Annotated in this window: 104 protein-coding genes (1 of these 104 running past the window's edge); 27 read left to right on the forward strand and 77 right to left on the reverse strand. The window is 69.3% G+C overall.

Annotated elements, in window-relative coordinates:
- Positions 1-130 precede the first annotated feature (130 nt).
- Positions 131-511, reverse strand: coding sequence for a helix-turn-helix domain-containing protein (locus FHY03_RS00005; RefSeq protein ID WP_183927989.1), 381 nt, complete (start codon positions 509-511; stop codon positions 131-133).
- A 101-nt stretch (positions 512-612) separates the two neighbouring features.
- On the opposite strand from FHY03_RS00005, the gene FHY03_RS00010 reads away from it, so the two are divergent.
- The gene (locus tag FHY03_RS00010) at positions 613-1674 is read left to right on the forward strand and encodes an SDR family oxidoreductase (RefSeq protein WP_183927991.1); all 1062 of its coding nucleotides are present in this window, start codon (positions 613-615) and stop codon (positions 1672-1674) included.
- A gap of 118 nt (positions 1675-1792) precedes the next feature.
- Positions 1793-3148 carry a dihydrolipoyl dehydrogenase gene (locus FHY03_RS00015; protein WP_183927993.1) on the forward strand — a complete coding sequence of 452 codons (1356 nt, stop codon included), beginning with the start codon at positions 1793-1795 and terminating at the stop codon, positions 3146-3148.
- A 145-nt stretch (positions 3149-3293) separates the two neighbouring features.
- On the opposite strand, the gene FHY03_RS00020 is transcribed toward FHY03_RS00015, so the two are convergent.
- From FHY03_RS00020 to FHY03_RS00040, 5 genes are all read right to left on the reverse strand, one after another.
- Positions 3294-4190: a thymidylate synthase gene (locus tag FHY03_RS00020; RefSeq protein WP_183927995.1), complete on the reverse strand. Its 897-nt coding sequence runs from the start codon at positions 4188-4190 to the stop codon at positions 3294-3296.
- Positions 4191-4371: 181 nt separating this feature from the next.
- Positions 4372-5115 (reverse strand): methyltransferase domain-containing protein, encoded by a 744-nt coding sequence (locus FHY03_RS00025; RefSeq protein WP_183927997.1) that lies wholly within the window; start codon positions 5113-5115, stop codon positions 4372-4374.
- Positions 5116-6243, reverse strand: a complete 1128-nt coding sequence (gene prfB / locus FHY03_RS00030) for a peptide chain release factor 2 (RefSeq protein WP_183921053.1) — start codon at positions 6241-6243, stop codon at positions 5116-5118.
- Positions 6244-6365: 122 nt separating this feature from the next.
- Positions 6366-8867 carry a penicillin-binding protein 1A gene (locus FHY03_RS00035; RefSeq protein WP_183928006.1) on the reverse strand — a complete coding sequence of 834 codons (2502 nt, stop codon included), beginning with the start codon at positions 8865-8867 and terminating at the stop codon, positions 6366-6368.
- A gap of 57 nt (positions 8868-8924) precedes the next feature.
- Entirely contained in the window at positions 8925-9884 is a 960-nt protein-coding gene (locus FHY03_RS00040; protein WP_183928008.1) for an N-acetylmuramoyl-L-alanine amidase, read from the reverse strand.
- 435 nt (positions 9885-10319) lie between these two features.
- Between FHY03_RS00040 and FHY03_RS00045 the strand changes: the two genes are divergently transcribed.
- From FHY03_RS00045 to FHY03_RS00065, 5 genes are all read left to right on the forward strand, one after another.
- The gene (locus tag FHY03_RS00045; protein ID WP_183929173.1) at positions 10320-13010 is read left to right on the forward strand and encodes a ribonuclease E/G; all 2691 of its coding nucleotides are present in this window, start codon (positions 10320-10322) and stop codon (positions 13008-13010) included.
- A gap of 402 nt (positions 13011-13412) precedes the next feature.
- Positions 13413-14747 (forward strand): M48 family metalloprotease, encoded by a 1335-nt coding sequence (locus FHY03_RS00050; RefSeq protein WP_311721306.1) that lies wholly within the window; start codon positions 13413-13415, stop codon positions 14745-14747.
- Positions 14744-15460: a DsbA family protein gene (locus FHY03_RS00055; protein WP_311721264.1), complete on the forward strand. Its 717-nt coding sequence runs from the start codon at positions 14744-14746 to the stop codon at positions 15458-15460. The genes FHY03_RS00050 and FHY03_RS00055 overlap by 4 nt, the downstream gene beginning before the upstream one ends.
- Positions 15461-15723: 263 nt before the next feature.
- Positions 15724-16653, forward strand: coding sequence for an ABC transporter ATP-binding protein (locus FHY03_RS00060; RefSeq protein WP_183928012.1), 930 nt, complete (start codon positions 15724-15726; stop codon positions 16651-16653).
- Complete coding sequence (locus FHY03_RS00065; protein WP_183921058.1) at positions 16650-17411, forward strand: ABC transporter permease; 762 nt, start codon at positions 16650-16652, stop codon at positions 17409-17411. The genes FHY03_RS00060 and FHY03_RS00065 overlap by 4 nt, the downstream gene beginning before the upstream one ends.
- 149 nt (positions 17412-17560) lie before the next feature.
- Here FHY03_RS00065 and FHY03_RS21250 read toward each other — a convergent pair whose 3' ends face one another.
- The 5 genes from FHY03_RS21250 to FHY03_RS00090 all read right to left on the reverse strand — a co-directional run bounded on the left by FHY03_RS21250 (position 17561) and on the right by FHY03_RS00090 (position 22799).
- The gene (locus FHY03_RS21250; protein ID WP_183921059.1) at positions 17561-18283 is read right to left on the reverse strand and encodes a CPBP family intramembrane glutamic endopeptidase; all 723 of its coding nucleotides are present in this window, start codon (positions 18281-18283) and stop codon (positions 17561-17563) included.
- 4 nt (positions 18284-18287) lie between these two features.
- Positions 18288-19253, reverse strand: a complete 966-nt coding sequence (glpX, locus tag FHY03_RS00075) for a class II fructose-bisphosphatase (protein ID WP_183921060.1) — start codon at positions 19251-19253, stop codon at positions 18288-18290.
- A 132-nt stretch (positions 19254-19385) separates the two neighbouring features.
- Entirely contained in the window at positions 19386-22121 is a 2736-nt protein-coding gene (gene secA, locus FHY03_RS00080) for a preprotein translocase subunit SecA (RefSeq protein ID WP_183921061.1), read from the reverse strand.
- A 91-nt stretch (positions 22122-22212) separates the two neighbouring features.
- Positions 22213-22467 carry a hypothetical protein gene (locus FHY03_RS00085; RefSeq protein WP_183921062.1) on the reverse strand — a complete coding sequence of 85 codons (255 nt, stop codon included), beginning with the start codon at positions 22465-22467 and terminating at the stop codon, positions 22213-22215.
- Positions 22468-22526: 59 nt separating this feature from the next.
- Positions 22527-22799, reverse strand: a complete 273-nt coding sequence (locus tag FHY03_RS00090) for a hypothetical protein (RefSeq protein WP_221189934.1) — start codon at positions 22797-22799, stop codon at positions 22527-22529.
- A gap of 233 nt (positions 22800-23032) precedes the next feature.
- Here FHY03_RS00090 and argJ point away from each other — a divergent pair, with 233 nt between their 5' ends.
- Positions 23033-24259, forward strand: a complete 1227-nt coding sequence (gene argJ, locus FHY03_RS00095; RefSeq protein ID WP_183928015.1) for a bifunctional glutamate N-acetyltransferase/amino-acid acetyltransferase ArgJ — start codon at positions 23033-23035, stop codon at positions 24257-24259.
- Positions 24260-24515: 256 nt separating this feature from the next.
- On the opposite strand, the gene galA is transcribed toward argJ, so the two are convergent.
- Positions 24516-27401, reverse strand: a complete 2886-nt coding sequence (gene galA, locus FHY03_RS00100; protein ID WP_183928017.1) for a beta-galactosidase GalA — start codon at positions 27399-27401, stop codon at positions 24516-24518.
- On the reverse strand, positions 27401-28138 hold the full coding sequence (locus FHY03_RS00105) for a GntR family transcriptional regulator (protein ID WP_183921065.1): 738 nt from the start codon (positions 28136-28138) through the stop codon (positions 27401-27403). Before FHY03_RS00105 ends, galA begins: the two co-directional genes overlap by 1 nt.
- 353 nt (positions 28139-28491) lie before the next feature.
- On the opposite strand from FHY03_RS00105, the gene FHY03_RS00110 reads away from it, so the two are divergent.
- The 7 genes from FHY03_RS00110 to FHY03_RS00140 all read left to right on the forward strand — a co-directional run bounded on the left by FHY03_RS00110 (position 28492) and on the right by FHY03_RS00140 (position 45273).
- Positions 28492-31287, forward strand: coding sequence for a TonB-dependent receptor (locus FHY03_RS00110; RefSeq protein ID WP_260158553.1), 2796 nt, complete (start codon positions 28492-28494; stop codon positions 31285-31287).
- A gap of 271 nt (positions 31288-31558) precedes the next feature.
- Entirely contained in the window at positions 31559-33889 is a 2331-nt protein-coding gene (locus FHY03_RS00115) for a beta-N-acetylhexosaminidase (protein WP_183928019.1), read from the forward strand.
- Positions 33889-36483, forward strand: a complete 2595-nt coding sequence (locus tag FHY03_RS00120) for a glycoside hydrolase family 2 protein (protein ID WP_183928021.1) — start codon at positions 33889-33891, stop codon at positions 36481-36483. Before FHY03_RS00115 ends, FHY03_RS00120 begins: the two co-directional genes overlap by 1 nt.
- Positions 36480-38999, forward strand: a complete 2520-nt coding sequence (locus FHY03_RS00125; protein WP_311721265.1) for a glycoside hydrolase family 3 C-terminal domain-containing protein — start codon at positions 36480-36482, stop codon at positions 38997-38999. Before FHY03_RS00120 ends, FHY03_RS00125 begins: the two co-directional genes overlap by 4 nt.
- 136 nt (positions 39000-39135) lie before the next feature.
- Positions 39136-40569: a glycoside hydrolase family 125 protein gene (locus tag FHY03_RS00130; RefSeq protein WP_183928023.1), complete on the forward strand. Its 1434-nt coding sequence runs from the start codon at positions 39136-39138 to the stop codon at positions 40567-40569.
- A 137-nt stretch (positions 40570-40706) separates the two neighbouring features.
- Positions 40707-43058, forward strand: a complete 2352-nt coding sequence (locus FHY03_RS00135; RefSeq protein WP_311721266.1) for a GH92 family glycosyl hydrolase — start codon at positions 40707-40709, stop codon at positions 43056-43058.
- A gap of 310 nt (positions 43059-43368) precedes the next feature.
- The gene (locus FHY03_RS00140; protein ID WP_183928027.1) at positions 43369-45273 is read left to right on the forward strand and encodes an alpha-L-fucosidase; all 1905 of its coding nucleotides are present in this window, start codon (positions 43369-43371) and stop codon (positions 45271-45273) included.
- Between the two features lie 240 nt (positions 45274-45513).
- Here FHY03_RS00140 and FHY03_RS00145 read toward each other — a convergent pair whose 3' ends face one another.
- The 3 genes from FHY03_RS00145 to FHY03_RS00155 form a co-directional block, all read right to left on the reverse strand.
- The gene (locus tag FHY03_RS00145; RefSeq protein ID WP_311721307.1) at positions 45514-46971 is read right to left on the reverse strand and encodes a glucoamylase family protein; all 1458 of its coding nucleotides are present in this window, start codon (positions 46969-46971) and stop codon (positions 45514-45516) included.
- 64 nt (positions 46972-47035) lie between these two features.
- Positions 47036-50194, reverse strand: coding sequence for a TonB-dependent receptor domain-containing protein (locus tag FHY03_RS00150; protein ID WP_260158556.1), 3159 nt, complete (start codon positions 50192-50194; stop codon positions 47036-47038).
- A complete protein-coding gene (locus tag FHY03_RS00155) occupies positions 50191-51210 on the reverse strand; it encodes a LacI family DNA-binding transcriptional regulator (protein WP_183928029.1) in 1020 nt (339 codons plus the stop codon). The genes FHY03_RS00150 and FHY03_RS00155 overlap by 4 nt, the downstream gene beginning before the upstream one ends.
- A gap of 118 nt (positions 51211-51328) precedes the next feature.
- Here FHY03_RS00155 and FHY03_RS00160 point away from each other — a divergent pair, with 118 nt between their 5' ends.
- The 3 genes from FHY03_RS00160 (at position 51329) to FHY03_RS00170 (ending at position 58048) form a co-directional block, all read left to right on the forward strand.
- On the forward strand, positions 51329-53623 hold the full coding sequence (locus FHY03_RS00160) for a glycoside hydrolase family 3 N-terminal domain-containing protein (RefSeq protein WP_183928031.1): 2295 nt from the start codon (positions 51329-51331) through the stop codon (positions 53621-53623).
- A gap of 147 nt (positions 53624-53770) precedes the next feature.
- Entirely contained in the window at positions 53771-57010 is a 3240-nt protein-coding gene (locus tag FHY03_RS00165; protein WP_183921074.1) for a TonB-dependent receptor domain-containing protein, read from the forward strand.
- Between the two features lie 75 nt (positions 57011-57085).
- Complete coding sequence (locus tag FHY03_RS00170; RefSeq protein ID WP_183928033.1) at positions 57086-58048, forward strand: 2OG-Fe(II) oxygenase; 963 nt, start codon at positions 57086-57088, stop codon at positions 58046-58048.
- 56 nt (positions 58049-58104) lie between these two features.
- Here the strand turns inward: FHY03_RS00170 and FHY03_RS00175 are convergent, their stop codons facing one another.
- Both FHY03_RS00175 and FHY03_RS00180 read right to left on the reverse strand, forming a co-directional pair.
- Positions 58105-61248: a S8 family serine peptidase gene (locus FHY03_RS00175; protein ID WP_183928035.1), complete on the reverse strand. Its 3144-nt coding sequence runs from the start codon at positions 61246-61248 to the stop codon at positions 58105-58107.
- 287 nt (positions 61249-61535) lie between these two features.
- Entirely contained in the window at positions 61536-61817 is a 282-nt protein-coding gene (locus tag FHY03_RS00180) for an I78 family peptidase inhibitor (protein WP_183928037.1), read from the reverse strand.
- 180 nt (positions 61818-61997) lie between these two features.
- Here FHY03_RS00180 and FHY03_RS00185 point away from each other — a divergent pair, with 180 nt between their 5' ends.
- Positions 61998-62141, forward strand: coding sequence for a hypothetical protein (locus tag FHY03_RS00185; RefSeq protein ID WP_183921076.1), 144 nt, complete (start codon positions 61998-62000; stop codon positions 62139-62141).
- A gap of 61 nt (positions 62142-62202) precedes the next feature.
- On the opposite strand, the gene FHY03_RS00190 is transcribed toward FHY03_RS00185, so the two are convergent.
- On the reverse strand, positions 62203-62415 hold the full coding sequence (locus FHY03_RS00190; RefSeq protein ID WP_183921077.1) for a DUF6356 family protein: 213 nt from the start codon (positions 62413-62415) through the stop codon (positions 62203-62205).
- A gap of 111 nt (positions 62416-62526) precedes the next feature.
- Between FHY03_RS00190 and FHY03_RS00195 the strand changes: the two genes are divergently transcribed.
- Positions 62527-62994 (forward strand): Lrp/AsnC family transcriptional regulator, encoded by a 468-nt coding sequence (locus FHY03_RS00195; protein ID WP_221189935.1) that lies wholly within the window; start codon positions 62527-62529, stop codon positions 62992-62994.
- Positions 62995-63007: 13 nt separating this feature from the next.
- On the opposite strand, the gene FHY03_RS00200 is transcribed toward FHY03_RS00195, so the two are convergent.
- The 5 genes from FHY03_RS00200 to FHY03_RS00220 all read right to left on the reverse strand — a co-directional run bounded on the left by FHY03_RS00200 (position 63008) and on the right by FHY03_RS00220 (position 66006).
- Positions 63008-63796 carry a pyrroline-5-carboxylate reductase gene (locus FHY03_RS00200; protein ID WP_183928039.1) on the reverse strand — a complete coding sequence of 263 codons (789 nt, stop codon included), beginning with the start codon at positions 63794-63796 and terminating at the stop codon, positions 63008-63010.
- 6 nt (positions 63797-63802) lie between these two features.
- Positions 63803-64309 (reverse strand): YbjN domain-containing protein, encoded by a 507-nt coding sequence (locus tag FHY03_RS00205; RefSeq protein ID WP_183921079.1) that lies wholly within the window; start codon positions 64307-64309, stop codon positions 63803-63805.
- 48 nt (positions 64310-64357) lie between these two features.
- Positions 64358-64618 (reverse strand): accessory factor UbiK family protein, encoded by a 261-nt coding sequence (locus FHY03_RS00210; RefSeq protein ID WP_183921080.1) that lies wholly within the window; start codon positions 64616-64618, stop codon positions 64358-64360.
- A gap of 23 nt (positions 64619-64641) precedes the next feature.
- Positions 64642-65163: a TspO/MBR family protein gene (locus tag FHY03_RS00215; RefSeq protein ID WP_183921081.1), complete on the reverse strand. Its 522-nt coding sequence runs from the start codon at positions 65161-65163 to the stop codon at positions 64642-64644.
- A gap of 108 nt (positions 65164-65271) precedes the next feature.
- Positions 65272-66006, reverse strand: a complete 735-nt coding sequence (locus tag FHY03_RS00220) for a TlyA family RNA methyltransferase (RefSeq protein ID WP_183921082.1) — start codon at positions 66004-66006, stop codon at positions 65272-65274.
- Between the two features lie 182 nt (positions 66007-66188).
- On the opposite strand from FHY03_RS00220, the gene FHY03_RS00225 reads away from it, so the two are divergent.
- Together FHY03_RS00225 and FHY03_RS00230 are read left to right on the forward strand one after the other, a co-directional pair.
- On the forward strand, positions 66189-66851 hold the full coding sequence (locus tag FHY03_RS00225; protein ID WP_183921083.1) for an alpha/beta hydrolase: 663 nt from the start codon (positions 66189-66191) through the stop codon (positions 66849-66851).
- 171 nt (positions 66852-67022) lie between these two features.
- Positions 67023-67334, forward strand: coding sequence for a UrcA family protein (locus tag FHY03_RS00230; protein ID WP_183921084.1), 312 nt, complete (start codon positions 67023-67025; stop codon positions 67332-67334).
- A 73-nt stretch (positions 67335-67407) separates the two neighbouring features.
- On the opposite strand, the gene FHY03_RS00235 is transcribed toward FHY03_RS00230, so the two are convergent.
- From FHY03_RS00235 to parE, 3 genes are all read right to left on the reverse strand, one after another.
- Entirely contained in the window at positions 67408-68985 is a 1578-nt protein-coding gene (locus FHY03_RS00235) for a winged helix-turn-helix domain-containing protein (RefSeq protein ID WP_183928041.1), read from the reverse strand.
- Between the two features lie 231 nt (positions 68986-69216).
- Complete coding sequence (locus tag FHY03_RS00240; protein ID WP_183928043.1) at positions 69217-69879, reverse strand: YoaK family protein; 663 nt, start codon at positions 69877-69879, stop codon at positions 69217-69219.
- The gene (gene parE, locus FHY03_RS00245) at positions 69876-71867 is read right to left on the reverse strand and encodes a DNA topoisomerase IV subunit B (protein WP_409314140.1); all 1992 of its coding nucleotides are present in this window, start codon (positions 71865-71867) and stop codon (positions 69876-69878) included. Before parE ends, FHY03_RS00240 begins: the two co-directional genes overlap by 4 nt.
- 129 nt (positions 71868-71996) lie before the next feature.
- Here parE and FHY03_RS00250 point away from each other — a divergent pair, with 129 nt between their 5' ends.
- Entirely contained in the window at positions 71997-72857 is an 861-nt protein-coding gene (locus FHY03_RS00250) for an outer membrane protein (protein WP_183921087.1), read from the forward strand.
- A gap of 160 nt (positions 72858-73017) precedes the next feature.
- Here the strand turns inward: FHY03_RS00250 and FHY03_RS00255 are convergent, their stop codons facing one another.
- Complete coding sequence (locus FHY03_RS00255; protein ID WP_183921088.1) at positions 73018-73746, reverse strand: GcrA family cell cycle regulator; 729 nt, start codon at positions 73744-73746, stop codon at positions 73018-73020.
- Between the two features lie 61 nt (positions 73747-73807).
- On the opposite strand from FHY03_RS00255, the gene FHY03_RS00260 reads away from it, so the two are divergent.
- On the forward strand, positions 73808-74659 hold the full coding sequence (locus tag FHY03_RS00260) for an ABC transporter permease (protein WP_183921089.1): 852 nt from the start codon (positions 73808-73810) through the stop codon (positions 74657-74659).
- A gap of 144 nt (positions 74660-74803) precedes the next feature.
- On the opposite strand, the gene FHY03_RS00265 is transcribed toward FHY03_RS00260, so the two are convergent.
- Positions 74804-75565: an alpha/beta fold hydrolase gene (locus FHY03_RS00265; RefSeq protein ID WP_183921090.1), complete on the reverse strand. Its 762-nt coding sequence runs from the start codon at positions 75563-75565 to the stop codon at positions 74804-74806.
- Positions 75546-75992, reverse strand: a complete 447-nt coding sequence (locus FHY03_RS00270) for a GFA family protein (RefSeq protein WP_183921091.1) — start codon at positions 75990-75992, stop codon at positions 75546-75548. The genes FHY03_RS00265 and FHY03_RS00270 overlap by 20 nt, the downstream gene beginning before the upstream one ends.
- A 119-nt stretch (positions 75993-76111) precedes the next feature.
- Here FHY03_RS00270 and FHY03_RS00275 point away from each other — a divergent pair, with 119 nt between their 5' ends.
- Positions 76112-76720: a YitT family protein gene (locus tag FHY03_RS00275; RefSeq protein WP_183928045.1), complete on the forward strand. Its 609-nt coding sequence runs from the start codon at positions 76112-76114 to the stop codon at positions 76718-76720.
- A gap of 248 nt (positions 76721-76968) precedes the next feature.
- Here the strand turns inward: FHY03_RS00275 and FHY03_RS00280 are convergent, their stop codons facing one another.
- From FHY03_RS00280 to FHY03_RS00305, 6 genes are all read right to left on the reverse strand, one after another.
- Positions 76969-78042, reverse strand: a complete 1074-nt coding sequence (locus FHY03_RS00280; protein ID WP_183921092.1) for an aspartate-semialdehyde dehydrogenase — start codon at positions 78040-78042, stop codon at positions 76969-76971.
- An 85-nt stretch (positions 78043-78127) separates the two neighbouring features.
- Positions 78128-80365 (reverse strand): S9 family peptidase, encoded by a 2238-nt coding sequence (locus FHY03_RS00285; RefSeq protein ID WP_183928047.1) that lies wholly within the window; start codon positions 80363-80365, stop codon positions 78128-78130.
- Positions 80366-80802: 437 nt separating this feature from the next.
- Positions 80803-81189: a 50S ribosomal protein L19 gene (gene rplS / locus FHY03_RS00290; protein WP_132910575.1), complete on the reverse strand. Its 387-nt coding sequence runs from the start codon at positions 81187-81189 to the stop codon at positions 80803-80805.
- 4 nt (positions 81190-81193) lie between these two features.
- Positions 81194-81922 (reverse strand): tRNA (guanosine(37)-N1)-methyltransferase TrmD, encoded by a 729-nt coding sequence (gene trmD / locus FHY03_RS00295; protein WP_183928049.1) that lies wholly within the window; start codon positions 81920-81922, stop codon positions 81194-81196.
- Positions 81919-82308, reverse strand: coding sequence for a type II toxin-antitoxin system VapC family toxin (locus tag FHY03_RS00300; protein ID WP_183921095.1), 390 nt, complete (start codon positions 82306-82308; stop codon positions 81919-81921). The genes trmD and FHY03_RS00300 overlap by 4 nt, the downstream gene beginning before the upstream one ends.
- A gap of 3 nt (positions 82309-82311) precedes the next feature.
- On the reverse strand, positions 82312-82581 hold the full coding sequence (locus FHY03_RS00305) for an antitoxin (protein WP_183921096.1): 270 nt from the start codon (positions 82579-82581) through the stop codon (positions 82312-82314).
- Positions 82582-82633: 52 nt separating this feature from the next.
- Here FHY03_RS00305 and FHY03_RS00310 point away from each other — a divergent pair, with 52 nt between their 5' ends.
- A complete protein-coding gene (locus tag FHY03_RS00310) occupies positions 82634-83542 on the forward strand; it encodes an NAD(P)/FAD-dependent oxidoreductase (RefSeq protein ID WP_183928051.1) in 909 nt (302 codons plus the stop codon).
- Between the two features lie 243 nt (positions 83543-83785).
- On the opposite strand, the gene rimM is transcribed toward FHY03_RS00310, so the two are convergent.
- From rimM to FHY03_RS00510, 40 genes are all read right to left on the reverse strand, one after another.
- Positions 83786-84250 (reverse strand): ribosome maturation factor RimM, encoded by a 465-nt coding sequence (gene rimM / locus FHY03_RS00315; RefSeq protein ID WP_183929276.1) that lies wholly within the window; start codon positions 84248-84250, stop codon positions 83786-83788.
- Positions 84251-84254: 4 nt separating this feature from the next.
- Positions 84255-84407 (reverse strand): hypothetical protein, encoded by a 153-nt coding sequence (locus FHY03_RS00320; protein ID WP_183921098.1) that lies wholly within the window; start codon positions 84405-84407, stop codon positions 84255-84257.
- Positions 84408-84477: 70 nt separating this feature from the next.
- Positions 84478-84870: a 30S ribosomal protein S16 gene (gene rpsP, locus FHY03_RS00325; RefSeq protein ID WP_183921099.1), complete on the reverse strand. Its 393-nt coding sequence runs from the start codon at positions 84868-84870 to the stop codon at positions 84478-84480.
- 97 nt (positions 84871-84967) lie between these two features.
- On the reverse strand, positions 84968-86494 hold the full coding sequence (gene ffh, locus FHY03_RS00330; RefSeq protein WP_183928053.1) for a signal recognition particle protein: 1527 nt from the start codon (positions 86492-86494) through the stop codon (positions 84968-84970).
- Between the two features lie 498 nt (positions 86495-86992).
- Complete coding sequence (locus FHY03_RS00335) at positions 86993-89650, reverse strand: valine--tRNA ligase (protein WP_183928055.1); 2658 nt, start codon at positions 89648-89650, stop codon at positions 86993-86995.
- A gap of 117 nt (positions 89651-89767) precedes the next feature.
- Positions 89768-90190, reverse strand: coding sequence for a 50S ribosomal protein L17 (gene rplQ / locus FHY03_RS00340; protein ID WP_183928058.1), 423 nt, complete (start codon positions 90188-90190; stop codon positions 89768-89770).
- Between the two features lie 256 nt (positions 90191-90446).
- Positions 90447-91511 carry a DNA-directed RNA polymerase subunit alpha gene (locus FHY03_RS00345; RefSeq protein ID WP_183921102.1) on the reverse strand — a complete coding sequence of 355 codons (1065 nt, stop codon included), beginning with the start codon at positions 91509-91511 and terminating at the stop codon, positions 90447-90449.
- A 92-nt stretch (positions 91512-91603) separates the two neighbouring features.
- Complete coding sequence (gene rpsK / locus FHY03_RS00350; protein WP_019516037.1) at positions 91604-91993, reverse strand: 30S ribosomal protein S11; 390 nt, start codon at positions 91991-91993, stop codon at positions 91604-91606.
- A gap of 103 nt (positions 91994-92096) precedes the next feature.
- The gene (gene rpsM, locus FHY03_RS00355; RefSeq protein WP_132909157.1) at positions 92097-92465 is read right to left on the reverse strand and encodes a 30S ribosomal protein S13; all 369 of its coding nucleotides are present in this window, start codon (positions 92463-92465) and stop codon (positions 92097-92099) included.
- Between the two features lie 192 nt (positions 92466-92657).
- Positions 92658-92903 (reverse strand): hypothetical protein, encoded by a 246-nt coding sequence (locus FHY03_RS00360; RefSeq protein WP_183928060.1) that lies wholly within the window; start codon positions 92901-92903, stop codon positions 92658-92660.
- 775 nt (positions 92904-93678) lie between these two features.
- Positions 93679-94326, reverse strand: coding sequence for an adenylate kinase (locus tag FHY03_RS00365; protein ID WP_183928062.1), 648 nt, complete (start codon positions 94324-94326; stop codon positions 93679-93681).
- A gap of 40 nt (positions 94327-94366) precedes the next feature.
- The gene (gene secY / locus FHY03_RS00370) at positions 94367-95713 is read right to left on the reverse strand and encodes a preprotein translocase subunit SecY (protein WP_183921106.1); all 1347 of its coding nucleotides are present in this window, start codon (positions 95711-95713) and stop codon (positions 94367-94369) included.
- A 257-nt stretch (positions 95714-95970) separates the two neighbouring features.
- A complete protein-coding gene (rplO, locus tag FHY03_RS00375; RefSeq protein WP_132909152.1) occupies positions 95971-96504 on the reverse strand; it encodes a 50S ribosomal protein L15 in 534 nt (177 codons plus the stop codon).
- 96 nt (positions 96505-96600) lie between these two features.
- Entirely contained in the window at positions 96601-96780 is a 180-nt protein-coding gene (gene rpmD, locus FHY03_RS00380; protein WP_183921107.1) for a 50S ribosomal protein L30, read from the reverse strand.
- A 5-nt stretch (positions 96781-96785) separates the two neighbouring features.
- Positions 96786-97535 (reverse strand): 30S ribosomal protein S5, encoded by a 750-nt coding sequence (gene rpsE / locus FHY03_RS00385; RefSeq protein WP_260158584.1) that lies wholly within the window; start codon positions 97533-97535, stop codon positions 96786-96788.
- Between the two features lie 3 nt (positions 97536-97538).
- Positions 97539-97889 carry a 50S ribosomal protein L18 gene (gene rplR, locus FHY03_RS00390; RefSeq protein ID WP_132909149.1) on the reverse strand — a complete coding sequence of 117 codons (351 nt, stop codon included), beginning with the start codon at positions 97887-97889 and terminating at the stop codon, positions 97539-97541.
- Positions 97886-98419: a 50S ribosomal protein L6 gene (gene rplF / locus FHY03_RS00395; RefSeq protein WP_183921108.1), complete on the reverse strand. Its 534-nt coding sequence runs from the start codon at positions 98417-98419 to the stop codon at positions 97886-97888. Before rplF ends, rplR begins: the two co-directional genes overlap by 4 nt.
- Entirely contained in the window at positions 98419-98829 is a 411-nt protein-coding gene (gene rpsH / locus FHY03_RS00400; protein WP_132909147.1) for a 30S ribosomal protein S8, read from the reverse strand. The genes rplF and rpsH overlap by 1 nt, the downstream gene beginning before the upstream one ends.
- A gap of 9 nt (positions 98830-98838) precedes the next feature.
- On the reverse strand, positions 98839-99144 hold the full coding sequence (rpsN, locus tag FHY03_RS00405) for a 30S ribosomal protein S14 (RefSeq protein ID WP_183921109.1): 306 nt from the start codon (positions 99142-99144) through the stop codon (positions 98839-98841).
- Between the two features lie 35 nt (positions 99145-99179).
- Positions 99180-99767: a 50S ribosomal protein L5 gene (gene rplE, locus FHY03_RS00410; protein ID WP_183921110.1), complete on the reverse strand. Its 588-nt coding sequence runs from the start codon at positions 99765-99767 to the stop codon at positions 99180-99182.
- Positions 99760-100077 (reverse strand): 50S ribosomal protein L24, encoded by a 318-nt coding sequence (gene rplX, locus FHY03_RS00415; RefSeq protein ID WP_183921111.1) that lies wholly within the window; start codon positions 100075-100077, stop codon positions 99760-99762. The genes rplE and rplX overlap by 8 nt, the downstream gene beginning before the upstream one ends.
- Positions 100077-100445 carry a 50S ribosomal protein L14 gene (gene rplN / locus FHY03_RS00420; protein WP_022687056.1) on the reverse strand — a complete coding sequence of 123 codons (369 nt, stop codon included), beginning with the start codon at positions 100443-100445 and terminating at the stop codon, positions 100077-100079. The genes rplX and rplN overlap by 1 nt, the downstream gene beginning before the upstream one ends.
- Positions 100446-100666: 221 nt before the next feature.
- A complete protein-coding gene (gene rpsQ / locus FHY03_RS00425; protein WP_132909143.1) occupies positions 100667-100939 on the reverse strand; it encodes a 30S ribosomal protein S17 in 273 nt (90 codons plus the stop codon).
- 13 nt (positions 100940-100952) lie between these two features.
- Positions 100953-101159 carry a 50S ribosomal protein L29 gene (gene rpmC / locus FHY03_RS00430; RefSeq protein ID WP_183921112.1) on the reverse strand — a complete coding sequence of 69 codons (207 nt, stop codon included), beginning with the start codon at positions 101157-101159 and terminating at the stop codon, positions 100953-100955.
- A 1-nt stretch (position 101160) separates the two neighbouring features.
- Positions 101161-101595, reverse strand: a complete 435-nt coding sequence (gene rplP / locus FHY03_RS00435) for a 50S ribosomal protein L16 (RefSeq protein ID WP_022687059.1) — start codon at positions 101593-101595, stop codon at positions 101161-101163.
- Between the two features lie 11 nt (positions 101596-101606).
- Positions 101607-102314, reverse strand: coding sequence for a 30S ribosomal protein S3 (gene rpsC, locus FHY03_RS00440; protein ID WP_183921113.1), 708 nt, complete (start codon positions 102312-102314; stop codon positions 101607-101609).
- Positions 102314-102691 carry a 50S ribosomal protein L22 gene (rplV, locus tag FHY03_RS00445; protein ID WP_132909140.1) on the reverse strand — a complete coding sequence of 126 codons (378 nt, stop codon included), beginning with the start codon at positions 102689-102691 and terminating at the stop codon, positions 102314-102316. Before rplV ends, rpsC begins: the two co-directional genes overlap by 1 nt.
- Entirely contained in the window at positions 102691-102966 is a 276-nt protein-coding gene (rpsS, locus tag FHY03_RS00450) for a 30S ribosomal protein S19 (RefSeq protein WP_132909139.1), read from the reverse strand. The genes rplV and rpsS overlap by 1 nt, the downstream gene beginning before the upstream one ends.
- Complete coding sequence (gene rplB / locus FHY03_RS00455; protein ID WP_183921114.1) at positions 102966-103799, reverse strand: 50S ribosomal protein L2; 834 nt, start codon at positions 103797-103799, stop codon at positions 102966-102968. Before rplB ends, rpsS begins: the two co-directional genes overlap by 1 nt.
- A gap of 1 nt (position 103800) precedes the next feature.
- Entirely contained in the window at positions 103801-104115 is a 315-nt protein-coding gene (locus FHY03_RS00460; RefSeq protein WP_132909137.1) for a 50S ribosomal protein L23, read from the reverse strand.
- A complete protein-coding gene (gene rplD / locus FHY03_RS00465; protein WP_132909136.1) occupies positions 104108-104722 on the reverse strand; it encodes a 50S ribosomal protein L4 in 615 nt (204 codons plus the stop codon). The genes FHY03_RS00460 and rplD overlap by 8 nt, the downstream gene beginning before the upstream one ends.
- 2 nt (positions 104723-104724) lie before the next feature.
- Entirely contained in the window at positions 104725-105477 is a 753-nt protein-coding gene (rplC, locus tag FHY03_RS00470) for a 50S ribosomal protein L3 (RefSeq protein WP_183928064.1), read from the reverse strand.
- A 365-nt stretch (positions 105478-105842) separates the two neighbouring features.
- Positions 105843-106151: a 30S ribosomal protein S10 gene (gene rpsJ, locus FHY03_RS00475; RefSeq protein ID WP_007406109.1), complete on the reverse strand. Its 309-nt coding sequence runs from the start codon at positions 106149-106151 to the stop codon at positions 105843-105845.
- Between the two features lie 263 nt (positions 106152-106414).
- Entirely contained in the window at positions 106415-107611 is a 1197-nt protein-coding gene (gene tuf, locus FHY03_RS00480) for an elongation factor Tu (RefSeq protein ID WP_132909134.1), read from the reverse strand.
- Positions 107612-107828: 217 nt separating this feature from the next.
- On the reverse strand, positions 107829-109922 hold the full coding sequence (gene fusA / locus FHY03_RS00485; protein WP_183921116.1) for an elongation factor G: 2094 nt from the start codon (positions 109920-109922) through the stop codon (positions 107829-107831).
- Between the two features lie 107 nt (positions 109923-110029).
- Entirely contained in the window at positions 110030-110500 is a 471-nt protein-coding gene (gene rpsG / locus FHY03_RS00490; protein WP_132909132.1) for a 30S ribosomal protein S7, read from the reverse strand.
- A 43-nt stretch (positions 110501-110543) separates the two neighbouring features.
- Positions 110544-110915, reverse strand: a complete 372-nt coding sequence (gene rpsL, locus FHY03_RS00495) for a 30S ribosomal protein S12 (RefSeq protein WP_029936467.1) — start codon at positions 110913-110915, stop codon at positions 110544-110546.
- A gap of 207 nt (positions 110916-111122) precedes the next feature.
- Positions 111123-111476 carry a DUF3140 domain-containing protein gene (locus FHY03_RS00500; protein ID WP_183921117.1) on the reverse strand — a complete coding sequence of 118 codons (354 nt, stop codon included), beginning with the start codon at positions 111474-111476 and terminating at the stop codon, positions 111123-111125.
- Between the two features lie 44 nt (positions 111477-111520).
- A complete protein-coding gene (locus tag FHY03_RS00505) occupies positions 111521-112804 on the reverse strand; it encodes an amidohydrolase family protein (RefSeq protein ID WP_183928066.1) in 1284 nt (427 codons plus the stop codon).
- An 80-nt stretch (positions 112805-112884) separates the two neighbouring features.
- Positions 112885-113772 carry a LysR family transcriptional regulator gene (locus FHY03_RS00510; RefSeq protein WP_183928068.1) on the reverse strand — a complete coding sequence of 296 codons (888 nt, stop codon included), beginning with the start codon at positions 113770-113772 and terminating at the stop codon, positions 112885-112887.
- Positions 113773-113908: 136 nt separating this feature from the next.
- Between FHY03_RS00510 and wrbA the strand changes: the two genes are divergently transcribed.
- On the forward strand, positions 113909-114511 hold the full coding sequence (wrbA, locus tag FHY03_RS00515; RefSeq protein ID WP_183928070.1) for an NAD(P)H:quinone oxidoreductase: 603 nt from the start codon (positions 113909-113911) through the stop codon (positions 114509-114511).
- Between the two features lie 72 nt (positions 114512-114583).
- Here the strand turns inward: wrbA and FHY03_RS00520 are convergent, their stop codons facing one another.
- Positions 114584-115343 carry the 3' portion of a LacI family DNA-binding transcriptional regulator gene (locus FHY03_RS00520; RefSeq protein WP_183928072.1) on the reverse strand. 269 nt of this gene lie beyond the right edge of the window, so only the last 760 of its 1029 coding nucleotides appear in the window; the start codon falls outside the window, past its right edge — the gene reads right to left on this strand; the stop codon is at positions 114584-114586.

Genomic DNA, 115343 nt, shown 5'->3' on the forward strand with positions numbered 1-115343 from the left:
TCGCCCTCGCCGCCGTCATGCGAAAGATCGTCACCATCGCCAACGCGCGCCTCCGCGACCTCCCACACCCCGCGTCACAACTGACTTGATGACGCTAGAATGAGGGACGGCGCCCTCCTACCGCCCCCCTTCACCGCCGCCGCGAACCCGGCCGCGGCACCAACGTGTCGAGCGCGTCGGCGTTGTCGCGCCCCCAGGCGTAGAGCAGCTCGACCGGCACGACGAAGCGCTCGCCCAGCGGCGTCAGCCGGTACTTCACCGCGGGCGGCACCACTGTCTCGACGTGGCGCGTGATCAGCCCGCTCGCCTCCATCTCGCGCAGCGTCTGGGTCAGCATCTTCTTCGAGATGCCGGGCAGGCTGCGCTGGAGCACGCCGGTGCGCGCCGCGCCGCCGTGGCGCGCGTGCAGCGTGTGCAGCACCATGCTGGTCCACTTGGTCGCGAACAGCTCGAGCACGCGGCGCGGCGCGCAATCCTCGCGCCATTCCTCGTCGGGGCTGCCGCTATCCATGGTCACCTCCTGGTGCCTAGGGCACGTTCGGGTGCCGTCTAGAAGCTGCCGGCCCGGCTGCCTAGCTCCTTGCCAACGTTCGACGAACGAAAGGATCTGACGTGGCGAAGACGGCATTGGTGGTGGGCGCGAGCGGTATCGTCGGCGGAGCGACCGCGGCGCTGCTGGTGGAGCAGGGCTGGACGGTGCACGGGCTCGCGCGCCGCGCGGTCGAGCTGCCGGGCGTAACCCCGGTCGCGGCCGACCTGCGCGACGCGGCGGCGACTCGCGAAGCGATCGGCGCGCTCGCGCCCGACGCGGTGTTCATCACCACCTGGCTGCGCCAGGACAGCGAGGCGGAGAACATCCGAGTCAACTCGGCGATGGTGCGCCACCTGCTCGACGCGCTTCCCGCACCGACCGCGCCGCGCCACGTCGCGCTGGTCACCGGGCTGAAGCATTATCTCGGGCCATTCGAGGCCTATGGCAAAGGCACGCTGCCGCAGACGCCGTTCCGCGAGGAACAGGGCCGCCTCGACGTCGAGAACTTCTACTATGCGCAGGAGGACGAGCTGTTCGCCGCGGCGGCGCGCGACGGCTTCAGCTGGAGCGTCCACCGCCCGCACACCGTGATCGGCAAGGCGGTCGGCAATGCGATGAACATGGGGACCACGCTGGCGGTCTACGCCACCCTGTGCCGCGAACTCGGCCGCGCCTTCACCTTCCCCGGCTCGGCGGCGCAATGGTCCGGGCTGACCGACATGACCGACGCCGGCCTGCTCGCGCGGCACCTGCTGTGGGCCGCGGAGACCGAGGTGGCGCACGACGAGGCGTTCAACGTCGTCAACGGCGACGTCTTTCGCTGGCAGTGGATGTGGGAGCGGATCGCGGGCTGGTTCGGCGTCGCGGCGGCGCCCTTCGACGGCACCGTTCGTCCGCTCGAGCAGCAGATGGCGGAGGACGCGCCGCTGTGGCGCGAGCTGGCGCTGCGCGAGGGGCTGGCCGAGCCCGAGCTCGCCCGCCTCGCCTCCCCCTGGCACACCGACGCCGATCTCGGCCGTCCGATCGAGGTGGTGACCGACATGGGCAAGAGCCGCCGGCTGGGCTTCACTGCCTATCAGCCGACCGACGACGCCTTCTTCGCCCTGTTCGAGGGGCTCCGCGCCGAGCGGCTGATCCCATGAGCCGTCCGGCGACGGCACGAAAATGCTAACCTATGTGCAACGTTAGCGAGCACCGACACGTTCGATCAGCCGCGTGAGGGTCTCGATCCACGCCGAACCGACGGGTGGAGGATGACCGATGGGCTCGCGTGACTGCGACGTGCTGATTCTGGGTGCCGGCACCGCCGGGCTGAAGGCCTATAAGGCTGCCGCCGCGCGCGGCGCCGACACGCTGATCGTCGAGCGCGGCCCCGGCGGCTCGACCTGCACGCGCGTCGGCTGCATGCCGTCCAAGCTGTTGATCGCCGCGGGCCGGGCCGCGCACCAGGCGCGCGGTGCGGCGGCGTTCGGAGTCGACACCGGCGCGGTCACGGTCGACGCAGCGCGCGTGTGGCAGCGGGTGCGCGCCGAGCGCGACCGTTTCGTGCAGGCCGTGCTCGACGACTATCATGCCATCCCCGCGGACCGAGTGATCCACGGGGTCGCGCGCTTCTGCGCGGCGGACGCGGTGATGGTCGGCGATACCCGCGTCACCGCGCGGAGCGGGATCGTGATCGCAACCGGCGGTCACCCGACCGTGCCTGAGCTGCTCGACCCGGTGCGCCCCCTCGTCCGCACGCACGAGACCATCTTCGATCTCGACGGGCTGCCGCGCACGCTCGCGGTGCTCGGCGCCGGTCCGCTTGGGCTCGAACTCGGCCAGGCCTTCGCTCGGCTCGGCGTGGCGGTCACGGTGATCGACGACGGGGAGAGCGTCGGCGGGGTCAAGGATCCGGAGGTCAACCGCGTCGCGGTCGCCGCGCTCGGGCGTGAGATGACGCTCGCGCTCGGCGTCGAGGCCGACGTCTCGGCCACCGACGACGGCCGCGCGCGACTGACATGGGAGGGCGGCGAGACCACGGTCGACCTTATCCTCGCCGCGACCGGCCGTCCGCCGAGCCTCGCCGAGCTGGCGCTGGAGACCACCGGGCTCGCGCTCGACGAGCACGGCACGCCCGAGTTCGACCCGCGCTCGCGTCGCTGCGGCGAGAGCGCGATCTTCGTCGCCGGCGACGCGGGGGCGTGGCGCCCGGTGCTTCACGAGGCCGCGCGTGGCGGCCGGATCGCCGGCGACGTCGCCGCCGGCGGTGAGCCACCGCGGGAACTGCCCGCCTTCGCGATCGCCTTCACCGAGCCTAATCTCGTGGCGGTCGGATGCGACTTCGGCTCGCTGCCCGAGGGTTCACGGATCGGCGCGGCCAAGGTCAGCGACAACGGCCGCGCCACCGTCGACGGCGAGGACCAGGGGCTTGTCCGGCTCTACGGCGACGCCCACGGCCGGCTGATCGGGGCGACCATCGCGGCACCGGGCGGCGAGCATCTCGGCCACCTCGTCGCGCTGGCGATCGATCGGGGTACCGACGTGGCGACCTTCGGCGACCAGGCCTGGTACCATCCCGCGGTCGAGGAGCTGCTCCAGGCGGCGGCGCGCGACCTGCTCGGCGTGAACGACTGAGCGGCGCCACGAGCGCTCGGCTTGACCACGCCTTTTGCGATCGCGCGCCAGCAAGGGGGACACCGCCGCCGCGTCCGCCTCGCCTCCTTTGATCATCGCTGTCTTGCTCCCCGCCGCCGGACATCCGCCGCGAGCATGCCTCGGATCACACCGCGACGTCGGCCTTGATCGCACCGTGCGGCTCATAATCCTCCACCGCGAAGTCGCCTATCGCATAGCCGTCAATCGTGTCAGGCCGTCGTGTGAGGCGCATCCGCGGCACCGCGCGCGGCGCGCGACGCAGCTGTTCCTCCGCCTGCTCGAGGTGGTTGAGGTAGAGATGCACGTCACCGCCGACCCAGACCAGCTCGCCCGGCGTGAGATCCGCCTGCTGCGCCAGCATCAGCTGCAGCGCGGCCGCGCCGACGAAATTGAACGGCGCACCGAGCAGCAGGTCGACCGAGCGCTGATACAGCAGGCAGTTGAGCCGGCCGCCCGAGGCGACGTGATATTGGTAGACCATGTGACAGGGGGGCAGCGCCATCGCGCCCAGCTCGGGCACGTTCCAGGCGTGGAACAGCATGCGGCGGCTCGTCGGGTTCTCGCGCAGGGAGCGGACGAGCTCGGCGATCTGATCGTACTCGCGACCGTCGGCCCCCAGCCAGCGCCGCCACTGCTTGCCATAGACCGGCCCGAGCTCGCCCCAGCGTGCGGCGAAATCGTCGTCGGCGACGATGCGGCGCTCGAACTCGTCCTGCGCGATCGGCTCGCCGGTGGCGCGGCGGTAGGCCTCGAGCGGCCAGTCGGTCCAGATGCGGACGTTGTCGCGCAGCAGCGGCTGGATGTTGGTGCCGCCGGTGAGAAACCACAGCATCTCCTTCACCGCGGTCTTCCAGTAGACCCGCTTGGTGGTGAGGATCGGTGCGGCGCCATCGGCGAGGTCGAACCGCAGCATCGCGCCGAAGAGCGAGCGCGTGCCGACTCCGGTCCGGTCGAGGCGCTCGTCGCCGCGCTCGAGCACCTGCGCCATCAGGTCGAGATAGGGCTGTTCGGGATGCGGCATGCCGGAGGTGGTAGCGGATGCGCGGGCGGACGTCATCCTGCGGCGGAGGCGCGCGGCTCGCGCTTGAAGTTTCCCGGCGCAGGCCGGGGCCCAGATCGGGAGGTCGCCGTGGAATGTACCTGCGTCATCCAACCGGACCCCGGCCTTCGCCGGGGAACAGGAAGGAGAAGACGACCGTCACCTACCCCGCCTTCGCCTCGTCGTTGATGCGACAGGCGCGGATCGCGGCCGGGTCGGGTCGCGGCCCCGCCGCGCGGAAGGTCGTGAAATAGCCCCCCGCGGAGCGCATCTCGCGGAAGTCGACCTGGGCATAGCCGACCGCGGCGAACTCGCACTTGAGCAGCGCCGGGGGCGTGCCGTGGTCGCGCGTCGGGCGGTTGGCGTCGACCACCACCACCAGCCCGCCGCGCCGCAGCGACGACCGCATCCGCCACAGGAATTCGTAGGGCTGCGCGATCTCGTGGTACATGTGCACCATCAGGATACGGTCGAAGCTGTTCTCGGGCAGCCGCGGGTCGGCCGGCATGCCGAGCCGCACGCTGACATTCTCGAGCCGCTCGCGCGTGACTCGCTCGGCCAGTGCGTCGCGCACCGCGGGCACGATGTCCTCCGCCAGCACGCGCCCCTCGGCGCCGACACGGCTCGCCAGGCGCGTGGTATAATAACCCTCGCCCGCGCCCAGGTCGGCGACGGTCATGCCCTTGCGGATCTCGGCGAGGTCCATGACGCGGCTGGCCTCGTTGAGCCGGTCGCGCGCCTCCTCGGTCGACCAGCGCGCCGACACGATCGTCGCCACCGGCCGGTCGGCCTCGGGGAACGGCCCCGGCTGCTTGGGCTCGTGCTTGATCAGCGGCTGCGTACCGTCGCACGCCGCCAGCAGCAGCGTCGCGGCGAGCAGCGCCGAGCGGGCGAGCGCGCGCGCCACTTAGTCGACGTCCTCCACCGCGACCTTCTCACCGGTGACGCGCTGCGACAGCGCCGCCGCCATGAAAGTATCGAGATCGCCGTCGAGCACGTCGCCCGGCGAGGTCGAGGTCGCGCCGGTGCGCAGGTCCTTCACGAGCTGATACGGCTGGAGCACGTAGGAGCGGATCTGGTGACCCCAGCCGATGTCAGTCTTGGTGGCGTTCTCGGCATTGCTGATCGCCTCGCGCTCGGCGAGCTCGCGCTCGTAGAGCCGCGCGCGCAGCTGGTTGTACGCCTCGGCCTTGTTCTTGTGCTGCGAACGCTGGTTCTGGCACTGCACCACGATCCCCGTCGGCAAGTGCGTGATGCGCACCGCGGAGTCGGTGGTGTTGATGTGCTGTCCACCCGCGCCGGACGCGCGATAGGTGTCGATGCGCAGATCACTCTCGTTGATCTCGACCTCGATATTGTCGTCGATCACCGGATAGACCCACACGCTCGAGAAGCTGGTGTGGCGACGCGCCGCGCTGTCGTACGGGCTGATCCGTACGAGCCGATGGACGCCCGATTCCACCTTGGCATAGCCATAGGCGTTCTCGCCCTTCACCAGCAGCGTCGCGGACTTGATCCCGGCCTGCTCGCCGGCGTGATAGTCGACCAGCTCCACCTTGTAGCCGTGGCGCTCGGCCCAGCGCGTGTACATGCGCTGGAGCATCTCGGCCCAGTCCTGGCTCTCGGTGCCGCCAGCGCCGGCGTTGATCTCAAGATAGGTGTCATTGGCGTCGGCCTCGCCCGAGAGCAGCGCCTTCACCTTGTCGGCCTGCGCGCGCTCGGCGAGCTGCGCGAGCGCGTCGGTGCCCTCGTCCGCCATCTCGGCGTCGCCCTCCGCCTCGGCCATGTCGATCAGCTCGACCGTGTCCGCCAGCTCGCGCTCGATCGCGCGGGTCGCGCCGATCGCCTCGTCGAGGCGGCGGCGCTCGCGCATGACCGCCTGCGCTTCCTTGGGGTTGTTCCAGAGCGACTGGTCCTCGACGCGCGCGTTGAGCTCGTCGAGCCGGCGCAGCGCGCGGTCCCAGTCGAGCGACTGGCGCAGCAGCGCCAGCGCCGCGTTGATGGTGTCGACATGAGCCTGCGCTTCGGCGCGCATAGGGTATCTCCAGCGGTCACGTCATCCAGCAGGCGCCGGAATCTCGCGCGGCACGGGGATCGCATCGTGGCCGGAGATCCCGGCCGACGCTGGGATGACGAAAGAATGTTCAGCCCGACGACTTAGTAGATGCCCCCCTGCCTCTGCAAGAAGTCGCTGTCGCTCGGCGGCGCGCCGGTCGTCCCGGCACTGGGCGCCGCACTCGGGGCGGCAGTCGGGCCGGCGCGGCGGGCGCGGCGCGCCTCGCTCTGCGGCTTGAACGCCTCCCAGATCACCGCGGGCTTGGGATCGTCGCCGGTCGGGAAGGTGCCGTAGACCGGCCGGCCCGACGCACGGTCGATCCGCACCATGCGCACGCCGGCGGGCGCGCGGAACGGCAGCACGGGCAGGCCCTCATAGGCCTTCTGCGCCCACTCCTTGAACACCGGCACCGCCACGGTGCCGCCCTGCGCGTAGCCGCCGAGGCTGCGCGGCGTGTCGAAGCCGAGGTACAGGCCGGCGATCATCTGCGGCGTGCCGCCGATGAACCACACATCGGTGGGGCCATTGTTGGTGCCGGTCTTGCCGAACATCGGGCGACCCAGATCGCGCAGCGCGGTGGCGGTGCCGCGCTGGATCACCCCCTCGGTGATGTGCACCATCTGATAGGCGCTCATCGCGTCGAGCACCTGATGGCCGCGGGTCGGCAGGCGCGGCATGGCGCGGCCGTTCCAGTCGGGCATGTTGCAGCCGTCGCAGGCGTGCCAGTTCTCGGGCCAGATCACCTGGCCGCGACGGTCCTGGACGAAGTCGATCAACGTCGGGTCGTGCCAGCGGCCCCAGTTGGCGAGCACGCCGTACGCGTTGACCATCTTCTCGACCGTGGTCTCGCCCGCGCCCAGCGCGTAGCTGAGGTAAGGCGCATAGTCGCCGATCTGCATCGCCTTGATCAGCTTGACGACCTTGCCCATGCCGGTCTGCGCGGCGGTGCGCACCGTCATCAGGTTGCGCGACTGCTCGATGCCCCAGCGCATCGTGTGCGGCCCCGCCCCGCGCGAATTGCCGAAGTTGCGGAAGCATTTGTTGCCCAGCGCGGCGCCCTGGTAGACGCAGAACGGCCCGTCGACGATGATCGAGGCCGGCGTCATGCCGTTCTCCAGCGCGGCGGAATAGACGATCGGTTTGATCGTCGAGCCTGGCTGGCGCATCGCCTGGGTGGCGCGGTTGAACGACTGGACGCTCGAGTCGAAGCCGCCCTGCATCGCCAGGATCCGCCCCGTCATCGGCTCCTGCACGACGAAGCCGCCCGAGATCTTCGGCACCGAGCGCAGCGCGAAGCGCCGTCCCACGGGCGCCACCGCGATGATGTCGCCCGGCTCGATCGCGGTGAACGCCGCGCCGCCGACGTTGCGCACCGGCATCTGCGCGGCGTCGCGCGGCAGCTCGCCGGTGGTGCCGTCGGCGAAGCCGATCCGCCATGCGTCACCGTCGCGCGCGATCGCGATCGCGGCGCGCCAATCGCTGTAATCGAGCGAGATGTTGGTGTTGAGCAGCGCGCCATACCATTTGTCGCCGTCCACATCGACGTGGCGCAGCGGCCCCGACCAGCCGCGCCCGCTGTCGAAGCGCAGCAGGCCGTTGCGCAGCGCCTCGGCGGCGAAGCCCTGGATCCGCTTGTCGAGCGAGGTGCGCACCCACAGGCCGCCGGCGTAGACGCTGTGCGGGCCGTCCTGCGATGTCTCGCCGAACTTGTCGATCAGCTCGCGCCGCACCTCCTCGACGAAATAGCCGCCGACGCGCTCGAACTTGGGCGTGCGCCGCGTGATCGCACCGATCGGCTCGGCCGCGGCGACCCGCGCCTGCTCCTGCGTGACGAAGCCGTTGCGCACCATCTCACGCAGTACGTAATTGCGCCGCGTCATCGCGCGATCGGTGTCGCGGAAGGGGTCGTAATTGGAAGGGCCCTTCGGCAGGATCGCGAGATACGCCATCTGCCCCAGCGTCAGCTCGCTCAGCTCCTTGTCGAAATAGGCGTGCGCCGCGGCCTCGACGCCATAGGCGTTGCGGCCGAGGAAGATCTGGTTGAGGTACAGCTCGATGATCTGCTGCTTGGTCAGCGTCTCCTCGATCTTATACGCCAGCAGCGCCTCGCGGATCTTGCGCGTGGGCGAGTAAGCGTTGCCGATCAGCAAGTTCTTGGCGACCTGCTGGGTGATCGTCGAGCCGCCCTTGGCGCGCTGCCCGCTGCCGAACTTGCGCGCATAGTCGAACACCGCGCCGGCCAGCCCCGGGAAGTCGACGCCGTGATGCTCGAAGAAGGTGCGGTCCTCGGCGGCGAGGAACGCCTTCACCAGCAGCGGCGGATATTCGTTGTAGGCCAGCTCGACCCGGCGCTCGCGCGCGTAGGAATAGACCGGCGCGCCGTCGGCGCTGCGCACGTTGGTCGGCAGCGGCGGCTCATAGGCCTTGAGCTTCTCGACCGAGGGCAGGTCGCGCGCGAACACCAGCCAGAAGACGCCGAAGGCGACGACCAGCAGCGCGAGGAGATACGTCGCCCAGCGCACCAGCCGGCGCTGCCACAGCCCACGCCAACGGCCGCCGCGCGGGGCCGCCTCTTCGCGTACATCGAGGGGATCGGAAGCCATCGCGCACGGCGTTTAGCAGGTTCCCGGCGCGGGGGAAGCCGCGCGCGTCAGTCGGGGTCAGCGCACTGCCAGGCGACGCGCGAAATACACTTCGACCGCGCGGCGCACCGTTTCCGCGATCTTCTCGCGCCCCGCCTTGCTGTCCAGGAAGGCGGCATCGGCCGGAGTCGAGATATAGCCCGTCTCGAACAGAACCGAGGGCATGTCGGGCGCCTTGAGCACCATCAGCGAGGCGGTGCGATGGAAGTTGGTCTTCACCGGCATCAGCGGCTTGGCCTCGCGCCCGAGCAGCCGCGCGAAGCCCGCGGAAGCGTTCATCGTCTCGCGCTGGGTAAGGTCGATCAGGATCGAGGTGACATCGGCGTCGCGCCCGAGCCGGACGCCCGCGATCACGTCCGACTTGTTCTCGCGCGCCGCCAGCAGCGCCGCCTCCCGGTCGGATGCGACGTCGGAGAGCGTGTAAGCGGTCGCGCCGGTCGGCAGTCCGGCGCCGACGCTGTCGCAGTGGACGGAGATGAACAGGTCGGCGCGCAGCCGCCGGGCGATCCCGAACCGCTCGCGCAGCGGGATGTAGCGATCGTCGTCACGGGTCAGCGCGACGCGTGCGCGCCCGCCCTCCACCAGCGCGTCGCGGATCGCCTTGGCGATCTTGAGCGTGACGTCCTTCTCGCGCAGCGCCGCCTGCGGGTTGATCGCCCCCGGATCGTTGCCGCCGTGGCCGGCGTCGATCACCACCAGCGGGCGGCCCTCGGCACCCGCCACCTTGGGCAGGCGTACGCCGCGCGCGGGCGGCGGGACCGGCACCGTGACCTTGTAGCCGGCGCCGTGCGCGTCGCGCTCGGCGCGCGACTTCCACGGCAGGAAGTCGAGCGACGGCGCATCCGTGTCGGCGTCGCGCGGCATCGCGGCGGCGACCGGCGCGAACGCCACCGCGGCGGCGAGCGCCAGCGCCGCGCCGACGCGCGCGCCGTTCCGCCCGGTGCACCGACCGGGCCTGCGGTACGTTCGCGGTATCATCCCCGCTCCCTATCGCCCCGAACCTCACTCCGTGGTTAACGGACTGGGCGGCGTGAGGAAATAGCAACGTGAATTGTGCCGGTTGATGCGGCGGTTCGGCGATGCTACCGAGATCATGACCGGAATGTTGCGCGATCCACGCGCGACGCAGCTCCGGCGCCACTGCCCGCCCGGCGCGACGCCGGCCCCGGGTCATCAGGTTGACGCTCGCAATGCCGCACCCCGCCCGACCGCTGCCCCGCCCGGCCTCTGCCGGCGGTCGCGCGGTCGCGGGTCGCCCCGCCAGCACCTCGCGCGGGGCGGCGCGGCACGCGACAGCAGCACCCATCACCATCCGCGCGGCCGGCCCTCACGGGCGGCCGGCAGCGCCCTATCGTCGCGCCGCCGCCCTGCACGGGCGAGACGGCGCGTGGAGACCGTTCAATGACCATGCGTATGCTGATCGACGCACGCCACCGGGAGGAAACCCGGGTCGCCGTCGTCAAGGGTAACCGGATCGAAGAGTTCGATTTCGAGAGCGAAGAGCGCAAGCAGCTCAAGGGTAACATCTATCTCGCCAAGGTGACGCGCGTCGAGCCGTCGCTCCAGGCGGCGTTCGTCGACTATGGCGGCAACCGCCACGGCTTCCTCGCCTTCAGCGAGATTCACCCCGATTACTACCAGATCCCCAAGGAGGATCGCGACGCGCTGCTGCGCGAGGAAGCCGAGCACGCCGCCGAGGAGGCCGCGCTGCGCGCCGAGCAGGACGCGTTCGACGACGCCGATTTCGACGGCGACGAGGACGAGCTCGACGCCGACGAGCACGACCTTGACGAGGCGGACGAGGACGAGGCGGCGGAGGAGACCGGCGAGGTCGAGGACGGCGCCGAGCCGCGCCAGCCGCGCCGCCGCCGCGGCCGCGCCGGCGCGAACGACGACCAGGTCGAGGCGCTGCGCCAGCGCCGCATGTCGCTGCGCCGCCGCTACAAGATCCAGGACGTGATCCGCCGCCGCCAGGTGCTGCTGGTGCAGGTCGTCAAGGAGGAGCGCGGCAACAAGGGCGCCGCGCTGACCAGCTATCTCAGCCTCGCCGGCCGCTATTGCGTGCTGATGCCCAACACGTCGCACGGCGGCGGGATCAGCCGCAAGATCTCCAACGCGGGCGATCGCAAGCGGCTCAAGTCGATCATGGCCGAACTGGCGCTGCCGTCGTCGATGGGCTGCATCGTCCGCACCGCGGGTCTCCAGCGTACGAAGACCGAGATCAAGCGCGACTTCGATTATCTCGCCCGGCTGTGGGACGAGATCCGCGAGAAGACGCTGTCGAGCAGCGCGCCGGCGCTGATCTACGGCGACAGCGACCTGATGAAGCGCGCGATCCGCGACATCTACAACAAGGACATCGACGAGGTCATCGTCGAGGGCGGTGACGGCTATCGCCAGGCCAAGGAGTTCATGCGGCTCCTGATGCCGAGCCACGCCAAGAAGGTGAAGCATTACAGCGACCCGGTGCCGCTGTTCCAGCGCGCGGGCGTGGAGGAGCAGCTCGCCGCCATGTACCACCCGGTGGTGCAGCTGAAGTCGGGCGGCTATCTCGTCATCAACCCGACCGAGGCGCTGGTCTCGATCGACATCAACTCGGGAAGGTCGACGCGCGAGCACAATATCGAGCAGACCGCGACCGCGACCAACCTTGAGGCGGCGCATGAGATCGCGCGCCAGCTGCGCCTGCGTGACATGGCGGGCCTGGTCGTCATCGACTTCATCGACATGGACAATGGCTCCAATGTCCGGAAGGTCGAGAAGGCGATGAAGGAGGCGCTCAAGAACGATCGCGCCCGCATCCAGGTCGGTCGCATCTCCAGCTTCGGCCTGATGGAGATGAGCCGCCAGCGGCTGCGCACCGGCGTGCTCGAGGCGTCTACCCGCCCCTGCCCGCACTGCGAGGGCACCGGCTTCGTTCGCACCGCCTCGTCGTCGGGCATCTCGGCACTGCGCCTGATCGAGGACGAAGCGGCGCGCGGGCGCGGTTCGCTGCTGACATTGCGGTGCAGCCAGGAAGCCGCCTTCTACGTGCTCAACCGCAAGCGCGCCGACATCGCCGAGATCGAGGATCGCTACGGCGTCCAGGTCGAGATCATCCCCGACGAGGAGCAGGAAGGCGCACGCATGTCGGTCGAGGCCAACGGCCCGCCGCCCGCGCACGCGCCCAAGTTCGACCGCCCGATCGTCGAGATCGAGGACGACCTGATCGAGGACGAGGTCGAGGAGGAGTTCGAAAACGAGGAGGTCGAGGAGACCGCCGCCGAGCCGCGCGCGCGCGCCGACCAGGGCGACGATGAGGGCGGGCGCGGCAACCGCCGTCGCCGGCGCCGCCGTGGCCGCCGCGGTCGCACCCGTCCCGAGGGCGAGAGCGAGAGTGATGTCGAGGCCGGCGAGGCCGAGGGCGAGGACGAGGAGGAGCTCGTCGACGCCGCGGACCCGGTCGAGGACGAGGAGGCCGTCGAGGCCGATGCCGAGGCGCCGGCTGAGACGGGCGAGCGCGAGGGCGGTCGCCGCCGTCGCCGCGGCCGTCGCAACCGCCGCCGCGACGGTGACCGGGTCGAGGAGGCCGCCGCGCCGGCCGAGGCACCGGTCGAGCCGGTCGAAGAAGCCGAAGCCGAGGCTGAGCCCGAGACGGCCGCTGCACCCGAGCCCGAGCCCGCGCCGGTCCCCAAGACCCGCCGTCGCCCCCGCGCGCGCGCCGCGACCGCGGCGGTGACCGAGCCCGAGGTCGAGGCCGAGGAGCCCGAGGCGGAGACGCCGGCGCCCGCGCCCGCCACGGAGGAGGCACCCGCCAAACCCAAGCGCACGCGCCGCAAGAAGGCGGTCGAGCCGATCGCCGAGGCGGCCGACGCCGGCCCGGTCAACGACGGCCTGCCCGCCCCCGAGAGGGACGAGCCCGAGGCGGTCGAGCCCGAGGCGCCGGCCAAGCCGAAGCGCACGCGCCGCAAGAAGGCCGATGCTGCGCCGGTCGCCGAGGCGCCGACCGCGGCCGAACCGGAGGCGGAGGCGACGGCGGAGCCCGACGCCGAGGCGGAAGCCGCGCCCGCCGACGGCGAGGCGACGCCGCGCCGCGGCTGGTGGCAGCGTACCTTCGGCGCCTGACATCGTGCGCCGGGCTTCAGCCGCGGTTCAGTGGAACCGCGGCAAGACGCCCGGCGCATGCCCCCATCGATGCCATTCGCCGCGCCGACGCTCCCGGACGATCATGAGGAAAGCGGCGCCGTGATCTCTCCCGGCGACGACCGCCGTGCTCCTGCGATCGCGGGAGTCCAGGGTCACGGACGCAGACGCGGTTTGCCTCGAACGCTCGCCCGCACGGCGCGACTGTTTGAGTCGCGCGCTTGGTCTGCCCCGTCACCCCGGACGTGTTCAGGGGCGCACCCATCCGCACCTTCACTGACTGGAGAAAAGGCGGCGCGGTGGATCTCGGAACAAGGCCGGGAGGACGGCAGGTGGGCGTGGGCGCGTAGCTCCAGCGGCTCCGTCCGACGCTGGCGCCGCCGCATCGCCGCCGCGGCGACCGCAATCCTCCTGCTGGCCCAGCCAGCGCACGCCCAGTCGATCCTGCGTGACGCCGAGACCGAGGCGCTGCTGCGCGACATGTCGGCGCCGCTCGTCACCGCCGCCGGGCTGCGCCCGCGCGACGTGCAGATCGCGCTGATCAACGACGATTCGATCAACGCCTTCGTCGTCGGCGGCCAGACCGTCTACGTCCACTCGGGACTGATCCAGGCGGCCGACACGGCCAACCAGGTACAGGGCGTGATCGCGCACGAGCTCGGCCACATTGCCGACGGCCATGTCGTCAACGCCGGCGAGGGCCAACGCCCCGCGATGGGCATCTACCTGCTCTCGATGGTGCTCGGGCTGGCCGCGATGGCGGCGGGCGGCGGCGAGGCGGGTGCGGGCATCCTCTCCGCCGGGCAGCAGGCGGCGATGGGCAAGTATCTCGCCTTCAGTCGCGTGCAGGAGGCCACCGCCGATGCCTCGGCGGTGCGCTACCTCAACACCGCCGGGATCACCGGGCGCGGCATGCTGGAGTTTTTCAAGAAGCTCCAGCAGCAGGAATTCCGCTACGGCACCAAGAACATCGATCCGTTCATGCAATCGCACCCCTTGTCGGGCACGCGCATCCAGACGATGACCGCGGACCTGCAGAATTCGGCGGCGTGGAGGAAACCACTCGATCCGGCGATGGAGGAGCGATTCAAGCGCATCCGTGCCAAGCTCGACGGCTATCTGCTGCCGCCCGCACAGGCGCTCCAGAAATATCCTGACAGCGACCAGACGGTCTACGCGCATTACGCGCGCGCCTATGCCTATCACCGCGCCGGCTACCCCGACAAAGCCGACGCCGAGGCCGAGGCGCTCGTCGCCAAGGAGCCCAACGACCCGTATTTCCAGGAGATCATGGGGCAGATCCTGCTCGAGGCGGGCAAGCCCAAACAGGCGATCGAGCCGCTGCGCCGCGCCACCGAGGGTTCGCGATCCGATCCGCTGATCGCCACCACCTACGGCCACGCGCTGATCGCGACCGAGGACCCGAAGAACTACGACGAAGCCAAGCGCATCCTCAAGACGGCGGTTGGGCGCGACGACGAGAACCCCTTCGCCTGGTTCCAGCTCGGCACCGTCTACGAGCTCACCGGCGACGAGCCGCGCGCCGCGCTCGCCAGCGCCGAGCGCGCCAGCATGATGGGCGACGACCGCACCGCCGCCGACCGCGCCCGCTATGCCATGGCCGGGCTGCCCAAGAACACGCCCGACTGGATCCGCGCGCAGGACATCGCCATGACCTCGCAGAACGGCCTCGACAAGAACAGGAAGAAGCGGCGGTGAACAGACTGTGGCTGCTCGGCATGGTGATGCTGGGCGCACTCTTCGGCGCGGGTGGTATGTGGCTAGCCGGGCGCGTTGCCCCTGCCCCGCTCGCCGACGGCGACCGTGTCCGCATCGAGCGCGTGGTGCGCGACTATGTCCTCGCCAACCCCGAGATCATCCCTCAGGCGATCGAGCGCTTGCAGGCGAAGGACGCCTCGCGCGCGATCGCCGCGTCGCGCGGTGCGATCGAGGAGCCCTACGGCGGCGCCTGGATCGGCAATCCCAAGGGCGACGTCACACTGGTCGAGTATTACGATTATAATTGCGGCTTCTGCCGCGCCAGCCTGGCGACGATCGAACAGCTCGTCGCCGAGGACAAAAACCTGCGGGTGGTGTTCAAGGAACTGCCCGTGCTCGCCGACAGCAGCCGGCTGGCGGCCCGCGCGGCGCTGGCAGCGGCGGCACAGGGGCGGTTCAAGCCGTTCCACGATGCACTCTACGCCGCCGGGCCGGTGAGCGCGGCGACGATCGCCACGGCGGCGAAGGCGACCGGGGTGGACCTCGCCAGGCTACCCGCCGACGCCGACGCGACGATCCGCGCCAATTTGGAGCTCGCGCAGAAGCTCGGCATCACCGGCACGCCGAGCTGGGTGGTGGGCGACGAGCTGCTGTCGGGCGCGCTGCCGATCGAGCGGCTGAAGGAGGCGATCGCCAAGGCGCGGGTGTCGTAGGTTTCGGTTCCTAATCGCCCGATTAGCCCCTTTCCACCGTCATCCCCGCGGAGGCGGGGATCTATACACGCTGACGTTCCGACTCCTTCGCGGGTCCACGCGTCTGGATCCCCGCCTTCGCGGGGATGACGAACGGGGCGAGCGTGCAGCGCTCCGCAACCGTGTCACCCCCTCGCTCCACACGCCCATCCCGAAACACCGTGTTTCCGAGCTTGCCGCCCCCTGCCACGCTCCCTAACTGACGCGAGAAGCAGGGAGACGACATGCCGGAACCGATCCTGACCGTCGCCGGCGTGTCCAAGACCTACAAGGACGGTCCCACCGCGCTCAAGACCGTCAACCTCAGCGTCAACCGCGGCGAGATCGTCGCGCTGCTCGGCCCCAATGGCGCGGGCAAGACCACGCTCATCAGCATCATCTGCGGCATCGTTACGCCTTCCTCCGGCAGCGTCACCGTCGCCGGCCACGACGTGGTGCGCGACTACAAAGCGGCGCGTCGGGCGATCGGTCTGGTGCCGCAGGAGCTCGCCACCGATCAGTTCGAGAGCGTGCTCGCCACCGTCACCTTCTCGCGCCGACTGTTCGGCCGCTCGGGCCATTCGGACTATATCGAACAGGTGCTGCGCGACCTCTCGCTGTGGGAGAAGCGCCACGCCAAGATCAAGGATCTCTCCGGCGGGATGAAGCGCCGCGTGCTGATCGCCAAGGCGCTGGCGCACGAGCCCGAGATCCTGTTCCTCGACGAGCCCACCGCCGGGGTCGACGTCGCGCTACGGCGCGACATGTGGAAACTGGTCCACCGCCTACGCGAGCAGGGCGCGACGATCATCCTCACCACCCATTACATCGAGGAGGCCGAGGAGATGGCCGACCGTGTCGGCGTGATCTCGCGCGGCGAGCTGCTGCTGGTCGAGGAGAAGGACGCGCTGATGGCCAAGCTCGGCAAGCGCCAGATGGACCTCACCCTGGTCGAGCCGCTCGCGGCGGTGCCCGAGGCGCTCGCGCGCTGGTCCCCGACGCTGGAACATGACGGGCGCACGCTGCGCTTCGTCTTCGACGCCAAGGCGGAGAGCACCGGCATCCCCGAGCTGCTCGCCGCGGTGGCACAGCAGCATATCGCCTTCAAGGACCTGGAGACTCGCAAGTCGAGCCTCGAGGACATCTTCGTCGACCTGGTGGGGCAGCGCGCATGAACCTGCATGGCATCTGGGCGATCTATCGCTTCGAAATGGCGCGCTTCGGGCGCACGATCTGGACCAGCCTCGCCACGCCGGTGATCACCACCACCTTGTACTTCATCGTCTTCGGCTCGGCGATCGGGTCGCAGATGAGGAGCATCGGCGACGTGCCCTATGGCGCCTTCATCGTCCCCGGGCTGATGCTGTTGACGATCTTCTCGGAGAGCGTCTTCAACGCCAGCCTCGGCATCTACATGCCCAAGTTCACCGGCACGATCTATGAGCTGCTCTCCGCGCCGCTCTCGGCGGTGGAGACGGTGATCGGCTATGTCGGGGCGGCGGCGACCAAGTCGATGGTGATCGGCCTCGTCATTTTCGCCACCGCGCACCTGTTCGTCGACCTTCACGTCGCGCACCCGCTGCTGATGCTCGGCTATCTTCTGCTGGTCGCGGCGAGCTTCTCGCTGTTCGGCTTCTGCCTCGGCATCTGGGCCAATGGCTTCGAGCAGCTCCAGATCATCCCGCTGCTGGTGATCACGCCGCTGACCTTCCTGGGCGGCGCCTTCTACTCGCTGTCGGTGCTGCCCGAGCCGTGGCGGACGGTCAGTTTGTTCAACCCGATCGCCTATCTGATCAACGGCTTCCGCTGGACCTTCTTCGGCATCAGCGACGTCGACGTGCTCGCCTGCGTGGCGGTCACGGCGGGTTTCGGCGCGCTCTGCCTGGCGGCGGTGGTGACGATCTTCCACACCGGCTGGCGGCTGAAGAGCTGAGCGGGGGCGGTCCGGCCAGCGCTTCGAGACGAGGCTTCGACAGGCTCAGCCTCTCGTCAGCGCGAACGGTAGCATGACGGTGCCTCTTCGCACCCGTTCGGGCTGAGGAGGCACGGAGCTCGTCGAAGTGCCGTCTCGAAGCCCGCGCCTCACCGCACCCGACCCGACAGCACCGGCCGCACCACCAGCGCGTTGAGATCGATCGCGACGTGGAGCAGCACCGCCGCCGCGAGCGAGCCGCTCAGCAGATAGGCGAGCGACAGCACCGCCCCGACCAGCGCGGTCGCGATCATGCCTGCTGCGCCCTGGTAGCGATGCGCCGCCCCGAACAGGACGCAGGCCAGCGCGAAGGCGGCGGCGCCCGAGAAGCCGCAGAGCACCAGAAGCAGCGGCAGCAAAAGTCGGAAGAACAACTCCTCGGTCACGCCCGCGGTGACCGACAGGAGCGCGCCCCAGCCGAGCTCGCCGCGCGTGCTCGGCAGCACCGACTCGACGTCGCCGAGAGTCACCGATCGCCCGCGCCAGCGCTCGACCAGGCCGGCGATCACGCCGCCGACCGCCAGCCCGCCGAGCGTCGACCAGGCGAGCAGGTCGAGCGGCATCGTCCCGCCCGCCAGATCGATCGCGCCGACACGGGACGGCGCGAACTCGGACGGCAGCGCCGCCAACGTGTCGAGCCGCCCCAGCGCGGCGAGCGCCACCAGCGTCACCAGCGCGAAGTGGAGCGTCGGACGCAGCGCCCGCAGCAGGAAGCGGCGGCGGCGCAAGTCCCCGCCGGGGCGGTAGAGCCAGCCATAGTGGCGCGTGCCGCCGCGCAGGAACAGCGCGAGGCTCGCCAGCGCCACCGCCAGCCAAGACGCCGCGCCCGCCACCGCGTCAGCGCTCGATTCGGTGCTCGCCCTTGACCCAGCGCACCGTGCCCGACGAGGCGCGCATCACCACGCTCTCGGTTGTCATCTTGTCGCGGCGGCGCTTGACGCCCTCCAGCAGCGAGCCGTCGGTCACGCCGGTCGCGGCGAAGATGCAATCACCTTTCGCCAGCTCCTTGAGATCATATTGGCGGTCGAGGTCCTCGATCCCCCACTGGCGCGCGCGCGCGCGCTCGTCATCGTTGCGGAACAGCAGCCGGCCCTTGAACTGGCCCCCGACGCAGCGCAGCGCGGCGCAGGCGAGCACGCCCTCGGGCGCGCCGCCCGATCCCATATAGACGTCGATCGTCGTGTCCGGGTCGCTGGTGGCGATCACCCCCGCGACGTCGCCGTCACCGATCAGCACCACGCCGCAGCCGAGTGCACGAAGCTCGGCGATCAGCGCCTCGTGCCGCGGGCGGTCGAGCACGCAGGCGACGATGTCCTGCGGCCGCACGCCCTTGGCGGCGGCGATGGCCTCGATGTTCTGGCTGGGCGTGCGATCCAGGTCGATGACGCCGGCTGGCAGGCCGGGACCGACCGCAAGCTTGTCCATATAGACATCGGGCGCGTTGAGCAGCCCGCCCGCCTCGGCGATGGCGAGCACCGCGAGGCTGTTCGGCCCCGACTTGGCGCAGATGGTGGTGCCCTCGAGCGGGTCGAGCGCGATGTCGATCGCAGGTCCCTGGCCCGTCCCGACCTTCTCGCCGATGTAGAGCATCGGCGCCTCGTCGCGCTCGCCCTCGCCGATCACGACGGTGCCGTCCATGTCGAGTTCGTTCAGCGCGGCGCGCATCGCCTCCACCGCCGCGGCGTCGGCGGCCTTCTCGTCGCCGCGGCCGGTCAGCGTCGAGGCAGCGATCGCGGCCGCCTCGGTGACCCGCACCATCTCGAGCACGAGGACACGGTCGAGTACCTTGCTGGCCTGGGGCATGAGTCACCTTCGCTGCGGCGTGAGGCCACGTCGATACGGCGCACGCATGACGCTGTCGAGGCAGAATGTTTTACATGTTCAACAACGGTGTCAGCGAAAGTTTGAGCCCCCGCCGCCGCGGGAGCCCGATCGTCACGCCGCGCCGTGGCAGTGCTTGTACTTGCGCCCCGACCCGCACGGGCACGGCGCGTTGCGGCTGACCTGCCCTTCCCAGCTCGCCGGATCCTCGCCGAGATCGGCGGCGGTCGGCTGCGGAATCTGGAGCGGCGGCAGCTGCGTCGTCACGAGCCCGAGCGTGCCGGCATCGATGTCGTTCGAATTGTCCTCCCCGGTGAACGGATCGAAGTGGGTGGTGATGAAGTCGGGCAGCTCGGGCAGCGGCGGCGGCTCCTGCATGCGGAACTGGGCGTGCGCGATCGTCTTCGTCACGTCCTCGCGGATCGCGTCGAGCATGCGCTGGAAGAGGTTGAACGCCTCCTGCTTATACTCGTTGATCGGCGTCTTCTGCGCATAGGCGCGCAGGTGCACCACCTGGCGCAGCGCGTCGAGCGTGGCGAGATGCTCCTTCCAGTGATGGTCGAGGTTCTGCAACAAGATCGACTTCTCGACCTGGGTCCAGGTCTCGGGCTCGAGATCGGCCGACTTGCTCGCCACCGCGGCGTCGGCCTCGGCCTGGACGCGCTCGGTGACGATCTCGGGGTCGATCGCGTCCTCCTTGAGCCACTCGTCGATCGGCGGCTCGAGGTTGAGGATGTCGGCGAGCCGCGCCTTCATCCCCTCGATATCCCACTGCTCGGGATAGGAGTTGGGCGGACAGGACTCGCCGACGATCGCGTTGACCGTCTCGGCGCGCATGTCGCTCACCACCTCGCCGACGGTCTCGGCGTCCATGATGTCGGCGCGCTGCTCGTAGATCACCTTGCGCTGGTCGTTCATCACGTCGTCATATTCGACGACCTGCTTGCGGATGTCGTAGTTGCGCGCCTCGACCTTCTTCTGCGCGGTCTCGATCGCCTTGGTCAGCCACTTGCTGCCGATCGCCTCGCCGTCGGCGATGTTGCTGCGCATCATCTTGGCGAACAACGTGTCCGGCCCGAAGATGCGGAGCAGGTCGTCGTCGAGCGAGAGGTAGAAGCGGCTCAGGCCGGGATCGCCCTGGCGGCCCGAGCGGCCGCGCAGCTGGTTGTCGATGCGACGGCTCTCGTGCCGCTCGGTGGCGAGCACGAACAGCCCGCCCGCCTCCAGCACCTTCTGCTTCTCGGCCGCGATCTCGGCGCGGATCTGCTCGATCGCGGCCTCGCGGTCGGGGCCCTCGGGCATGCCCGCCAGCTCGTCCTCGACGCGCATCTCGAGGTTGCCGCCGAGCTGGATGTCGGTGCCACGGCCCGCCATGTTGGTGGCGATCGTCACCGCGCCGAGCCGGCCCGCCTGCGCCACGATATGCGCCTCGCGCTCATGGTAGCGCGCGTTGAGGACGGAGTGGTCGACCCCCTCCTGCCGCAGGAACTCGCTGAGCAGCTCAGACTTCTCGATCGAGACCGTGCCGACCAGCACCGGCTGGCCCTTCTCCGAGTGCTCGCGGATCTTCTTGGCGATCGCGCGGAACTTGTCCTGCGTGTCCTTGTAGAACTCGTCCTCTTCGTCGACGCGGTGCACCGGCTTGTTGGTCGGAATGGTGACGACGTTCATCTTGTAGATGTCGTAGAACTCGGCCGCCTCGGTCGCGGCGGTGCCGGTCATGCCCGCCAGCTTGGGATACATGCGGAAATAGTTCTGGAAGGTGATCGAGGCCATGGTCTGGTTCTCGGGCTCGATCTGCACGCCCTCCTTGGCCTCGACCGCCTGGTGCAGCCCGTCCGACCAGCGGCGACCGTCCATCATGCGCCCGGTGAACTCGTCGATGATGACGACCTTGCCGTCCTTGACGATGTAGTCCGTGTCGCGCTTGAACATGACGTTCGCGCGCAGCGCCTGGTTGAGGTGGTGCACCACCTGGGTATTCTCGAAGTCGTACAGATTGGCGCCCTGAAGCAGCCCGGCGGCCTCAAGCATGCGCTCGGCGCGTTCGGTGCCGTCCTCGGTCAGCACGATCGTCTTCTGCTTCTCGTCCTTCTCGTAATCGTCGGGAACGAGCTGCTTCACGATCGCGTCGACGCTGATGTACAGCTCGGACTTGTCGTCGGTCGGCCCCGAGATGATCAGCGGCGTGCGCGCCTCGTCGATCAGCACCGAGTCGACCTCGTCGACGATCGCCATCGCGAAGGCGCGCTGCACCATCTGCTGGCGCTCATATTTCATGTTGTCGCGGAGGTAATCGAAGCCGAACTCGTTGTTCGTGCCGTAGGTGATGTCCGCGGCGTAGGCGGCACGGCGTTCCTCGTCGGTGAGGTTGGGCACGATCACGCCCGTGGTGAGCCCGAGGAAGCGGTACACGCGACCCATCCAGTCGGCGTCGCGGCTGGCGAGATAGTCGTTGACGGTGATGACGTGGACGCCGTCGCCCGGCAGCGCGTTGAGATAGGTGGCGAGCGTGGCAACGAGCGTCTTGCCCTCGCCAGTGCGCATCTCGGCGATCTCGCCGCGGTGGAGCACGATGCCGCCGATCATCTGCACGTCATAGTGGCGCTGGCCGAGCACGCGCTTGGCCGCCTCGCGCACCGTCGCGAAGGCCTCGGGCAGCAGCTGGTCGAGCGTCTCGCCGTTCGCCAGTCGCTCGCGAAAGCGGACGGTCTGCTGCGCGAGCGTGTCGTCGTCCATCGCCTGCAACGTCGGCTCGAACGACGCGATCTTGGCGAGGATCGGGTTGAGCGACTTGACGTAGCGGTCGTTGGACGAACCGAAGAGGGTCTTGGCAATGCCGCCGAACATGGGCCTGGTCCTGTTTGGGGAGCGCGCTGCGGCGCCGTTCCCCGACGCGCGCACGCTGATCTGATAGAGGGAGAACGGACGCGGCGCGGCGCTAGACGCGCCGGCGGCCCGCGAAGATCGGCTCGCGCGGCGCGAGCGTGAGCATCGCGACGCGCGGCGCGGCGGCGCTCGCGATCAGCGCGGCGAGCACCTGCCCCGGGCGCACCGCAACGCGTCGCGCCGCGGAGACGATCGCGACGGCACGCGCCTGCTGCGCCACCGCCTGCGCCGGCTGTGCCTGACGCGCGCTAGCCCCCACGCCGGTCAGCGCGGAGAGCAGGGCCGAGAGGAGCAGCAACAGGTTCACGCCGCTGGACATAAGACGAGACGAACCGCCCGTCCACCGGGCGGGCGTGCGGTAAACCATCAATTTGTCAGCGCTCGAGCCGCCCATCGCGGGCATGCGCGACGTCGATGACCCCTTTTCATATAGGCATCGATGTCCCGGAAGTCGCGCGCCGTCCAGCTGTGCGGCGGCACCCGGAGGCCGGTTTCCCGCAGGGTCCGCGGTATCAGATCACCGTCCGGCTGCAAGATGATCGAGGCCATGATGACGCCGGGATAGGCGGCCAGCGCTTCTTGAAAGCCGCCATCGCCGGTCGGGCGTGGACGGATGGCTCCTGCGCGCCAGCGGCCCATCGCCCCGCGCCCCGACGCCGTGGCGCATGGCGCATCGCTTCGCAGAGGGCCGCTGACCGTTGCCGAGCGGCGCGGCGGGGAGCGCGGCGGCGCCCATCATGGCCCAATATGTCGCGGCAGCGAGACGACTGCCTCGCGCATTGGCGATCCAGCCCGACCGCGCGCCGCGCTCATCGCGATGCTCCACCATGGCGCCCCTTTGCGTGCTCTCCCGCCGCGCCTAAGAGGACGCCATGTCGACGTCCATTTCCCCGCTTGCCACTACCTTCCCCGATATGGCGAGCGTCGCTGGGGTGACGCTCCGGGTCGCGCGCGCGCACTACAAGTCGTGGGACCGCACCGACCTCACGCTGGCCGAGCTCGCTCCCGGGACCACCGTCGCCGGTGTGCTGACCCGCTCCAAATGCCCCTCGCCGGAGGTGGAATGGTGCCGCGCCGCGCTGGTGCTCGGCCATGCTCGCGCGCTGGTGGTCAATGCCGGAAACTCGAACGCCTTCACCGGGCATCGCGGGCGTGCCGCGGTGGAGGCGATCGCCGCGCAGGCGGCCGCGCAGCTCGGCTGTCAGCCGTCCGACGTGTTCGTCGCCTCCACCGGCGTGATCGGCGTCCCGCTGCCGATCAACAAGGCGCAGGCGGGCGTCGCCGCCGCCTTCGCCGCGCCCGAGGCGGGCTGGCGCGCCGCCGCCGAGACGATTGGCACCACCGACACCTATCCCAAGGGTGCGAGCGCGACTGCGGTGGTCGACGGGCGCACTGTGACGATCGCGGCGATCATCAAGGGATCGGGCATGATCGCGCCCGACATGGCGACGATGCTCGGCTTCGTCTTCACCGACGCCGCGGTGGAGGCGCCGTTCCTCCAGGCGGCGCTCGCCGCGGCGAACGCGCGCACCTTCTCGTGCATTACCGTCGATGGCGATACCTCGACCAGCGACACGGTGCTCGCCTTCGCTACCGGTGCGGCGGGCAACACGCCGCTGGCCGACGACGACAGCCCGGGCGCCGACGCCTTCCGCGCCGCGCTCGCCGACGTCTGCCGCCAGCTCGCGTTGCTGGTGGTGCGCGACGGCGAGGGCGCGACCAAGCTGATCGAGGTGACGGTCGAGGGCGCCGAGAGCGACACCTCGGCGCACCGAGTCGCGCTGTCGATCGCCAACTCGCCGCTGGTGAAGACCGCGATCGCGGGCGAGGACGCCAACTGGGGCCGCGTCGTCATGGCGGTGGGCAAGGCGGGCGAGCCGGCCGAGCGCGACCGGCTGTCGATCCGCTTCGGCGCCACCCAGGTGGCGCGCGACGGCCTCGCGGTGGAGGGCTATGACGAGGCGCCGGTCGCGGCGCATCTCACAGGGCAAGAAGTCGAGATCGGGGTCGATCTCGGGCTCGGCGAGGGTCGCGCCACGGTGTGGACCTGCGACCTGACGCACGGTTACATCTCGATCAACGCGGATTATCGCAGCTGAGGTGCGGCGCGGCGGCGGTGGTGCGAGACGGTATCGTCCCGACCGTTAGACCGCTGTTCGGGATGGCCGCACCGACGGATAACCACGAATTTCTCGTCATTTCGCGCTTAACCCGGGATCCACTGCGCCGCGAGCGCTGGAGGCGTTGCTCTCGCGGAGCCATGGGTACCGGCTCAAGGCCGTAATGACGATGGCGGGAGGCGCCGCGTCAAACGGGCAACGATCCCTGTCGGAGAGGTGGAGCCCAAGTGGCCAATCAGTTCGCGCCGAGCGTCACCTCGCCGGCGATCCCCGCCCGCGCCGCGCCCTTGACCAGCAGCAACACGACCCGCTCGCCGGACCCTGCCGGCACCCGCGCCTCCAAGCGACCCGGCGTCGCGTCGCGCTTGCTCGCGATCGCTTGACCGTCGACGAACAGCTCGGCGCTTCCCGCCACCGAATCGAAGCGGATGATCCCGCCCTCGGCGCCGACCCGCCGCCACGGCCGCACCACTGTGCGCCACGCATGCCAGTCCGCGCCCGCCTCGCCAGGCACCAGCGCGCCGGGGCGGACGAACGCCCAGCTGTTGTTGTCGCCATCGGGCGGCGCGGCGTTCGCGGCGGGGCGCTCGCGCGACGCGGGCGAGCGGCGCCACTCGGCCAGCGGCTGGGCGCGACGCTGCTCGGGCCAATTGGCCGGGGACGCCATCGCGCGCCGGTCGATCGTCGCGCGCGCGCTTCGAAGCCCCGGCGACGTGGCGGTCAGGGTCACCGCACCGCCTCTCGCCGCGGCGCGCACGATCACCTGCGCCAGCCCGTTGAACAGGCTGCGCGCGTCACCCTGCTCGGGTTCGTGGCTGTTGGGATCGCCGTTGCCCAGGCCGATGATCTCGGCACCGCCGACGCCGAAGCGCACCGGGAGGTTGGCGGTGGGCACGTGGCGCCCCCGCGAGTCGATCGCGTCGACCGTCACCGGCAGCGCGTCCTCGCCGTCGCCCAGCATCACGCGCCGCGCCGGGGTGAGCCGCAGCGCCACCGCGGCGCCCGCCGTCTCGTGCGCCGCCCTCGCCACCTCGCGCCCGTCGCGCCGCGCCACCGCCTCGATCCGGCCGGGCGCGTACGGCACCTGCCACTCGTTGCCCATGATCCGGTCGACTCGCTGCGTGCCGAGCGCGCGGCCGTTGAGCGTCAGCGTCACCTCCTCGGCGTTGCTCATCACCAGCACGCGGACGGATTGCCCCTCGCGCCCCGGCCAGGTCCAGTGCGGCGCGATCGACACCACCGCGGCATCGTCGACCCAGTGTGCGCGGTGAACGTCATAGGCGGTCTTGGGAAAGCCGCAGAGATCCATGATGCCGAAGAAGCTCGAGATCGTCGGCCAGGCATAAGGCGTCGGCTCGCCGTGATAGTCGAAGCCGGTCCAGGTAAAGCCGCCCGCGACGAAGCGCCGCTCCGCGATCGCACGCCAGGTCGCGCGGTGCGTCCCGCCCCAGCTCGCCGCCTCGTCGTCGTAGGAAGAGATGACATGGCGCGCGGGGTCGCTGGCGAAGGCGCCGCGAGTCTCGAACGCGCTGGTGTCCTCCGAGCTGGTCAGCGCGCGGGTCGGGAAGAGCTGGTGGAAGCGGTCATAGTCGCCCTGATAATAATTGAAGCCGGTGACGTCGACGACGCTCGACACGCTGGCGGGCTCGAAGAAAGCGCCGTTCATCGCCGCGGTGACCGGGCGTGCGTCGTCGAGCGCGCGAACCGCATGCGCCATCCGCCGCACCATCTCGACGCCCGCGGGAGTGCCCTGCATCGGTTCCTCGTTGAACACCGACCAGAGGATCATCGAGGGATGATTGCGGTCGCGCCGCACCAGCCATTGTAGCTGCGCCATATAATCGGGCGCGGGGTTGAACTGGCGGTTCTCGTCCATGACGAGGAAGCCCATCTCGTCGCACAGGTCGAGGAACTCGGCGGCAGGCGCGTTATGCGAGCAGCGGATCGCGTTGCAGCCGATCGCTTTCAGGCGTTCGAGCCGCCAGCGATGCAGCGAGTCGGGCACGGCGACGCCGACGCCGGCATGGTCCTGGTGGAGGCAGACGCCCTTGAGCTTTACCGGCCGGTCGTTGAGGAAGAAGCCTTCGTTCGCGTCGAAGCGCGCGGTGCGGAAGCCGATCCGGGTACGGCGCTCGTCGGCCATACCCTCGCCCGTGACGCGCGTGACGACGGTGTAGAGCGTCGGCCGCTCGACCGACCAAAACAGCGGCGCGCCGGCGGCGAGCGACACGCGCGCCTCCGCCTCGTCAAGCGCGGCGACGGTCGCCTCGGTATCGCCGCGCGCGACCTCGCGCCCGTTTGGATCGAGCAGCCGTGCCTCGACCCGCACCGCGCGATCGTCGCGCGCGACGCTGGTGAGCGTCACCGCCACCGGCACGTGCCACGCGCCGTCCGCGCCGCGGCGCGGGTCGCAATGGACGCCGTCGCTCGCGATCGAGACCGGCGGCCGGCGCACCAGCCAGGCATGGCGGTAGAGACCTGCCCCCTCGTACCACCAGCCCTCCATCGCCTCGGCGTCGACGCGAATCGCGACGGTGTTGAGCTCCTCGCCGAAGCGCGCGAACGGGGTCAGGTCGACGTAGACGCTGGTGTAGCCCGACCATTGGTGCGCCACGACGCTGCCGTTGACCCATATCGTCGCGTTGGTGGCGATGCCGTCGAAGTGGAGCTCGATCCGCTGCCCGCGGTCGCTCACGTCGAGCGCGAAGTGGCGGCGGTACCAGCCGATCCCGCGTGGACGATAGCCCTGCGCGACATTGGCGCTTGCGACGAACGGCTGCGCCGACGCCCAATCGTGCGGCAGGCGGACGCGCTGCCAGTCGGAATCGTCATAGTCGATCGCCGCCGCGCCCTGCGCGTTGCCCGCCTTGACGCTGAGGTAGGTGGCATTGTGCGTGTCGAGCCGCGGCGGCGCGATGTCGCCCTCGTGGAACAGCCAGCCGCGCTCGAGCCGCACCCGCGTGGGATCGCCGACGAAGGCGGGCGGCGGCAACGCGTCAACGGGCGCGGGCATCGGCAGCCCGTCGCCGGCAGAACGGCGCGCGGCCGGCGCCGCAGCGAGCGGCGCGCCCGCGACCGTCGCGAGCGCGGCGGTACCGCGCAGCAAGTCACGCCGCCGCATCAGAGATCGGAGAGTTCGGCCACGAAGTCGTACGCGTCGCCGCGATAGTAAGAGCGGGTGAACTCCACCGCGCGCCCGTCGCGCAGGAAGCCGCGCCGCTCGATCAGCAGACCCGCATGGCCCGACTCGACACCCAGCATGCGCGCGTGCTCGCCCCCGAACGGCACCGCGCGCAACCGCTGCAGCGCGCGCGCCGGCCGGCTGCCCGCCGCCTGTAGCGCGGTGTAAAGAGAGTCACCCACCGCCTCGGCCGAGGGCAGGCAATAGCCCGCGATGGTGGAGAGCTCGAGCGCCATCGGCTCGTCGTCGGCACTGCGCAGCCGGTGGAAGCGGTACACCGCCGCGCCGGGCGACAGGCCGAGCGCCATCGACTCCTCGGGGCTCACCGTCCCAGCGGCACGCAGGATCCACTGGCTCGACGCGGTCTTGCCGCGCGCTGCCATGTCCTCGGTGAAGGACGAGAGTTTGGAGAAGCTCTTCTCGACGCGCCCCGCGACGAAGGTGCCCGCGCCGCGCCGCCGGGTGAGCAATCCCTCCTCGACCAGGCCGCCGATCGCCTTGCGCACCGTGATGCGCGACACGTCATATTCAACCGCGAGATCGCGCTCGGCCGGGATGGCGTCGCCCTGCTGGAGCTTGCCGCCGCCGATCCCGTCGCGGATCACCTGTTGTAGCTGGAGGTAGAGTGGCGCCGCATTGCCCCGCCGGAACTTTCCGATCTCTTCGGCGAACCCCATTCTCTTCTCCCCTGCCCGCCGATCGTCGCCGGATCATCGCAGCGTACCGGAACCGGTCCACCGCCACAATCGCCGCGATCCCATCGATAGAACCACTTAGTGCCGGCCCGAGCACGCCACCCGGCCATCACGGCCGGATCGGGAAACCCAACCCCGTCCGCCACTTACTGGAACGTGCACGACACGTAACCAAAGTGCAATTTTTTGTCGCTTGATTGGTATACTTTGGTTATACCATGTTGAAATCGCAGAGCGGGATCAACCCGACGCGCGGTCGCGGGGCGAATACGGCTTTTCACATCGGGCGAGCGGTCAGGGCCGGATCGCCCAAAGGGGAGAATATGACGATGCGTATGCGGCAATTGGTCCTACTCTCGACCGCGCTGACCGGCCTCGCTGGCACCGCGCAGGCGCAGCAGACCCCGCCCTCGACCACACCGCCGAGCGAGGCCGCCCCGGCGGTTGATCCGTCGAGCGACGCCACCGGCGAGGACGTCGTCGTCACCGGCTATGCGCGCAGCCTCCGGCAGGCGATCGAAGTCAAGCGCAGCGCCAACGCGGTGGTGGACGCGATCTCGGCCGAGGACATCGGCAAGTTTCCCGATCGCAACGTCGCCGAATCGCTCGCGCACATCCCCGGCGTGTCGATCGACCGCCGCTTCGGCGAGGGCGAGAAAGTCGCGATCCTCGGCACCGATCCGGCGCTCAACCGCATGCTGCTCGACGGCCACGCGCTCGCCTCGGCCGACTGGGGCGGCAACGACAACGACCCGTCCAGCCGCACCTTCAACTATTCGCTGCTCGCACCCGAGCTGGTCGACCGGCTCGAGGTCTACAAGTCGCCCGAGGCGCGGCTCGAGGACGGCAGCCTCGGCGGCACGGTGATCGTGCGCACGCGTCGGCCGTTGGAGCTGGAGGCCAATTCGCTGTTCGGCTCGGGCGGCTACACCTACAATGACCGTTCGGACAAGGGCAGCGTCCGCGGCTCGGGGCTGTACAGCTGGAAGAACAAAGACGAGACCTTCGGCTTCCTCGTCGCCGCCACCTATGACAAGCAGCAGCTGGTCCGCGCGGGCGTCGAGTTCTTCGGCTATGACAACAGCGTTCCCAACGCCGACGGCACGTACAGCAGCCCGTTCGTCAATCGCGACAGCGCCACAGGCGCGCTCAGCCTGAAGAACCCCAACGCGACGGTCAGCGGCGGCACCATCTCCGACCTGTACAAGGCCGCCTCGCCGTTCGGCATCAACTACGCCTATTTCCAGCAGCAGCGCGAGCGCACCAGCGTCTCGGGCACGGTGCAGTACCGCCCGGCGAGCAACCTGACGCTGACCCTGAACGGCCTGCACATCAACGGCAATTACAACAATTATAGCCAGGCGATGTACACCATCCCGGGCGCGTGGAGCGGCGCGGACCTGCAATCGGCGACCGTCTCGAACGGTCTGGTGACCGAGGCCAGTTTCGGCGCGGCGACCAGCCAGCGCAACGCGCAGGTCGACACGCTGGTGCGAGCGACCAAGCTGAAGACCGACAACCTCAATTTCTTCGCCGACTGGGAAGGCGACGACGGCGCGAAGGTGACGTTCCTCGGCGGGTGGAGCAAGGCGACCGGCGGGCGCAACCCGGAATATCTGTTCAACGTGCAGACCAAGCTGCCGTTCAGCTACGCAATCAGCCCCACCACCGCCGAGGTGAACTATACCGGCGACCTGACCAACCCGGCCAATTACTTCACCAACCCGCAGAACAATCCGGTCACGATCGAGGGCGTGCCCTACAACGTCAACGGCACGCAGCTGAACGCAGCGCAGATCGGCGGCCTCGACTATAGCGTCACGACCGATCGCGACATCTTCGGCGGCTTCGACGCGACCGTCCCGCTCGGCGACGGCTTCTTCAAGCAGGTGCTGATCGGCGCGCGGATCACCGACCACGTCAACAAGATCGACGCACGCGGCATCAACACCTATCTGACGACCTCGAAGCTAGGCTCCGAGCTGGGCGTCACCACGCTGACCACGCCGGACGGCATCTTCGACGGCTCTGGCGGCTCGGGCTCCGCGACCCAATATCTCAACCTGCCGCGCGAGGCGGTGATCGACATCCTGGCGAACAGCATCAACACGCCGCTGTTCACCAAGGTCGGCGGTTCGACCCGCGTCGAGGAGCGCACCGCCGCCAGCTACGTCCAGGTCAATTTCGACCAGGGCGGCCTGCGCGGCAACCTCGGCGGGCGGCTCGTCTACACGCGCGACGTGTCTTACTATGCGCTGTCGCTGCCGACCCTGGACAACCCCAACCCGATCCCGGTGCCGACCAGCACCTCGACCGACTATCTGAAGTTCCTTCCCGCGCTCAACGTCGCCTATGAGATCAATCCGCAGGTCATCGTGCGCGGCGCGGTGGCCAAGGTGATCTCGCGTCCGCGCTATCAGGACCTCGCGGCATCGATCACGCAGAACGACGTCACCTTCGACGCGGGCGGCGGCAACCCGAACCTGAAGCCCTATGAGTCGACCAACTATGAGGTGACCGCGGAATTCTACCCGCGCGCGGGCGCGCTGCTGTCGCTGGAGCTGTATCGCCGCGAGATCGGCAACTACATCCTGTCGACGACGCTCAACAACCAGAGCTTCTACAACTCGCTCGAGGGCCGGGTGATCAACACTTATCGCCTCTCCAGCCCGATCAACGCGGGCAAGGCGAAGGTGAACGGCGTGCTGGTCAACGGCCAGGCGGAGATCTGGAATGGCTTCGGCATCCAGGCGAACTATGCCTATCAGGACAGCTCGACCTCGGTGATCCCGGGCGTGGACGGCGAGCTGAACCTGCCCTATCTTTCGAAGCACACGGTCAACGTCATCCCTTATTTCGAGAAGGGACCCTTCCAGGCGCGCGTCAGCTACAATTACCGCTCGTCCTACTTCCGCGCGATCGGCCGCCTGAACTCGTTCGAGATGGTGGCGCCCTACAACCAGCTCGACGCCTCGGCCTCGCTCGCGCTGACGCCGAACATCTCGCTGACCGTCAACGCGCAGAACCTGCTCGACGAGACTTACCTGCAATATAGCGGCACGCGCGACCGCCCGTCGGCCTTCTACAAGAACGGCCGTACCTTCGTGGGAAGTGTCACCTTCCGGATGTAAAGTGGGCTGCCATACCTGTCGCCCTGGTGAAAGCCGGGGCCCAGTTGGGGAAGCCGGGGTGGGAGCCACCAACGTCGCTCAACTGGACCCCGGCGTTCGCCGGGGTGACAGTAAGCGAGGGCGGCTCCGCTCTTCATACGGCTTCGCCTCTCCCCACGAAGTCATGCATCCCCCAAGCCACAGCCCTTTCTTTTTATGGCCGAGGCATGGACGCCTGGCGGCGCATCGGTCATGATACCTCTTAATACCAAAACGTAACCAAGGGGTGGGCATGATCCGCAGCACGCTGGGGGCCTCGATCGGGGCGGCATTGGTGATCGCGACACCGGCGACGGCGCAGCGCGGCGGTGACGTACCCAAGCTGCTTCCCATGCCGCAGTCGCTCACGCGCGGAACCGGCACGCTGACCGTCGCCGCCGGCACTGGCGTGGCCACGGAAACGCCGCTGGCCGAGACCGCGGCCAGGCTGCTGATCGATCATGTCCGCACCGCGCGCGGCATCGCACTCGCGCCCGTCGAGGCCACGAGCGCGCGGATCCGCTTCGTCGCCGATCCCTCGATCAAGGGCGATGAGGCCTATCGCCTCACCGTCGCGCGCGACGGCGTCCGCGTCGCCGCCTCGGCCGCGCCGGGCTTCGTCCACGGTGCGATGACATTGGTGCAATTGCTCAGCCCTGACGCGCGTTTCGGCCAGCCCGTCCGCGTGCCCGCGGTGACGATCGAGGATTCACCGCGCTTCGCCTGGCGCGGGCTCATGCTGGACACCGCCCGGCACTTCCTCCCGCTGCCCGAGATCGAGCGGATCGTCGACCAGATGGCCGCGGTGAAGCTCAACACGCTCCACCTCCATCTCAGCGACGACCAGGGCTGGCGCTTCGAGGTGAAGCGCTATCCGAAGCTCACCGAGGTCGGCGCGTGGCGCACCCCGCCCTCCACCGGTGGCGCGGCGCCGATGCAGCGCTACGGCGGCTTCTACACGCAGGACGAGCTGCGCGGCCTGGTACGCTACGCCGCCGACCGCGGCATCACGATCGTCCCCGAGATCGACCTTCCCGGCCACGCCCAGGCGCTGGTCGCGGCCTATCCCGAGTTCGGCGTGCTCGGCGACCGCCCCGAGACAGGCAACGGCTGGGGCATCTTCCCCTATCTGCTCAATCCCGGGCCCGAGGGCGTCGCCTTCGTCAAGCAGGTGCTCGACGAGCTGATCGACGTGTTCCCCGGCACCTACGTCCACCTCGGCGGCGACGAGGCGGTGAAGGACCAGTGGGAGCGCAGCCCCGCCGTCCAGGCGCAGATCAAGGCGCTCCACCGCAAGGACGAGAACGCGCTGCAGAGCTGGCTGATCGACGAGCTCGGCACCTATCTGTCGAGCAAGGGTCGGCGGCTGATCGGCTGGGACGAGATCCTGGAGGGCGGCCTGCCCCCGTCGGCCTCGGTGATGTCGTGGCGCGGCGAGAAGGGCGCCATCGACGCCGCGAACCAGAACCACGACGTCGTGCTCTCGCCCGCGCCGACGATGTACATCAACTATCTCCAGAGCCACCGCGCCGACGAGCCGCCCGGCCCGATCCAGGTGCAGACGCTCGCCGACACCTACGCCTATGACCCGATGCCCAAGGGGCTCGACCCGGCCAAAGCGGGCCACGTGCTCGGCGCGCAGATGAACCTGTGGAGCGAGTATCTCGTCACGCCCTATCAGTATCAGCACTCGATCTTCCCGCGCCTCGCCGCGCTGGCGGAGAACAGCTGGATCGAGCGGCCGCGCGACTTCGCCGGCTTCCTGACGCGGCTCCAGCCGCAGGTGGCGCGCTGGAAGCGCGGCGGGGTCGAGGTGGCAGACTCCAGCGCCGCCGTCGGCTTCCGGCTCGCGGGCACGCGTGGCGAGGCACTGCGCGGCAAGCGGGTGAATCTCACGCTCGCGCAGGACGCGCCGCAGGGGACGATCCGCTACACGCTCGATGGCGCGGCGCCGACGCCCAGGTCGCGCCGCTACGCCGCGCCGCTGTCGCTCGTGCTCGGGCAGACGGTGCGCGCCGCGCCGTTCGACGCTGCCGGCACCGCGCTCGCCGCGCCGCGCGCGTTCGACACCGGGCGCGCGGCGCTGCTCACGCGCGTGTCGGGCGAGATGGCGGCCTGTCCGGGCGAGACGCGCGGGCTGCGCGTGCCGCTCACCACCGACGCCACCGCCAACACGCCGACCTACGACATCAACATTTTCAACCTGTGCAGCGTCTATCCCGCCGCCCCGCTCGACGTCGCGGGCGGCTTCACCGTCGAGGTCGCGCGGCTGGCGCGCAACCACGGGCTCGCGCACGACTTCGACAAGGTGCGCCGCCACTTCAACGTCACCCCACACGGCGAGCTGCTGGTGATGCTGGGCTGCCCCGCGATGAAGGACGGCAAGCCCGTCCCAGACGCGCCCCGCCCCGCCGTCGTCGCGAGCTTCCCGCTGCCCGATCCCGCGAGCACGCCGCAGCGGCAGCGCTTCACCGGCACGCTGCCGGCGATGGACGGCGACCGCGACCTCTGCTTCCAGTTCACCTCCCCGCTCACCGAGCCGCTGTACGCGGTCGAGCGGGTCAGCCTCACGGACCGTCGTTGATGCGTCGTACCGCCCTGCTCTGCCTGCCGCTCCTGTTCGTCGCCGGCGCCGCGGCCGCCGCCCCCAAGGCCGTTACCCCGCTCGACACCGGCTGGCGCGTGCGGATCGACCCCGCCGACGCCGCCGCGGCCAGGGCGCATCCCCGCGCCGCCCAGTGGTTCGCCGCGACGGTGCCGGGCAGCGTCCAGCAGGACCTGATCGCGACGCGGCAGGTGCCCGACCCGTTCCTGCGCACCAACGAGGCGGCGATCCAATGGGCCGGGCTGACCGCCTGGCAGTATCAGCGCGTGCTCCACGTCACGCCCGCGATGCTCCAGCGCGACCATCTCGACCTCGTGTTCGACGGGCTCGACACGTTCGCGACCGTCTCGATCAACGGTCAGGTCGCGCTCACCGCGGACAACGCGCACCGCCGCTGGCGGGTCGACGCCAAGAAATGGCTGAGGGTCGGGCGCAACGAGGTCACGATCGCCTTCGCCTCGCCGATCAGAAAGCTCCAGCCGATGGTGCTGGCGGAGGCGAACCCGCTGCCGGGCGAGTATGACTCCTCGTTCGGCGACGAGCCCAAGGGCAAGCAGACCTCGCCCTACATCCGCAAGCCCAAGTACCATTACAGCTGGGACTGGGGTCCGCGCATCGTCAACGTCGGCGTGTGGCAGGACGTGCGGCTCGAGGCGTGGGACGAGGCGCGGCTCGACCGGATGGTGGTCGAGCAGGTCGCGCTCAACGACCAGGAGGCGCGGCTCGCCGCCAAGTTCGAGGTGATCGCCGATCGCGCGCGCACCGCGACGCTGCGCGCGCAGGTGGCGGGGCCGGACGGTAAGACCATCACTGCCGAGCAGAACGTCTCGCTTGCCCCCGGGCTCAACCGCGTCACCGTGCCGCTCGCGATTGCCTCGCCGCAGCGCTGGCAACCTGTCGGCTATGGGGCTCAGCCCTTGTACCGCGTCAGCGGCGCGTTGGTCGAGGACGGCGCGACGAGCGACGGCGCCGAGCGCCGTATCGGCCTGCGCACCGTCGAGCTGATCCGCGGTGACGGCGCCTTCGGCTTCCGCGTCAACGGTATCCCGATCTTCGCCAAGGGCGCGAACGTGATCCCGTTCGACAGCTTTCCGTCGCGCGTCACCGCTGAGACGATGCGCGGGCTGCTGCGCGACGTCAAGGCGGTCAACATGAACATGCTGCGGATCTGGGGCGGTGGCCACTATCTGCCCGACTCCTTCTTCGACGCCGCCGACGAGATGGGGCTGATGATCTGGTCGGACTTCATGTTCGGCGGCTCGGTCACTCCACCCGACGCGGCGTTCCGCGAGAACGTCCGCGTCGAGGCCGAGGAACAGGTCGCGCGCCTCTCGGGCCACCCCTCGATCGTGCTGTGGGCGGGCGGCAACGAGGTGCTGTCGGGCTGGGAGAATTGGTCCGATCGCAAGGCGTTCAAGAAGCGGGTCGGCGCCGACGAGCAGGAGCGGATCGGCACCGGCATGGCGGTGCTGTTCGACCGCGTGCTGCGCGACGCGGTGCGCGACTATGACCCGGCGGTCCCGTACTGGCCGGGCTCACCCTCGACCGGTTACGAGGGCCCGGTCGACACTGATGCCGCCGGCGACCGCCACTTCTGGGACGTGTGGTCGGGCTCCAAGCCGGTCGAGAACTATCTCGACAGCTGCCCGCGCTTCATGAGCGAGTACGGCTTCCAGGGCGCACCCGACCTCGCCACGATCAAGGACTTCGCGGGCACGCTCAAACTCACCCCCGATGCGCCGGTGATGCGCGCGCACCAGAAGTTCCTCGCCGGCGAAGGCAACGAGCGGCTGATGTTCTACCTGCGCGAGCGCCTCGGCGAGCCGCGCGACTTCGCCGACTTCGTTTATCTCACGCAGGTCAACCAGATGCAGGCGATCGAGCTGGCCGCGCTGCATCACCGCGCCTGCCGCCCGACCAACATGGGCTCGCTCTACTGGCAGCTCAACGACGTCTGGCCCGCGATCTCCTGGGCGAGCATCGATCATTCGGGGCGGTGGAAGCTGCTCCATTATGCCGCGCGTCGCTTCTTCGCGCCGCAGGCGATCGTCGCCGAGCATCGCGACGGAAAGCTGCGCATCGCCGTCGTGTCCGACGCGACCCAGCCGATCGCGGCGCGCTGGCGTGTGCGCGCCTTCGCCACCGACGGCGGCGCGTTGGGCGAGCGCGGCGGCGACCTCACGCTCGCGCCGCTCGCCGCCGCGGAGGTGGCCTCGATCGCCGACGCCGAGCTGTTCGCCGCCGCGCCCGCCGAGGCGAGCTATGCGGTGGCCGAGCTCATCATCGGCGACGCAGTGGTGAGCCGCCGCGTGATCGAGCGCGTGCTACCCAAGGCGATGCGCTGGCCCGATCCCGGTCTCAGCGCGCGCTGGGACGGGCGCAGCGTCACCGTCACCGCGCAGAAGCTGGCGAAGGCGGTGATGCTCGACTTCGGCGCCACCGCGGCGCAACCGTCCGACGACGGCTTCGACCTCTTGCCCGGCGAGAGCCGCACCGTCACGATCGAGTCCGCAGCATCGCCGACCGCGTTGAAGCGCGCGCTGGTGCTGCGCTCGCTGGGAGGAAAGCATTGATCTGGCTGTTACTCGCGCAGGCCGCCGACCCGGTGGCCGCGACCGTCGCGACGATGACGATCGAGGAGAAAGCGGCGCAGCTGCAGAGCACCGCGCGGGCCGACACCAAGGCCAAGCTGCCCGCCTATGACTGGTGGAGCGAAGGGCTGCACGGCGTGGCGCGCAACGGCTACGCCACCGTCTTCCCGCAGGCGATCGGCATGGCCGCGACCTGGGACACCGACCTGGTCCACCGCATCGGCGACGTGGTCGCGACCGAGGCGCGCGCGCGCTTCAACGCGCGACCGGTCGACGCCGACCGCCGCATCTATGAGGGGCTGACGATCTGGTCCCCCAACATCAACATCTTCCGCGACCCGCGCTGGGGCCGGGGGCAGGAGACCTACGGCGAGGACCCGTATCTCACGGGGAAGTTGGGCGTCGCCTTCATCACCGGGCTGCAGGGGCCGAACCCGCTCTATCCCAAGGTAATCGCCACCCCGAAGCATTTCGCGGTGCACAGCGGCCCCGAGGCTGGGCGCGACGGCTTCGACGTCGACCCGAGCCCGCAGGACGTGGAGGCAACCTATACCCCCGCGTTCCGGCTCGCGATCACCGAGGGCAAGGCGCGCTCGCTGATGTGCGCCTACAACTCCATCCACGGCGTGCCCGCCTGCGCCTCCTCGCCTTTGCTCAACGACCGGCTGCGGCGCGACTGGGGCTTCACCGGCTTCACCGTCTCCGACTGCGACGCGGTCGCCAACGTCCATCTCTTCCACCATTACCGGCTCGACGTCGCCGAGGCGGCTGCGGTGTCGGTGCGCGGCGGTGACGATCTCAACTGCGGCAACACCTATGGCGCGCTGCCCGAGGCGGTGAAGCGCGGGCTGGTGAGCGAGCAGGAGGTCGACCGCGCGCTGATCCGCTCGCTCGAGGCGCGTCGCGCGCTCGGCATCGCGTTCGACGCGACCAGTCCCTGGTCGAAGATCGCAGCCAGCGAAGTGGGCACGCCCGCGCACCACGCGATCGCGCTGGAGGCGGCGCGCAAGGCGATCGTGTTGCTCAAGAACGACGGCGATCGGCTGCCGCTCGCGCCGGGTACCAAGGTGGCGGTGATCGGCGCCAACGCGGACGATCTCGGCGTCCTCCAGGGCAACTACCACGGCACCGCCGCGCGCCCGGTGACGCCACTACAGGGCGTGCGCGCGCGCTTCCCGGGCGCGACCTACGCGCAGGGCTCGGTGCTGGCGGACGGCGCGCCGGTGGTGCTGCCCGAGACCGCGCTCAAGGGGCTGACCGTTAGCTACACCGCGGGCGAGCGCACCGTCGCCCCCGCCGCGGCGCGCACGATCGACCTCGACCTCAACCGCGCGGCGCCCGCACCCGAGCTGCCGGTGACCGGCTATGTCGCGCGCTGGACCGGCGCGCTCCAGCCGCCGGCGGCGGGGCGCTACCGGCTGGTGCTCGACCAGACGCAATGCTGGAAGAACTGCACCACGCATGACAGCGCGCGGCTGACGATCGGCGGGCGCGTGCTCCACGACGGTGCGCTGCCCAAGGGCCGCGTCGAGATCGATTACGACAGCGATGGCAGCGCGCAGCCGCTCGAGCTCACGCTTGACCATCGCAGCGAGGACGACAGCTTCCGCCTGCTGTGGCTGCCCCCCGCCGACGCGCTGCTGGACGAGGCGGTCGCCGCCGCGCGCGGCGCCGACGTGGCGGTGGTGGTCGGCGGGCTCTCGCCCGACCTCGAGGGCGAGGCGCTCCAGGTGCAGGTACCTGGCTTCGTCGGTGGTGACCGTACCGACATCGCGCTGCCAGCGCCGCAGCAGCGGCTGCTCGCCGCGCTGAAGGCGACGGGCAAGCCGATCGTGCTGGTGCTCGCCAGCGGCAGCGCGGTCGCGGTCGATCCCGCGGTGGCGGACTCGATCGTGGCGCTATGGTACCCCGGCGAGGCGGGCGGCACCGCGCTGGCGGACGTGCTCTCAGGTGCGACCAACCCGTCGGGCCGGCTGCCGGTGACCTTCTACAAGGCGACAACCGACCTGCCCGCCTTCGTCGATTATGGCATGAAGGACCGGACCTACCGCTATTTCACCGGCACACCGCTCTGGGGCTTCGGCCACGGGCTGAGCTACACCCGCTTCGGCTATGATCGAGTCAGCGCGCCAGCCACGCTCGCTGCGGGAGCGCCGCTGACGCTCACCGCGCGCGTGACGAACCAGGGCCAGCGCGCCGGCGAGGAGGTGGTGCAGGCCTATGTCGTGCCGCCAGCCACCAAGGGTGGGAGCTTCACGGCACCGGTACTCCAGCGCCAGCTTGCCGGCTTCCAGCGCATCGCGCTCCGGCCGGGCAAGAGCGGCACCGCACGGCTCACGCTCGACCCGCGCTTCCTCAGCGTGGTCGAGCGCGACGGCCGCCGCCACGTGCCGCCGGGCGCCTATCGCGTCTGGGTTGGCGGCGGCCAGCCGGGCGATGGAGAGGGAAGCTGGGTCGCCGTGACTCTAACGGGCGAGGACAAAGACCTGCCGAAGTGAGGGCGCCTCGCCTTACCACCTCGTCGCCCCGGATTCATCCCGGGGCCTACCTCGCAGCGCACCTCGCGATCGCGACGCGCGCGGCACGGTGGATCCCGGACCATGTCCGGGATGACGACCTAGGAGAAGACATAGCATGACGATCGACCGCCGCACCTTCGTGGGCGCCGCCGCGGCCCTGGCCGCCGCCCCCACGACCGCGCGTGCCGCCACCCACGCGGCCTTCGCCAGCAAGCGCCCGTCGCTCGGCGAGCGCCGCTTCACCAGCCGCGCGGTGGAGCAGGAGATGCAGCGCGTCTCGACCAAGATCGGCGATCCCAAGCTGCGCTGGATGTTCGGCAACTGCTACCCGAACACGCTCGACACGACGGTGCGGCTAGGAACGGTCGACGGCCGCGCCGACACGTTCGTGATCACCGGCGACATCGACGCGATGTGGCTGCGCGACAGCTCGGCGCAGGTGGCGCCCTACGTCCATCTCGCCAAGGCCGACCCGCGGCTGGGCGAGCTGTTCCGCGGGCTGATCGCGCGGCAGGCGCGCTGCATCCTGATCGACCCGTATGCGAACGCCTTTCTTGAGGACCCCAGGGCCAAGACGCAGCTGGAATGGTCGCTCAAGGACGTCACCGAGCTCAAGCTGGGCGTGGCCGAGCGCAAGTGGGAGATCGACTCGCTCTGCTATCCGATGCGGGTGGCGCTGCAATATTGGCAGGCGACCGGCGACGCGCGCCCGTTCGACAGGACCTGGGCGGAGGGCGCGCGCGCCAGCATCCGCACCTTCCGCGAGCAGCAGCGCAAGGACGGGCCGGGGCCGTACCGCTTCCTGCGCGTGTCCGACCGCAACACCGAGACGTTGCCCTCGCGCGGCTACGGCAATCCGATCAAGCCGGTCGGGCTGATCGCCTCGGGCTTCCGCCCCTCCGATGACGCGTGCCAATATCCCTTCCTGATCCCGTCCAACCTGTTCGCGGTGAGCGCGCTGCGCGGTCTGGCGACGGTGGCGAACGAGGCCAAGAAGGATGCGGCGCTGGCGCAGGAGGCAAGCGCGCTGGCGGACGAGGTCGGCGCGGCGCTGCGCGCTTACGGCACGATGAAGCTGCGCGACGGCCGCGAGGTCTGGGCCTATGAGGTCGACGGCTACGGCAATGCCTATTTCATGGACGACGCCAACGTGCCGTCGCTGTCGGGGCTCTCCTATCTCGGCTGCGTCGCCCCCGACGACGCGCTGTGGCGCCGTACCGAGGCGGCGGCGTGGAGCGACGTGAACCCCTATTTCTTCCGCGGTCGCGCCGGCGAGGGTATCGGGGGTCCGCACGCGGGGCTGCGGCAGATCTGGCCGATGTCGCTGATCGTGCGCGCGCTGTCGACCAACGATCCGGCGGTGATCCGCGCCTGCCTCAGGACGATCCGAGACACCGACGCGGGCACGGGCTTCATCCACGAGAGCTTCGACCAAGACGATCCGAACACGTGGACGCGCCACTGGTTCGCCTGGGCCAACGGTCTGTTCGGCGAGCTGATCGTGCGGCTGGCCGCGACGCAGCCCGCGCTGCTCGCGGGAGCGCTGTAATGGAGCGGGACGAGGTCGGGACGCTCGCTGCCGTCACCGGTGCCCCAGCGGAGGCCGGGGCTCAGTTGGAGAACGCTGCGCAAGAGTCACTACGGCCTACGCAGCTGGACCCCGGCCTTCGCCGGGGTACGGGCGAGGTGAGAAACGAAGCGCCGCGCCCTCACCGCCTCCAGCTCAGCCGTCGCGCGCTGCTCGCCACCGCCGCGAGCACCGCGCTCGCCGCCCCGCTCCCCCTCGCCGCCGCGGCGCGAAGGCAGCGCACCGCCCCCAACCTCTTCGTCGGCACGGGCGGCGACGGCCACACCTATCCCGGAGCGACGCTCCCCTTCGGCATGGTGCAGCTCTCGCCCGACACCGACGTCGAGCGCTGGGACACCTGCTCGGGCTACCACCACGGCGACGGCTCGATCATGGGGTTCAGCCACACCCACCTCTCGGGCACGGGCATCGGCGACATGCTCGACGTGCTGCTGGTGCCGACACGCGGCGAGGTGAAGCTCACGCCCGGCCCGCTCGCCGATCCCGACGCTGGCTATCGCCAGCGCTACTCCGACGAGCTTGCCGAGCCCGGCTATTACCGCGTGAAGCTCGAGAGCGGCGTGCTCGCCGAACTCACCGTGACCGAGCGCACCGGCTGGCACCGCTACACCTTCCCCGGGGGCGCGGCGCATGTGCTGGTCGACCTGTCGCACCTCGTGCTCGACAAGAGCGACGCCAAACCGCTGATCGACGAGGCCTCGCTCGCGCTCGACGCCGAGGGCACGCTGACTGGCAGCCGCCGCGTCCATCGCTGGGCCAAGGGACGGCGCATTCACTTCGCACTCCAGCTGTCGCGCCGGCCCGACCGCGTGACCTTCTACGGCGATGAGGACAAGGAGCAGCCCGCCGGCGCCAGCGGCGTGCGGGGCAAGCGCGTCAAGGCGGTGCTCCACTTCGACGAGGCCGGGGGCGCGCCGCTGCTGGCGCGCTGCGGCATCTCCGCGGTCGACGTCGCGGGGGCGCGGGCCAACCTCGCCGCCGAGGCGCGCGGCTGGGACTTCGACGCGGTCCGCCGCGCCGCCGCACGCCGCTGGGCCAACCAGCTCGGCGCGATCGCGGTGGAGGGCGGCAGCGCCGACCAGCGCGTCATCATGGCCTCGGCCTTGTACCACGCGATGGTCGCGCCGACACTCTTCTCCGACGTCGACGGCCGCTACATCGGACTCGATCGCCGGCCGCAGCGCGTCCCCGCGGGCGAGCGCGCTTTCTCGACCTACTCGCTGTGGGACACGTATCGCGCGCTCCACCCGCTGCTGACGCTCGTCGCGCCCGATCAGGCCGGGGCGCTGGTGCGCGACCTCGTCCGTCAGACGCAGCAGAGCCCCTACGGCCCGCTCGTCTGGCCGCTCCAGGGCGTCGAGACCGGGACGATGATGGGCTGGCACGGCGTGTCGGTGCTCGCCGAGGCGCAGGCCAAGGGGATCCCCGCCGACTATGCCGCCGCCTGGCCGGCGATCCGCAAACGCTCGTTCGATTTCACCGCGCCCGACCTCGACAACAGCAAGGGTCGCGACCTGTACGACGCCAAGGGCTATGTCCCCGCCGACGTCTGGTTCGAGAGCGTCAGCCGCACGCAGGAATATGCCTATGACGACTGGGCCTCGTCACACCTCGCGCGCGCTGCGGGGCAGAGCGCCGACGCCGAGCGGCTGGGGAAGCGCTCGGGCAACTGGCGCAACGTGATCGATGCCCGCATCGGCTTCGCGCGCCCGCGCTTCGCCGACGGCAGCTGGTGGAAGGACTATGATCCGATCCAGCTCGGCCACATGCCCAAGCCGTGGTGGCGCGACTATACCGAGGCGAACGGCTGGCAGGCGACCTTCCTCAACCAGCACGACGTCTATGGGCTGATCCGCCACATCGGCGGCGACCGCGCGTTCGAGGCTAAACTGGACGCGCTGTTCACCGCCCCCTCGACGCTGCCCGCCAACGCGCCGCCCGATATCGCCGGGCTGGTCGGCCAGTACGCGCACGGCAACGAGCCCGACCAGCACGCGCCCTATCTCTACGCCTATGTCGGCGCGCCGTGGAAGACGCAGGCGATGGTGCGGCGACTGTGCGTCGAGATGTACCAGAACGCGCCCAAGGGCGTGATCGGTAACGACGATTGCGGGCAGATGAGCGCCTGGTTCGTGTTCTCGGCGCTGGGCTTCTACCCGGTCGACCCGGTCGAGGCGGCCTATGTGTTCGGCTCGCCCCTGTTCGAGCGCGCGACGCTGCGCGTCGGTGATGGCAAGCGGCTGGTGATCGAGGCGCCGGGCAACCGCGCCGACACGCCCTATGTCGCCGCGGTGACGTGGAACGGGCGGCCCTGGACGAAGAGCTGGATCAGCCACGCCGAGCTGGTCAGGGGAGGCACGCTGCGCTTCACGATGAGCGCGACGCCGGTGCCCGGCTTCGGCCGCGCGATGGCGGATCGCCCGCCGTCGTTCGGGCGGGTGCCGGGGTGAGCGCGACTTTCTCGCTTCCTATTGCCGCGGCGAAGGCGGACCCTTTGCAAGAGCCGCGCAACGCTCTCGCACTTCCGTCATCCCGGACTTGTTCCGGGATCAACGCTTCTGCGAAGGCGAAGGGCGGTAAGTTCGCGGGACGGTGGTTCCCGGAACAAGTCCGGGATGACGGAAGGTTTTTCAAAGGTCTCGCGACCACCCCGGCTCACTTTCGGGTCGCGCGCGAGATGCGGCGACCTTGCCCAACTGAACCCCGGCGTTCGCCGGGGTGGTGCTATCCTCTGCTATCGCGCCCCGACTGGAGCCACCCATGACCGACCTCACCCGCCGCGCGCTGCTCGCCGCCAGCGCCGCCACCGCCGCACTGCCCGCCGCCGCGCAGCGCACCGCTGCGCCGAAGCCCTGGGGCGCGACGCCGTCGCGGCGTCAGCTCGCCTGGCACGCGCGCGAGCAATATGCCTTCGTCCATTTCTCGATCAACACCTTCACCGACCGCGAATGGGGCTACGGCGACGAGAGCCCGGCGTTGTTCAACCCCAGCGACTTCTCCGCCGACCAGATCGTCGCCGCGGCCAAGGCGGGCGGCATGCGCGGCATCATCCTCACCGCCAAGCACCACGACGGCTTCTGCCTCTGGCCGACCCGGCTGACCGAACATTGCATCCGCAACAGCCCCTACAAGCAGGGCAAGGGCGACATCGTGCGCGAGATGGAGCTGGCGACCCGGCGCGCCGGACTCGCTTTCGGCCTCTATCTCTCGCCCTGGGATCGCAACCATCCGGAGTACGGCCGTCCAGGCTACGTCGACTATTTCCGCCAGCAGGTGGTCGAACTCTGCACCAACTACGGCGAGCTGTTCGAGTTCTGGTTCGACGGTGCCAACGGCGGCGACGGCTATTACGGCGGCGCGCGGGAGGCGCGGAAGATCGACGCGCCGCGCTATTACAACTGGCCGTCGATCGTGGCGCTGGTCCACCAGCATCAGCCGATGGCGTGCACCTTCGACCCGCTCGGCGCCGACGTGCGCTGGGTCGGCAACGAGGACGGCGTCGCGGGCGACCCGTGCTGGCCGACCATGCCCAACCACCCCTACGTGCAGAGCGAGGGCAACTCGGGCGTGCGCGGCGCGCCTTTGTGGTGGCCGGCCGAGACCGACGTCTCGATCCGCCCGGGCTGGTTCTACCACGCCGACGAGGACGCCAAGGTCAAGGACCCGGCGCGGCTGCTGCGGCTGTACGACGAGTCGGTCGGGCGCGGCACCAACCTCAACCTCAACCTGCCGCCGGACCGGCGCGGCCGGCTGCACGACCATGATGTCGCGGTGCTCAAGAGCTTCGGCGACGCGCAGGCCGCGACCTATGCGACCGATCTCGCGCGCGGCGCGGTCGCGCACGCCAGCGCCGAGCGCGGGCCAGCCTTCGCCGCGGCGCGCGTGCTCGACGGGCGGCGCGACACCTATTGGTCGACGCCCGACGCGATCACGACGCCGACGCTCACGCTCGACCTGCCGCCGGGCCGCGCGTTCGACGTGATCCGGCTGCGCGAGCATCTGCCGCTCGGCGTGCGCGTGACCCGCTTCGCGGTCGACCTGGAGGAGGGCGGCGCGTGGCGCACGGTCGCGGAGCATGAGTGCATCGGCGCGCAGCGGATCATCCGCCTGCCGCGGCCAAGCGAAGCGCGGCGGCTGCGGCTGCGCGTGGTCGAGGCGCCCGCCTGCCCCGCGATCAGCGAGATCGCGCTGTTCCGCCAGGTTGCGCCGGTCGCGGTGGCGCCGGTGCGCTCGTCCGACCCGACCGTGCTCGCCAAAGACAAGTGGCGCATCGTCGCGGCGAGCGGCGCCGGTGCCGAGGCGCTGATCGACGGCGACGCGGCGACGCGCTGGACCGTCCCCGCCCCCTCCTCCGCCGCGCCCGCGAGCGTGACGATCGATCTCGCCGCGGCGCTGACGTTGACCGGCTTCAGCCTCACGCCCTCGCGCACCGTGGCGAAGGATACTGCGCCGCCGCGCGGCTATCGTTGCGAGACCAGCGCGGACGGCACGACCTGGCAGCCCGCGGCCAGCGGCGAGTTCGGCAACATCGCCTATGCGCTGTCGACGCAGCGCGTGGCATTCACGCCGCGCCGGGCACGTTACCTGCGCGTGACCTTCGACGCGGTGGCACTGCCGGCGTCACAGCTGACGGTGGCGGAGATCGGGGCGTTTGGGGGAATGTGAGTAGGGCGCACCGCGCATCTCCCGTCTTCGGCCAGGCTGATCCCCACGCCCCGTTCGTGCTGAGGAGAGGCTGAGCTCGTCGAATCCTCGTCTCGAAGCACCTCCGAACGTCCGGCGTGGCGGTGCTTCGAGACGGCACTTCGACTTCGCTCAGTGCCTCCTCAGCACGAACGGAGCGGAAGCGCGCGATCTCACAAGCGACGCGACCAACCAAGCCGGCCCCCGCCCCTGATCCCACCCTCAGTTCCCCATCCACCCACCTTTGAAGCCGGCGCGCTCCAGCCCGGCGCGCACGTACGGGTTGCGCTGCATCGTCTTCCAGATCAGCCCGCTGCGCCAGTTCTCGATCATGCAGGCGATCGGCCCCTGGTCGATGCCGAGATAGTCGCTCGCTACCCAGCCGATGCCGGGCACCACCTTGCCGTGCTTGAGCGGTACATTCGGCAACGTCAGCGTCGGGTTAAAACTGTCGAAGAAGCCGTACTGGCCGTAGATCGCGGTGCCGTAGCGCTGGTACATCTCGCGCGCGGCGGGCAGCACGATCTCGGGCGCGAAGGCGATCGAGCCGAGCGCCGCGGTCGGCGCGATCGTGCCGTCGTCGCGGTCGCCGGGACCGCGCGCCGAGTAGGAGAAGAACTCGCGGTTGCGCCCGTCGATCTCGCGGACGAAGTCGCCCGGTCCGTCGCACGCGGTGAGGCCCCAGACGTTCTCGTCATAGCCGCGCCAGCCCGGCGGATTGTTGATGCAATAGCGCCGTTGCGCATAGGTCGCGCGCCGGCTGTTCTCGAAATAGTCGAGCCCGCGGCGGATCGAGTAAGCGTCGCGCACGCCGCGAAAGTCTAGCCATACCTGACTGTATTGGTGGCCGAACAGCGGCGGGAAGGCGGTGAAGGGATTGTCGTACTTCTCGTCCCACGAGGGATCGAAGCGATCGGTCCACTCCGCCCAGGTGGTCGGCGGCAGCGCGTGGGTGGGCGAGCCGAGCGCGAGCACGTAGAGGATCAGGCTCTCGTTGTAGATGTTCCAGTCCGAGCCGATGAAGCCACTCTCGGGATGCCAGCCCATCGCCACGAAGGGCGCGCGCGGCGTGATCCAGTCCCACTCGACCGCGCGGTAGATCTGGTCGGCGAGGTCGCGGATCTGCTTCTCGCGCGCGTCGGTGGGATCGTCGAACCAGGTCTGCGCGAACAGCACGCCGCCGAGCAGCAGCGCGGTGTCGATCGTCGACAGCTCGCAGCGCGCGAAGCGATGGCCCTTGGTGGTGCCGAGGAAGTGGTAGAAGAAGCCCTTGTAGCCGCTGGTGTCGTCGCCCGGCCCCTGCGGCGCCTCGGCGAAGAAGCGCAGGGTGGTGAGCGTCCGCTCCGCCGCCGCCGGGCGCGTGATCCAGCCGCGCGTGACCGCGATCGGGTAAGTGGTCAGCGCGAAGCCGACCGCGGCGATCGAGGCGAAGCTCGGGGTCGGCCAGCGATCGGGCGCGAGCCCCATCACCTGGTCGGTGGTGTTCCAGAAGAAGCTCACGGTGCGCTTCTGGATGTCGTCCATCAGCGGGTCGCTAGCGGAGGCGGGGGTGGTGCCCAGCTCGGGCAGCACGCCGGGGAAAGCGAGCCGTGGGACGCGCGGTGCCGGGGCGGTACATCCCCCGGCGAGGGCCGCGCCGCCCAGCGCGGCGGCGCGCAGCATGTCACGTCGGTCGAGGATCATGCACCTCCTGCGAGTAGAGCGCGGCGGACGGCCCCGCGCAGGCCGTCCGCCGCTTGGTGGGTCAGAAACTGAACCCGGCCGAGAGTTTCACCGTGCGCGGCGGATTGCCACCGATGCTGTACGTCGAGTTCTCGCGATAGATGCTCGGCGAGGCCGCGGTGCGCGTGGTGTCGGTGGGATCGTTGTTATAGTCGACATAGTTCCGGTCGTTCATCGCGTTGAGGATGTCGACGCGCAGGCGCACGCGCGTCTGGTCGCTGAGGAAGCCCAGCGGCACGTATTTGGTGAAGGCGAGGTCGAGCTGGCGCCGACCCCAGCGATCGCCGAGCCCGAACACCTCGGAGCCGACGATCCGGCGCTCATAGGGCGTCGCCGTGTCGAGCAGGGCGCGCTGGAAAAGCGGCGACTCGATCTGGAACTTGGCCGAGAGCGTCACGCCGATCGGCGTATCGGCGCTACCCGCGATCACGAAGCGGTGGCGCGGCACCACGCCCGAGCGCAGCATCGGGTAATCCGAGGCGCTGGGGAAATCGAGCAGGAAGTAGGCCGCCTGATCGTTGTTGGGCCGGTTGTCGGTCGCCGCGGTGAAGGTGTAGGTCGCGTCGAGGCTCCACGGCGACGCCGCCGAATAGGCCTTCGTCAGCTTGACATAGGCTGAGTCCGCCTTGGTCTCGAGCCCGTTGTCGCCGATGATGATCGCGCCATAGCCCGACGGCGCGAACGACACATCGGGGCCCTGCGGTGCGCCGGTGGTGGGCGACGGCGCGAAGAAGGAGCCGTCGGGGCGGCGCGTACCGAGCAGGTAGACGAAGCCGTCCTTGCTGACGATCCGCGTATAGCCCAGCTCGAGCTCGACCGGGTTGAAGCGGCCGCGGATGCCGAGGCTGAACTGGTCCGAGTAGGGGATCTTCAGGTCGTTCTTGATGAAGCGGAACTCGCGTCCGCCCGGCACGCCGTTCCCAGCCAGCTGCTGCCGGCCCGCCTCCGTGAGATAGGCGTCGTTCCACGGGATACAGGTCGCGCTCGGCGTGCACGGGTTGATCGTGTCGGCACCCTGGAAGAGGAACTGGCGGCGCTGGAAACGACCGTTCGACAGCTCCTGCTGCAGGAAGTCGAACTGGTTACGGTCGTAGGACCGGCCATAGCCGCCGAACACGGTGAAGCGGCCCTGCTCGTCGAGCCGGTAGGTGAAGCCGACGCGCGGCTGCCACGCGCCCTTGAACGCCTTCCGGTTGTTCCCGGTCGAGATATAGTCGTTGATGTTGTAATCGGCGTTGTTGAGGTTCGGGTAGTTCGCCGACGACACCGCGGCGAGATCCTCCGCCGAGGTGACGTAGTTGAGGAACGCCGGGGTGCGCTCATAGTCCCAGCGGACGCCGAGGTTGAGCGTCAGCCGATCGGTGACGTCCCAGTCGTCCTGGATGTAGGCGCCGAACTGGAAATTGTTCGAGCGGATGCGCGGGTCACCCAGCGAGCCGTTGGCGCCGAACTCGAGGCTGTACGGGATCGTGTTGTTGAAACCGCTCCCGGTCGGCAGCGTCGTGTCGTACGAGTAGAGCGGGTTGATCAGGTTCTGCTCGAGCGAGTTGAGCTTCACCCACTTGGCCTTGGCGCCGACCTTGATCGTGTGGCCCTCGAAGCCGGTCCAGGTGAAATCGTCCTGCACCGTCCAGCCGGTCTGGCCCTTGTCCTGCAGGCTCAGCCCGGCGCCGTCGCGGAACAGGTTGAAGGTGCTCACCCCCGTCGGCGTGCGCGAGGTGGCGCGGAACTGCTGGCTGATGCCGTTCGTGGCAGGCTGCGGCGACCAGCTGACGTCTTCATAGGAGACGCGCAAGTCGTTGACCCACTTCTCCTCGCTGTGCTGCCACCGGCCCATCGCACGGATCTCCTCGACCTTGGTCAGGGTCGCGGTGGAGAAAGCGGCGATGCCGTTGCTGATCTGATAGCCCGACTCGTTGCGGTACTTGCCGGTGAGCTCGAACAGGTCCTTGTCGGTCGGCGTCAAGTCGATCTTGCCGAAATACAGGTCCTGCTTGAAGGTCGAGTTGAAGGAGCCGAACAGATCCTGATACTGCGCCGGCAGGCTGCTCACCGCGATGCCGTTGCCGGGAAGGATGTCGACCGGGATCTCGCGGCGCTTGCCCTCGTAGCTGACGAAGAAGTGCGCCACGTCCTTGACGATCGGGCCGCCCAGCGCGACGCCATATTGCTTGTCGGTCGAGGCGACCTTGTCGATCGTGTTGGGGAAGATCTCGGTCGGGCGGCGATCGCGCAGGTTCTGGTTGGTATAGTCGAAGAAGCCGTCGCCGTGGAACTCGTTGGTGCCCGACTTGGTACCGGCGACGATCGCGACCGAGCCGACCTGGTCGAACTCGGCCTTATAGTTGGACGACAGCACCTGATACTCGCCGATGGCGAGCTGCGGAAACGGGTTGCCCGGCGAGCTGTCCTGCCCGGTGAGGCCGCCGCGCAGCACGTAGTCCTTCTGGCTGACGCCGTCGATGAAGACGTTGACCGAGTTGCTGCCCTGCGCGCCGCCCTGGATGCGCGAGCTGCCGTCGGCGCTCTCGATGAAGCGGACGCCGGGCGCCAGATCGGCGAAGGCGAGGAAGTTGCGGCTGTTCTGCGGCAGCTGCTCGATCAGCCGCTGGGTCACGTTGATGCCGACCTGGCCGCCCGAGAGCGAGCGCAGCCGGCTGCCGGTGACGATGATGTCGCCCGGCTCGCCCTGCGGCGTCGCCCCGCCCTGCTCCTCGGTGGCGGCGTCACCCGTCGCGCCCTGCTGGGGCGCGTTGCCGTTCGCGTCCGCTCCCGCGGCCGGCGCCGGCGCGGTCGCGGCGGGGGTGGAGAGATCGAGGTCAAGTCCGGCGTTCTGCCCGACCCTAAGGGTGAACTGGTCCGAGTTGCGCACACCCGCCTTGGTGCGGATCTCGAGCCGGTAGGCGCCGGCGCGCAGCGAGGCGAAATTGTAGCTGCCGTCCGGCCCGACGACGGTGGAGCGGCGGTAATTGGTCGCGACCTCGACGATCGTCACCTCGGTGACGGGATTGTCGGGGGTCGAGCGGATGACGCCGCGCAGCGACGCCTGCCCCACCTGCGCCGCCGCGGGCGCGCTCCACGTGGTGGCCAGCGTGGCGCCGAGCGCCCCGATGGCGCCGAGCGCGGTCGCGCGTGCCCATGCCGTGCGCATCATCCTGCGCCGGTTCGATCCCTTGATCATGACTGTGTCTCCCTGTCCGTTTCTGTTGTCGTGTCGCGCACCACCAGACGCGGGACGATCGCCTCCGCGTCGGCCGGGCCGACCTCCACCAACCCCTCAGCCGGCGCGACGATCCGCCGCGCCAGCAGCTCCACCGCGCGCGCGCCCAGCGCCGCGATGTCGACCCGCATCGTCGTCAGCGCCGGCGTCACCAGCCGCGCCAGCGGAATGTCGTCGAAGCCGGCGACGCGCACCTGGCCCGGCACCGCGATCCCGCGCCCCTTCAGCGCCACCAGTGCGCCGATCGCCATCGCGTCGTTGGCGGCGAACAGCGCGTCGGCCCGGATCGCGCCGCACGCCACCTGTGCCGCCGCGGCGGCGCCGCTCGCCTCGGTGAAGTCGCCCTGGATCACTGTCAGCACGACGCCGGCGCGCTCGGCCGCGGCTACTGCGCCGGCGCGGCGCTCCTCGGCATCGACGTTGCCGACTGGGCCGGCGACATGCGCGATCGCACGCGCGCCCGCGGCGACGAGATGGTCCACCATCGCCGCCGCGCCCGCGGCATTGTCGACCCGCAGCGCCGCGCCGACGAGCCCGGGCACGCAGTTTAGGAACACCGCCGGCAGCCCCGCGGGCAGCTGCGCGCGCAGCTCCGCCGCGCCGAGCTGCGGCGCCATCACCACCAGCCCGTCGACCTGACCGCGCAGCGCCGCCAGCGTGTTGAGCCCGCGCCCGTTCTGCAGCACCGTCAGCAGCAGCGCGAGCTTCTGCGCCGCCACCTCGCGATCCATGCCGCGCAGCAGCTCGGAGAAGAACTCGCCGTGAAGGTCGGGCAGCACCACGCCGACCGCCGACGTTCTCGCCAGGCTGAGACTGCGCGCGCCGGCGTGCGGCACATAGCCGAGCCGCGCCGCCACCTCCTGCACGCGCGCGCGCAGCTCGGGCCGGACCCGCTCATGCCCATTGAGCGCGCGCGACACCGAGGCGACCGACACCTGCGCCTCGCGAGCGACGTCACGGATCGTTGCGTTCGGCATACGCCGCCTGGACGTCCTCTCCCGCGACGGCGCGCACCACGCGCATTGCCGTCCTTGATGTAACCGTTTACACGTAACAATAGAGACGATCAATCCTGCCGCTAACGAGGGAGAGGACATGACCCAGGACGCATCACGGCCCTCGCGCCGCGCCTGGCTGATGGGCGCGGGCGCGACGCTCGCCTGGGCTGCCAGCCCGGCGCGCGCGCTGCTCGCGCGGGCGTCAGCCGCACCGCTGCCAGCGGCCGTCGAGTCGCTCGTCGCACGCATGACGGTGGAGGAGAAAGCGGGCCAGCTCACCCTGATGGCCGCAGCCTGGGCGGGTGGCGCTGCGACCGCGCTCAACCCCGCGGGCGCGGGCGCCAGCTTCGAGGGACAGCTGCGCGACGTGCGGCGCGGCCGGCTCACCGGGGTGTTCAACGGCAATGGCGCGGTGATGGCGCAGCGGATGCAGCGCGCGGCCATGACGCAGTCGCGGCTCAAGATCCCGCTGCTGTTCGCGGCCGACATCATTCACGGCTTCCGCACCGTCTTCCCGGTGCCGCTGGCGGAGGCGGCGAGCTTCGACCCCGAGCTGGCGCGCCGCACCGCGCGCGCCGCGGGCGCCGAGGCGGCGGCGTCGGGGATCGACTGGACCTTCGCGCCCATGGTCGACATCGCGCGCGACGCGCGCTGGGGCCGCGGCGTCGAGGGCGCGGGCGAGGACGTGCTGCTGGGGCGGCTGATGGCGGCGGCGCGGGTGCGCGGTTTCCAGGGCGAGAACGGGCTCGCCGATCCGCGCGCGGTGGCGGCCTGCGCCAAGCATTTCGTCGCTTATGGCGCCGGCGAGGGCGGGCTCGACTATAACAGCGTCGACGTCTCGGAGCGGACGCTGCGCGAGATCTATTTTCCGCCGTTCGAGGCGGCGCTGGCCGCGGGCGCGCCCACGGTGATGGCCTCGTTCAACGAGATATCGGGCGTCCCCGCCACCGCCAACGACTGGCTGCTCACCGACGTGCTGCGGCGCGAATGGGGGTTCGGCGGTCTGGTCGTCTCCGACTATACCGGCGACGAGGAGCTGATCGCGCACGGCCTCGCCGCCGACGCGCGCGAGGCGACCAGGCTGGCCTTCCTGGCCGGCGTCGACATGTCGATGCAGAGCGGCTTCTACCTCAAGCACCTGCCCGACCTCGTCGCCAAGGGCGAGGTGCCGGCGGCGCGGCTCGACGAGGCGGTGCGGCGCGTGCTCGCGCTCAAGGTGACACTGGGGCTGTTCGACGACCCGTTCCGCCGCATCGATCCGGCACGCGAACGCGCCGAGGTGCGCATGCCCGCCACGCTGGCGCTGGCGCGCGAGGCCGGGGCGCGCTCGATTGTCCTTCTCAAGAACGACGACCAGCTGCTGCCGCTGCCACGCGCCGGCAAGCGCATCGCGCTGATCGGGCCGTTCGTCTCCGGGCAGCACGACCTGATCGGCCCCTGGAACGTCTACGGCACCGACGCCGGCGCGACCGACCTCGCCACGGCGGTGCGCAGCATGGTCGCGGACGCGGCGCAGGTGAGCGTCACGCCGGGGTCGGCGATCCATGCGCCGCTGCCCGGCGGGATCGCGGCGGCGGTGGCAGCCGCACGTGCCGCCGACATCGTCGTGCTCGCGGTCGGCGAGGCGCAGGACATGTCTGGCGAGGCGCAGTCGCGCTCGGCGGTGGTGGTGCCCGAGCCGCAGCTCGCGCTGGCACGCGCCGTCGCCGTGACCGGGACGCCGGTGGTGGTGCTACTGCGCACCGGGCGCGCGCTCGCGCTCGACACCGCGGTGCTCGGCGCGCGCGCGATCGCGGTGACCTGGTTCCTAGGCTCGCAGGACGGGCCGGCGATCGCCGACATGCTGTTCGGCGCCGTGGCGCCCTCGGCGCGGCTACCCGTGTCCTTCCCGCGCGCGACCGGTCAGTCCCCCTATTATTACGCGCACAAGTCGACCGGGCGCCCGAACCCGCCGGGGCCGCTCCAGCCGTTCAAGGCGCATTACCGCGAATTCGAGCAGAGCGCGCTCTTCCCCTTCGGCCACGGGCTGACCTACGGCAACGTCGCTTACTCGGACCTGTCGCTGAGTGGCGACCGGCTCGCTCCCGGCGGCACGCTGACCGTGCGCGCGACGGTGGCGAACCGCGGACGCCATGCCGCCGAGGAGGTCGTGCAGCTCTACGTCCACGACGTTGCCGCCAGCGTCACCCGCCCGATCCGCGAATTGAAAGCCTTCCAGCGGGTGGCGCTGGCACCGGGCGAGCGAAAGACGGTCAGCTTCGCGCTCCGGCGTGACGACCTGCTGTTCGTCGGCCGCGACCTGAAGCGGACGGTCGAGCCCGGCGCCTTCCGGCTCTGGGTGGCGCCCTCGGCGGAGGCAGCGGGTGTGAGCGGTTCGTTCATGCTGGGCTAACCCGCTGCGCACTCGTGTCGCGCAGTTGTAAGAATGTCACATCGTTTTGCAAATTTATTACCGGCATGTGGCAGTAGCGCTACCGGGCTTGTTTCTTCCCGCCTCACCGTTTTGAGTGACCCCAATCAAAGAAAAAGGGGTTCCCTCATGAAAATGTCGCGTTTCCTATGCGCCACCGCGATCGCGAGCGCTGCCCTGGCACTGCCGGGTGTGGCGTTCGCGCAGGCGGGGTCGCCGACCCAGGAGCAAGACGCCACTGCGCCGGGCACGACCGAGGTCGGTGCCGAGGACGTCGTCGTCACCGGCTCGCGCATCCGCCGCCCGAACGACGACTCGCCCATCCCGATCACCACGGTGACCGCGCAGGATATCTTCGAGACCGGCCGAATCTCGATCGGCGACACGCTCAACCAGCTGCCGCAGCTCAATCCGACGCTCGGCTCGCAGAACTCGACCTCGGGGCTCGGCACGCGTGGCCTCAACTTCCTCGATCTGCGTAACCTCGGCCGCTCGCGCACGCTGGTGCTGACCAACGGTCGGCGGCAGGTCACGGCCGACATCATCAACAACGGCAACGCCGTCGATATTAACACCATCCCGACCGACCTGGTGGAGCGGATCGACATCGTCACCGGCGGCGTGTCGTCGGTCTACGGATCGGACGCGATTGCCGGCGTCGTCAACTTCGTCCTCAAGGACAATTTCGACGGCCTGCAGCTGCACGGCCAGAACGGCATCAGCACCTACGGCGATGCTGGGAACCAGTATGTCTCGGTCCTCGCGGGCAAGAACTTTGCCGACGGGCGCGGCAACATCGCGATCAACGCCGAGTTCGCGCACCAGCAGGACTATTACGCGTCTGGCCGCCGCAATCTGCGCCAGAACGACGCCTTCATCGTCACCGATACCGACCCGGCGAGCGCACCCTCGGACGGCACGCCGGACCGCACCTTCTATCGCGACCTGCGCGGCGCGACGATCTCGCTCGGCGGCCAGCTCGGCTTCCGCTACGGCGCGGGCACGGCGCCGTGCGGCACCGACTCGATCGGGGGCTCGTTCACCTGCTCCTATCTGTTCCAGCCCGACGGCTCGCTCGCGTCGCAGACCGGTACCCGCGTCGGCCTCGCGCCGAACGGCAACTTCGTCGGCGGCAACGGCACGACCAGCCGTGAGGGCAACCTGGTCGTCCTCTCGCCCGACCTGAAGCGCTACGTCGTCAACGTCCTCGGCCATTTCGAGGTGTCGCCGGCCTTCGTGCCCTTCTTCGAGGCCAAGTACGTCCGCACCGAGGCGTTCGGCTCGCAGAGCGGCCCGTTCTTCTCGCAGGGCACCACGCTGGGTGACGGCATCGACAGCGGCTTCGCGGATCGCTCCTACTCGAATGCCGGCACGGCGGGCACCAACCGCGAGGGCGTCCGGCTGGACAACCCTTATCTCAACGCGAACGCGCGCACGACCATCGCGGCGCAGCTGGCCGCCGCGGTCAACTCGGGCGTGAACCCCAACACGGGTGCGGCCTTCACCGGCGCCAACGCGGCCGCCAACCAGGCTGCCGCACTGGCGCAGATCGCGGCGGGCACCTATCGCTTCTCGCTGCGTCGCAACTGGGTGGATCTCGGCACGCGCGACGAGCGGCTCAACCGCGACACCTATCGCGCGGTGGTCGGCGTGCGCGGCGACTTCAACGACGACTGGCACTATGAAGTGTCGGCGAACTACGGCCAGCACAAGGAAAACAGCGTGATCACGGGCAACGTGAACACGCAGCGCTTCCTCCTGGCGCTCGACTCGACGCGCAACGCCGCCGGCCAGGTCGTCTGCCGGTCGCAGGTCGATCCCGCCTACGCGGGCGAGGACATCGGCGGTGATCCGGCGCGGCTCGCCGCAGACATCGCCGCCTGCGTGCCGCTCAACCCATTCGGCCAGGGTTCGGTCAGCGACGCCGCGCGCGCCTACCTGATCGCGCCCACCACCGCTTCGGGCAAGGCGACGCAGTTCGTCGCCAACGGCTTCGTCGCCGGTGACCTGAGTCAGCTGTTCGAACTGCCGGGCGGCCCGGTCGGCTTCTCGGTCGGCGCCGAGTATCGCCGCGAGACGCTGACCTACGACCTCGATCCCCTGACCCAGGCGGGCTACAACTTCTACAACGCCATCCCGAGCTTCCGTGCACCCTCGTTCGAGGTGAAGGAGGCGTTCGGCGAGCTGTCGGTCCCGCTGCTCAAGGATATCTTCCTGATCAAGGAGCTGACCCTTTCCGGCGCGGCGCGCGTCGCGGACTACAAGGGCTCGGTGGGCACCGTCGTCGCCTGGAACGGTCAGGCGGTCTGGCGTCCGTTCAGCGACCTGCAGCTGCGCGGTGGCTATGCCAAGTCGGTGCGTTCGCCCTATCTCGGCGAGGCTTACGCCGCGGCCGGGCAGAACTTCACGCCGGCGCCGTCGGATCCCTGCTCGCTGCGCAACATCGGCACGGGCTCGGCGAACCGCGCCGCCAATTGCGCCGCGGCCGGTATCCCGACCAGCTACGACTACGTGTATACGCAGTCGCTCGAGATCAGCAGCGGGGGCAATCGCAACCTCGAGGCCGAGACGTCGAAGTCACTGACGCTGGGCGGCGTGTTCCAGCCCAGCTTCGTCCCGGGTCTGTCGGTGTCGGTCGACTATTACGACATCAAGGTTGAGAACGTGATCACGTCGCCGTCGGTGCAGCAGGCGCTCAACGCCTGCTATGATGCGCCGTCGCTCGACAATCAGTTCTGCGCATTGTTCCAGCGCGCGGGCGCCGACGGTGGGCCGGCCGGAGAGCAGCCCTATCAGATCCTGGAAGGCTCGTACCAGGATGCGCCGCGCAACTACGCACAGCTGCGCGCACGCGGTATCGACACGCAGATCGCGTATAACCACGATTTCGGCTTCGTGCGCGCTTCGATCGAGGGCGTGTGGACCCACGCGATCCAGCGCGACGATTACACCGATCCGTCGCGCCCCAACTTCAAGGACGTCATCACCGACGAGTTGGGCAGCCCGTCGGACCGCTTCAACATCAGCACCAACCTGAAGTTCGGCAACTTTACGATCGGCCACTCGCTGCGCTGGATCGACAAGATGTACCTGAACACTTGGGAGGACTATAACGGGGTCAACGGCCTGCCGCCGCAGAACCTGGATTACGCGCCGATCCAGAAGTATCCGAGCGTCACCTACAACGACGTCCGCTTCGGTCTCGACGTCAGCGACATGTTCAACTTCTACGGCGGCGTGACGAACGTCGGCGACGTCGATCCGCCGTACGGCCTGACCGGCGTCGGTGTGTCGAACATCGGCACGACGTCGGCCATCTACGACAATCGCGGTCGCTTCTTCTACATGGGCATCACCGCGAAGTTCTGATCCGCTGATCAGCGTGTTAGGGGAGAGGGGTCGGGCATCTGCCCGGCCCCTTTTTCATTCGGCACGGAGCGGCAGATGGCGGTGAACGAGGCAGAGCGGCTCGCGGCATCGGGGCAGGTCGTCGCCGCGGCCGAGCTGCTGGCGGAGGCCGCCCGCGGCGGCGATGCCGATGCCGCGATGCTGCTCGCGGTCTGGCTGCTGCGCGGCACCCCGCTGCGGCGCGACCTTGCCGCCGCTCGCGTCTGGCTGCGGCGCGCGGCGGAGATCGGGCATGTCGACGCCGCGCTCGCCGAGATCGCCCTTACCGCCAACGGCAGCGGCGCGGCCGCCGACTGGCCGCGCGCGCTCGCGCTGCTCCACGTTGCGGCGGCGAACGATCCCGTCGCCGCCGCGCAGCTCGCGCTGGTGGACGCGATGGCGCTCGACCGCTCCGGGCTGCCGACCCGCCTGCCCGCCCCGGAACCGTTGAGCGCGGCGCCGCGGATCGTCCGCTTTCCCGCGCTGCTCACGCCCGCCGAGTGCGCGCATCTCGCCGGCGTCGGCGCGGCGCTGCTCGAGCCCGCGCGCGTGATCGATCCGCGGACGGGGGCCTGGGTAGCGCATCCGATCCGCACCTCGGACGGCGGGGCGATCGGGCCGACGCGCGAGGATCTCGTCGTTCGCGCGATCAACGCGCGTATCGCGGCGATCAGCGGCACCAGCGTCGATCAGGGCGAGCCGCTGACGGTGCTGCGCTATCAGCCCGGCCAGGAATACCGCCCGCATCTCGACACGATCCAGGGCGCCAGCAACCAGCGGATCGTCACCGTCCTGCTCTACCTCAACCAGGGATTCGGCGGGGGAGAGACGCATTTCCCCGAGGTGGACCTCACGATCACGCCGCGCGGGGGTGACGCCTTGTTGTTCGCCAACACGCGCGCCGACGGACGGCCCGACCCGGCGACGCGACACGCCGGGCTCCCGGTCACCCAGGGTGCGAAATGGCTGGCGACGCGCTGGATCCGCGCCGCGCGCGTGGATCCGTGGACGCTCGCCTGAGCGGGCCGGGCGCCTGAGCGGGCCGGGCGCGCCAACGGCGCCCGGCCCTGCCATGCTCAGCCGAGGTAGCCGAAGGCGTCGCCGGTGAAGCTCAGCTGCCCCGGCTGAACGCCCTTCAGCAGGATCGTGTTGCCGTCACCGAGGTCGATCAGCGTGTCGCTGCCGACGTCCGTCACGATCGGCGCGCCGTCGAGCGTGTAGGCGGCGAGATCGATCGTGTCGCCGCGGCCGAAGTCGCGGATCGTGTCCTTGCCGAAGCCGTCGGCGAAGACGAAGCGGTCACTGCCGCTTCCGCCGGTGAGGATGTCGTCGCCAGCGCCGCCGATCAGCGTGTCGTTGCCGGCCTCCCCGCTCAGCGCATTGGCACCGGCGCTGCCGCGGATGACGTTGTTCAGCGCGTTGCCGGTGCCGCTATAGGCGCTGCCGCTGAGCGTCAGATCCTCGACGTTGGCGGCCAGGCGATAGTCGACCGAGGCGAGCACGGTGTCGATGCCGTCGCCGCTGAGTTCGATCACCTGGTCGCCGCGGCTGTCGACGACATAGGTGTCATTGCCCGCCTCGCCGCGCAGCACATCGTCACCCCTGCCGCCGTCGAGCCGGTCGGCGCCGGCGCCGCCGAACAGCGTGTCGTTCCCGCTGCCGCCGTAGAGCCGGTCGTTGCCCTCCCAGCCGCGCAGCAGGTCGTTGCCGTCGAGGCCGTAGAGCGAGTCGTCGCCGCCGGTACCGTACAGGTCGTTGTCGAGGCCGTTGCCCGTGCCCGATCGGGCGGCGCCGGTGAGGTACAGCTTCTCCACGTGCGAGCCGAGCGTGTAGTCGATCGCGGCGTAGACGGTGTCGGTGCCCTGGTTCGGGTCCTCGATGACGACGTCGCCCCGGTCGTCGACGATATAGGTGTCGTTGCCCTGCTCGCCGCGCAGGACGTCGGCGCCGGAACCGCCGTCGAGCCGATCGTCGCCCCATCCGCCGAACAGCACGTCGCTGCCCGCGTCGCCGAACAGGCTGTCGTTGCCGCGCATGCCGTGCAGCTCGTTCGCCAGGCCGTTGCCGAGCAGCGTATCATTGCCGTCGCCGCTGACCGCATTCTCGATCTGCGTGCCGGTGCCGATGGTGAAGGCCCTGGTGCCGCCGAAGCTGGTCACGCCGCCCTGCTTGAGCGAGATCGTCACGTCGCTGGCGATCGCGGCAGCGTTGATCCAGTCGGTGCCGCCGTCGCTGTCGATCAGCGTCCGGCGGCCGCCCTCGCCCGCGATCGCCGCCATGGTGAAGAACTCATTGGTGTAGGTGTAGACGTCACCGGTGCCCGGTGCGGCGCCGTACAGGTCAAGCTTGAGCGTGTTCACCGTGGTGCGGTTGGCGTCATAGGCGCCGAACACGCCCGCGGTCTGCTCGAACTGGAAGGTCCAGGTGCCGAGCGTGTCGACGCCGCGGAAGCCGCTGAGGCCGAAGGTAAAGGTCTGCGACGTGCCGGTGACGGTAGTGGCGTTGGTGTCGCTCAGGTCGATATAGCCCTCGGTACCGTCGGGCGCGATCAGCTTGATCTTGAGCCCGACCGCGCTGGTGTTGAGCAGCGAGGTGCCGTCGCCGAGCTGCGTGGCGAAGTTGAGCGTGAGGTCGAGGTGCTCGACGTCGACGTCCTGGGTCACGCGGAACTGGAAGCTGGTCGGCGTGCCGACGAAATCGTGGAACTGCGTGAGCGCGGTGTCAGCCTTGGTGGCGACCGAGGTCTTGCCAACGCGGATCGTGCCGGTGGTGGCGCTCACCTCATTGTCGCTGGTCTTGGCCGCGCCGAACAGTGACCACACTTCGGCGAGCCGCACCGCGTTGTAGGCGTCGACAGCGCCGTAGCCGTAATCGTTGCTGTAGTGCATCGCGCCACCGTTCCAGCCGGCATCGTCGCCGTTGAGCTGGAACTGGCGGTTGTTAAGCACATAGGTCAGCCCGCTGATCGTCGAGGTCGCCGCGGTCTGGCCGGTGTCGAATGCGACCGGCAGCTTGGCCGAGGCGGCGAGGATGTCCTTGACGTCGCGCCAGCCGAGCTCGCTGTTGGCGTCGAGGATCAGGCTGACGACGCCGCTCACCACCGGGGTGGCGCCTGAGGTGCCGCCGAATGAGTCGGTGTAATCCTCGGCACCGCCCGGTTTGGCGATCGTGTTGTAGCCGTCGCGGCCGAGCAGGTCGGTGGTCACCTGGCCGGTGCCGCCGAGCTCGGCGTAGTCGTTCGACGGCGCCGACACGAGCAGGTGCGCACCGCTGTCGACATATTGCGACGAGCTGCCGTCCACCTCGCGATACGAACCGACGGTGACGATGTGGCGGTCGCTCTTCCAGCTGTCGGCCTGGCCGTCGATCACGTCGTTGCCCGCGGCGGCGACATGGACCGTGCCGAGCCCACCGCGCCCCTCGGCCGAGCCGTAGCTGAGCGCGGTGACCATGCCGTTGGCGAAGGAGCCAGCGGTGGTCCGCGCGGCGGCGGTGGTGACATAGTCGAGCCCGCCCCAGCTGTGATTGGTGACGTCGTACCGGGCCGACTGTTTCACTGCCTCGAAGAACTTCGTGAGGTCGACCCCGTTGACGAAGATCCCCTCCTTCGAGTCGTCCTCCGAATAGGGGTCGAAGATGTTCACGCCGGTGACGTGGGCGCCGTAGGCGACGCCCACACCGCCGGCGCCGTTGCGCTCGGCCGCAATCAGCCCAGCGACCGACGTGCCATGCGGGCCCGAGGCGGGGCGGTAGTCGCCGTCGTAGACCTTGCCGTCGACGACCACCTGCTTGGAGGCGTCGTAGTTCCCGTCCAGATCCCAATGCGCGTACTGCACCCCGGAATCGTAGACGCCGACGGTCACGTCCTTGCCGGTGTAATCCTTCCACACCGTCTGCAGGTCGCCGAGACGCTGGAGATGCCACTGGTCCTTCGCGAGCGGATCGGCGACGTCGATCGCGTAGAGCTTGAAGGCGGTGGTGACGGCCTTGCCCGTCGAGAGATCGAAGGCGGGGATCGGCCCGGCGGCCGTCGCCGCGGCAGCGGGAGCGATGTGCGGCTGAGCGCTCAGCGCGGCGGCGTCGAGCGGACCCGTCGTCGCGCGCTGCCCGACGGCAGCGGCACGCGCGGGCGCGAGCGCGGCCATGTCGCCGGGGCCGTAGGTACCCTGGTCGATCCGCTGCCCGGCGGTCCGCGACGCGATGTTGAGCTTCGATGCCATGCCTGTCTCACTCCCGGTGAAGGTCGGCCGGCCGGGGATGCACGAACGCGCGGCGGTGGTGCCGCCGTTGTCGTCGCCGCCGCTCCCTGACCGGTCGGACGCACATTGTTGCTCGAGCGAGATCGAGGTTAACTACGGGGAGAGAAACTGACAAGGCGAAGAATGTCAGCCTTGCAATAAAGTGCAGCCAGCTGAAACTTTTCTTTTAATTCTCGGGAGAGCGGCGCGGCGCAATGATCGTGCCCACGTGGGGGTTAATCAGCTTGCCAGGACAAAGCAGCGATCGATCAGCCGCAGGTGATCTCGATCACCTGTCCCGCCGAGTCGAGGATCACGTTGAGCCGGTCCTCGCGCAGATCCATCGTACGTGGCTGACCGACGCGGAGCAGCCGCACCTCACGATGGCCACCGCTCAGCAGCGGCGCGCGCATTTCCTCGGTCCACTTCTTGCCGACGAGCTCGGCGCCGCCACAGCTCGCCGCCGGTGCGGCTCCCGCGAGCCGGCGGTGCGCGCCCGGCGGCGCCAGTCGCGAGCGACCCTGCGCCGGCTGATCGGGCACATTGGTCATCAGCGGCGCTCCAAGGATGAGGAGAGTGAACATGGCTTCTCCCGTGCATGACGCTGATCAACCATACGCGAAAAACCGGGATAGCGGAAAGCGGTGACTCGCCCGCCAATCCGGGTAGCAGTCTATCTTCAAGCGTTTTCGCGGGATGACAGCCGCGATCGGCTATGTCACAGGCCCGCCATGATCGACGTCACTCGCGAACTCGTCGCTTATGCGATCATTGGAGCGGCCCTGCTGGTCGCCGTGCCGACGGCGATCGTTATACTGCGCCGGCGCCATCGTCAGAAGCTCCGCCGTCGGGGTATCAAACGCTACGGCCACTGAGCGCCCGACGCGGGCGCGGCTAACTTCTGGCTCCCGCCCGTCGCGTAGCATGACATATGACTCAGCCGGCGCGGCGCCGCGCCGCCATCTCCTCACATAAGCGCTCCACGGCGCGGCTCCCGGTGGAACGGAACAGCCCTGGTATCAGCGCGTGGATCAGGCAGGCCGCGCCCGCGCCCATCAAGGTGAGGCCGAAGCGCGCGGCGACCTGCGCGTGCGCGATGTAGCTCTCTCCCACCGCGCGCGGGTGGTCGACGAACATCCGGTTGAGCATAACACGCCTCCTGCCAACGCGAGAGAGCATAGCCCCGTTCACAGGTGAGAACGTGTCTCTTGCACCTACTATTCAGGGGTCGACACGAAAGGTCTGTGCTATGATTGGGGCATGACGGAGAATGTCATTCTCGATCCCACCGATCGGCGCCTGCTCGCCCTGCTGCAGGAAGATGCGACGATCTCGATCGCCGATCTCGCCGAGCGGGTGAGCCTCTCTCCCACGCCGTGCTGGAAGCGGGTGAAGCGACTCGAGCGAGTGGGGCTGATCCGGTCGCGAGTCGCCCTGCTCGACCGTGCCTCGCTTGGGCTCGACGTCACGGTCTTCGTCGCGGTGCGAACGACGCAGCACAGCGACGAGTGGCTGCAGACCTTCGCCGAGGGCGTCGCGCGGATCCCCGAGGTGGTGGAATTCTACCGGATGAGCGGTGAGGTCGATTACCTGCTCAAGGTCGTCGCGCGCGACATCGCTGACTATGACCGTATCTATCGCAAGCTGATCAAGGTCGCGCCGCTGCACGACGTCAGCTCCTCATTCGCGATGCAGGAGATCAAGTCGACGACCGCGCTGCCGCTCTAGCTGTCACCGATCCCTACCGCCCCGCCGCCATCTCCGCGCCGCGCCGCGCCACCGCGCACAGCGTCTGCTCCAGCAGTGCCGCCAAGGCGCGCTCACGATCGAGCACGTCGAGCCCGGCGCGGGTCATGCCACCGGGGCTCGCCACCGCGTCGGCCAGCGCGGCCGGGCTGCGCTCGCTCGCCGAGGCCATCGCCGCCGCGCCGTCGACGGTCGCGAGCGCCACCGCTTCGGCCTCCTCGCGCGACAGTCCGGTCGCGACCCCGCCCGCGGTCAGCGCGTCGATGAAGCGGAAGAGGAAGGCGGGTCCGGTGCCCGACAGGGCGCCGGCGGCGGCGAAGCGCGCCGCGTCGTCGAACCACTCGACCAGGCCCAGCGGCGCGAGCAGCCGGTCCACCACCGCACGCGCCGACGCCGGCGCGTCGGGCGCGTGCACCGCGACGACGCCGCGGCCGAGCTCGACCGGCAGGTTGGGCATCGTCTGCACCGGCACCGGGCCAGGGAAGGCCGCCGCCAGCCGCGCCGGATCGGCGCCCGCGAGCATCGAGATAAGCAGCGGCGCCGCCGCGACGCGGGCGCGATGCACCGCGGCCACGGCGTCGAGCTGTTGCGGCTTGATGCCGAGGATCACCGCGTCGGGCGGCGGCGCGTCGGGCAGGTCGCGCGCCTGGCGCACACCGACGGGCAGCACGCGATGCTGGCGGTTGACGACGTCGACGTCCTCGGCCGCGACCACGCCGCTCGCCAGCCAGCGCCGCAGCATCGCCGAGGCCATGTTGCCGCAGCCGATCATCCACAGCCGCATCGCGCGTCAGGCCTCGCCGGCCGTCTCGACCATCGCCGCCGCGATCGCCTCGCTCGGCGACTTGCCGCCCCACAGCACGAACTGGAACACCGGGTAGAAGCGCTCGCACTCGTCGATGGCGGATTCCACCAGCAACTCGGCAGTGCTCAGCGCCATGGTGGCCTCGCCGTCCTCGGCCTCGATCGCGGTGGCGTTGCGGTAGAGCAGGATGCCGCTGCTCGACCAGATCTCGAAATGCCCCATCCACAGCTGCTCGTTGACGAGCGCGAGCACCTCGTAGACCGGCGCGCGTCGGCCCTCCGCCACCTTGACGTCGGGAAAGGCGAGCAGCTGGAGGACACCGTCCTCCTCGCGCCACAGCGCGCGCAGCTCATATTCGGTCCAGCTGCCCTTGATCGACGCGGTGATCTCGTCCTCGCCGCGCTCGCACGGCCAACCGTGCGCGAGGAAATAGGCCTCGAGCATGTCGAGCGGCGCCTCGCCCGCATTGTCGTCGTCGGCCTCGTCGAGCATCAGTAACTTATCGCTTGGCACGCGGCCCCCTTCCCTGGCGCGGCGCGATCAGACGCCGGACTTGGCGGCCAGTGCCGCCTCGAGCGTCTCGATCCGTGCGCGCAGCGCCTCATTCTCGTCACGCGCCGCGGCCGCCATCGCCTTCACCACCTCGAACTCGTCGCGTGCGACGAAATCGAGACCACCGATCCACTCGCGCGCGCGGGCGCGCGCATTGGCCTCGGCCTCGCGCCCGACCCCGGCGAGCGTGCCCGCCGCGCCGTTGAAGAGCTTGGCGAGGTCGCCGAACAGATGGTTCTCGGACTGCATAGATCATTTTCCTGTAGAGGCGCTTAACCGACCATCTGGGACGCCGCGGCCGGCGACACAAGCCGTTCCGCGTCGGGGTTGAGCTGATCGATACGCCAGTTGAGCGTACCCGCGAAACCCAGCCACATCATATACGGGACGAGCAGCCACGCGGCGCGACGGCGCACCTGCGCGAAGACGAACGTGGTGAGGATCGTCAGCCCCAGGATCGCGACGATCAGCAGGAACGCCGCCGAGACCTGGTGGGCGCCGAAGAACAGCGGTGTCCACAGCAGGTTACCGACAAGCTGCGCGGCGAACAGCGCGACCGCGAGCCAGCGCAGTCGCGCGCCACGCGCGCTCAGCACCAGCGCGAGCGCGACGCCCATCATCACGTACAGCAGCGACCAGGCGACCGGGAACAGCCAGCCCGGCGGCGTCAGCTCGGGCTTGGCCAGCGCGCGATACCAGCCGTTGGCGTCGCCCGACGGCACCGTCCGCCCCGACAGGAAGCCGAGCAGCAGCACGCCGGGCACCGCCACCGCCGCCCAGCGCAGGAACGACATCCGCAACTGCTCCTTGGAAGCGACACCCCCCACCTTCGTCTCCCGATCGGCCCGTCCCGGTACTGCTGCCGCAACGCCACCGTCAGGTAAATGGTACTTTTCCCAAATTCACGCGCGCGCCGCGGCGACGAGGAACTCCACATTGCCCTCGGGCCCGGTGATCGGGCTCTCGACCACGCCCAAGACCTGCCAGCCGCCCTGCTCCAGCCACGCCACGACCTCGGCGCAGACCCGCGCGTGAACGGCGGGGTCGCGCACCACCCCGCCCTTGCCCACCTCGGCGCGCCCCGCCTCGAACTGCGGCTTGATCAGCGCCAGCACGCGCCCGCCGGGGCGAACGAAGCCGAGCGGCACCTCGAGCACCTTGGCCAGACCGATGAAGCTCGCGTCGCACACCACCAGGTCGACCGGCTCGGGCACGTGCGCGGCGGTGAGCAGCCGCGCGCTGGTCTGCTCGTGGACGGCGACGCGCGGATCCTGGCGCAGCTTCCAGGCGAGCTGGTTGGTACCACTGTCGACCGCGTAGACGCGCGCCGCGCCGCGGCTGAGCAGCACGTCGGTGAAGCCGCCGGTCGAGCTGCCGACGTCGATCGCCACCGCGCCGGTCACGTCCCAGCCGAAGTGATCGAGCCCATGCGCCAGCTTGATCCCGCCGCGCGACACCCAGGGATGATCGCGCCCGCGCACCTCCAGCGCGACGTCGTCCGCGAGCGCCTGCCCCGGCTTGTCGACCTTGCGCTCGCCGGCGAACACCAGCCCCGCCATCACCAGCGCCTGCGCGCGCGTGCGCGACTCGGCGAGGCCGCGGTCGACGAGCATCTGGTCCACGCGCTGCTTGGGCATGCCGCCCTATCGCGCCGCAACGGCGGCGCCGCAACCGCTCGTCGCTCGCGCGCCTCCGCTCGCGTCAAATGCTGCGGCGCAGGATTGCCGATCGATTTAGTAGGCAATAGCTAGAGGACAGAGGCCGCGGCCGTGCCGACCCCTAGACCGATCGCCGCGGCCTCACCAACTGGAGGTATGTCATGGGACATTCCGCGTTCGATCTGTCGGTGCAGCCGACCGTTCTGACCGTCCCGGGGCTGGGCGGATCCGGGCCGTCGCACTGGCAGACATTGTGGGAGAAGAGCCGCCCCGACACTGCCCGGGTCGAACTGGGCATGTGGGATCGGCCGCATCGCAATGCCTGGGTCACCAAGATCGACCAGGCGGTGGCGAGCGCGCGCGCGCCGGTGATCCTGGTCGCGCACAGCCTCGGCTGCGTCGCGGTAGCATGGTGGGCCTCGCTGAGCCCACAGCCCTATGGCTGGCCGGTCGCGGGCGCGCTGCTGGTGGCACCCGCCGACGTCGACCGCGCCGGTGTCGCCCCCGAGCTCGCCCCCTTCGCGCCGTCTCCGAAAGAGCCGCTGCCCTTCCCCTCGATCGTGGTCGCGTCGAGCGACGATCCCTGGGTCACGCTTGAGCGCGCGCATAGCCTCGCCGTCGACTGGGGCAGCCACTTCATCGATTATGGCGCCTGCGGTCACATCAACGCCGCGAGCGGGCTGGGGCGCTGGCCCGAGGGGCTCGAACTGCTCGACCGCGTGATCGCCGCCGCGGGCGGGCCGCACGGCGAGGCGCGCACCCCCGGCGACGCGCGCGCGATCCTGGCGCGGCCGCGCGAACAGGAAGCCGGGCTGCGGATGTGACGGGCGGGGCGTGACCCTGCTCCGGTGGTCCGCCTTGCGCTGAACGGCCCTGCTTCGCCGATCATCGGCGAACGATCGGCCTGATATCGGCTCCACCGCCGCGACCGGACGGCGGCAATCGACGAGTCTCCGACCCAGCGACGATCCCCGTCGCACCGCCGGAGACTCGCCATGCGCTCGATTATCCTCCTCGTCCTCGCCGCCTCCATGCCGCTCGCCTCGGTCGCTGTCGCGCAGAGCTGGCGCGTGGGCGACGGCAGCTACCACATCGTCGCGCGCGACCTCGACGAGCGGACCGGCGCCGGCCGCGCCGCGATGCTCGCGCGGGTGGAGCGTGCTGCCGCGCGGCTGTGCGAGCATGAGCCGCTCACCAGGGACCGCCGCGCCTGCGTCGCCGCCACCGTCGCCGACGCAGCGCGGCGCTCGTCGCCGCTGCGGATCGCGATGGCCGAGCGCGATGCCACCGCACTGGCGGCGCGCTGATGAGCGCACACAACGTCGAGCGACAGGGCGCAAGCGAGGACGTGGCGGTCGCCTCGTTCACGCAGTTGACCGCTCAGCCCAGCGCCACCGCGCGATCATCGGGCCGGGTGCCGGTCTCGCGCCAGTAGCGCGTCAGTCCCATCGCCCCGGCCAGCGTCCCGAAGCGCGGGTCGCGACGCATCGCTGCGCACGGCGGCGCGAACAGGAACCAGCTCACGCGCTGATCGGGCGCGGTATAGGTGCCTTGCCGGCGCGAGAAGCGCAGCGTGTCCACCGCGAAGCCGCGGCGTAGGAAATAGCCCTCGGCGATCGCGAAAGCCTGGTCGAGCCGCCCCGCCGCGCTGAGGAACTGGATCGCGTTCTCGGCATGACCGCTACCGCGGTGCGCCGCCTCGACATATCCAGCGGCAGTCGCGTCGACGTCGCTTGGGGCGCGGGTCGCCAGCGCGCGCGCTAGTCCCGCGGTCAGCGCGAAGCTCGCGTCGTCGACGGTGCTGGGCCGGTGGTCCGAGTCCTCGATCATGCGAAGCGCCTCCGCGCCCCGGCCGGTGTAGGCGAGCAGGAAGGCGCGCGTGAACCACACGGCGTAGTGGAGCGGGTAGAGCGCAAAGGCCTCCTCCATCGCGCGGTCGGCCTCCTCCAGCCGGTCGACGCTCCACAGCGAGACGACGCGCTGGTACATCGCGATCGGCGACGGTCCGCCGACGGTGAGCGCGCGCGTGAAATGGTCGATCGATTCGCGCATCCGCCCGACCATCTGCAGCATACGGCCGAGCGCGTCGGCGATCACGTCGTCCTCGGGATGCTCGCGCGCCGCGCGGGCGGTGACCTGCTCCTGCGCGCGCCAATTGCCGAGCAGCGGCGCCCGCCGCATCCGCGCCAGCGCGGCATAGGCGTTTCCAGGATCGATCGCTTCGGCGCGCCGCTCGGCCGCGAGCGCCCGCTCGGCGAAGGCGGCGCGGTCCGCCGCGGTCGCGATCCGCGCCGCCACCGCGCAGCACAGCGCGAGTTGCCCCCAGGCATCGGCGTCGTCAGGGGCGAGCAGCACGGCGCGGCGGAATAGTCCGATCGCCTGCCAGAGGCCCTGGCGGTCCGCCTGGCGCTGCGAGTCGCGCGCCTGAGCGACGAGCGCGGCGACCTCGGGCGTTCGCGGTGCGGCGCGGTCACGGTGCCACCACCAGGCGCCGCCGGCTGCGGTAGCGCCCGCGACACCCAGCCCGGCGATCAGCGCACGACGTGGCACGATGGGGATAGCAGCGCGCTTGGTACTCTCGGCCGCGGAAGCCGCCCGGTCTTCGGCGATGGAGGGCGGCGCCGGCGAAGCGCTTGCCTCGACGACGATCAGGCGATAGCCGACCCGCGCAATCGTCTCGATGCGAAAACGGCCCGCGGCGATCCCTTCGCCGAGGCGGCGCAGTCGCCCGACGACGCGATTGATCGCGTCGTCGCCGACGATACGCCCATCCCAGCATTGCGCCACCAGCTCGTCGCGCGACACCACCGCGCCGCCCGCGCGGGTCAGCACGACCAGGACCTGCATGACGCGCGGCTCGAGCAGTTCCTCCTGATCGCCCAGCGCGACGAGGCGGAGCGAGGGGCGTATTATGAGGCCGGCCAGGTCGATATCGGCGGTGCGGGCGAGGTCGATCATGCCACGGACCGCTCGTCGCAGGAGTGGCGTCCGCCCCATCTCCCAGTCGACGTCATCCCGAACTCGTTTTGGGTTCCACCGCGCCCCACCTCCAGAGGTCGATGCGCTTGCGGGACCGTGGATCCTGAAACAAGTTCAGGATGGCGTCGCTGTGTGACGCTGAACGGCGACCGCTCGCGGGCAATTCCCTCTCGCATCCCCATGCCCCCCGGCATCGCCCCCCCCCCGGTCTCACTCGCGCGGCACACGGCCTCCCGCCGTCGTCGTCGCCGCGGCGAGCAGTGCGATGCCGAGTGCCGCGCCTGTCGCGCGCCACAGCGCGGCGTTATCGAGCGCGGCATAGTCGGCCGTGCCGAGGAAAGCGCCCGCAACCAGCCCCGACCACAGCAGCAGGTACGGCAGCCAGTCCCAGCGCGCGCCGTCGCCCATCAGCGCGCCCGCGAGATGCTGGCCGAGCTTGACCAAGGCGCCTGTCATATAGGTCACCCCGACGCTGACCTCGCCGTCGCGCTGGAAGACGGTGTTGAGTCCGCCCATCGCCAACGCCAGCAGCACCGTGCCAAGGCCGCCGAGCGGGCCGAACTCGGGCAGCGCCGCCGCCACCGCGAGCGGCACCGCGGCGAGTACGATCACGCCCGGCCGGCGCCAGCGCCCCAGCGCCGCGCCCGCGGTGGCGCCGACGACCACGCCCGCGACGAAGGCGAGGATCAGCGACGCCGCGGTGAGCGCCAGCGGCGAGCCGCCCGCCAGCGCCACCGCCAGCCGGGTCGAGTTGCCGCTCATGAAGGAGACGAACAGGCCGTTGAGCCGCAGGAAGCCGATCGCGTCGACATAGCCCGCCAGCGCCGCCAGCGCGATCGCCAGCCACCATTCGCGTCGTGGATGCCGGGTCACGCGTCGATCGCCTCCTCGTCGAGGCGGGCCGCATTCTCCTGGATGAAGGCGAAGCGGTGCGCGGGATTGGTCCCCATCAGCCGGTCGACCAGGTCCTTCACGCCGGCGCGCTCCTCATATTCCTGTGGCAGCGTGATGCGGATCATGCTGCGTTTGGCCGGGTCCATCGTCGTCTCGCGCAACTGGCTCGGGTTCATCTCGCCCAGGCCCTTGAAGCGCGCCACCTCCACCTTCTTGCCGCGGAAGACGGTGCGCTCCAGCTCGGCGCGGTGGGCGTCGTCGCGCGCGTAGAGCGACTTGGCGCCGACCGTCAGGCGATAGAGCGGCGGCTGTGCGAGGTGCAGATGCCCCTGCCGTACCAGCTCGGGCATCTCCTGGAAGAAGAAGGTCATCAGCAGCGTCGCGATATGCGCGCCGTCGACGTCGGCGTCGGTCATGATGACGATCTTCTCGTAGCGCAGCTGCTCGGGACGGCAGTCCTTGCGGGTGCCGCAGCCGAGCGCCTGAACGAGGTCGGCGATCTCCTGGTTGGCCAGGATCTTGGCCGAGGTGGCGGAGGCGACGTTGAGGATCTTGCCGCGGATCGGCAGGATCGCCTGGGTCTTCCGGTCGCGCGCCTGCTTGGCCGATCCGCCCGCCGAATCGCCCTCGACGATGAACAGTTCGGTACCCTCCGAGCTGTCGGAGGCGCAGTCGGTGAGCTTGCCCGGGAGCCGGATCTTGCGCGCCGAGGTCGCGGTCTTGCGCTTGACGTCGCGCTCGGCCTTGCGCCGCAGCCGCTCGTCCATCCGCTCCAGCACATAACCGAGCAGCGCCTTGCCGCGCTCCATATTGTGGCCGAGCCAATGGTCGAAATGGTCGCGCATCGCCTTCTCGACCAGCCCCGCCGCCTCGGGCGAGGTGAGCCGATCCTTGGTCTGTGACTGGAACTGCGGCTCGCGGATGAAGACGCTGAGCATCAGCTCGCTGCCGACCATCACGTCGTCCGCGGTGAGGTCTTTGGCGCGCTTGTTGCCGACGAGGTCGCCGAACTGACGCAACCCGCGCACCAGCGCCTGACGCAGCCCCTGCTCGTGCGTGCCGCCGTCGGGTGTGGGGATGGTGTTGCAATACCAGCTGTAGCTGCCTTCGCTCCACAGCGGCCAGGCGACCGCCCACTCGACCTTGCCCTGCTGGTCGGGGAAGTCCTGCTGGCCGGCGAAGAAATCGGCGGTGGCGCATTCGCGCCCGGCGATCTGCTCGCGCAGATGGTCCGACAGGCCTCCGGGAAACTGGAACACCGCTTCCTCAGGAATACCGCTTGCGCGGTCTCCATCCGTGATCAGCTCGGACGCGCAGTGCCACCGTATCTCGACGCCGGCGAACAGGTACGCCTTGGAGCGCGCCAGCTTGTACAGCCGCGCCGGCTTGAACAGCAGCTCGGGGCCGAAGATCTCGGTGTCGGGCGTGAAGGCCACCGACGTGCCGCGGCGGTTGGGCGCGGCGCCGACCGTCTCGAGCGGGCCGAGCGTCTGCCCCTTGCTGAAGCGCTGGCGGTACAACTGGCGGTCACGCGCGACCTCGACCACGGTGTCGCTCGACAGCGCGTTCACCACCGAGACGCCGACGCCATGCAGGCCGCCCGAGGTGGCATAAGCCTTGCCCGCGAACTTGCCGCCCGAGTGCAGCATCGAGAGGATCACCTCGAGCGCCGATTTGTCGGGGAACTTGGGATGCGGGTCGACCGGCATGCCGCGGCCGTTGTCGACGATGGTCAAGCGGTTGCCCGGCTCCAGCGTGATCTCGATCCGCGTGGCGTGTCCCGCCACCGCCTCGTCCATCGCATTGTCGAGCACCTCGGCGGCGAGGTGATGCATCGCGCGCTCGTCGGTGCCGCCGACGTACATGCCGGGCCGGCGGCGCACCGGCTCCAAGCCCTCGAGCACCTCGATCGACGAGGCGTCATAGGCGGGGGCGCCGGCGGTGGGGGAAGCGAACAGATCGGCCATGACCGTCATATAACGATCCACGCCGCCCGACCCAAGCGCGGCAAGGTCGGTTGCCACGGCAATGATTCCTCACGCAACACAACCTGAACGAGGCTCGTTCGCGGATCGTTCGATCAGGGAGTGACCTACATGAGAGCGTATTTGACCGCCGCCGCGATCGCGGTGTCGTTGACGGCTGTCCCCGCGATGGCGCAGGACGATGGCGATCCGTCGGTCAGCAGCGGCTTTTCCGGCATCTATGTCGGCGCCGCCGGCGGCTATGACGTGCAGCCCAACGATGGCGCCGCGCGCCTCGAGTTCGACCGCAACCTCGACGGCCGCTTCGGCGACACGGTGCTGACCGGCACGGGCGCGAACGCCTTCTCGCCGGGCTTCTGCGGCGGACGCGCGCGCGCCGCGCAGGGCCCGCGCAACGGTGGCCCGGGGTGCGCGAAGGATCGTGACGGCTGGAGCTATTACGGGCGGGTCGGCTACGACCAGCAGAGCGGACCGATCGTCTACGGCGTCGTCGGCGAGTTCGGGCGGACTCACATCAACGACAGCACCTCGGGCTTCTCGACCACTCCGGCGAATTACGTGATGTACCGCCAGGTCAACTGGGAGGCCGCGGTGCGCGCGCGCGCCGGCTACACGCCCAACGACTCGACGTTGTTCTACGGCACGTTCGGCCCGTCGCTGGCGCGGATCGACAGCGAGTTCTCGTCGAGCCAGAGCACAAACAGCTTCACCGCGCGCGGGCGGCAGGACCAGTTCGGCTTCCAGGGCGGCGGCGGCATCGAGCAGCGCTTCGGCGACCATTTCTCGGTCGGGCTCGAATATGTCTACCACCAGTACCAGGACGACGACTATCGCGTCCGCGCCGCCGGCCCGGCGGGCACGCCCTTCACCAACGCCGGCAACGGCGGCACGGTCGAGGGCACCGACTTCCGCCGCTCGGACGAGAAGTTCCGCTGGCATAGCCTGCGCGCCACCGCGGCGTTCCGCTTCTGAGGTGACGGGGCGGGGGCGGACGAGCGCCCGCCCCTCTCTTTTCGTTCCGCGGCAAAGGCCGGGGCCCAGTCGGCCGGCGCGGGTGAGACATACCCCGACGGCCCCAACTGGGCCCCGGCCTTCGCCGGGGTACAACAGCTTTATGTAACGGCGCTCACCCTCAGCGCATGCGGGGGCCGCCGAACGGCAGCGGCGGCGCGCGACGATCGCGGCGCGGCAGCTGCGCCTGATAGGCATGGCCGCAATGCTCGACGCAATAAGGGAAGCCCGGGTTCACCTTGTCGCCGCAGAAGTGGAAATCGGGCTCTCCGGGGTGGCCGAGCGGCCACTTGCAGATCTTGTCATTGAGATCGAGCAGCGAGGTCTTGTTGGCAAACTCGGGCGCGGTGCGCGCGGGCACCAGCCGGCGCGGCGGGGCCGGCGCGATCGGCGGCTGCTGCTCACCGGGCGCCTGACGCACGAAGCCGCCCGGACCGACCGAGCGCAACACCGGCTCGCGCTTGACCGGGGGCGCGCTGGGCACCTCATCGGCCTCGTCGTCGACGTCGCTGGCCGCCGGCGCTGCTTCCGGAGTCGAGTCGGTCGCGAAGGGCGGCGGCGCGGGCCGCGCGGCGGGCGCGGGCGCAGGCGCCGCGGTGCGGACCGGGGCGGGAGTCGGCTTCGGCGCGGGCGCGGCAGCGACAGGAGCGGCAGCCGGCGCCGACTCGGCGGCGCGCGCCTCCTCCTTCGTCGTCACCGGCGACGGGCGCGACTGGAGGCCGAGGCGATGCGCCTTGCCGATCACCGCGTTGCGACTGACGCCGCCGAGCGCCTCGGCGATCTGGCTGGCGGTCTGGCCCGCCTCCCACATCGTCTTCAGCGTATCGATCCGCTCGTCGGTCCAGGACATGCTTGTCTTCCTCTAGCGTTCCGGTTGCGGGCGCGCGCCGCAGCGGTTACCCGCACAGGCGATGAGCAGCCAGCCTCCCACCGGACATATTCCGTCAGCCATCAGGCACGCCCCCGGCGAACCGGTGATCCGGAACGTCAATTGGGGCGGCCTGCGAACCCTCTATGTGAAGGAGGTGCGCCGTTTCTTCAAGGTGCAGCTCCAGACGGTGTGGGCGCCGGCGGTGACGACGCTGATGTTCCTCGTCATCTTCACCGTCGCCAACGGCGCACGCAGCCCGGTCAACGTCGGCGGCGCGCCGGTCGCCTTCGCCGACTTCATCGCGCCCGGACTGATCGTGATGGGGATGCTCAACAACGCCTTCGCGAACGCGAGCTTCTCGCTGCTGGTCGGCAAGATCCAGGGCAATATCGTCGACTATCTGCAGCCGCCGCTCTCCACCAGCGAGCTGCTCGCGGCACTCGTCGGCGCCGCGGTGACGCGCGCCTTCTGCGTCGGCTGTGCGGTGTGGCTGGCGATGGCGCTGTGGCCCGGGGTGCACGTGACGCCGCACCACCCGCTGGCGGTACTGTGGTTCGGGCTGCTCGGCGCGATGTTCCTGTCGTTCGCGGGCGTGCTCACCTCGATCTGGGCGGACAAGTTCGACCATGCCGCGGCGGTGACCAACTTCCTGATCGCGCCGCTGACGCTGCTGTCGGGTACCTTCTACTCGGTCGACCATCTCGCGCCCGCGTTCCGCGCGTTCAGCCACGTCAACCCGTTCTTCTACGTGATCTCGGGGTTCCGCTACGGCTTCCTCGGCAGCGCCGACTCGCCCGTGGCGGTGGGCAGCGTGGTCATCCTCGCGATCGATGTCGCGCTGGGGGTTCTATGCTACGTGCTGCTCAAGCGCGGCTGGAAGCTGAAGAGCTAGGCCAATCAGATCCTCCCCGCCTGCGGGGACGGGGACCAGCCGAAGGCTGGTGGAGGGGGACCTCCGCATAGGGATCGCTGGGTGTACGGCCCCACCCGTCCGTCAGCGCTGGCGCGCTGCCATCTCCCCGCGAGCGGGGAGGATCTAGTCCGCGACGAATGCCGCAATCGCCTCGCCCAGCTCGGGCTTGGTCACCGCGCTCATGTGGTTGCCCGGCACCTCGGCGTAGCGTGCGTTCGGCAGCGCGTCGGCGAGCGCCGCGGCCGAGCCGTTGTCGTGATCGTCCATCCCGCTGAGCACCAAGGTCGGCCGCTCGAGCGTCGCCAGCACCGCCGCCGGCGTGCTCGCGAAGGTGTCGATCACGCCGAGCAGCGCCACCGGGTCGCCGCCGGTGGTCTTGAGGAAGGCCTCGGCGAGCCACTCCGGGCTGCCGCGCTCGTGCTGGCCGAGTCGTGTGAGGATGTTGCGGAAATGGTCAGCGCGGCGCTCGGCGCCGACGATCCCCTCCCGCCCCATGCCGGCGAGCACGACACGCCGCGGCGTCGCGCCGCGCGCCAGCATCCGCACCACGGTGCGCGCGCCGAGCGAGTAGCCGCCGAGGTCATAGTCGGTCAGCCCGAGGTGGCGCACCAGCGCCTCGCCGTCGAGCGCCAGCGCGTCGGGCGGGTAAGCGGCCGGATCGTGCGGCTTGCCGCTCTCGCCGTGCGCGCGCAGGTCGGGCATGATGACGCGCACGCCGCGCGCGGCGATTGCGGCGGCGTGGCCGTAGCGCAGCCAGTTGGTGCGTGCGTCCGAGAAATAGCCGTGGATCAGCACCAGCGGGCGGCCCTCGCCGAGCTCGCGCCAGGCGATTGGCGTGCCATCGAAACTGTCGAAGAAGCGTGTCTCAGTCGGGGAGCTTGCCACTCGTTTCCATCCATTTGCCGACGATATGCGGGAGCTCGTCGGTGCGTTTGTCAGGCAGGCCGCTGGTATCCCGCCAGGCAGCGTGGCGGCTCTCGACGCCGAAATGGCCGGTCGGGCGCAGGCGGTCAGCGTCGTCGAAGCTGCCTACGGTGAGGTCGAGCTGCTCGTCGCTTTTCCCTTCATAGGTCAGCGGCGTACCGCAGTCGCGGCAGAAACCGCGCTGCGCGATCGGCGACGAGGCACGGCGATCGGGCTCGCGCGTGGTCCAGCGCAGCGCGGCGCGCGAGACCTGCTTGAGCGCGGCGAAGACGCCGCCGGTCGCGCGCTGGCACATCCGGCAGTGGCACAGATAGGCATGGTCGTCCTCGACCAGCACGGCATAGCGTACGCTGCCGCACTGGCACCCACCGGTCATTTCGCGCGCCATCCCGCCGCTCCCGCTGCCCAGACGGAGCGACCTAACGTGGCGAGCGCGCGAGGTAAACGCGTGACCCATGTTGCAGCGCAGCACTCGACGCCGGCCGGTGACGCTGGCAGAGCGCGCTGGTGACTCGCCCGCCTTCCCTGCCGCACAGCGCGATCGAGGACGCCTATGCGCTCGCGCTCGGCTGTATCCTCGTCGTCCTCGGCCTCGCGCTGCTCCACGCCGCCGGGCTAGTCACAGGCGGGATCGCGGGCGTGGCGCTGCTGCTCTCCTATGCGGTGCCGCTACCGAGCGGGGTGCTGTTCACCCTGCTCAACCTGCCGTTCTTCTGGCTGGCTTGGCGCGCCATGGGGCGGCGCTTCACGCTCCGCACCGCGCTGGTCGGGATCGGGGTGGCGGGGCTCGGCACGGTGACGCGCTACGGGCTCAGCATCGCGTATATCGATCCCGCCTTCGCCGCCCTGGCGGGCGGGTCGGTCATCGGCTTCGGCGCGCTAGCGCTGGCGCGGCACCATGCCGGGATCGGCGGGACGGGCGTGGTGACGCTATGGCTCCAGCAGCGCCGCGGCTGGAACGCGGGACGCACGCAGATCGCCATCGACGCGGTGATCCTGCTGGTGTCGCTGGTCGCGCTGCCAATGGAGCGCGTGGCGTGGTCGGCGCTTTCCGCGGCGGCGATCAGCGGCATCCTGATCGCGTGGCACCGGCCAGGGCGGTACACGGGCTATTGAAGAGCCGCGTGCTCTTAAGGACGCAGGAGCTAAGGGCGGCGAGCGCGACGTACGTGGCGCTGGGTGCCTGCGTGTGCAGGAACACGGATGACGTGGCACTCTTCGATCCGTCTGTGCTGTGGAAGCACTGAGCGAAGCCGAAGTGCCGTCTCGAAGCACAGCCACGACCGTCGCGGCTGTGCTTCGAGACGAGGCTTCTACGAGCTCAGCCTCTCCTCAGCCCGAACGGGACAGGAGCAGTGCTCTGCTCACTCCTCCTCGGCGAACACCGCGTCGAAGGCGGCGTCGTCGGTCTCGTCCGCCTTCTTGAGATGGCGGCGGCCGAGCAGCTCGGCGATCTGCACCGCGTTGAGCGCCGCCCCCTTGCGCAGGTTGTCGCTGACGCACCACAAGGCCAGCCCGTTCTCCACGGTCGGGTCCTCGCGCACGCGGCTCACGTAAGTGGCGTCGTCACCCGCGCTCTCGATCGGGGTGACGTAGCCGCCGTCCTCGCGCTTATCGACCAGCATCACGCCGGGCGCCTCGCGCAGGATACGCTGCGCGTCCTCGGCCGACAGCTCGTTCTCGAACTCAATGTTGAGCGCCTCGGAATGGCCGACGAACACCGGCACGCGCACGCAGGTCGCGACCACCTTGATCTTGGTGTCGAGGATCTTCTTGGTCTCGACCACCATCTTCCACTCTTCCTTGGTGGAGCCGTCGTCGAGGAAGCTGTCGATGTGCGGGATCACGTTGAAGGCAATCTGCTTGGTAAACTTCTTCGGCTCGGCGGGATCGCCGACGAAGATGTTGCGGCTCTGCTCGAACAGCTCGTCCATGCCGATCTTGCCCGCGCCCGAGACCGACTGATAGGTCGCCACCACCACGCGCTTGATCGTCGCGGCGTCGTGCAGCGGCTTGAGCGCCACCACCATCTGCGCGGTCGAGCAATTGGGGTTGGCGATGATGTTCTTGGCACGATAGCCGTCAATCGCCGCGGCATTCACCTCAGGCACGATCAGCGGCACGTCCGGATCCATGCGGTAGAGCGACGAATTGTCGATCACGGTGCAGCCCGCCGCGGCGAACTTGGGCGCATAGACCGCGGTCGCCTCGCTGCCGATCGCGAACAATGCCATGTCCCAGCCGGTCGGATCGAAATGCTCGATGTTCTTGACGGTGAGCATACGGCCGGTGTCGCCGTACTCGATCTGGTCGCCGACCGAGCGCGACGACGCCAGCACCGCGATCTCGTCGGCGGGAAACTCGCGCTCGGCGAGGATGTTGACCATCTCGCGCCCGACATTGCCCGTGGCCCCCGCCACTACCACCCGATAGCCCATCTTACGTCCTTCCCGGCGCGCTCGGTGCGCGCATGTCTACCCCGCGGCGGCCCTAATGCGCCCGCCGCGCGTGCGACAGCAAGCTTTACTTGGGCCCGCTGCCGACGTGCGCGTCGAGGAAGCGCTCGATCGTGGTCCAGACGTGGATGTCGCGCACCGCCGAGTGGGTCTTGCCGGGATAGAACATCAGGTCGAACGGCATGTCCGCCGCCTGCAGCGCCGCCGCCACCTTAGTGCTGTTGTCGAGGAAGACGTTGTCGTCGGCCATGCCGTGCAGCAACAGCAGCGGCGTGGTGATGCGCTTGGGATCACGCACCGCGCGCGAGGCGTCATAGGCGGCGGCGTCGGTGCGCGGATCGCCCATGTAGCGCTCGGTGTAATGCGAGTCGTAGAGGTGCCAGTCGGTCACCGGCGCGCCCGAGATCGCGGCGGCGTAGAGGGCGGGATCGGCCTCGATCATCTTGAGCGACATATAGCCGCCGTACGACCAGCCGTAGGTCGCGATCCGCTTCGGGTCGACGTAGCCGAGCGTTGTCAGATAAGTCGCGCCGGCGCGCTGGTCGGCGACCTCCACCGTCCCCATAGCGTGCCAGATCGCGCTCTCGAACTTGACCCCGCGATTGGCCGAGCCGCGATTGTCGAGCTCGAAGTAGATCCAGCCGCGGTCGACGATGTGCTGGATCAGCGGGTTCTTCCAGTCACGCGCGACGTTCTGCGGCCCCGGGCCGCCGTAATGCTGGAAGAAGACAGGGTAGCGCTTGCCCGGCTCCAGCTTGGGCGTGACCATCTGCCAATGCAGATCGGTGCCGTCCTCCGCTCTGATCGTGCCGAACGTCACCGGCCGGTGCGCGGCGAGATAGGGCGCATACGGGTGGTCGCCCTCGACCCGGTTCTCGTTGACCCAGGCGAGCCGCTTGCCCGCGGCGTCGGCGAGATAGACTTGCGGCGGCTGGTTGGGGTTGGAGCGGGTGACGAGGAAGCGCTGCGCCGTGCCGTCCGCGGTGACGCTGTTCTGCCAGCCGCGCTCGGTCAGCCGCTCGGGCGTGCCGCCGGCGAGCGGGACGACGTAGAGCTGCTGCTCGAGCACGTCGTCCTTGTTGGCCATGAAATAGACCTTGCCCGCGGCCTCGTCGACCGCGACGAGGCCGGTGACCACCCACGGCCCCTTGGTCAGCTGGGTCCACTGCCCACCGCGCAGCAGCCAGAGATGGCCGTAGCCATCGCGCTCGGAACGCCACAAGAGGCCGCCGTCGGCGAGCGCTCGGTAGCTGTCGGTGAGGTTGATCCAGCTGCGCGGCGCGGCGGTCTCGCTGAACAGGGGGCTCGCTTTGCCCGTGGCGGGGTCGACGCGGAGCACGTCCAGCCGGGTCTGCGCGCGATTCTCGCGCTGGACGAGCAGCGCCGAGCCGTCGGGTAGCCAATCGACCCGCGCCAGATAGATATCGGGGTCGGTGCCGAGGTCGACCTTCACCTGCCCCTTGCCGTCGGCGCGCATCACGTGGAGCTCGACCGCGACGTTGGGCGTGCCTGCGGCGGGATAGCGCTGCTGGTAGATCTCGGTCCCGGCGGCGCCGATCGCGGCGCGGGTGAAGACCTGCACCGGCGCCTCGTCGAACCGCTCGACCGCGATATAGCGATCGTCGGGGCTCCACCAGTAACCGGTGCGGCGGTCCATCTCCTCCTGCGCGACGAACTCGGCCTCGCCGAAATGGACCGTGCCCCCGCCGCCCTGCGTGAGCGCGCGCGCGGCGCCTCCGCTGAGCGGCTGGAGCCACAGGTTCTGGGCGCGCACGTAGCTGACGAAGCCGCCGCGCGGCGAGACCTCGCCGTTGAGCACGCCGCCCCTCACCTCGGTGAGCCGCCGCGTGACGCCGTCCAGCCCGGCAAGATACAGGTCGCCGTCGGCGGGGACGAGCAATTGGCGACCGTCAGGCGACCAGTCGTAGCGGATGATCCCGGTCAGCGCGCCGATGCGCGCGCGCTCGCGCTGCATCTTCTCCGCCTCGGACAGCGCCGCGCCGCTGCCGACGCGCGTGCTGTCGACCAGCATCCGCTCCTGCCCGGTGGCGGTGTCGCGCGCCCACAGGTCGAGGCGAAAGCGGTCGTCGGCGCGCGGGCGCAGGAAGGTGAGCAGCCGCCCGTCGGGCGAGAGCTTGAGCGAGCGCGGCTGCTGGCCGCCGAGGTCGGGCGCGGCGAAGATGCGCTCGAGCGTGAGCCGCTGCGGCGCGGGTCTGGTCGCGCCGGCCTGCGCCTGCGCGGCGTCAGCCACGAGCGCCCCTGTTGCTACCGTCGCGAGCGCCACCACCGCCAACCATGAACGCATCCATTCCTCCGGGATCGCGACCCGGGACCGGGCGCGCCGCCCTTATCGCGGCGCGAGACGGCGAGGTAAAGCGTCACCCTTGCTGTCGTGGTGGGGAGCTCTTTGCCGGGTGGAACGCCGATGCCGATGCCGACGCCGACGCGAGCGTCTACCACGCGGGCGCTCCGTCACTACAAGCGCACCACCCCAGCGAACGCCTAGAGACGTAAGGCAAATCCTATCCCACTGGCGTCATCCTGAGCTTGTCTCAGGATCCACTGTGCCGCGCACCCAAGTGCCGGTGGTGCGCGCGGACGGGTCGATCCTGAGACGAGCTCAGGATGACGGCGGCTATGGCAAACCGGCGGTGCCACGCCCGCCGCACCCACCCAAACGACAAAAGGGGCGCGGTGGTCTCCCACCGCGCCCCTCGCGCTTCGGTCTGAACCGGGTGTCGCTTACTCGGCGGCCTGCGCCTGCGGGCGGTTGTCGCGGCGCTCGGCGATACGCGCGGACTTACCGGTGCGGCCACGCAGATAATAGAGCTTGGCGCGACGCACCGCGCCCTTGCGCACCACCTCAATCGAATCGACGTTGGGCGAGTAGAGCGGGAAAACACGCTCCACGCCCTCGCCGAAGCTGATCTTGCGGACGGTGAACGACGAGCCCATGCCCTTGTTCGAGCGCGCGATGCACACGCCCTCGAAGTTCTGGACGCGGGTGCGCTCGCCCTCGACCACCTTCACGCCGACCTTCAGCGTGTCGCCGGGGCGGAATTCGGGGAGCTTCTTGCTCTCGTGGAACTTGGCGATCTGCTCGGCCTCGAGCGTCTGGATCAGGTTCATCGCGTCAATCCTTACTTCCGTGCCGCGCGCCAGAGGGCGAGCCGACCCGAGCGCCCTCGTGACGCTCCCACAGGTCCGGCCGCCGTAGCCGTGTGTCGATCTCGGCCTGTGACTGACGCCACGCCGCGATCCTCGCATGATCCCCCGATCGCAGCACCTCGGGGATCGTGCGCCCTTCCCATTCGACAGGTCGGGTATAATGCGGATACTCGAGGAGGCCGCTCTCGAAGCTCTCCTCGTCCCCGCTCGAAGCCGCGCCCATTACCCCCGGGAGCAGCCGAACGCAAGCGTCCAGCAGCACCAGCGCGGCCATCTCACCGCCCGAGAGGATATAGTCGCCGATCGACAGCTGCTCGATCGCGCGCGCTTCGAACAAGCGCTCGTCGAAGCCCTCAAATCGACCGCACAGCAGCACCGCCCCCGACCCCGCGGCGAGGTCGCGGACGCGCCGCTGCGTCAGCGGTGCACCGCGCGGCGTGAGCGCGACCAGCGGGCGACCGTCGGCGTGCGCGTCGACGGCGCGAGCGACGATGTCGGCGCGCAGCACCATGCCCGCCCCGCCCCCGGCCGGCGTGTCGTCGACGGTGCGGTGGCGGTCCTCGGTGAAGTCGCGAATGTTGACCGGGTCGCAGCTCCACCGCCCCTCGCGCAGCGCGCGGCCCGCGAGCGACGTGCCGAGCGGGCCGGGGAACATCTCGGGGTAGAGCGTCAGGATGGTGGCGCGGAAGGTCATCGGGTCCAGTTCTCGACGGCGAGGCCGGGGATGCCGGCGAAGTCGCGCTCGTTGTTGGTGACGAGGGTCGCGTTGAGCGACAGCGCGTGCGCCGCGATCAGCAGGTCGAAGCTGTGGCGGCGCGGCGGCGTCGACGCCGCAAGGCCACCGTAGCGCTCCGCCGCGGCGCGGTCGAAATCGTGCACGCCGAGCACCCCGACGAAGATGTCGAGCCGCGCCTCGTCCGCGGCATCCACGCTGGGACGGCTGGCGCCGTAGCGGAGTTCCGCCAGCGTGATCGCCGACAGGCCGAGGTTGCGGCCGTTCTGCGCGCGAATCCGGGCGCGCAGCTGCGCGCTCCGGGCGAGCGCGAAGTCGATGCAGACGTTAGTGTCCAGAAGGTACATGCGTCAGGCGGCGGTGTCGCGTGCGGGCGCGCGCCAGTCACGCTCGTCCTGCTCGGTCTCGCCGCGCCCCTCCGCCATGAAGCCGGGCGAGAAGGCGCCGTAAAGGCCATCCAGCACCGCCGCCGCCTGATCGTCGCGCCATACGCTGCACGAGCCGTCGCGATGCGGCACCAGCGTGACGTCGTCGCCCTCCTTCAGTCCCAGCGCCTTGGGCAGGCGCAAGGCGACCGAATTGCCGGACTTGAACACCTTGGCGCGATATTCGTTAACCATCGCCGATCTCCCGTATGCACGGGATGTATATACACGCGGGAACGACAGCAAGATGGACGACTGCCTCATCATCGGCGCCGGACCCGCCGGGCTCACCGCGGCGATCTACCTGGCGCGCTATCATCTCTCGATCCGACTGTTCGACTCGGGGTCGAGCCGTGCCGCGATGATCCCGTGCACGCACAACCACGCCGGCTATCCCGACGGCATCGCGGGCACCGAGTTGCTGCGACTGATGCTCACACAGGCAGAGAAATACGGCGCGCGGCGCGAGCCGGTGAAGGTCACCGGGCTGGCGCAAGACGGCGACGGCTTCGTCGCCACCACCGATCACGGCACGCATCGCGCACGCACCGTGCTGCTGGCAACCGGGGTGGTGAACCACCGCCCGCACGGGCTGCTCCCCGAAGTGCACGACCCGGCGCTGGCGCGCGGGCTGCTGCGCTATTGCCCGGTGTGCGACGGCTATGAGATCACCGACAAGCGGGTCGCGGTGATCGGCACCGGCGATCGCGGCATGCGCGAGGCGCTGTTCCTGCGCGGCTTCACCCGCGACATCACACTCATCGCGCCCGAGGCGGAACATCTGCTCGACTCGGCGTGTGCGGACGCGATCGACGACGCGGGGGTGGTACGCGTCGACGGCCCGTGCGGCGGCTATGCGATCGAGGGTGACCAACTCGCGCTGGACACCGCGCGCGGCCGGATGGCGTTCGACAGCGTCTACCCAGCGCTGGGCTCACGCATCCGCTCGCATCTCGCGATCGAGGCGGGCGCGCGCGCGAGCGAGGACGGCTGTCTCGAGGTCGACGATCACCAGCGCACCAGCGTGCCGGGGCTGTTCGCGGCGGGAGATGTGGTCAAGGGGCTCGACCAGATCAGCCATGCCATGGGCGAGGCCGGCGTCGCGGCGACGACGATCCGCAACCTGCTGGCGGAGCAGCGCCCGCTGCGGCGGTGAGCGGTGTTCCTGCGCACGCAGGAACCCAGGTGGGTAGGCGCAGCGTCCGTGGCTCTGGGCTCCTGCTTGCGAAGGAGCACGGCTTGCTTCGAGAGCCCGCCTCCTTATTCCCCGTCATCTCGAACTCGTTTCGGGATCCACCGTGCCACATACTCAGTGGCCGAGGCACTCGCGGGACGGTGGATCCTGAAACAAGTTCAGGATGAAGGCCGGGAGGGAGGGGGAAGACAGCACCCCCTCCCCTCACTCCACGAACGCCGCTTCCACCACCAACCGCTCGCGATCCCACTCGGGCACCGCGTTGATCGGCACCATGAAGCGCTTGCCGCCGTCGCGCTCGATCTCGATCACGTCGCCCGCGCCGAAATTCTCCACCGCGACAACGCGCCCGACCGGCTCGCCCGCGGTCGAGACCGCGGCGAGACCGAGCAGGTCGGCGTGGTAATATTCGCCCTCGCCGAGCGGCGGCAGGTCCGCGCGCGCGACGGTGAGCAAGGTGCCGCGAAGCTGCTCCGCGGCGGTGCGGTCGGTCACCTCGGCGAAGCGCGCGATCGTGCCGTCGCGCAGCTTCACCAGCGTGAGCGCACCGCCGTTGAAGGTGCGATGCCCCTCGAGTGCCTCGGCGAACACCTTCAGGCGCACCTCGCCGGCGATGCCGTGCGCCCCCGCCACGGCGGCGAGCACCACCGCGTCGGGAGCGACCGGCACCGGGTCAGGCTTGGTCGGGCGAGCCGGCGCCGCCGGCAGGGGCGTCGTCGTCCCCTTCGGCGGGCTGCTGGCTCGAAACGCCCTGGTTGGTGGCGTCCGGGGTGGTCGAATCGTCATTGTCGTCGGGCGCGGTGCGCGGGTCGGGGTCGATCGTCATCGTGCATTCCTCTCGGCTCTCGATGGAGCGGCAAGTAACGCACGAGCGGACGATCGATTTCCCGGCCGGCTTACTCGGCGCTCGCCGCCTCGGCCTCGGCCGGGGCCGCGGCGGCCTCCTGCTGCGCCTTCAGCTTCTCGGCACGCTCCTCGGCGCGCTCCTTGGCCTTCTCGCCCGGCTCGCCCTTCTTGGGGTTGCTGCGCGCGGCGCGCTCCTTCACGCCAGCGGTGTCGAGGAAGCGGGCAACGCGGTCGGTCGGCTGCGCGCCGACGCCCAGCCAGTGCTTGGCGCGCTCGGCGTCGAGCACGATGCGCTTCTCGTCGTCCTTGCCGAGCAGCGGGTTGTAGTTGCCGATCTTCTCGATGAACTTGCCATCGCGCGGGCTGCGCGCGTCGGCGACGACGATGCGGTAGTAAGGACGCTTCTTCGAGCCGCCGCGCGACAGGCGAATGCTGAGTGCCATGGTGTTCGTCTTCCTTCTGTGTGTCTGTGCCCCGGCCTGCGCCGGGATCGTCTAGGTAAATGTCGTCACGTCCGCGCCGCCGCGGCGACGCGCATCGTTACTTCTTGAACCGGAACCCGGGCGGCAGGCCGCCGGGGATGTTGCCGGGCAGACCGCCGCCGGGCAGCCCGGGAAGCCCCGGACCACCGCCCGGCCCGCCAAGCTTGCCCATCATGTCGCCCATGTCGGCGCCGCCGATCGCATTGCCGAGGCCGCCGAGGCCGCCCTTGCCGAGCATCGCCATCATGCCCTTGAGCCCGCCCATCTTCTTGATCTTCTTCATGGCGGTCGACATCTCCAGATGCATCTTGAGGAGCTTGTTAACTTCCTGCACGGTCGTCCCCGAGCCCTTGGCGATGCGGATCTTGCGCTTGGCGTTGATCAGCTCGGGCTTGGCGCGCTCCTTGGCGGTCATCGAGCCGATCATCGCGTCGAGGTGCACCAGCATCTTGTCGCTGCCCGGCACCGAGTCCATCGCTGCCTGCGCCTTCTTCATGCCCGGCAGCATGCCAGCGAGCGCGCCCAATCCGCCCATGCGCTTCATCTGCGCGAGCTGGCCGCGCAGATCGTTCATGTCGAACTGACCCTTGGCGAGCCGGCTCGCCATGCGCTCGGCGTCTTCCTGCTGGATCGACTCGGCGGCACGCTCGACCAGGCTGACCACGTCGCCCATGCCGAGGATGCGGCCTGCGACGCGCGACGCGTGGAACGCCTCGAGCGCGTCGAGCTTCTCGCCGACGCCGGCGAACTTGATCGGCTTGCCCGTGACCGCGCGCATCGACAGCGCGGCGCCGCCGCGCGCGTCGCCGTCCATGCGGGTGAGCACCACGCCGGTGAGCGGCACCTGCTCGGCAAAGTTCTGCGCGACGTTGACCGCGTCCTGACCGGTCAGCGAGTCGACGACGAGCAGGATCTCCTGCGGCGCCGCGACCTCGGCGACCGCCTTCATCTCGTCCATCAGCGCCTGATCGACGTGAAGTCGGCCGGCGGTGTCGAGCATCAGCACGTCGAAGCCCTGCAGCTTCGCCGCCTGGAGCGCGCGCCGCGCGATCTCGACCGGCTGCTGGCCCGCGACGATCGGCAGCGTCGCCACCTCGACCTGCGTGCCGAGCGTGGCGAGCTGCTCCTGCGCGGCGGGGCGATTGACGTCGAGCGACGCCATCAACACCTTCTTGGCCGAGCGCCCGGTCATCGAGCTGCTCGACAGGCGCTTGGCGATCTTGGCGGTGGTCGTGGTCTTGCCCGAGCCCTGCAGGCCGACCATCATCACCACCGCGGGCGGGGCGACGTTGAGCTGGAGCTCGGCCGCGGCGGGATCGTCGCCGCCGAGCATCCGCACCAGCGCGTCGTTGACGATCTTGACGACCTGCTGCCCCGGCGTGACCGAGCGCAGCACGTTCTGGCCGACCGCTTCCTCGGTGACCTCGTCGACGAAGGCGCGCGCCACCGGCAGCGCGACGTCGGCCTCGAGCAGCGCGACGCGCACCTCGCGCATCGCGGCGCGCACGTCGGCCTCGGTCAGCGCGCCGCGGCCACGCAACCGGTCGAAGACGCCGCCGAGACGATCGCTGAGGCTATCGAACATCGTGTTTCCTTCCCATCCGCCGCCAAACGCAAAAGCGCCGGCGGGCGAAACCTCGCCGGCCAGCGGGCACCACATGGGCGCATGTCGATCGCGTTCAACGGTGGAACGTGCGGCGGCTGTTAGAGGAAGTAGGCGTGGAATGCAAGGCGCGCGGGGGCGGGTGGCCGACTGCGGCCATTCACACCGTCATCCCGGACTTGATCCGGGATCCACGTCGCCGCGCACGCTCGGAGCGTTGCTCACGCGGGATCATGAATCCCCGCTCAAGGCCGGGATGACGGTAGATTGTTGGGAAAGCAGACGTCTCCGCCTCCCCGTCATCCCTGCGAAGGCAGGGATCCATACACGCCAACGCTCGTGATGAGGTCGCGAGGTCAGAGCGTCTGGATCCCCGTCTCCGCGGGGATGACGGCGGTAGGGGCGGTGGCGGGGATGACGGTAGTAGGGGCGGCCGCGGGGATGACAGTGGGAAGGGGTAGGAGCGGACTGCCCCGCCCCTCACCCCAGCCGCGCCAGCGCCGCGGCGAAGCGCTCTGCGTCCGCCGCTTTCTCGGCGTGGTCGGCGCGCGCCTTCTCCACCGCCTCGGGCTTGGCGCGCTCGACGAAGCTCGCGTTGCCGAGCCGCCCCGCCAGCGAGTCGCGCTCCTTCTCGGCCGCCGCCAGCGACTTCTGGAGCCGCTGGCGCTCCGCCTCGAGGTCGATCACGCCCTCCAGCGCCAACGCGAACGTCTCAGCCCCCCAGAGGATCGGCGCGCGCGCGCCGCTCGCCTCGCCCGGCGTCAGCGTGACGCGCGCGAGCCGCTCGACGTACGGGGCGATCGTCGCCGGCACGCTGCCCGCCCCGGTGTGGAGCGCGATGCGCGTGCCCGGCGGCACGTTGAGCTCGGCGCGCGCGCCGCGCACCCCCTCGACCAGCTCGATCAGTCGCTCGACCTCTTGTGTCGCGGCCGGGTCGAGCGCGCGCGCGTCGGCCATCGGCCAACGCGCGACGATCAGCTCGTGCTCGCGCGGTGCCAGCGCGTGCCACAGCTCCTCGGTGATGAAGGGCATGAACGGGTGGAGCAGCACCAGGATCTGGTCGAGCACCCAGCCCGCGACCGCCTTGGTCTCCTCGTCGATCTGTCCTTTGATCAGCTCCAGATACCAGTCGCAGAAGCGGCTCCACACGAACTGGTAGATCGCGTTGGCGGCGGCGTCGAAGCGATAGTCGGCGAGCGCGAGGTCGACCGCCTGCACCGTCGCCACTGTCTCGGCGAGGATCCACTTGTTCACCGAAAGGCTCGCGAGCGGGGGCTCCAGCGTGGTCGAGCCGCCGATCCCGTTGGCCTGGGCGAAGCGGCTTGCGTTCCACAGCTTGGTCGCGAAGTTGCGATAGCCCTCGACGCGCTTCTCATCCATCTTGATGTCGCGCCCTTGGCTCTCCATCGCGGCCATGAAGAAGCGCAGCGCGTCGGCGCCGTAGCGGTCGATGAGCCCGAGCGGGTCGACGGTGTTGCCCTTGGACTTGGACATCTTGGCGCCGTCGGCGGCGCGCACCAGGCCGTGCAGGTAGAGCGTGCGGAACGGCACCTCGCCCATGAAGTGCATGCCCTGCATCATCATCCGAGCGTCCCAGAAGAACAGGATGTCGAAGCCCGAGACGAGCACGTCATTGGGGTAGCGGCCGCCGAGCGTGCGGTCCGCGGCGTCGGGCCAGCCCATCGTCGCGAACGGCCAGAGCGCGCTGGAGAACCAAGTGTCGAGCACGTCGGGGTCGCGCGTCAGCGCCACGTCCGCGCCCGCCTCGGCCCGTGCCTCCTCCTCGGTCTCGGCGACATAGGCGCGGCCGTCGGCGTCGAACCACGCCGGGATCCGGTGCCCCCACCAGAGCTGGCGCGACACGCACCACGGCTGGATGTTCTCCATCCAGTTGAAGAAGGTCTTCTCCCACGACTTCGGCACCAGCTTGATCGCGCCCGAGCGCACCGCCTCGATCGCCGGCTTGGCCAAGGTGGCGGCGTCGACATACCATTGGTCGGTCAGCCACGGCTCGATCACCGCGCCCGAGCGATCGCCGAACGGCGTCTGGATCACGCGCGGCTCGGCGTCGTGCGCGACCCCTTCCTTGTCGACGTGCGGGATCAGCACGCCCGCCTCCTTGAGCTGCGCGACGACCAGCCGGCGCGCGTCCTGCTCGGCCTTGGCGTCGTTGCCGGGCAGGCCGAGGAACTCAGCCGGGATCAGCCCGTCCGCGGTCTGCACCACGCGCGCCGTGGCATCGAGCATGTTGAGCATGTCGCGCGCCTCGATCCCGGCGCGGCGGCCGACCTCGAAGTCGTTGAAGTCGTGCCCTGGGGTGATCTTCACCGCGCCCGAGCCGAGCGCCGGGTCGGCGTGCTCGTCGGCGACGATCGGGATCAGCCGCCCGGTGATCGGCAGCCGCACCTGCTTGCCCACGAACGCGGTGTAGCGCGCGTCCTCGGGGTGCACGGCCACCGCCATGTCGGCGAGCATCGTCTCGGGCCGCGTCGTCGCCACCTCGATCGATCCCGACCCGTCGGCGAGCGGGTAGCGCAGCCGCCAGAAGCTGCCGCGCACCTCGCGCGTCTCGACCTCGAGGTCGCTGATCGCGGTGCCGAGGCCGGGGTCCCAGTTGACCAGCCGCTTGTCGCGGTAGAGCAGCCCCTGGCGGTGCAGCTCGACGAACACCTTGAGCACCGCGCGCGAGAAGCCCTCGTCCATGGTGAAGCGCTCGTTCGCCCAGTCCATCGAGCAGCCGAGCCGGCGCAGCTGGCGCGTGATCGCGCCGCCGCTCTCCGCCTTCCACTCCCAGACGCGCGCGACGAACGCCTCGCGCGACAGGTCGGTGCGTTTCTCGCCTCGAGCCGACATCTGGCGCTCGACCACCATCTGCGTGGCGATGCCGGCATGGTCGGTGCCGACCACCCAGAGCGCGTCCTTGCCCTTGAGCCGGGCATGGCGCGTCAGGATGTCCTGCAGCGTGTTGTCGAGCGCGTGGCCGATGTGGAGTGAGCCCGTCACGTTGGGCGGCGGGTTGACGATCGTCCAGGGCTCGGCGTTGGGGCGCTCGGGGCGGAACAGGCCCTTGTCTTCCCAGTGCGTGTACCAGCGGCGCTCGATCGCGGCGGGGTCGAAGGTCTTGGCGAGCTCGGTCATGGCCCGGCGGCTATCCCGCGTCGCGCCAAAAGGGAAGACCGCGTCGCCGCCGCATAGCAGAAGGGCCGCCCCGGCATCCCGGGACGGCCCTGCTGTCAGCCTCGCGGCGCGCCTGGATCAGGCGGCGACGTCGAAGTCCTCGTCGGTCGTCACCGGGCCCGAGTCCTGGCCCTTGGCGGCGACGTCGCGGTCGACGAACTCGATGATCGCCATCGGCGACGCGTCCGAGGGGCGGATGCCCGCCTTGATGATGCGGGTGTAGCCGCCGTTGCGCGACGCGTAGCGCGGCGCGAGCACGTCGAACAGCTTCACCAGCTGGGCGTCGTCGAGCAGCCGCGCATGGGCGAGACGACGGTTGCTGAGACCACCCTTCTTGCCGAGCGTGATCAGCTTCTCGATGTACGGGCGCAGCTCCTTCGCCTTGGCGACCGTGGTGGTGATCTGCTCGTGCTTGATCAGCGCGGCCGACATGTTGCGGAACAGTGCCTGGCGATGGGCCGAGGTCCGCTGCAGCTTACGACCGCCAACTCTATGACGCATGGGTCTTTCCTTTCGTTCGTCAGGGGGCCGTGAACGGGTCCCATCGAAGTAGCGCTTCGATGGGTGCCCTCAGGTACCCCGGGCCTGGTGGGGACGTTTGAGCCCACCGTCGTCACGTCGCTCCCGCGGGAGCCTCTATAGTATAGGAGACCGGATGACGCCGCGGCTCAGCCGCGGCGTCGGTCGGGTGCCGGACGCGGCACCCGCCGGCCGGGACTGTCCGTCTCGCGCATAGCTTACGCTACGCGCGTGCGGATCAGCCCATGATCTCCTGCTCGAGCTTCTTGGCGACTTCCTCGATGTTCTCGGGCGGCCAGCCGGGGATTTCCATGCCCAGCCGCAGCCCCATCGAGGAGAGCACTTCCTTGATCTCGTTGAGCGACTTGCGCCCGAAGTTCGGGGTCCGCAGCATCTCCGCCTCGGTCTTCCCGACGAGATCACCGATATAGATGATATTGTCGTTCTTGAGGCAGTTGGCCGAGCGGACCGAGAGTTCGAGCTCGTCGACCTTCTTGAGCAGGTAGCGGTTGATCTGCGCGGTGTCGCTCGCGACCTCGCCGCCCGACGCCGCCGGCGCCGCGACGCCGACCGGGGCCGAGCGCGTGACCGAGGAATCGTCGAAGTGAACGAACAGCGCCAGCTGGTCCTGCAGGATGCGGCCGGCATAGCCCACCGCGTCCTCGGGAGTGACGGTGCCGTCGGTCTCGATCGTCAGCGTCAGCTTGTCGTAATCGAGGTCCTGCCCGACGCGGGTCGGATCGACCTTGTACGACACCTGGCGCACCGGCGAGTAGAGCGCGTCGACCGGGATAAGACCGATCGGCGCATCGGCCGGCCGGTTGTTGACGGCGGCGACATAGCCCTTTCCGACGTCGGCGGTGAGCTCCATGTTGAGCGTCGCGCCCTCGTCGAGGTGGCAGATCACCAGCTCGGGGTTCATCACCTCGATGTCGCCCGACACCGCGATGTCGCCCGCCTTGACCTCGGACGGACCGGTCGCGGAGAGCTGGAGGCGCTTCGGCCCCTCGCCCTGCATGCGGATCGCGATCTGCTTGACGTTGAGGACGATGTCGGTGACGTCCTCGCGCACGCCCGCGAGCGAGCTGAACTCGTGCAGCACGTTCTCGATCTTGATCGAGGTCACCGCGGCACCCTGCAGCGAGGAGAGCAGCACGCGCCGCAGCGCGTTGCCCAGCGTCAGCCCGAAGCCACGCTCCAGCGGCTCGGCGACGAAGGTCGCCTTGCGCTTGCCGTCACCGCTCTTCTTCTCGAGCTGGTTGGGCTTCTTCAGTTCTTGCCAGTTCTTTGCGTTGACAGACAAGCTCTCGTCCCCTGGGGTTGGGCCGGCGCTGGCGGGCGCCGACCGGGTAATGGACGCAGCCGCTCGTCAGCGGCCACGCGAAGAACATCAGATCAGACGCGACGCCGCTTCGACGGACGCACGCCATTGTGCGGGATCGAGGTCACGTCGCGGATCGACGTGATCTGGAAACCGACCGCCTGCAGCGCACGCAGCGCCGACTCGCGGCCCGAACCCGGCCCCTTGACCTCGACCTCGAGCGTGCGGACGCCGTGCTCGGCGGCCTTCTTGCCCGCGTCCTCGGCTGCGACCTGCGCCGCGTACGGGGTCGACTTGCGGCTGCCCTTGAACCCCATCATGCCCGCGGACGACCAGCTGATGGCGTTGCCCTGCGCGTCGGTGATGGTGATCATGGTGTTGTTGAAGCTGGCGTTCACGTGAGCGACGCCCGCGGTGATGTTCTTGCGTTCGCGCCGGCGAATGCGCTGCGGTGCCTGAGCCATGTGGTGTTCCTGACCTTAGATTCCAATACGGAAGCCGGAAGGCTGTCCGCCTCGCGCCTGCCTCCGGCGGAGAAGAAGTGAAAATCGTCCCCGGACGATTTTCTTACTTCTTCTTACCCGCGATCGGCTTCGCCTTGCCCTTGCGGGTGCGCGCGTTGGTGTGCGTGCGCTGGCCGCGGACCGGCAGGCCCTTGCGGTGGCGCAGGCCGCGGTAGCAGGCGAGATCCATCAGGCGCTTGATGTTCATCGCGGTCTCGCGACGAAGATCACCCTCGACCGTGTAGCCGGCATCGATCGCCTCGCGGATCTGCAGCACTTCCTGATCGGTCAGGTCCTGCACGCGCCGCTCCGGCGTGATGTTCAGCTTCTCGGTCAGCTCCTTGGCCTTGGCCGGTCCGATGCCGTGGATGTAGGTCAGCGCGATCACCACGCGCTTGTTGGTCGGGATGTTAACACCCGCGATGCGTGCCATGTGCTATATGTCTCCTGTGCTCCACGGGGCGCGGCATGGCTGCACGCATCCCATCTCAACGCATTGCCTTCCGCGCCCCCGCTGGCCCGAGTCGCTCCCCGCCGAACGCAGGAAACGCGACGTGCGCACGAGTGCGACGCCGACGAGTGAGAGGTTGGAAGGAAGGGCGGATAAGCGCGCGGGAACGCACTGTCAAGCAAGCGGTTCCGAGTCGCGGCACGCCGATCGCCGCAGCGCGACCCATTTTCGCAGCGCCACAACGAACCAGGCGAGCTCGACCAGCCCGAACGGCCACGCGCCCTGGAGGAAGCCGTACGCGGAGCCCATCAGGCATCCCAAGGCGAACAGCAAAGTCCAGTACGGCGCGCGCTCCTCCATCATATAGCACAGAAGCATGAAGGAAACGGCGAACAGGCCGAAGAGGGTCAGGGCGTCCATGCGCCCGGTGTGGCGCATCGCGGAGGAGAGGGCCAGAGCCATAGGCTCAGAGCGGGGGGCACGCTATGGTGGCTTCCCGCGCGCTCTCCACGCCCGCGCTACCACCACTTAGGTCGTACGCCCGCACCCTCTTCCGTCATCCCCGCGAAGGCGGGGATCCAGACGCGCCAACCTTCGAGAGAGGGCCGGACCGTCAGCGTTTATGGATTCCCGCCTTCGCGGGAATGACGAAGACCGACAGCGCACTAGGAGGGCATCTGACTAGAAGGCGCCGATCGCGGGCGAGCGACCGTCGGTGAGGAAGCGACCGAACTGATCCCGAGCGCGCGAAGAGCCGGCGGAGGACAGGGAACCCTCCGCCGGCCTCGTCACCACCGGGAGAGAAGGTGACGAGTTCCGTATTGTCTTCGGCGATCGGACGGCGACCACCGCCGCCCGTACCCCTGCTCTACCCCGCGCACCGCTTCCGCAGCGTGGCAGGCGCATGAACTTTCCGTCATGTCTGTGAAACTGCGCCCGTATCGGTCGCGATCCCCGCGCCGAGCCCGACCCGCGGCCGCGGACGCATCTAGCGCCGCCCCCGCGCGTTCGCCCGACATGGAGGACCTACAACGCGCCTACGCCTCGTTCGAGACGTCGCATCTGCGCGCGCGCGCCGCGGTGGAGGTGACCCCGGCGGGGCTGCTTGCACTTGGCGGCATGGTGGCAGCGATCCTGGCGGGCAGCGCGGCGATCGTTCTCGCCGTGCGTCGTCCCGCCGCCCCGCCGCGACCGCTCAGCGATCGCCGAGGATCGACTCGATCGCGGCGGTGACCTGGCCGATCTCGGCCATGCCATCGACGCGGCGCACCAGCCCGCGCGACTCATAGATCGGGATGATCGGCGCGGTCTTGACGCGATACTCGGCCATGCGAGTCCGCACCGTCTGCTCATTGTCGTCGGGGCGGCGCTTGAACTCGCTCGCGCCGCAGACGTCGCATACGTCCTCGACCTTCGGGCGCTTGAACGTGTCATGATAGCCGGTGCCGCACACCGCGCAGGTAAAGCGGCCGACGATCCGCTCGACCAGCGCATCCTCGTCCACTTCGAGCTCGATGACATGGTCGAGGGTCTGGCCGCGCTCGGTCAGCAGCAGGTCGAGCGCGTCGGCCTGTGCCGCAGTGCGCGGGTAGCCGTCGAAGATCGCGCCGCTGCCGGTGCCAGCGTCCATCCGCTCGCCGATCAGCGCCGAGACGATCGCGTCCGAGACGAGCTCGCCCGCCTCCATCACCGCCTTGGCCTGGAGCCCTACCGGCGTGCCCGCCTTGACCGCGGCGCGCAGCATGTCGCCGGTGGAGAGCTGGACCATGTCGCGCTCCTCGACCAGCCGCTGCGCCTGGGTGCCCTTGCCCGCCCCCGGCGGCCCCAGCAGAATGATGTTCACGAGATAACGCCTCCCTGTCGCGTCGTACCGCGCCCCGCGATCAGCGGCGGCGCGCGCCCTTCAGTTTCGCCTTCTTGATCAGGTCGCCATACTGATGCGCCAGCAGGTGCGACTGGATCTGGGTGACGGTGTCCATCGTCACGTTGACCACGATCAGCAGGCTGGTGCCGCCGAGATAGAAGGGGATCGACAGCGCCGACACCAGATATTCGGGGACGACGCAGATGAACGTCAGATAGGCAGCGCCGATCACCGTGATGCGGGTCAGCACATAATCGAAATAGCTCTCGGTGTTCTTGCCCGGACGGATGCCCGGGATGAAGCCGCCGTAGCGCTTGAGGTTCTCCGCCGTCTCCTCCGGGTTGAAGACCACCGCGGTGTAGAAGAACGAGAAGAAGATGATGCCGGCGGCGTAGAGCGCCATGTACACCGGCGAGCCGTGCTGGAGATACTGGTTCAGGCCGATCAGGATGTCGCCGAAACGGCTTTCGCCCGAGACCCGGTTGCCCGCGAACTGCGTGATCGTCAGCGGCAGCAGCAGCAGCGACGAGGCGAAGATCGGTGGGATCACGCCCGCGGTGTTGATCTTGAGCGGCAGGTGGCTGCGATCAGCCTGCATGCCGCGCTGCGTCTGGCGCTTGGGATATTGGATCAGGATGCGGCGCTGCGCACGCTCCATGAAGCAGATCAGCAGGATCAGGCCCGCCACCACGGCGATGATCAGCACCACCGAGATCGGGTTCATCGACCCCGAGCGCCCGCCCTCGAGCAGGTTGACCAGGGTGGTCGGCAGGTGCGCGACGATGCCCGCCATGATGATCAGCGAGACGCCGTTGCCGATGCCGCGGCTGGTGATCTGCTCGCCCAGCCACATCAGGAACATCGTGCCGCCAATCAGCGAGATCACCGCGCCGACGCGGAACACCATGCCTGGCTCGATCACCGCCCCGCCGGCCTCGAGCCCGCGCGCGATGAAATAGCCCTGCACCGCGGTCAGCGCGACGGTGCCGTAGCGGGTGTATTGATTGAGCTTCTTCCGCCCGGACTCGCCTTCCTTCTTGATCGCGGCGAGCTGCGGGCTCAGCGAGGTGGCGAGCTGCACCACGATCGAGGCGGTGATGTACGGCATCACGCCCAGCGCGATCAGCGACGCGCGCGACAGCGATCCGCCCGAGAAGGTGTTGAAGAAGTCGAGCACGCCGCCCTTCATCCGCTCGGCGAGCACGCCGAGCTGGGTGGGGTCGATCCCGGGCAGCGGCACGTAGCTCAGCAGCCGGAAGACGATCAGCGCACCGATCGTGAACCACAGCCTTTTCTTGAGGTCGGTCGCCTGCGCGAATTTCGCGAGGCTGATGCTCTGCGCCATCTGGTCGGCTGCGGATGCCATCGTATCGGTGTATCCTGGAAACGAAGAACGGCGGGATGCGTTTGTACCGCCCCGCCGCTCATATAGGCGCATCAGGCGCCATGTCTAACCCGGTCTGACCGGATCACGCGCGGCGCGAGCATCTGCGACGCTCGCTCAATTCGTCACCCCGGGCCCGCTCCGGGGATCATGGTGCCGCGCGCCACAACAAGCGTTGCGCGTGCGGCGACATGGATCCCGGGTCAAGCCCGAGGCGCCGGGAGAGCGTCGGGAGCGGCTTACGCCTGCGTCTGCGCCTGCTTGCGCGCGGCCTGCGCGGTGCGGTGCTTGGCCTTGTGCTTGTCCGCAGCGGGGACGATCTCGGGCACAGTAACCGAGCCGCCGAGCTTCTCGACCGCCTCGCGCGCCGACGCCGACACGCCAGCGACCGTGAAATTGAGCTTCGTGGTCAGCTCGCCCTTGCCGAGCAGCCGCACGCCGTCCTTACCGCCGCGCGCGAGGCCGGCCGCCTTGAGCGCGGCATGGTCCAGGTCGGTGCCGGTCAGCTTGCCCGACTCGATCGCCTTCTGGATCTCGCCGAGGTTCACCGTGGCATAGTCCTTGGCGAAGATGTTGTTGAAGCCGCGCTTCGGCAGCCGCATGTGGAGCGGCATCTGGCCGCCCTCGAAGCCCGCGATGCTGACACCCTCGCGGCTCTTCTGTCCCTTGACGCCGCGGCCACCGGTCTTGCCCTTACCCGAGCCGATACCGCGGCCGACGCGGATCTTGCGGTGGCGGGCGCCCTGGTTGTCGCTGAGTTCGTTGAGCTTCATGATTTGCACTCGCTTTCGCTTCTGTCGCGCTGAAAAACAGGAAGGGGGCCGGTTAGCCCCCTTCCCTCGTCTTGTCACTAGTCAGGTGAGAAAGGCTCAGCCCTCCACCACCTCGACCATGTGCTGCACCTTGCGGATCATGCCGCGCACCTCGGGGCTGTCCTGCAGCTCCGCGACGCGGTGCATCTTGTTGAGGCCCAGGCCGATGAGCGTCGCGCGCTGGTCCTTGGTCCGCCGGATCGGCGAGCCGGTCTGCTTCACCTTGATGGTCGCCATGTCGCTCACTCCACCACTGCCGCGGCATCCGCCTCGGCGGTCGCCGCGTCCGCGCCGTGCGCGCGGCCGAGCAGGTCGGCGATCTTCTTGCCGCGACGCTGCGCCACCGCCTTCGGCGAGGTCTGCGTGTTCAGCGCCTCGAAGGTCGCACGGATCATGTTGTACGGGTTCGAGGTGCCGACCGACTTGGTCACCACGTCGGCGACGCCGAGGCTCTCGAACACCGCGCGCATCGGACCGCCGGCGATGATGCCGGTGCCCTGCGGCGCCGAGCGCAGCGTCACGCGACCCGCGCCGAAGTGGCCGTTGCCGTCGTGGTGCAGCGTGCGGCCTTCCTTCAGCGGCACGCGGACCATCTTCTTCTTCGCCGCGGCGGTCGCCTTGGAGATCGCCTCAGGGACCTCGCGCGCCTTGCCGTGGCCGAAGCCGACGCGGCCCTTGCCGTCGCCCACCACGACCAGCGCCGCGAAGCCGAAGCGCTTGCCGCCCTTTACCGTCTTCGAGACGCGATTGATGTGGACGAGCTTCTCGATCAGCTCCTCACCGCCGTCGTCGTTGTTGCGACGGTCGTCGCGACGCCCACGGTTGCCGTCACGGCCTCCGCGCCCCCCACGATCGTTTCCGCCGCGACCACCGCCGCCGCCACGGCCGCCGCGCGCGCCGCGCGGCGGGCCATTGTCCTGCGGCGCGGACTGCACCGGTGCCGCCTGGGCCTCGGCCTCGGGCGCCTGCGTCTGCTGGTTCTCGTCAGCCATGTCTTAGAACTCCAGTCCGGCTTCGCGCGCGGCCTCGGCCAGCGCCTTCACCCGGCCGTGAAAGAGGAAGCCACCACGGTCGAACACGACCTGCGTGACACCGGCGGCCTTGGCCGCCTCGGCGACGCGCTTGCCCACCTCGGTCGCGGCCGCGACGGTCGCGGTCTTGCCCTCGTGCCCGGCCAGCGTCGAGGCCGAAGCCACGGTGTGGCCGTTGGCGTCGTCGATGACCTGGGCGTAGATGTGCTTGCCCGAGCGATGCACCGACAGGCGCGGACGCGTGCCAGCCCGCGCGCGCAGCGCGGTGCGGTTGCGGCGACGCCGCTTGTCGAAAAGCGAAAGACCCTTGGTCACTTCTTCTTCCCTTCCTTACGGAAGATATACTCGCCGTCGTACTTGATGCCCTTGCCCTTGTACGGCTCGGGCTTACGCCAGCGGCGGATCTCGGCGGCCAGCTGGCCGACGCGCTGCTTGTCCGCACCGCTGATCTCGACGGTGGTCGCGTCCGGCGTCTTCACCTCGATGCCCTCGGGCACCTCGATGTTGACGTCATGGCTGTAGCCGAGCTGCAGGCGCAGGTTGCGGCCCTGCGCCGCGGCGCGGTAGCCGACGCCGGTGATCAGCAGCTTCTTGGTGAAGCCCTCGGTCACGCCGGTGACGAGGTTCTGCACCAGCGTCCGCTGCATGCCCCAGAAGGCGCGCGCGCGCTTGGTGTCGTTGGCCGGCTGCACGCCGATCGAGTCACCCTGCACGTCGTAGCTGATCAGGTCCGACAGCGGCATCGTCAGGGTGCCCTTGGGGCCCTTGACCGACAGCTCGTTGCCGTGGCGGGTGGCGGTGACGCCCGAAGGGATCGGGACCGCCTTCTTGCCGATGCGGCTCATCAGAACACCTCCGCCAGCACTTCGCCGCCGACGTTCTGCTCGCGCGCCTCGGCGTCCGACAGAACGCCCTTCGGCGTTGACACGATGGTGATGCCCAGGCCGTTCATCACGCGCGGCAGCTCGGTGGCGCCGGAATAGATGCGACGGCCCGGCTTCGAGACGCGCGCGACATGCTTGATCGCGGGCTGGCCTTCGAAATACTTGAGCTCGATGCGGACGCCCTTGGTGGACGCGCCCTTGCCGAGCGCGAGCTCCTCCTCGGAATAGCCGCGGATGTAGCCCTCGCGCTGGAGCACGTCGAGCACGCGGACGCGCAGCTTCGACGCGGGCGACAGCACGCTGTCCTTGCGCGCGCGCTGGCCGTTGCGGATGCGGGTGAGCAGGTCACCCAGGGGATCGGTCACTGCCATCGTACGTCCTTACCAGCTCGACTTGGTGAGACCCGGGATCAGGCCCTTGTTGGCCAGATCGCGCAGCATCACACGGGCAAGCCCGAACTTGCGGTAGTAAGCACGCGGACGACCGGTCAGCGCGCAGCGGTTGCGGATACGCGTCGGATTGGCGTTGCGGGGCAGCTCCGCCATCTTCAGCCGCGCGATGAGACGCTCGGTCTCGTCGAGCGACTGGTCGTTCGCGGTTGCCTTCAGCTTCGCCAGCTTGGGCGCATATTGCGCCACCAGCTTCTTGCGACGCTCGTTCTTGTTCACGGAACTCAGTTTCGCCATGGACTTAAGCTCTCTTTATCAGACCAGCGAGACGGTCATGCCGCCTTCTTCGCGTCAGTCGTTTCGTCCTCGATCGGGAACGGGAAGCCGAACAGGCGGAGCAGCTCGCGCGCCTCGTCGTCGGTCTTCGCGGTCGTGGTCACGATCACGTCCATGCCGCGCACCTTGTCGATGCGGTCATAGTTGATCTCCGGGAACACGATCTGCTCCTTGATGCCGCAGGCGTAGTTGCCGCGGCCGTCGAAGCTCTTCGGGTTCAGCCCGCGGAAGTCGCGGACGCGCGGTAGCGCGATGGTGATGAAGCGGTCGAGGAACTCGTACATGCGCTCGCGGCGAAGGGTGACCTTCACGCCGATCGGCATGCCCTCGCGCAGCTTGAACTGCGCGATCGACTTCTTCGCCTTGGTGACGACCGGCTTCTGACCGGCGATCAGCTCCATCTCCGACGCGGCCTGGTCGACACGCTTCTTGTCCTGGGTCGCCTCGCCGACGCCCATGTTGAGCACGATCTTGTCGATCCGCGGGATCTCGTTGACGTTCTTGTAGCCGAACTTCTCGGTCATCGCCGCGACGATGCGATCCTCGTAGATCGCCTTCATGCGGGGCTTGTAGGCGTCAGCCATCGATCTTCTCCCCGGTCTTCACCGCGACGCGGACCTTCTTGCCATCCTGCGTCTCGAAACGGACGCGCGTCGGCTTGCCGTCGGCGGTGACGTGCGCCACCTTCGACACGTGCAGCGGCGCCTCGATGCGCTCGAGCCCGCCCTGCGGGTTCGCCTGCGTCGGCTTGCGGTGACGGGTAGCGACGTTGACGCCGCCGACGATCACCTTGCTATCCTTCGGCATCGACTGGGTGACCGTGCCGGTCTTGCCCTTGTCCTTGCCGGAAAGGACGACGACCTGATCGCCCTTCTTGATCTTCGCGGCGGCCATTACAGCACCTCCGGCGCGAGGCTGATAATCTTCATGTGCTTCTTGCCGCGTAGCTCGCGCACGACCGGGCCGAAGATACGGGTGCCGATCGGCTCCTCGTTCTTGTTGACCAGCACCGCGGCATTGCCGTCGAACCGGATCACCGAGCCGTCGGCGCGGCGAATGTCCTTGGCGGTACGCACGATCACCGCGCGGTGAACGTCACCCTTCTTCACGCGGCCACGCGGCTGCGCTTCCTTGACGCTGACGACGATGATGTCGCCGACGCCGGCCGTGCGGCGCTTGGACCCGCCAAGCACCTTGATGCACTGCACCCGCTTCGCGCCGCTATTGTCAGCGACGTCGAGATTGGACTGCATCTGGATCATCGATCCGCTTCCTTCTCGCCTTGGGGTGGATTCCGACCCAGCCCCGCCTAAAAAAACGACCCCCGGCAGGCGCATGGCCGTACCGAGGGGAGCGGCCGGTTAGCCGCTCCGCGGGCGAAAGGCAAGTGCCCTGTCCCCACGTCTTCCCGCCACGCTCGGCTGGTCTCCGCGGCCAGGCCGCGGACCCTTCCCGAAACGCCGGCGGGCGCGCTCAGCGACGCTTACGCGTCGACGTCGACCCGCTCGGGCGCGACATGCGTGTTCACGCGGTCGACGACCTTCCAGGTCTTCAGCTTGGAGATCGGCGCGGTCTCTTCGATGCGCACGGTCTCGCCCTGCTTATACTCGTTCGCCTCGTCATGGGCGTGGTACTTCTTCGAGCGGCGGATGATCTTGCCGTAGAGCGGGTGCTTCACCTTGCGCTCCACGTTGACGATCACCGTCTTCTCGCCCTTGTCGGAGACGATCACTCCGGTCAGCACGCGCTTCGGCATGTGCGTCGTCCTCTTACTTGGCCGCAGCCGCAGCATTGCGCTGCGCCTGAAGGGTCTTGATGCGGGCGATGTCCTTGCGGACCTCACGCACGCGGCTCGGCTTCTCGAGCTGGCTGGTCGCCGCCTGGAAGCGCAGATTGAACTGCTCGCGCTTCAGGTTGCCCAGGCTCTCGGCGAGCTGGTCGTCGCTCTGGCCGGTGAAGTCGGTGGTATTTGCCATCTTACTCGCCTCCCAGGTGCGAGGTGTCGCCGAGGCGCGCCACGACCTTGGTCTTGATCGGCAGCTTCATCGCGGCGCGCTCGAACGCCTCCGCGGCGAGCGGCCCCTCGACGCCGTCGAGCTCGAACAGGATCCGGCCCGGCTTGACGCGCGCCGCCCAGAACTCGGGCGAACCCTTGCCTGAGCCCATGCGGACTTCGGCGGGCTTGCTCGACACCGGCACGTCCGGGAACACGCGGATCCACAGACGCCCCTGGCGCTTGATGTGGCGCGTGATCGCGCGGCGGGCCGCCTCGATCTGACGCGCGGTGATACGATCCGGCTCCATCGCCTTGAGGCCATAGGAGCCGAAGTTCAGCGAGGTGCCGCCCTTGGCGTCGCCGTGGATACGGCCCTTGAACGCCTTGCGGAACTTGGTGCGCTTCGGTTGCAGCATTGCCTTATTCCTTAGCGGCGGTCATCGCGCGCAGGGCGCACGCCGGAGGTCTGGGCCTCCATCATGAGGCGATCGGTTGCCATCGGGTCGTGCCCGAGGATCTCGCCCTTGAACACCCACACCTTGACGCCGCAGACGCCATAGGCGGTGTGCGCCTCGGCCTCGGCATAGTCGATGTTGGCGCGCAGCGTGTGCAGCGGCACCCGGCCCTCGCGATAGCTCTCCGAGCGCGCGATCTCGGCGCCGCCAAGGCGGCCGCCGCAATAGACCTTGATGCCGTCCGCACCGAGGCGCATCGCCGACTGCACCGCGCGCTTCATCGCGCGGCGGAAGGCGATACGACGCTCGAGCTGATCCGCGATGCCCTGCGCGACGAGCTTGGCGTCGACCTCGGGCTTGCGGATCTCGACGATGTTCAGCGACACGTCCGAGCTGGTCATCGCGCCGAGCGTCTTGCGCAGCTTCTCGATGTCCGAGCCCTTCTTGCCGATGATCACGCCGGGGCGTGCGGCGAAGACCGAGATGCGGCACAGCTTGGCGGGACGATCGATCACCACCTTCGAGATCGCCGCCTGCGGCAGCGTCTTGATGATGTACTGACGGATCTTGAGATCCTCCAGCAGCAGGCGACGATAATCGTCGCCCTCGGCGTACCAGCGGCTGTCCCAGGTGCGATTGATCTGCAGGCGCAGACCGATGGGATTGCTCTTGTGACCCATTAGGCTTCTTCCTGCTCGCGCACGACGATCCGCAGCCGCGAGAACGGCTTGAGGATGCGGGTGGACTTGCCGCGGCCGCGCGTGGCGAACCGCTTCATGGTGATCGACTTGCCGACCGACGCCTCGGCGACGACGAGCGCGTCGACGTCGAGGTTGTGGTTGTTCTCGGCGTTGGCGATGGCCGAGGCCAGCACCTTGCGCGCGTCGACCGCCATCGACTTCTTGGAAAAGGCAAGGATGTTCATCGCGTCGGCCGCCGAGCGGCCGCGGATCAGCGCCGCCACCAGGCCCAGCTTCTGCGCCGAGCCGCGGATCTGCGTGCCGACCGAGAGGGCTTCCTTCTCGCCGACCTTGCGGGGGGATGCAGGCTTGCTCATCAGCGCTTGCCCTTCTTGTCAGCCGCGTGACCCGGGAAGAACCGGGTGGGCGCGAACTCGCCGAGCTTCATGCCGACCATGTCCTCGTTGACCGAGACGGGCACGAACTTGCGGCCGTTGTAGACCGAGAACGTCAGACCGACGAACTGCGGCAGGATGGTGGAGCGGCGCGACCAGGTCTTGATCGGCGCGCGCCCGCCGGCGTCCTGCGCGGCCTCGGCCTTCTTGAGCAGGCTCAGTTCGACGAACGGGCCCTTCCAGACAGAGCGAGCCATTACTTCTTCCTCGCGTGGCGGCTACGGATGATCATCTTGTCCGTAGATTTGTTGTGGCGGGTGCGCGCACCCTTCGTCGGCTTGCCCCACGGCGTGACCGGGTGGCGGCCGCCCGAGGTCCGGCCTTCACCACCGCCGTGCGGGTGGTCGACCGGGTTCTTGGCCACGCCGCGCGTCAGCGGGCGCTTGCCCATCCAGCGCGAGCGGCCAGCCTTGCCGAGGTTCTGGTTCTGGTTGTCGGGGTTCGACACCGCACCGATCGTCGCCATGCACTCGCCATGGATGTAGCGCTGCTCACCCGAGTTGAGGCGGACGATGACCATGCCGCGGTCGCGACCGACGACCTGCACATAGGTGCCGGCCGAACGCGCGATCTGACCGCCCTTGCCCGGCTTCATCTCCACGTTGTGGACGATGGTGCCGACCGGGATCTGGCCCAGCTCCATGGCATTGCCCGGCTTCACGTCGGTCTTCTTGCCCGCGATCACCTTGTCGCCCGGCGCGAGCCGCTGCGGCGCGATGATATAGGCCAGCTCCTCGTCGGGATACTTGACCAGCGCGATGAAGGCGGTGCGGTTCGGGTCATACTCGAGCCGCTCGACCGTGCCCTCGACGTCCCACTTGCGCCGCTTGAAATCGACGTAGCGGTAGCGCTGCTTGTGACCGCCCGCGATGCCGCGCGAGGTCACATGGCCCTTGTTGTTGCGACCGCCGGTCTTGCGCTTGCCCTCGGTCAGCGCCTTGACGGGCTTGCCCTTGTACAGCGCCGACTTGTCGACGAGGACGAGGCCGCGCTGCGCCGGCGACGTCGGGTTATAATGCTTGAGTGCCATCTTACTTGGCCCCCTCGGTGACGTCGATCGACTGGCCCTCGCGGAGCGTGACGATCGCCTTCTTGACATCGGAGCGACGGTAGGGCGCACCCTTCCAGCGCTTGGTCTTGCCCTTCTGGACGATCGTGTTCACGCCCGTGACGCTGACGCCGAAGAGCGCCTCCACAGCCGCCTTGATCTGGGGCTTGGTCGCCTTGTTGGCGACCTTGAAGACCACCGCGTTCTGCTCGGAGAGCAGGGTCGCCTTCTCGGTGATGTGCGGCGCGACAATCACGTCGTAGTGACGGTTGTCGATCGCCTCTGCCGGCTTAGCCATTGAAGCGCGCCTCCAGCTTCTCGACCGCCGCGCGCGTCAGCACCAGCGTGTCTGCCTTGATGATGTCGTAGACGTTCGCGCCGACCGCCGGGAGCAGGTCCACGCCCGGCAAGTTGCGACCGGCGCGGAAGCTCTCGCCCGCCTCGCCGTCGATCACCAGCGTGCGCTTGCCCGTGGTGAGCGTGGCGAAATGGCCCTTGAGCTCCTTCGTCTTCTGCACCTCGAACGCGTCCAGCACGATCAGCGAGCCGGCCTTGGCATGGCTGCTGAGCGCCATCTTGAGACCGAGCGCGCGAATCTTCTTGTTGAGCCCGGGGTTGAAGTCGCGGACGCGGGCGCCGTGCGCCTTACCGCCGCCGATGAACACCGGGGCGCGGCGATCGCCGTGACGGGCGACACCGCCACCCTTCTGGCGACCGAGCTTCTTGCCCGAGCGAGCGACGTCGGCGCGCTCGCGCGTGCCACGCGCGGTGGCGCGACGCTTCTCGAGCTGCCAGGTCACGACGCGGTGCAGGATGTCGGCACGCGGATCGAGACCGAAGACCTCGTCGTTGAGCTCGATGTCCGCTGCGTCGGTGCCGGCGAAGGAGGAAACCTTGACCTTCACGTTCAGCCCTCCTGGCCGTCGGTCGCGGGGGCATCGACCGACGTGTCGGCCGGCGTGTTCGCCGCGCTGTTGTTGTTGGCCGCCGACTTGATCGACGCCGGGTACGGCGCGCTCTCGTGGCGATCCTGCTTGACCGCGTCCTTGACGAACAGCCAGCCGCCCTTCGAGCCGGGCACCGAGCCCTTCACGAAGATCAGGCCGCGCTCGACGTCGGTGCCGACGATCTCGAGGTTCTGCTGGGTGCGGTTCTTGTCACCCATGTGGCCCGCCATCTTCTTGTTCTTGAAGACGCGGCCGGGATCCTGGCGGTTACCGGTCGAACCGTGCGAGCGGTGCGACACCGACACGCCGTGGGTCGCGCGCAGACCGCCGAAGTTCCAGCGCTTCATCGCGCCGGCGAACCCCTTGCCCTGGGTACGGCCCTGGATGTCGACCAGCTGGCCAGCGACATAATGGTCCGCCGCGAGCTCGGCGCCGACGTCGAGGAGGTTCTCCTCGGTCACGCGGAACTCGTGCACCACCGCCTTGGGCTCCACCTCGGCCTTGCCAAAGTGGCCGCGCTGCGGCTTGGCGACATTCTTGCTCTTGGCGACACCTGCGCCGAGCTGGACGGCGGTGTAGCCGTCACGGTCCTTCTCGCGACGGGCGACGACCTGAAGCGCCTCGATCTGCAGGACGGTGACCGGCACGTGGCGGCCGTCGTCCTGGAACAGGCGGGTCATCCCCATTTTCTTCGCGATCACGCCAGTACGCATGATCCCTTGCTCCTTGACAGAGGCACCGCGAGGCCCATCCCCACGGTGCTTGTGACCCGCGCCTGGCGGCGCGGATCGGTCAGCCCGGAATGTGCGAAGCGTGCCCCCGTCCCGGGCTAGGCGCTTCCCCGAGGGGGAAACAGACGGGAGACGCTGACCCGGCCACCCGAGAGCGGCCAGCGGTATCTCATGGTCGTCGGAGCGTCCGCCAAGGCGGAGCGCTCGTCCGTCTCGCGCGATACGCCACGAAACGACAAACCCGCGGGACTCACGTCGACCGCGGGAGCCGGCCAATTACGCCAACCTGTTGACGCAGTCAACAGGGACCCCGGCCTTCGCCGGGGCCAAAGGCAAGCCGGCCTGCATCAGGCCAGCTTGATCTCGACGTCGACACCGGCGGCGAGGTCGAGCTTCATCAGCGCGTCCACCGTCTGCGGCGTCGGCTGCACGATGTCGAGCATGCGCTTGTAGGTGCGGACCTCGAACTGCTCGCGCGACTTCTTGTCGATGTGCGGGCCGCGGTTGACCGTGAACTTCTCGATGCGCGTCGGCAGCGGGATAGGGCCACGGATGAGCGCGCCGGTGCGGCGCGCGGTGTCGGCGATATCGCCGGTCGCCTGATCGAGCACGCGATGATCGAACGCCTTGAGGCGAATGCGGATGTTGCTGTCCATGATCCCTACCAATGCGAAAGAGCGGGGCACTTTCTCCCCCGTCACTCCGGCCGAGACCGAAGCCCTGCTACGCTAGCTTTACGCTGCCACAAGACCCCGGCCGAGACCGGGCTGACGGGACGAGAGCACCTCTTGCTGTTCTCGAACCCAAAGCGAAGGCGCGGCCATAACCGCGCTCCCATAAAAAGGCAACCGCCCGACGCACCATTCGGCGCATCGGGCGGAACCTTTCGTACCGGACCGGCGGACCGGCCCGATGCGGCTTACTTCGAAATGGCGCTCACCACGCCCGCACCCACGGTGCGGCCACCCTCGCGGATGGTGAAGCGCTGGCCGACGTCCATCGCGATCGGCGCGATCAGCTTGATGCCGAGCGCGACGTTGTCGCCCGGCATGACCATCTCGGTGCCCTCGGGCAGCTCGACGGTGCCGGTCACGTCCGTGGTGCGGAAGTAGAACTGCGGACGGTAGTTCGCGAAGAACGGCGTGTGACGGCCACCCTCGTCCTTCGACAGCACGTACACCTCCGACGAGAAGTCGGTGTGCGGCTTGATCGAGCCCGGCTTGCAGAGCACCTGACCGCGCTCGACCTCGTCGCGGGCGACGCCGCGGATCAGCGCGCCGACGTTGTCGCCAGCCTGACCCTGGTCGAGCAGCTTGCGGAACATCTCGACGCCGGTGACGGTGGTCTTGCGGACCTCCGGATGTATGCCGACGATCTCGACTTCCTCACCAACCTTGATGATGCCGGTCTCGACGCGGCCGGTCACGACGGTGCCGCGACCCGAGATAGAGAACACGTCCTCGATCGGCATCATGAACGGCTTGTCGAGCGGACGCTCCGGCTGCGGGATGTACTCGTCGACCGCCTTCATCAGCTCCATGACCGCGTCCGGCCCGAGCTTCTGGTTCGAGCCCGAGAGCGCGCAGGTGGCCGAGCCCTTGATGATCGGAATGTCGTCGCCCGGGAACTCGTACGAGCTGAGCAGCTCGCGGACTTCCAGCTCGACGAGCTCGAGGATCTCCTCGTCGTCGACCAGGTCGACCTTGTTCATGAACACGACCATCGCCGGCACGCCGACCTGGCGCGCGAGCAGGATGTGCTCGCGGGTCTGCGGCATCGGGCCGTCGGTGGCGGACACGACCAGGATCGCGCCGTCCATCTGGGCCGCGCCGGTGATCATGTTCTTGACGTAGTCGGCGTGACCCGGGCAGTCGACGTGCGCATAGTGGCGGTTGGCGGTCTCATACTCGACGTGCGCGGTCGAGATGGTGATGCCGCGCTCGCGCTCTTCCGGCGCCTTGTCGATGTTGGCGAAGTCGACCGCTGCGTTGCCCGCGACGTTCTCCGCCAGCACCTTGGTGATGGCGGCGGTCAGCGAGGTCTTGCCATGGTCGACGTGACCGATGGTGCCGATGTTCAGGTGCGGCTTGTTCCGCTCAAACTTAGCCTTAGCCATTGTTTCCCTACCTTCTGATTTCCACTGGAGCCGCACTCAGGACTCGCCGTGAAGGCGGCCCCATAGCGGCTCAATTCGTGTTGCGCAAATCCCGGCCGTTTTCCGGCGGGGCCGACGCGCGACTAAATCGCGCGTCGGACGGGCTTGGCTGGCGCCGACTCGCCGGCCGACCCTTCGGCGAGGTGGGCCAAGTCACCCTGACCCTCCCGCTTCCGGCTTAGGCCAGCTTCGCCTTGACCTCGTCGGCGACGTTCTGCGGCACCTCGTCATAGTGCGAGAACTGCATCGAGTAGCTCGCCCGCCCCTGGGTGAACGAGCGCAGCGAATTCACGTAGCCGAACATGTTCGCCAGCGGCACCATCGCGGTCACCGCCTGCGCGTTGCCACGCGTGTCGGTGCCTTGGATCTGGCCGCGCCGCGAGTTCATGTCGCCGATCACGTCGCCCAGATAATCCTCCGGGGTGACGACCTCGACCTTCATGACCGGCTCGAGCAGCGTGATGCCCGACTTCTGCGCCGCCTCGCGCATCGCACCGCGCGCAGTGATCTCGAACGCCAGCGCCGACGAGTCGACGTCGTGATACGCGCCGTCGTACAGCGTGATCTCGAAATCGATGATCGGGAAGCCGACCAGCGAGCCGGTCGCCGCGGTCTCGCGGAAGCCCTTCTCGATCGCGGGGATATATTCCTTCGGAATGTTACCGCCCTTGACCTCGTCCTTGAAGATGATGCCCGCGCCGCGCTCGCCAGGCGTCAGCTTCACCTTCACGCGACCGAACTGGCCGGTGCCGCCCGACTGCTTCTTGTGCGTGTAGTCGATGTCGACCGGCTTCTTGAGATACTCGCGATATGCCACCTGCGGCGCGCCGACATTGGCCTCGACCTTGAACTCGCGCTTCATGCGGTCGACCAGGATCTCGAGGTGAAGCTCGCCCATCCCCTTGATGATGGTCTGGCCCGACTCGTGGTCGGTCGAGACGCGGAACGAGGGGTCCTCGGCGGCCAGACGGTTGAGCGCGACGCCCATCTTCTCCTGGTCGGCCTTGGTCTTCGGCTCCACCGACAGCTCGATCACCGGCTCCGGGAACTCCATGCGCTCCAGAATGATCGGGTTGGCCGGATCGCACAGCGTGTCGCCCGTGGTGGTCTCCTTGAGGCCCGCCAGCGCGACGATGTCGCCCGCGCGCGCTTCCTCGATGTCCTCACGCGAGTTCGCGTGCATCAGGAGCATGCGACCGATCTTCTCCTTCTTGTCCTTCACCGAGTTCAGGTAGCTGCCCTTGGTGAGGACGCCCGAGTAGATGCGGGCGAAGGTGAGCGAGCCGACGAACGGGTCGTTCATGATCTTGAACGCCAGCGCCGAGAAGGGCGCGGTGTCCGACGAGGGGCGCTCGTCCGGAGTCTCGCCGTCGAGCTTGACGCCCTTGATCGCCGGCACGTCGAGCGGGCTCGGGAGATAGTCGACCACCGCGTCGAGCAGCGGCTGGACGCCCTTGTTCTTGAAAGCCGAGCCGCACACCACGGGCACGAACGCCATGTTGAGCGTGCCCTTGCGGATCAGCTTCTTGAGCGTGGCGGCGTCGGGCTCGTTGCCCTCAAGATACGCCTCCATCGCGTCGTCGTCCTGCTCGACGGCAAGCTCGATCAGGTCGTTGCGATACTTCGCTGCCTTCTCGGCCATGTCGTCAGGAATCGGCTGATACTCGAACTTCGCGCCGAGCGACTCCTCGAGCCAGATGATCGCGCGATTCTCGACCAGGTCGACGAGGCCCTTGAAGCCGCCCTCGATGCCGATCGGCAGGTACAGCACCGCCGGCTTGGCGCCGAGACGGTCGATGATCGACTGAACGCAGAAATAGAAGTCCGCGCCGGTGCGGTCGAGCTTGTTGACGAAGCACATCCGCGGCACACCGTACTTGTCGGCCTGGCGCCACACCGTCTCCGACTGCGGCTCCACGCCGGCGACGCCGTCGAAACACGCGACCGCGCCGTCGAGCACGCGAAGCGAGCGCTCCACCTCGATAGTGAAGTCGACGTGGCCCGGGGTGTCGATGATGTTGATCAGATGCTCGGGGCCCTTGCCCTCTTCGGCCTTCCACTTGCAGGTGGTGGCAGCCGACGTGATCGTGATCCCGCGCTCCTGCTCCTGCTCCATCCAGTCCATCGTCGCGGTGCCCTCATGGACCTCGCCGATCTTGTAGGACTTGCCGGTGTAATAGAGGATGCGCTCGGTCGTCGTCGTCTTGCCGGCGTCGATGTGCGCCATAATGCCGATGTTGCGGTAGAGTTCGAGCGGATGGCTGCGGGCCATGATCGGGCTTCCTTAGCGATGTGGGGAGCGCAGCGTACCGCCGGCTCCCCACGATATAGGTCAGTTCTGAGACGCTTCCAAGACAGGCCGCGTCCGCACCGCCGGTGTTACCAACGATAGTGCGAGAAGGCGCGGTTGGCCTCGGCCATGCGGTGCGTGTCCTCCCGCTTCTTCACCGCGTTGCCGCGGTTGTTCGAGGCGTCGAGGAGCTCGCCCGAGAGGCGCGCCGACATCGTGTTCTCGCTGCGGCCGCGCGCGGCGGTGATCAGCCAGCGGATCGCCAGCGCCTGCGCGCGCTCGGGACGCACCTCGACCGGAACCTGGTAGGTCGCACCGCCGACGCGGCGGCTGCGGACCTCGATGCCCGGCTTGATGTTGTTCAGCGCGTCGTGGAACACGCCGATCGGCTCGCGCTTGGCGCGGGTCTCGACGGTGGTGAGCGCCGAATAGACGATGCCCTCGGCGACCGACTTCTTACCGTCGAGCATGACCGAGTTCATGAACTTGGAGAGAACCTCATCCCCGTACACGGGATCAGGCAGGATTTCCCGCTTCTCGGGACGACGACGACGCGCCATGTGATGTTACCTTTCAATCAGCTGGTGAGAATACGGGAGCGGCTTACTTCGGCCGCTTCGCACCGTACTTCGAGCGCGACTGGCGGCGATCCTTGACGCCCTGTGTGTCGAGCACGCCGCGCAGCACGTGGTAGCGCACGCCCGGAAGGTCGCGCACACGGCCGCCGCGGATCAGCACCACCGAGTGCTCCTGCAGGTTGTGGCCCTCGCCCGGAATGTAGCTGATGACCTCGCGCTGGTTGGTCAGGCGGACCTTGGCCACCTTGCGCAGCGCCGAGTTCGGCTTCTTCGGGGTCGTGGTATAGACACGGGTGCAGACGCCGCGCTTCTGCGGGTTCTGCTCCATCGCAGGGACCTTGGACTTGGCCTTCTGCGGCTCGCGGCCCTTGCGGACCAGCTGGTTGATCGTCGGCATGAAGCCTTCACCTTATCTGGAGGTTACTTTGCTGGAGCCCTGACAAGACTTGGAATACGAAAAGGACCGTGCGGCAGCCGGTAACGGCGGCCTCAGGCCCTTGATGCATCCAGCAATGTTCAAGCTGCCGGGCAGAAGTTGCCTTCCACCCGGACGGGGGCGCCTATACGCGCGCCGGGCGCGTCGGTCAATCGCCCGCTCTCTCGCTCACTTGAGCGGGTCGTGCCCCCAGTTCATCAGCGAGTAGCGCCAGTCGGAGTGCTCCTTGTCCTTCGCCGGCCCGCCCTGCGCGAGGTGGCGGTGGACGTAGCCGAGCACCGTCTTCATGTGCGTGTAATCATCGTCGGTGAGGTCGGCCTTCTTGGTGCGCTTGAGTTCGACGATGCGTCGGCCGGAGCGATGCCCGACGCTCTCGCCGTCGCCTTTGCCGTCGTCGCCCTTCCAGCCGACCCGCTTGCTGTCGTCGCTGTCGAGGAAGCGCTCCAGCTCGGCCGGGGCCATATTGACCGCCTCGTTGAACTCCTTGGCGATCCGATCGTGATCGTCGTGCTGCTCGGCCATGTCGCTCTCCTCGCGCGGTGAAAGCGCGAGGAGAGTGAAGGGTTTCACTTCACCTCGACGCCGCCCTTCACCACCGCGACCGGGTGCTCCAGCACGGTGACGTCGCGCAGCGGGTCGCCGCGGACCGCGACCATGTCGCCGAAACGCCCGACTGCGATCGTCCCGACGTCGGCCTCGCGCCCGAGCGCGCGTGCGGCGCTGGTGGTGGCCGCGCGGATCGCGTCGAGCGGGGTCATGCCCCATTGCACCATCTTGGCGAACTGCCTGGCATTGTCGCCGTGCGGATAGACGCCCGCGTCGGTGCCGAAGGTCATCGCCACGCCCATGCGGAAGGCGCGCTGGAAGGTCTGGCGCTGCTTGAGCCCGATCGCCTTCTCCTTGTCGAGGCTTTCCTGCTCGGTGCCGTTCTTGGTGCCGGTAGCGAGGATATAATCGTCGTTGTAGATATCCATGTCGAACCAGGTCTTGTGCTCGATCGCGAGCTTCATCGCCTCGTCCGAGGCGAGGCTGACGTGCTCGATCGTGTCGATGCCGGCGCGGATCGCGGCCTTGATCCCATCGTCGCCGTGCGCGTGCGCCGCCACCTTGAGGTGGAGCATATGCGCCTCGTCCGCGATCGCGCGCATCTCCTCCTCGCTGAGCTGCTGCCCGCCGACCGAGTCGCCCAGCGAGAAGACGCCGCCGGTGGCGCAGATCTTGATCACCTCGGCGCCATATTTGTGCAGCCACCGCACCTTGGCGCGCGCCTCCTCGGGCGAGTTCACCACCGAGGGCAGCTTCTTGTCGTAGGAGGGCGGCAGCGCGTTGTCGTCGCAATGCCCGCCGGTCGCGCCGATGGCATAGCCCGCGGGCACGATTCGCGGCCCGATCACCCAACCGCCGTCGATCGCCTCCTTGAGGCCGATGTCCTGAAAGTCCCCCGCGCCGACGTTGCGCACGGTGGTGAAGCCCGCGCGTAGCGTCTTGGCGGCGTTGGCGACGCTGATCGCGCCCCAGAAGCTGTCGGTGTACTTGAGCGTCTGATACCCGCCGATCTCGGCCAGGCTGGTGAGGTGGACATGCATGTCGATCAGCCCGGGGACGAGCGTGACGTCGCCGAGATCGACGCGGCGCGCGTCCACCGGGATCGCGGGGCGGCTCGCCCCGCCGGCGGCGACCGCGGCGATGCGGCCGTCGGTGACGACGATCACCGGGTCGGACACGATCGCACCCTTGTCGACGTCGAGCATGCGCGCCGCGGTGACGACGACGCTCTCCGCGCTCGCCGGCCCCGCGCCGGCGAGCGCGATGGCCACCGCGGCGACGCGCGGCAGGACGGTCAGTCTCATACGTGTTTCCCCCTTGTTTCCCGGCACGATGGCCGAGTTGCGCCAGGGAAGGAAGAGGGGCTGGCGGACGGTCGCCGCCCTCAGTCGCGCAGCCGTTCGCTGAGAAAGGCGATGAGCGCCTCGACTCGCGCGGGTCGAAGCGCGCTCGGCGGGGTGAGAAGGTGGAGGCCGATCGGCGCCGGCGCCCAGTCCGGCATGATCTCCACTACCCGCCCCGCGGCGATCCCGGCGCCGACGATGAAGCCCGGCAGTCGCGCGATGCCCAGCCCCGCCTCCAGTGCGGGCACCAGCGCGTCGCCGCTGTTCGCCGCGAGCGGTCCCTGCGCCTTCACCGACACCTCGGCGCCGTCGCGCGAGCGAAAGCGCCACGGGCCGGTCAGGTTGGTATAGCCCAGCAGCCGATGCTCGCCGAGCTGCGACGGGTGAGTCGGCGTGCCGTGCGTCGCGAGATAGGCAGGCGCCGCGACGACATGCGCCGTGATCGTGCACAGCCGGCGCGCGCGCAGCGAACTGTCGGGCAGGTCGGCGATCCGCAGCGCCACGTCGAACCCCTCGGCGACGATGTCGACGCGCGAGTCGGCGAGGTGGAGCTCGATCTCGATCGCGGGATGCGCCGCTAGGAAATCGGCCACGGCAGGAGCGACGTGCTTGAGCCCGAAGCTCATCGGCGCCGCCAGCCGCACGCGTCCGGCCGGCGCGAGCGCGCCGTCGCGCGCGGCCTCCTCGGCGGCATGCGCCTCCGCGACGATCCGTGCGGCATGCTCGGCTAGGGGGCGCCCGGCCTCGGTCAGCGCGAGCCGGCGCGAGGTTCGATGGAACAGAGACACCTGCAGCTGCGCTTCCAGCCGCGACACGCCCTTGGAGACCGTCGCCTTGCTAAGCCCGATCGCGTCCGCCGCCGCGCTGAACGAGCGATGCTCGGCCACCGCCGCGAAGATCGCCCAGGCCTCGAGATCGGGGAGCCGCATCGTCACCGGCGTAGAGGCCGAAACGATCCGTTTCAATCGGGCGCGTTCCGTCGGGGCCTGCGCTTACCTAGGTTGATCGTACCCGAGCGCGTTACCGACGCGCGCCCTGCCCTAATCCGCACCAGGAGCCACTGCCATGACCAAGGTCCTCGTCCTCTATTATTCGTCCTACGGCCATATCGAGAAGATGGCCGACGCGGTCGCGGAAGGCGCGCGGGCGGGCGGCGCCGAGGTCGACATCCGTCGCGTGGCGGAGACCGCCCCCGCCGAGATCGTCGCCGCGGCCGGCTTCAAGACCGACACTGCGCACCCCGAGATCGAGGGTCCCGACGCGCTCGCCGGCTATGACGCGATCATCGTCGGCGCGCCGACGCGTTACGGCCGCATGCCGAGCCAGATGGCGGCGTTCTGGGACACCACCGGCGGGCTGTGGATGAAGGGCGCGCTGGTCGGCAAGGTCGGCGGCGCCTTCACCTCGACCGCTAGCCAGCACGGCGGCCAGGAGACCACGCTCTTCTCGATCATTACCAACCTGCTCCACCACGGCATGACGATCGTCGGTCTCGACTACGGCTACCAGGGTCAGATGGGCGTCAAGGAAGTGCACGGCGGCACCCCCTATGGCGCCTCGACGTTGGCCGACGGCGACGGCAGCCGCCAGCCGAGCCAGGTCGATCTCGACGGCGCGCGCTATCAGGGCAAGCGCATCGCCGAGACCGCGGCCAAGCTGAAAGGCTGAGCCCTCTCCCCGCCTCGGAGCGGCCGCGACAGTGCCGCTTCGGGGCGGGGCGTCGCGCCGCCGGCGCTCATCTCAGCCCGCGGTCGACTCGCGCTCGATCAGCTCATAGTCGACCAACTCGTCCTCGGCCTCGGCCAACTCGCCGCGCCGGCCCGCGCGAATCAGCATCTCGGCGGCGCGATACGCCATCAGTTGGATCGGCTGGCGCACGGTCGTCAGCGCGGGCGAGATCAGCGACGCCATCGTCGTGTCGTCGAAACCGGTCACGGCCAGGTCACGCGGCAGCCGCAGCCCGCGACGGTGCGCCTCGCCGATCACGCCGGCTGCCATGTCGTCGTTGCTGCACATGATAGCGCTGGGACGATCGGCGGGCGACAGCAGTGCAGAGCCGGCGGCGATGCCCGACTCATGGTCGAAACGCCCCTCGAACAATAGCCGCGTGTCCGCGGCGATCCCGGCGCCCGCGAGCGCGTCGTGATAACCGTGGATCCGGTCGGCGCTGTCGGAATGGTTGGGCGGCCCCGAGACGAGCGCGATGCGGCGATGGCCGCGCTCGATCAGGCGCCGCGTCAAAGCCCGCATCGCCGCGCGATTGTCGATCCTGACGGTGGCGGTGCCTGGCAGCGTCGCACCGGTCGCGATCGCGGCTGCGGGCACGCCGAGCGCATCCACGACGCCCGCCTCGCTCAGCAACTCGGCGAAGGGCGGGATCAGCAGCAGCGCGTCCGCCCCGCCGCGCACCAGCGCGCGCGCCGCGGCCTCCGCGGCCTCGTGGGTGAGCCGCTGCTCCTCGCGCAACAGCAGCTGGAGCCCGTGCGCGTTGGTGGCGCGC

Origin of the sequence: Sphingomonas sp. BK345 (assembly GCF_014193845.1) — a bacterium.
GTDB lineage: Bacteria > Pseudomonadota > Alphaproteobacteria > Sphingomonadales > Sphingomonadaceae > Sphingomonas.

Coding starts and splice junctions, on each gene's coding strand:
- FHY03_RS00500 (WP_183921117.1), bottom strand. CDS start 111,476: ATGGCCGAGCAGCACGACGATCACGATCGGATCGCCAAGGAGTTCAAC.
- rplS (WP_132910575.1), bottom strand. CDS start 81,189: ATGAACCTGATCCAGACGCTCGAGGCCGAGCAGATCGCCAAGTTCCAC.
- FHY03_RS00230 (WP_183921084.1), top strand. CDS start 67,023: ATGCGCTCGATTATCCTCCTCGTCCTCGCCGCCTCCATGCCGCTCGCC.
- rpsC (WP_183921113.1), bottom strand. CDS start 102,314: ATGGGTCACAAGAGCAATCCCATCGGTCTGCGCCTGCAGATCAATCGC.
- FHY03_RS00205 (WP_183921079.1), bottom strand. CDS start 64,309: ATGCTCGACGAGGCCGACGACGACAATGCGGGCGAGGCGCCGCTCGAC.
- FHY03_RS00195 (WP_221189935.1), top strand. CDS start 62,527: ATGACGGAGAATGTCATTCTCGATCCCACCGATCGGCGCCTGCTCGCC.
- rpsL (WP_029936467.1), bottom strand. CDS start 110,915: ATGCCGACGATCAACCAGCTGGTCCGCAAGGGCCGCGAGCCGCAGAAG.
- rplP (WP_022687059.1), bottom strand. CDS start 101,595: ATGCTGCAACCGAAGCGCACCAAGTTCCGCAAGGCGTTCAAGGGCCGT.
- rplX (WP_183921111.1), bottom strand. CDS start 100,077: ATGGCCGCCGCGAAGATCAAGAAGGGCGATCAGGTCGTCGTCCTTTCC.
- parE (WP_409314140.1), bottom strand. CDS start 71,867: ATGGCCGATCTGTTCGCTTCCCCCACCGCCGGCGCCCCCGCCTATGAC.
- FHY03_RS00310 (WP_183928051.1), top strand. CDS start 82,634: ATGGACGACTGCCTCATCATCGGCGCCGGACCCGCCGGGCTCACCGCG.
- glpX (WP_183921060.1), bottom strand. CDS start 19,253: ATGCCCCAGGCCAGCAAGGTACTCGACCGTGTCCTCGTGCTCGAGATG.
- rplV (WP_132909140.1), bottom strand. CDS start 102,691: ATGAGCAAGCCTGCATCCCCCCGCAAGGTCGGCGAGAAGGAAGCCCTC.
- rpsS (WP_132909139.1), bottom strand. CDS start 102,966: ATGGCTCGCTCTGTCTGGAAGGGCCCGTTCGTCGAACTGAGCCTGCTC.
- secA (WP_183921061.1), bottom strand. CDS start 22,121: ATGTTCGGCGGCATTGCCAAGACCCTCTTCGGTTCGTCCAACGACCGC.
- FHY03_RS00260 (WP_183921089.1), top strand. CDS start 73,808: ATGAGCAGCCAGCCTCCCACCGGACATATTCCGTCAGCCATCAGGCAC.
- FHY03_RS00165 (WP_183921074.1), top strand. CDS start 53,771: ATGAAAATGTCGCGTTTCCTATGCGCCACCGCGATCGCGAGCGCTGCC.
- rpsN (WP_183921109.1), bottom strand. CDS start 99,144: ATGGCGAAACTGAGTTCCGTGAACAAGAACGAGCGTCGCAAGAAGCTG.
- FHY03_RS00305 (WP_183921096.1), bottom strand. CDS start 82,581: ATGGTTAACGAATATCGCGCCAAGGTGTTCAAGTCCGGCAATTCGGTC.
- FHY03_RS00060 (WP_183928012.1), top strand. CDS start 15,724: ATGCCGGAACCGATCCTGACCGTCGCCGGCGTGTCCAAGACCTACAAG.
- rplE (WP_183921110.1), bottom strand. CDS start 99,767: ATGGCTGACGCCTACAAGCCCCGCATGAAGGCGATCTACGAGGATCGC.
- FHY03_RS00015 (WP_183927993.1), top strand. CDS start 1,793: ATGGGCTCGCGTGACTGCGACGTGCTGATTCTGGGTGCCGGCACCGCC.
- FHY03_RS00170 (WP_183928033.1), top strand. CDS start 57,086: ATGGCGGTGAACGAGGCAGAGCGGCTCGCGGCATCGGGGCAGGTCGTC.
- FHY03_RS00320 (WP_183921098.1), bottom strand. CDS start 84,407: ATGACGATCGACCCCGACCCGCGCACCGCGCCCGACGACAATGACGAT.
- FHY03_RS00300 (WP_183921095.1), bottom strand. CDS start 82,308: ATGTACCTTCTGGACACTAACGTCTGCATCGACTTCGCGCTCGCCCGG.
- FHY03_RS00180 (WP_183928037.1), bottom strand. CDS start 61,817: ATGACCAATGTGCCCGATCAGCCGGCGCAGGGTCGCTCGCGACTGGCG.
- rplF (WP_183921108.1), bottom strand. CDS start 98,419: ATGAGCCGCATCGGCAAGAAGGCGGTCCCGATCCCTTCGGGCGTCACC.
- FHY03_RS00035 (WP_183928006.1), bottom strand. CDS start 8,867: ATGGCTTCCGATCCCCTCGATGTACGCGAAGAGGCGGCCCCGCGCGGC.
- argJ (WP_183928015.1), top strand. CDS start 23,033: ATGTCGACGTCCATTTCCCCGCTTGCCACTACCTTCCCCGATATGGCG.
- FHY03_RS00120 (WP_183928021.1), top strand. CDS start 33,889: ATGCGTCGTACCGCCCTGCTCTGCCTGCCGCTCCTGTTCGTCGCCGGC.
- FHY03_RS00460 (WP_132909137.1), bottom strand. CDS start 104,115: ATGGCTAAGCCGGCAGAGGCGATCGACAACCGTCACTACGACGTGATT.
- FHY03_RS00155 (WP_183928029.1), bottom strand. CDS start 51,210: ATGCCGAACGCAACGATCCGTGACGTCGCTCGCGAGGCGCAGGTGTCG.
- rpsQ (WP_132909143.1), bottom strand. CDS start 100,939: ATGCCGAAGCGCGTGCTGACCGGAGTGATCGTCTCCGACAAGGGCGAG.
- FHY03_RS00045 (WP_183929173.1), top strand. CDS start 10,320: ATGCTGATCGACGCACGCCACCGGGAGGAAACCCGGGTCGCCGTCGTC.
- rpmC (WP_183921112.1), bottom strand. CDS start 101,159: ATGGCAAATACCACCGACTTCACCGGCCAGAGCGACGACCAGCTCGCC.
- secY (WP_183921106.1), bottom strand. CDS start 95,713: ATGGCATCCGCAGCCGACCAGATGGCGCAGAGCATCAGCCTCGCGAAA.
- rpsG (WP_132909132.1), bottom strand. CDS start 110,500: ATGGCGCGTCGTCGTCGTCCCGAGAAGCGGGAAATCCTGCCTGATCCC.
- rplC (WP_183928064.1), bottom strand. CDS start 105,477: ATGCGTACTGGCGTGATCGCGAAGAAAATGGGGATGACCCGCCTGTTC.
- FHY03_RS00065 (WP_183921058.1), top strand. CDS start 16,650: ATGAACCTGCATGGCATCTGGGCGATCTATCGCTTCGAAATGGCGCGC.
- rpsM (WP_132909157.1), bottom strand. CDS start 92,465: ATGGCACGCATCGCGGGTGTTAACATCCCGACCAACAAGCGCGTGGTG.
- ffh (WP_183928053.1), bottom strand. CDS start 86,494: ATGTTCGATAGCCTCAGCGATCGTCTCGGCGGCGTCTTCGACCGGTTG.
- rplO (WP_132909152.1), bottom strand. CDS start 96,504: ATGAAGCTCAACGAACTCAGCGACAACCAGGGCGCCCGCCACCGCAAG.
- prfB (WP_183921053.1), bottom strand. CDS start 6,243: ATGCGCGCCGAAGCGCAGGCTCATGTCGACACCATCAACGCGGCGCTG.
- FHY03_RS00040 (WP_183928008.1), bottom strand. CDS start 9,884: ATGATACCGCGAACGTACCGCAGGCCCGGTCGGTGCACCGGGCGGAAC.
- galA (WP_183928017.1), bottom strand. CDS start 27,401: ATGCGGCGGCGTGACTTGCTGCGCGGTACCGCCGCGCTCGCGACGGTC.
- wrbA (WP_183928070.1), top strand. CDS start 113,909: ATGACCAAGGTCCTCGTCCTCTATTATTCGTCCTACGGCCATATCGAG.
- FHY03_RS00190 (WP_183921077.1), bottom strand. CDS start 62,415: ATGCTCAACCGGATGTTCGTCGACCACCCGCGCGCGGTGGGAGAGAGC.
- FHY03_RS00505 (WP_183928066.1), bottom strand. CDS start 112,804: ATGAGACTGACCGTCCTGCCGCGCGTCGCCGCGGTGGCCATCGCGCTC.
- FHY03_RS00270 (WP_183921091.1), bottom strand. CDS start 75,992: ATGGCGCGCGAAATGACCGGTGGGTGCCAGTGCGGCAGCGTACGCTAT.
- rplQ (WP_183928058.1), bottom strand. CDS start 90,190: ATGCGTCATAGAGTTGGCGGTCGTAAGCTGCAGCGGACCTCGGCCCAT.
- FHY03_RS00130 (WP_183928023.1), top strand. CDS start 39,136: ATGACGATCGACCGCCGCACCTTCGTGGGCGCCGCCGCGGCCCTGGCC.
- rpmD (WP_183921107.1), bottom strand. CDS start 96,780: ATGGCGACCATCAAGGTGAAGCAGACCGGCTCGCCGATCCGGCGGACC.
- FHY03_RS00140 (WP_183928027.1), top strand. CDS start 43,369: ATGACCGACCTCACCCGCCGCGCGCTGCTCGCCGCCAGCGCCGCCACC.
- FHY03_RS00220 (WP_183921082.1), bottom strand. CDS start 66,006: ATGCCCAAGCAGCGCGTGGACCAGATGCTCGTCGACCGCGGCCTCGCC.
- FHY03_RS00020 (WP_183927995.1), bottom strand. CDS start 4,190: ATGCCGCATCCCGAACAGCCCTATCTCGACCTGATGGCGCAGGTGCTC.
- FHY03_RS00005 (WP_183927989.1), bottom strand. CDS start 511: ATGGATAGCGGCAGCCCCGACGAGGAATGGCGCGAGGATTGCGCGCCG.
- fusA (WP_183921116.1), bottom strand. CDS start 109,922: ATGGCCCGCAGCCATCCGCTCGAACTCTACCGCAACATCGGCATTATG.
- rpsP (WP_183921099.1), bottom strand. CDS start 84,870: ATGGCACTCAGCATTCGCCTGTCGCGCGGCGGCTCGAAGAAGCGTCCT.
- rpsJ (WP_007406109.1), bottom strand. CDS start 106,151: ATGGACAGCAACATCCGCATTCGCCTCAAGGCGTTCGATCATCGCGTG.
- FHY03_RS00280 (WP_183921092.1), bottom strand. CDS start 78,042: ATGGGCTATCGGGTGGTAGTGGCGGGGGCCACGGGCAATGTCGGGCGC.
- FHY03_RS00115 (WP_183928019.1), top strand. CDS start 31,559: ATGATCCGCAGCACGCTGGGGGCCTCGATCGGGGCGGCATTGGTGATC.
- rpsH (WP_132909147.1), bottom strand. CDS start 98,829: ATGGCAGTGACCGATCCCCTGGGTGACCTGCTCACCCGCATCCGCAAC.
- FHY03_RS00215 (WP_183921081.1), bottom strand. CDS start 65,163: ATGTCGTTCCTGCGCTGGGCGGCGGTGGCGGTGCCCGGCGTGCTGCTG.
- FHY03_RS00360 (WP_183928060.1), bottom strand. CDS start 92,903: ATGGACGCCCTGACCCTCTTCGGCCTGTTCGCCGTTTCCTTCATGCTT.
- rplB (WP_183921114.1), bottom strand. CDS start 103,799: ATGGCACTCAAGCATTATAACCCGACGTCGCCGGCGCAGCGCGGCCTC.
- FHY03_RS00200 (WP_183928039.1), bottom strand. CDS start 63,796: ATGCGGCTGTGGATGATCGGCTGCGGCAACATGGCCTCGGCGATGCTG.
- FHY03_RS00175 (WP_183928035.1), bottom strand. CDS start 61,248: ATGGCATCGAAGCTCAACATCGCGTCGCGGACCGCCGGGCAGCGGATC.
- FHY03_RS00235 (WP_183928041.1), bottom strand. CDS start 68,985: ATGATCGACCTCGCCCGCACCGCCGATATCGACCTGGCCGGCCTCATA.
- tuf (WP_132909134.1), bottom strand. CDS start 107,611: ATGGCTAAGGCTAAGTTTGAGCGGAACAAGCCGCACCTGAACATCGGC.
- FHY03_RS00150 (WP_260158556.1), bottom strand. CDS start 50,194: ATGATCAAGGGATCGAACCGGCGCAGGATGATGCGCACGGCATGGGCA.
- FHY03_RS00090 (WP_221189934.1), bottom strand. CDS start 22,799: ATGGGCCGCTGGCGCGCAGGAGCCATCCGTCCACGCCCGACCGGCGAT.
- FHY03_RS00225 (WP_183921083.1), top strand. CDS start 66,189: ATGGGACATTCCGCGTTCGATCTGTCGGTGCAGCCGACCGTTCTGACC.
- FHY03_RS00510 (WP_183928068.1), bottom strand. CDS start 113,772: ATGCGGCTCCCCGATCTCGAGGCCTGGGCGATCTTCGCGGCGGTGGCC.
- rplN (WP_022687056.1), bottom strand. CDS start 100,445: ATGATCCAGATGCAGTCCAATCTCGACGTCGCTGACAATAGCGGCGCG.
- rpsE (WP_260158584.1), bottom strand. CDS start 97,535: ATGGCTGACGAGAACCAGCAGACGCAGGCGCCCGAGGCCGAGGCCCAG.
- rpsK (WP_019516037.1), bottom strand. CDS start 91,993: ATGGCTCAGGCACCGCAGCGCATTCGCCGGCGCGAACGCAAGAACATC.
- FHY03_RS00335 (WP_183928055.1), bottom strand. CDS start 89,650: ATGACCGAGCTCGCCAAGACCTTCGACCCCGCCGCGATCGAGCGCCGC.
- FHY03_RS00250 (WP_183921087.1), top strand. CDS start 71,997: ATGAGAGCGTATTTGACCGCCGCCGCGATCGCGGTGTCGTTGACGGCT.
- FHY03_RS00110 (WP_260158553.1), top strand. CDS start 28,492: ATGCGGCAATTGGTCCTACTCTCGACCGCGCTGACCGGCCTCGCTGGC.
- FHY03_RS00185 (WP_183921076.1), top strand. CDS start 61,998: ATGATCGACGTCACTCGCGAACTCGTCGCTTATGCGATCATTGGAGCG.
- FHY03_RS00160 (WP_183928031.1), top strand. CDS start 51,329: ATGACCCAGGACGCATCACGGCCCTCGCGCCGCGCCTGGCTGATGGGC.
- FHY03_RS00255 (WP_183921088.1), bottom strand. CDS start 73,746: ATGTCCTGGACCGACGAGCGGATCGATACGCTGAAGACGATGTGGGAG.
- trmD (WP_183928049.1), bottom strand. CDS start 81,922: ATGACCTTCCGCGCCACCATCCTGACGCTCTACCCCGAGATGTTCCCC.
- FHY03_RS00105 (WP_183921065.1), bottom strand. CDS start 28,138: ATGGGGTTCGCCGAAGAGATCGGAAAGTTCCGGCGGGGCAATGCGGCG.
- FHY03_RS00285 (WP_183928047.1), bottom strand. CDS start 80,365: ATGCGTTCATGGTTGGCGGTGGTGGCGCTCGCGACGGTAGCAACAGGG.
- FHY03_RS00210 (WP_183921080.1), bottom strand. CDS start 64,618: ATGCAGTCCGAGAACCATCTGTTCGGCGACCTCGCCAAGCTCTTCAAC.